The sequence below is a fragment of the Streptomyces sp. NBC_01288 genome (assembly GCF_035982055.1).
Lineage (GTDB): Bacteria > Actinomycetota > Actinomycetes > Streptomycetales > Streptomycetaceae > Streptomyces.
In genome coordinates this window covers 8,858,213-8,973,555 of record NZ_CP108427.1, presented here as the reverse complement: position 1 = coordinate 8,973,555, position 115,343 = coordinate 8,858,213, and the positions used below count along the sequence as shown (strand labels likewise).

Sequence of the window (115,343 nt, the reverse complement as noted above, 5' to 3'; positions counted from 1 at the left end):
ACTGCCGCTGGCGCTACGGCAGTTGCTGGGCCGGTGCACCATCCGTTCGCTGCCCGCCAACGTTGTCGCCGGCAAGGGGCGCGAGCCGGAATCGGTGCCGGTGGAGGGGGCGTTGGAGGACACGGTCATGCGACTGCGGGCGCCGGAAGGCGGAGTGATCACAGTGGAGCGGGCGTATCTGCCGTTCACGCCCACCGAGTTCGCCCGGGCGCGGGCGCTGGTCGAGCTGGACGCCCGACTCGGTCCGCGCATCCCGCGCAGCCAGGACGTGCTGACGCTGCCCGAGGGCAACGCGATCACCGTGCGGCGCGCGGACACCGGCGATCTGGACGCGGCGCGGGAGATGCACGAGCGGTGCTCGGCGCGGACGCTCGGCATGCGGTACCACGGGCCGGTCGGTGACGCCGACCGGTATCTCAACCACCTGCTCTCTCCGCGCTTCGGACGGACGCTCGCGGTACAGACGGCGTCGGGGCGGATCGTCGGGCTCGGGCATCTGTTGTGGGACGGGGACGAGACGGAGGTCGCGCTGCTGGTCGAGGACGACTGGCAACGGCGGGGTATCGGGAGTGAGTTGTTGGGGCGGCTGGTGGGGATGGCTGTCGAGGCGGGGTGCGAGAGCGTGTACGCGGTGACGCAGGCGTCCAACACGGGGATGGTTGCGGCGATGCGGGGGCTTGAGCTGCCGCTCGACTATCAGATCGAGGAGGGGACGCTGGTCGTCACTGCTCGGCTGAGTACGCCCCTGGGTGCCGTGGAAATCACGGAGTTCGGGAAGGCTGAAGCGCCGTAGGGGTTGCGGTTCGGCCTGCCGCTGCGGATTCGTCGTGGCTGGTCGCGCAGTTCCCCGCGCCCCTGGATGGCGCTAGCGCGCCGTCCAGGTCCGCCCAGAGGTCATCCACATCCTCCAGCCCCACCGACAGCCTCAGCAAGCCGTCGCTCACGCCCGACCCCTTCCTGTCCTCCTCTCCCACCGCGCGGTGGGAGAGGGAGGCCGGGATCTGGATGAGGGTGTCGACGCTGCCGAGGCTGACGGCGGGGGTGATGAGGCGGACGGCGGCGGTGACCTCGTGGGGGTCGCCGTGGACCTCGAAGGCGATCATCGCGCCGCCGATGCGCGGGTAATGGACGCGGGCGACGCGTGGGTCGGCGGTGAGGCGGCGGGCCAGTTCGGCGGCGTTGGCGGACGCCGCCCGCACCCGTACGGGCAGGGTCGACAGGCCGCGCAGCAGGAGATAGCCGGCCAGCGGGTGCAGTACGCCGCCGGTCGCGAAGCGGATCCGGCGCAGCGTCCCTGCGAACTCCTCGTCGCAGGCCACCACGCCCGCCATCACGTCGCCGTGCCCGCCGAGGTACTTGGTCGCGCTGTGCAGGACGATGCGCGCGCCGTGTTCGGCGGGGCGTTGCAGGACCGGGGTGGCGAAGGTGTTGTCCACGAGGAGCGGGACCGAGCCGCAGGACTGGGCTACGGCGCTGAGGTCGAGTTCGACCAGGGTCGGGTTGGCCGGGGACTCCACGATGACCACACCGGTGTCGGAGCGCAGCGCGTCGGCGATCCCGTCCGGGTCGGTCCAGGTGACCTCGGAGCCGAGCAGCCCGGCGGTGAGCAGGTGATCGCTGCTGCCGTAGAGGGGTCGTACCGCCACCACATGCCGCAGCCCCGCCGCGGCCCGCGCCAGCAGAACCGCGGTCAGGGCCGCCATGCCGCTGGCGAACGCCACCGCGCTCTCGGTGCCTTCGAGGCGGGCGAGGGCTGTCTCGAAGCGGGCGACGGTCGGGTTGCCGACACGGCCGTAGACGGGCGGGCCGTCCGGTTCGGCGCCCGTGGCGGCGAAGGCGTCGACGCGGGCGGCCTCGCCACGGCTGTCGTACGACGGGTAGGTGGTCGAGAGGTCGATCGGCGGGGCGTGCAGGCCCTGCCGGGCGAGGTCGTCGCGGCCGGCGTGCACGGCTTCGGTGGCCAGGGCTCGGGGGGCCGGGGAGGGGTGCGGGCTGTTTGTGTCCATGGAGGTAAGGGTGAACATCGGACGGGATGGGTAGCCAAAAGTCCGTGCTACGTTCGATGAATGGCCGAATCTGTCGTACTCGATCCGGTGGATCTCCATCTGCTGCGGTTGCTGCAGAACGACGCCCGGGCGACGTATCGCGAGCTCGCGGCGCAGGTGGGGGTCGCGCCGTCGACGTGTCTGGACCGGGTGGCGCGGTTGCGCCGGGCCGGGGTGATCCTCGGGCATCAACTGCGGCTCGATCCGGCCAAGTTGGGGCGCGGGCTGGAGGCGTTGCTGTCGGTGCAGGTACGGCCGCATCGGCGGGAGCTGGTGGGGCCGTTCGTGGAGCGGATCCGGGCGTTGCCGGAGTCGCGGACCGTGTTCCATCTGACCGGTCCCGACGACTATGTCGTCCATGTGGCCGTGGCGGACATGGCTGACCTGCAACGGCTGGTTCTGGACGAGTTCACGTCACAGCGCGAGGTGGCGCGGGTGGAGACCCGGTTGATCTTCCAGCAGTGGGACTGCGGGCCTTTGCTGCCGCTTGCCACGCCCACAGCTGAATCGGGGTGACGGTTCCGAGTTCCGCGTATGAGGATGGTCCTCATGTCGCAGACCAACACTCCGCTGCCCCGGCAGGTCGCCGACGCCTACGTCGACGACCTCATCGCCCTCGACCCGGTCACCGGTACGTATCTCGGCGTGAAGGAGAGTTCGAGCCGCCTGCCCGATCTTTCCCCCGCAGGTCAGGAACGACTCGCGGAGCTTCGGCGGGCGACCCTCGCGAAGCTCGACGAGGCAGAGCGCCGGCCCGGCGCGGACAGTGACAGCGAGCGCCGTTGCGCGCGCCTGCTGCGCGAGCGGCTCAGCGCCGAACTCGCCGTGCACGAGGCCGAGGAGAGCCTGCGCGCTGTCGGCAACATGGCCACGCCCGCGCACTCGGTGCGCGAGGTGTTCACGGTGACGCCGACCGAGACCGACGAGGACTGGGCGGCGATCGCCGAGCGCCTGCGCGCGGTGCCCACCGCGCTGGCCGGCTACCGCGAGTCCCTCCAACTGGGCCTGGACCGCAAGCTGTTCGCCGGTCCGCGCCCGACCGACACCTTCGTCGGCCAGCTCACCGAGTGGTCGGACACGGACGGCCAGGGGCGCGGCTGGTTCGAGGACTTCGCCTCGGCGGGCCCCGACTCCCTGCGCGCCGAGCTGGACGAGGCCGCGCGTGCGGCGACCGCGGCCCTGGTGGAGCTGCGGAACTGGATGCGCGACGTGTACGCGCCGGCCGTCGAAGGTGCGCCGAACACGGTGGGCCGGGAACGGTACGCGCGGTGGTCGCGCTACTTCAACGGTACGGACCTCGATCTCGACGAGGCGTACGCGTACGGCTGGTCCGAGTACCACCGCCTGCTCGCCGAGATGAAGCGGGAGGCCGAGAAGATCCTGCCCGGCGCCGAGACGCCGTGGGTGGCTCTCGGGCACCTCGACGAGCACGGCCGGCACATCGACGGCGTCGACGAGGTGCGCGTCTGGCTCCAGGGCCTGATGGACAAGGCGATCGAGGAACTGGACGGCACGCACTTCGAACTCGCCGAGCGGGTACGGAAGGTGGAGTCCTGCATCGCGCCTCCGGGCAGCGCGGCGGCGCCGTACTACACGCCGCCGTCGGAGGACTTCTCGCGTCCGGGCCAGACCTGGTTGCCGACGATGGGCCAGACCCGCTTCCCGGTCTACGACCTCGTCTCGACCTGGTACCACGAGGGCGTCCCCGGTCATCACCTCCAGCTCGCGCAGTGGGCGCACGTCGCCGGGAACCTCTCCCGCTACCAGGCCACCATCGGCGGGGTCAGCGCCAACGCCGAGGGCTGGGCGCTGTACGCGGAGCGGCTGATGGACGAGCTGGGCTTCCTGGAGGACGCGGAGCAGCGGCTCGGCTACCTCGACGCGCAGATGATGCGGGCCACCCGGGTCATCGTCGACATCGGCATGCACCTGGAGATGGAGATTCCTGCGGACTCGCCGTTCCACCCCGGTGAGCGGTGGACGCCGGAGCTGGCCCAGGAGTTCTTCGGCGCGCACAGCAGCCGCCCGGCGGACTTCGTGGAGAGCGAACTGACCCGCTACCTCACGATCCCGGGCCAGGCCATCGGCTACAAACTCGGCGAGCGGGCCTGGCTGTTGGGCCGCGAGAACGCCCGCCGGCGCCACGGCGACACCTTCGACCTGAAGGCCTGGCACATGGCCGCGCTGTCCCAGGGTTCGCTGGGCCTGGACGACCTGGTGGACGAGCTGTCCCAGCTCTGACGCGGGGTGCGGGGACGCACGGCGTAACATATCGGCGGCCGGGTCCGGGAGTTCGGGACCCGGCCGCCGTGTGCGTCTGACGCCGTGGGCTGAACTCCCGTTCGCCGACCGGCAGTTCCGGCGCCCGACCGCCGTCCGAGAGCGTCGCCGAAGCTGAAATCCCCTCAGCCGTGTGTCAGTTGGGTACGGGCTCACACCGTCCGTGTCTAATGCCGACCGCTGGAGTCCCTTCAGCCAACCCACCGGTTCAGGGATGCGATCGCCGTCCCTATCCGACGCGGGGGGGGGCGAAGTCCCCTCGGCAGCGCGCCAGTTCGGGACGGGATCACACCATCCGCGCCTGACACCGGGCACCGGCATCCCCTCAGCCAACCACCGATTCAGGGATGCGATCGCCGCGCCTATCCGACGCCGGGGTCGAAGTCCCCTCGGCAGCGCGCCGGTTCGGGACGGGATCACACCATCCGTGCCTGACACCGGGCGCCCGCATCCCCTCAGCCAACCGCCGGTTCCGGGACACGATCGGCCTCCGCATCCGACGCCAGAGCCGAAGTCCCCTCAGCCGCCCGCCAGTCCGGAACGAGGTCGCACCCTCCGTGCCTTACGTGCCGAGCACTGGCATCCCTTCAGCCGCCCGCAAGTTTCAAGACACTGTCGCCGCCCACCTCCGACGTCGGGCACCGAAATCCCTTCAGGCACCCGCCAGTTCGGGCCCCGGCCGCCCTCCGCATCCAACACCGGCACCGAACCCCCGCCCCCACCCGTCAGCCGGACAACCGCCGCAGCTGAACCAGCCCCAGCCACGTCTCCGGACCCGGCCGCGCCTGCCCCGCGCGGACGGCATAACGCCCCGGCTCCAGGTCGACCTTCAGATGTTCCGTGCCCTCCGACTCCCGCCCCGGCCAAGCCGAGTCGAACAGGACGACAGGGCCAGGTACGTCCCACTGCACCTCGTTCTCCCAGGTCGCGTCGGCGAGCGCGGCGGGGATGACGGACAGGACCTCGTCCTCGGAGTTCGCGGCGCACCAGCGTACGAACGTGCCGTGTTCCGGGAGGAAGGAGGTCGACGCGGGGTCGTCCCCGAGGACCAGCGCCGCGCTGTCCCCTACCGGCAGCAGGCCCGCGTATCCGTCGACCTCGCAGGCCCGGTCGTAGTCCGAGGCCAGTTCGTCGCCGTCGGCTCCCGTCCAGAACGGCAACACCGTCGTCGGCACCGCTATGAGCGGTCCGCCGCCCGACTCCACCCACTGCACCGCCGTTCCCGGCTCCGCGTATCGCGCCATGGGCAGAACCTACACGCACAGCGATCCCACATGTTGAGGGTTCAAGAGACCCGCGTGTTGACAATCGGGCACACGAACTCGCCCTACGGGGCGCCGAGTTGAAGAAACACCGGCCAGGAATCAGCAGCCGCAGTCACCCGCCCCCACCGGTGCCGTCAACGAATCGACCGCACCCCTTTCACTCCCCTCCCACGTCTCGAACTCGAAGCCCTCACGCACCCAGTACTCGAACCCGCCGAGCATCTCCTTGACCTGGTACCCGAGTTCGGCGAGCGCGAGGGCGGCCCGGGTGGCGCCGTTGCAGCCCGGGCCCCAGCAATACGTCACGACCGGCACGGACTTGTCGAGGAGACCCTCGGCCTGCTCCGGGATGAGCGTCGTGGGGAGGTGGACCGCTCCGGGGACGTGGCCCTGGTCCCACGACTCGGCGGAGCGTGAGTCGACGACGACGAATCCGGGGAAAGCGGGGAGACCGGGATCGCCGTCGGCCGCGAGTGCGGCAGCCACGTCGGAGACGTCGGCGTGGAAGGCGAGGCTCGCGCGGAAGTGGGCGGCCGCGGCCGAAGGTGCGGCGGGGGAGACCCGCAGAACGGGGTTGACGGCGGTGGTGCTGCTCATGATCCGGCCTTTCACCGAGGTGCCTCCATGTCTCAACGTCTCTGCGTCTCAACGTCGCTACATCTCTACGTCGAGAAATCTACGGTCGCCGATCAGCCCGCTGAAGGGACGATCCCCGCCGTACCCCTTGATCGGCCAGGGATTCCCCTGCTATTTCTCGGGTATGACCGCGCAATCCACTTACACCCTCGACGCCACCGACTGGCGCATCCTCGACGTCCTCCAGCGGGAGGGCCGGGCCAGTTTCGCCGAGCTGGCCCGGGCCGTCTCCATGTCCGCGAGCGCGGTGACCGAGCGGGTGCGGCGGCTGGAGGAGGCGGGGGTGATCCAGGGATACGCGGCGGTCGTGGACCCCGAGCGGCTGGGCCTGCCGATCCTGGCGTTCGTACGGCTGCGCTATCCGAACGGCAACTACAAGCCCTTCCACGACCTGGTCGCGGTGACGCCGGAGATCCTGGAGGCGCATCACATCACGGGCGACGACTGCTTCATGATCAAGGTCGCGGCCCGTTCCATGCGCCACCTGGAGGAGGTGTCGGGGAAGATCGGCGCCCTGGGCTCGGTCACCACCAGCGTCGTCTACTCCTCACCGCTCCCCCGCCGACCCCTGGGCCACTGATCCCGCCAACCTCGACGACGTCACTGCCCCCGCTGCCGTACGGCCGACCCGTCCCGCCCCTTCACGACCTCCAGCTGCGCGTGGATCCGCCGCCGCAGATCGGCGACATGGCTGACGATGCCGACGCTGCGGTCCCGCTCGCGCAGGGAGTCGAGGACGTCGAGAACCTCGTCGAGGGTCTGCTCGTCGAGGCTGCCGAAACCCTCGTCGATGAAGAGGGTGTCGAGCCGGACCCCGCCGGCCTCGTCGGTGACCACGTCCGCGAGCCCGAGCGCGAGGGCGAGCGACGCGAAGAACGTCTCGCCGCCGGACAGCGTCGCCGTGTCCCGCTCCCGCCCGGTCCACGCGTCGACGACATGCAACCCGAGTCCGCTACGGCCGCGCCCGGCCCGGTCGTCCGAGTGGACGAGCGTGTAACGCCCGGACGACATGCGCTGCAACCGTACGGTCGCCGCCGCGGCCACCTGTTCCAGGCGGGCGGCGAGGACGTACGACTCCAGGCGCATCCGGCGTTCGTTGTCGGCCGAGGTGCCCGCGGTGAGGGCGGCGAGGCGGGCCACCCGGTCGTACTCCTCGCGCAGCGGGGCGAGTTGGCGTGCCCCGGCGGCCGATCGGGCGGAGAGCCGGTCGAGTTCGGCGCAGCGCCGGGCCGCCGCGTCGCGCGCGGAGGCCGCGGCACGGGTTCGCCGGTCGGCCGCGGTCGCGGTGCGCTCCGCCGCGTCGAGGTCGGCGGGCGTCTGCTGTGCGGCCGCCGCCGTGTCGGCCTCCGCCAGGACGGCCCGTACGGCGGCCTCCTCCGACTGCCAGGCGTCCAGGCGCCGTTGGAGTTCCCGGTGGGCGGTGTCGTCGAGGAGGGCGTCCCCGGCTGCCTGCGGGGTGTCGAACCCGGCGCGGAAGGCGGCGTCGGCGAGCCGGGCGTCGGCGTCCTTGAGGCGCTGCGCGGTGTCCTCGGCGGCACGGACGGCGTCGGCCGCGTCGGTGAGCAGCGCGGCCTGCCGCTCCAGTTGGGCGGCACGGGCGGCCACGCTGTCGGCAGCGCCCCGCGACTGTGCCAACTCCCCTTCCAGGGAGGCACGTTCACGGTCCAGGGTGTCACGGAGAGTCGTACGGGAGGCGGCCCGGACCGCGGCCTGCTGCTGGATCACGGTCCGTCGCTCGTGCTCCTGCTCGGCCCGGCGCAGCTCCTCGGTCGCGGGGTGCAGCCAGGAGGCGTCCCGGCGCGCCTGCGCGTAGAGCCGCTCCAACTCCGCAACCTCGTCGGCGAGTTGATCGGTCGGCGCGTCACCGGCCTCTGCGGTGGCGGCGGCGAGGGCTTCCCGTACGACGCCCAGGCGGCGCTCGGCCTCGGTGCGCTGTTCCTCGGCGCGCTGGTGGGCGGTGAGGGCCTGTTCCTCCGCCGCGCGGTCGACGTGTCCGGCGGATTTGCGGGCGGGGGCGGGGTGTTCGGTGGCTCCGCAGACGGCACAGGGTGCGCCGTCGGTGAGGTGGGCGGCGAGTTCGGCGGCGATGCCGTTGAGGCGCTGTTCCTTGAGGTCGAGCCAGTGGGCGCGGGCCTCGACGGCGCGTTCGGCGGAGCCGAGCACCTGCCGCTTGGCGTCCTCGGTGTCCCCGGCGAACTGGTCCCGCTGCCGGGCCGCCCCGAGCCGCCGCTCGGCGGGCTCGCGCCGGACGCCGAGTTGTTCGGCCCGGGTGGTGGCCTCCTGGGCCGACTCGATCCGCGTCTGAAGTCCCGCGCGGGTGGCGTCCCACTCGGCGAGCCAGGCCTCGGCCTCCTGCCGTACGTCCTCGTCGGCGCGCTCCTGGCGGTCCAACTCGGCGCGTTCCACGCCGAGTTCGGTGAGCCGTTGCTCGGCGCGGCGGGCCGATTCCAGTCCGCCCAGTTCCTCTGCGGCCCGGCGTGCGGCGGCGGCGAGCCCGGCCGCGCCGGCGCCCGCGAAGGTGTCCGGCAGCAGGTCACGTGCGCGTGTCTCGGCCCGGGCGGCGTCCCGGTGCTCGGTGTCGGCGGCCTCGCGCAGCTCCAGCGCGGGCGCCACCGCCTCCGCCTTCCGGGCCCGCTCCATCCGCGCCTGCGCCTGCCGATAGCCGTCGGCCCGCTCCTCCATGAGCGTGGCCCGCTCCCGTGCCTGCGTGAACCGCTGTTGCAGGCGGGCCAGTTCACGGACCTCGGCCAGTTCACGATCGGCGGCGGCCTGCGCGGACTCGGCGGCAGCCAACCCGCCCTGCGCGACGGTCAGTTGCTCGCGTGCGGTGCTGCGGGCGACAGCCGCCGCACCCAACACCGCGTCGGCGAGGCCGGGTTCGCCCGGGGGGAGGTCCGGCAGCTCCATGGCGTCACCGGCGGCCTGCTGCATGCGGTGCGCGTCGGCGAGCAACTGGGCGTCGCCCTCACGGACTTGGGCCTCGGTGGCCCGGCGCCGCTCGGCGAGCCGCTTCTCGACCTCGGCGAAACGATGGGTGTCGAAGAGCCGGCCGAGCAGCTTGCCGCGCGCCTCGGCGTCGGACCGCAGGAAACGCGCGAACTCGCCCTGGGGCAGCAGCACGACCTGGCAGAACTGTTCCCGGCTCATGCCCAGCAGCTGGGTGATCTCCTCGCCGATCTCCTGGTGCGAGCGGCTGAGGTCCTTCCAGGCGCCGGCCGCCGCGTCGTACTCGCGCAGCCAGCTCTGCGCCTTGTCCAGCGTGCTGCCGGTGCCGCGCTTCTTGGGACGAGCCCAGGGCGGCTGCCGGGTCAGCTCCAACCGCCGCCCGGCGACGGTCAGTTCGAGTCGCACCTCGGTACGCGTGCCGACCGCGGCGTGGTCGCTGCGCAGGGTGAGCCCCTGACCGGACTGGCGGACGCCGGGCACCGAGCCGTAGAGCGCATAGCACACGGCGTCGAGGACGGAGGTCTTGCCGGCGCCGGTCGGCCCGTGGAGCAGAAACAGTCCGGCGGAGGACAGCTCGTCGAAGTCGACGGTCTGCGAACCGCCGAAGGGCCCGAAGGCGGTGATGTCGAGCCGATGCAGCCTCATCGGGCGCCCCCTGTTCCCGCGTGCCGAGCGCTCACGGCGCCACCTCCCGTACGACCGAGTCCGCGCGCACCGCGTCGAACGCCTCCTGGAGAACGGTCTGTTCGTGCTCGTCGGGACCGGCGCCGCGTACGTGGGCCACGAAGTCGTCGGCGATCTCACGGTCGTTGCGCCCCGCGAGGCGCCGGGCGTACGACACGTCGGGGTCGTCGGGGCCCCGCTCGGGGTCGAAGACGAGGCTGAGCGTGTATGGGAAGCGCTCGGTGAGCCGGGCCATGGGGTCGTCCGGGCGCACCGCGTCGGTGAGCGTCGCCTCGACCCACGCCTCCTCGTGCCGGGTGAGGTCGGGGTGGTGGAGGAGGTCCTCCAACGCGCCCCGGATCCGGGCCAGTTCGCGCGGTACCGGGCAGTCGAGCCGCTCGGCGGTGACGGTACCGTCGGCGTCCAGGTCGACGAGCCACATGCTCTTGCGGTGGTCGGCCTCGGAGAAGGAGTACGGCAGCGGGGAGCCCGAGTACCGCACGCGTCCGGTGATCGTCTGGGAGCCGTGCAGATGCCCGAGTGCCGCGTAGTCGACGCCGTCGAAGACACCGGCCGGTACGGCGGCGACTCCGCCGACGGTGATGTCCCGTTCGCTGTCGCTGACCTCGCCGCCGGTGACGAAGGCGTGCGCGAGGACCACGGAACGGGTGCCGGGCGGCCGGCCCGCGAGGTCGGCGCGGACGCGGTCCATGGCGGCGGCGAGCACTGCCTCGTGCCCGGCCTTCTCGACCCCGAACTCGGCCTTCACCAGGGCGGGTTCGAGGTACGGCAGCCCGTAGAAGGCCACGTCGCCGAACGCGTCCGGGATCACCACGGGCGTTCCGCAGGCCGACGGCTCGGTGCGCAGGTAGATGCCGGCGCGGTCGATCAGGCCGGCGCCGACGCCGAGACGGCGGGCGGAGTCATGGTTCCCGGAGATCATCACCGTGGGCACGCCCAGGTCGGCGAGCCGGTGCAGGGTGTTGTCGAACAGCTCGACCGCGGCCAGCGGCGGCACCGCCCGGTCGTACACATCCCCCGACACGAGCACCGCGTCCACATCGCGCTCGCGCACGGTGGTGACGAGGTGACTCACGAAGTCGGCCTGGGCCCCGAGCATGTTCACGCGGTGGAACGCCCGGCCCAGGTGCCAGTCGGAAGTGTGCAGCAGTCTCATCGGTCCACCACGCTAGCGCCTGCCGGCCCCTGAACCACCATTGACCTCGGAGTTCCCACGCATTCGGGACCTTATGGCAGGAAATATGCCCCATACGCGGATCAGTGACCGCCGTCACGGCGCTGAAGGCCGAAGTCGAATCCGACCGTTCCCGGGTCCAGTGTCGTGGCCCCGCCGTCCACCGTGAGGAGCGCACCGTTGACGAAGGACGCGGCCGGTGAGAGCAGCCAGGTGATCGCCTCCGCGACCTCGACGGGATCACCCGGGGCGTGCCGCGGGGATCAGCCGGGTCGCCTCGCGCCGCGAGTCTCCAGGAGGTACGGGAGGGCGGCGCGCTGGAGGTCTCCTCCGCGACGCTGTGCGGCGACTCGGGGCGGCGCCTTCACCGGTGACGATGACGACCCGTTCGTCGGCCATGACTTTCGGTCCTCCTCGTCTGCTGGGAGAGCGATGTCACGTGGCTGAGCAGCGGCTGTGGAAAACCCCAACTCCCTTGTACAGCACAGGTGCTGCGCTAATCTCACGTCACACGCACCACGCGAGAGACACAGGGTTCCCATGCCAGTCGAGTTCCGCGGTCGGTCCGAAACGATGGCCTATGCGGCGGCGGGGATGGAGCCGCCTCCCGTGGTGCCGCTGCGGAAGAGCGACCCGCGCCAGGCGGGTCCGTACCGGTTGATGTCGGTGCTCGGGAGCGGCGGGATGGGCCGGGTCTATCTGGGCCGCGACACCACCGGCGCCACGGGCCCCGCCGCCGTGAAGGTGATCCGGCCCGAGTACGCGGAGGACCCGCTGTTCCGCAAGCGCTTCGAGCGCGAGGTCGGCGCGCTGGGCCGGATCCAAGGGGCGCATATCGTACGGCTGTTGGGCAGCGGCTGTGACGAGGATCTGGTGTGGGTCGCCACCGAGTACATACCCGGGCCCACCCTCGCGGAGCTGGTCGACGCGCGGGGGCCGGTCGACGTGGTGGCGGCCTGGCGCCTGCTGGCCGACGTGGGGCGGGCGATCGAGGCGATCTGGCGCGAGGGGATCGTGCACCGCGACCTCAAGCCGTCCAACGTCATCCTGGGTGCCGACGGCGCCCGCGTCATCGACTTCGGTGTCGTCCAGGCCGGCGACGGCACCTCGATCACCGCCACCGGCCAGAACGTCGGCACCCCCGCCTACATGTCCCCGGAGCAGGTGCGCGGCCAGGAGGTGACCGCCGCCTCCGACGTCTTCTCGCTGGCCTCCACGCTCACCTACGCCGTCGCCGGGGAGGCCCCGTTCGGCGAGGGCACGGGCGTCGACGTGCTGCACCGGGTGGCGTTCGACCCGCCCCGGGAGGACGTCCTCGACAAAGTCGCGGGCGTCGACGCGGAGTTGGCCGCGTTCATCCGCACCTGCCTGGACAAGGACCCCGAGCTGCGGCCGTTACCCGAAGCGGTGTTCAGAACAGCCATCGGGCATCAGCTGTCCACGCCGGCCGGCCCCCCGCCACGGGTCCCGCCCCGGCGCGGCCCCTCCCCCGCCGAACGGGTCGAAGGGGCCCAGGGGATCAATGGACTTGACGGGCTCGAACGGTCCGCCGCGACGCACGCGGCCTCACCCGCCCCGCCCACCGCGCCCCGGAAACACGCGAACACCCCGAAAAAGCGCGGGAAGTTGATCGCGGCCGTCGCCGCCGCGGCCGCGCTCCTCGTCGCCGGCAGCATCGCCGCGACGCTGCTCCTGCTGCACCACGACGACAACGGGACGTCGGCCGGCCCCGGACCGGGGACGCCCCCGGCGCTCGCCGTTCCGGAGAACTCGCCCCCGGGCACGGACAGTTCACCGAGTACGGCCGCCTCCGCGTCGGCGACGAAGGGTGGGGCGTCGAAGGGCCCTACGAGTGCGCCGGTCACCCGCGATCCCGCGAACCTCGACATCCGGCTCTCCTCCTGCGTCGACGAACTCACCTCGGGCTCCCACGGCGACTGCGTCAAGGCACTCCAACTCCTCCTCGCCGGCTACGGGTTGCACGTCACGGTCGACGGCGAGTTCGGGAAGGCCACGGTCGACGCGTTGAAGGTCTTCCAGACCGAGGCCGGGACCACCGCCGACGGCACGGTCGACGCGGGGACCGCGAAGCTGCTGTACGGCACGGAGCGCGGGCCGGTCCGGACCGGTTCGGTGACGGTGACCGAGAGCGTCCACACGGTCGATGTCGCCCGGTGCCTCGACGCCCACGTCACCGCGGTACAGGTGTGGGCGTGCAACGGCACGGCACCGCAGAAGTGGGCGCTCTTCCGGGTGCCCGGGCACAACTCCCAGTACCTGGTGGTCAATCAGGGCAACCACGCCTGCCTGGACGCCGACGCGAGCACGGTCGGCCAGAACTTCTCGAAGATCCGGGTCAGGAGCTGCGACGGGCTGAGCGCGCAGCGGTGGCAACTGGGCGGCGCCGGGACCCTGGTCAGCGCACCGGACGGTTTCTGTCTGGACGCGGATGCCTCCGCGTCGGGGAAGGACGGTCAGGCCGTCCAGACCTTCGGCTGCGCGGGCAGCTCCAACCAGGTCTGGAACTGGTCCTCTTGAGGGACCGTCAAGAAATCCCGAGAATCAACCACCAAGACGTCCCGGGACTCACGCGTCCCCGTACGCCTCGCCACCCAGCTCCAGCCCCGCCGTCCCCGCCGTCACATCGGCGAGCCACCCCCGGAACGCGTCCACGTCGGCGTCCGGCAGCCCGATCTCGATGGTGACCTCCTCGCCGTAGCGGACGTCCCGTACCTCGCGGCCGGTGGCGCGCAGGTCGTTCTGGACCTTGCCCGCGCGCTGGTGGTCGACGGTCACCGTGGCGAGGCGGAAGCGGCGGCGGGTGATCGTGCCGAGGGTGTCGAGGGCCTCGCCGACCGAGCCGCCGTAGGCGCGGATGAGGCCGCCCGCGCCGAGTTTGACGCCGCCGTAGTAGCGGGTGACGACGGCGACGACGTACCGCATGTCGCGGCGCAGCAGCATCTGGAGCATGGGGACGCCTGCCGTGCCGCCGGGTTCGCCGTCGTCGCTCGCCTTCTGGATCGCGGCGTCGGCGCCGATGACGTAGGCGAAGCAGTTGTGGGAGGCGTCCGTGTGGTCCTTGCGGAGGCGGGCGACGAAGGCCTGGGCCTCCTGTTCGGTGGCCGCCGGGGCGAGGGCGCACAGGAAGCGGGAGCGGTTGACCTCGGTCTCGTGCACGCCCGGGCGGGCCACTGTGCGGTACTCGTCCTGCATCCGGCCAGCCTATGCGCAGGGTCGGGGGTCGCCCCCGGTCCGGGTGCGGGCGACGATGTGGTGGATACTCGCTCCTCGTCGCCCGGGCCCCGGGCACGGTCGTCCGATCGCAGGGAGTTCACACGCATGACCGGCGCGCAGGCGGACCCTACGGAGACCACGGCGTCCGGCGGTTCCGGATCCGCCGCGGAGCGCTGCCGGGCCTGGCTCCTGGACGGTCTGAGCGAGCAGAGCGCCCGGCATCCGGGCCCGCACGCCACCCCGAACCCGGAGCACGAGGGTCACCGCTGGTGGCGGGTCATGTGTCTGACCGGCGTCGACTACTTCTCCACCCTCGGCTACCAGCCGGGCATCGCCGCCCTCGCGGCCGGACTGCTCTCCCCGCTGGCGACCGTCGTCCTGATCGGGCTGACGCTGCTCGGGGCGCTGCCGGTCTACCGGCGGGTCGCGCACGAGAGCCCGCACGGCGAGGGGTCGATCGCCATGCTGGAACGGCTGCTGCCGTGGTGGTCGGGGAAGATCTTCGTCCTGGTGCTGCTGGGCTTCGCGGCGACGGACTTCATGATCACGGTCACCCTGTCGGCGGCGGACGCGGCGGCGCACGTCGTGGAGAACCCGTTCGCGCCGGGCTGGATGCACGGCGGGAACACCTGGATCACGCTGGTGCTCGTCGGGGCGCTGGGCGCGGTCTTCCTCAAGGGGTTCCGGGAGGCCATCGGGATCGCGGTGGTGCTGGTGGGCGTGTATCTCACGCTCAACGTGGTCGTTCTCGCGGTGTCCGCCTGGGAGGTGCTGGGCCATCCGGTGAAGATCGGCGACTGGACGGACGCGATGACGGCCGCGCACTCCTCACCGCTCGCGATGGTCGGCGTGGCGCTGCTGGTGTTCCCGAAACTGGCGCTCGGCATGTCCGGCTTCGAGACGGGTGTGGCGGTGATGCCGCAGGTCAAGGGCGATCCGACGGACACCTGGGCGAAGCCGACGGGCCGCATCCGGGAGACCCGCAAGCTGCTCACCACGGCCGCCGTGATCATGTCCGGCTTCCTGCTGCTGTCCAGCCTGGCGACGACCATCCTGATCCCGCAGAGCGCGTTCAAGACGGGCGGCCCCGCGAACGGCCGCGCGCTCGCCTATCTCGCGCACGAGCACCTGGGCCAGGTCTTCGGCACGTTCTACGACGTCTCGACGATCGCGATCCTGTGGTTCGCGGGCGCCTCCGCGCTCGCCGGCCTGCTGAACCTCGTACCGCGCTATCTGCCGCGCTACGGCATGGCGCCGGAGTGGACGGGGGCGGTGCGCCCGCTGGTGCTGGTCTTCATGGTGACGGCCATCGTCATCACCCTGTGGTTTCACGCGAGCGTCGACGCGCAGAGCGGCGCGTACGCGACGGGTGTGCTGGTGCTGATGCTCTCCGCGGCCTTCGCGTCCACGGTCACCGTGCACAAGCGGGGCCATCGGAAGGCCACGCTCGGGTTCGGGGTGATCACCGCCGTGTTCGCGTACACACTCGTCACGAACGTCATCGAGCGGCCCGACGGCATCAAGATCGCGGGCATCTTCATCCTGCTGATCCTGATGACGTCGTTCGGTTCGCGGGTGCACCGCGCCTTCGAACTCCGCGCCGCCGAGATCACGTTCGACAGCGCGGCGGCCCGTTTCGTCGACGAGGCGGCGCGCGGCGGCCCGCTCCGGCTGATCGCGAACGAGCCGCAGGAGCACAGCAGGCGGGAGTACCGCGCGAAGGAGTACAGCCAGCGCGAGGAGACCCATATCCCGGACGGCGGGCCGGTGTTGTTCCTGGAGGTGTTCCTCCGCGACTCCTCGGACTTCTCGGCGGACATCTCCGTGCACGGCGACGAGAAGTACGGCGTACGGCGACTCCGCGTCGAGGGCCCGACGGTGCCCAACGCGATCGCCGCCGTCCTCCTCTCCCTCCGCGACCGCACCGGCAAGGTCCCGCACGCCTACTTCACCTGGACCGAGGGCAACCCGGTCAGCCACCTGATCCGCTTCCTGGTCTTCGGCGACGGCGAGGTCGCGCCGGTGACCCGCGAGGTACTGCGCCGCGCGGAACCCGATCCGGAGCGGCGGCCTCGCGTGCACGTCGGCTGAACGGCCGCTCGCGGCAAGGGTGTTGACCGTCGGCAGCAGCGCGCTAGCGGCGGCGCAGCCGCTTGTCGGTGATCGGCGGGGTGGGGTCGATGTAGAAGTCGCCGGGGTTCACGTCGACGCCGGGCGGAACGATCTCGTCGATGCGGTCGAGGACGTCGTCACCGAGTTCCACGTCGGCCGCGGCGAGGAGGTCGGTCAGCTGCTCGGGGCGGCGCGGTCCGATGAGCACCGCGGTGACCGCCGGGTGCGCACGGACGAAAGCGGTGGCCAGATGAGGCAGCGGCAGTCCCGACTCGGCGGCCAGCGCGGTCAGTTCGCGCACGGCGTCGGCCTTCGCGCGCACGCCCGGCAGGCTCAGGTCGAACATCTTCGCCCCCGCGCCGGCGCTGCGGTGCCCTGCGGTGGGATCCGAACGGCCCGAGAGCCAGCCGGAGTTGAGCGGGCCGAAGGTCAGCACGCCCATGCCGTAGCGCTGGGCGGTGGGCAGCACCCGGCTCTCCACACCGCGGGTGAGGATCGAGTACGGCGACTGCTCGGTGCGGAACCGGTGGTGGCCGCGGCGCTCGGCCGTCCACTGGGCCTCCACGGTCTCCTCGGGGGAGAAGAACGAGCCGCCGACGGCACGCACCTTCCCGGCCCTGACCAGGTCCGACAGGGCGCCGAGGGTCTCGTCGATGTCGGTGTGCGGGTCCGGGCGGTGCATCTGGTAGAGGTCGATGTGGTCGGTGTCCAGGCGGCGCAGGCTGTCCTCCAGCGCGCGGCGGATCCAACGGGCCGATCCCCCGCCGCGGTTGGGGTCCTCGCCCATCGCCAGCCCGAACTTGGTGGCCAGGACGACATCGTCGCGGCGGCCCTTGAGTGCCTTGCCCACGATCTCCTCCGACTCGCCGCCGGAGTACACGTCGGCGGTGTCGACGAGGTTGATCCCGGCGTCCAGCGCCGTGTGGATCATGCGGACCGACTCGTCGTGGTCGGTGTTGCCCATCGCGCCGAACATCATCGTGCCGAGTGCGTATGCGCTCACCGACATGCCGGTGCCGCCAAGAATCCTGTGCTTCATCAGAGGTACCTCCAGGTGCGTGCTTGTGCTCTTCCAGACGACCACCACGCACGGCCTGGGTGGGAGACCCACTCCGACCGGGGGTCCGACAGACCCCCTTTGGTGGGGCTGCTCCCCAGGTCACCCGGTCTACGGTGGTGGCATGGCCCAGGAACCGAACAGCGAGCTGCGCGACTTTCTCCGCTCGCGCCGCGCGAAGATCACCCCCGAGGAGGCCGGCCTGGCACCCCTGCCCGGCACCCGCCGCGTCCCGGGCCTGCGGCGCGAGGAGGTCGCCCAGCTGGCCGGTGTCAGCGTCGACTACTACGTCCGCCTGGAGCGCGGACGCCACCTCAACGTCTCCGCGTCCGTCCTCGACGCGATCGCCCGCGCCCTGCGCCTCGACGACGTGGAGCGCGCCCACCTGTTCCGCGTCGCCAGACCGACCCACACGCGTCCTCGACCGCTGCCCCCGCAGCGCGTCCGCCCCGGTCTGCGCCTGCTGCTCGACAGCCTCACCGACGTCCCCGCCCTCGTCTACGGCCGCCGCATGGACGTCCTGGCCGCCAACCAGCTCGCCCGCGCCCTGTACACGGACTTCGAGGCATTGCCCGCCCGGAGCCGCAACATGGCCCGTCTGGTCTTCCTCGACGACCACTTCCGGAGCCTGTACGCCGACTGGGAAGGCGCCGCGCGCGGCATCGTCGCCTCGCTCCGCCTGTACGCGGGTCGCAGCCCGCACGACCCCGCCCTGTCCGAGCTGGTCGGTGAACTCTCCGTCCAGGACGCGGACTTCCGCCACTGGTGGGCGGACCACGACGTGTTCCAGCGCACCCACGGCACCAAGCACTTCCGCCATCCCGTGGTCGGCGACCTCGTCCTGGGCTACGAGGCCTTCACCCCCGCCGACGACCCCGAGCAGACCCTGGGCGTCTCCACCGCCGAGCCGGGGTCCCCCTCCGCGGAACGCCTTCAGCTGCTGGCGAGCTGGTCCCGCACCCCGCGGCCCTGAGGTCTCACTTCTTCCTGCCTCTCGGCACGGTCAGGCTCGTCAACAGGGCTGTGCCCGGGGCGAGTTCCTGCCAGGTGGCGCCGTGCCAGGCCAGGACCGCGATCGCCGAGGTCGGGAACTTCACGCGGACCTCGTCGAGCGCGTCGTCGAGGCTGTCGCCGGCGAGTTCCAGGATCAGTTCCTCCAGGCCGGGGTTGTGGCCGATCAGGAGCAACGTCTCGACCTCGGGCGGCACTTGGTGGACGGCGTCGAGAAGTGCCGGTACGTCGGCCGCGTACAACCCGGGCTCGTACCGCACCGGCGGCGGGGTGCCCCACTCGGCGGACGCCAACTCCCAGGTCTGGCGCGCCCGTACGGCCGTGGAGCACAGGGCGAGGTCCGGCAGGGAGTCGGTCTCGGCGAGGGCGACACCGGCGGCCGGGGCGTCGCGTCGCCCGCGCGGGGCGAGGGAGCGCTGGTGGTCGGGAACGCCCTCCGGCCAGGCGGACTTGGCGTGCCGCAGCACGACCAGGCGGCGCAACGGGCGGGATCCGACACGGGTGCTCACGCCAACGACCCGATGTCACGGGTGAGTTCGAGCCCGAGGAGCCGGTCCGCGTAGGCGTAGGTCTCGAAGCGGGCGCCGTCGAGCAGCTCGGGCCAGGTCTCCACCCGGCGCAGCACCCGCAGCACCTCGGGCACGTTCAGGTCGTCCTCCCAGGCGGTCCGCAGCTCGGCGCGCACCTCGTCGGGCACCGGCCGCGAGGGCCGCCGCGCCCAGTCGGCGACCGAAGCACGCCAGTGCGCGAGCGTCCGCCGCGCCTCCTCCAGAACCTCCGCGTCGAGCCGTACCGGCAGGTCACGGGGGTGCGCGAACAGGGCGAGACGGAGCGCGGCCGGGTCGGAGAGGTCGGGCACGGCGGCCGTAGGGGAATCGACGGGTGCTACGGCCACCAGGACTCCCCCGGTCGTCTCTGCGCCCTCGGTCGCCACGTGGAGGATCTGGGCCTCGCCGAGTCCGGAGCCGAGGTCTCCGCCGTCCTCGAAGGGCCGTATGCCCAAGTCCCTTGCCGCGGAGCGGAGTTCGGCCTGCTCGTGTTCGCCGGTGAGGAGCGACCAGACGGGGGTGCCGCCTAGTTCCAGGGCGCGTACGAGGAGGTCCGACATGAGGAGCACTCGTAGGGTCGTGGGAGCCAGGCCCGACGCGTGCGCCTCGACCCTGGTCAGGCCACGGCGGGCGGGGGCGGCTTCGACGGACTCGCCGGTTCGGGCGTCGGTGATGCGCAGCACGGCCTGAGCGTAGGCGGGCGGAGGGCCGTACGCATGCATGTTCGCTCCGCTCCGGCCGAGGTGGCGGGATTCACCCCGGTCTGTCCGGTACACCGAGGTGCCTGACCTCGTCGGCGTTCACCCGTTCGCCCATCCCGCCTTTCGCCGAGGCCGGTGGGGCGTGTGGGGTGGGAGCACCGACCAGCACCCCGGCCGAGACGATCCCGGAGAGTTCCGATGACCGACCGCCGTACGTTCCCCCACGGACGCCCGTCGCCGACGCCCGTTCGACGGTGGCGGCCGCTGCTCCTGCTGGCCGCCGCGCTCCTCGCCGGCACAGCGGTGCTCCCGCCCGCCACCGCCACCGCCGCACCGCTCCGCACCGACTCCTGGGAGGTCTACGGACGGGGTCTTGGCGGCGGGGTGACCATCGTGCCGGGACGGTCCGGGCTGGTGGAGATCGGCGGGTACGACGGTGCCGACCTGCCCGCCGGGTCCTCGCTGCGGCTGACCGCGCCCGCCGGGGCCCGGGTCACCGGTACGCCCCTCGCCGACACGGCACGGTTCCAGGGCTCGGTGACCGCCGACGGTGCGGCCGGCACGTACACCTACGTCCGTGACTCGGGGCCCGGTTCGTGGAAGGACGGCGGCTATCCGTTCGCGCTCGCCGTGGACGCGCGGGCGGTGCCGGGGACGCGGCTGCCCGGGTGCACGGTCGAGCTGACCGACGCGGGCGGAACCCGGCGCGCGTCCGGCAGGTGCACCGTGACCGTGGGCATGCCCGTGCCGACGCTGACCGAACCGGCCGGCGGCACGTTCGTGTCCGGCGCGGCACGGCTCGCCGGGACCTCCTATCCGGGGGCGCGGGTGAGTGTCGTGGACGCCGCCGAGCGCAGGGTGTGCGCGGGTGTCGCCCGCATCGACAGCACCTGGTCGTGCCCGCCGGACACCCCGCTCCCGGCGGGCGCCAACCGACTGCACGCGAGCGCCGCCTTCAACGGGGTCTCGGCGGTCGGCGAGGACGTCGACTTCACCGTGACCACGAGGACCGCCTGAGGCGCACCGGTTCAGCGCGCGGCGACAAGCTCCCTCAGCGTCTTCGCCACGACGGCCGGGTCCTCCTCCGCCATGAAGTGGCCGCAGGTCACGGTCGCGTGCCGCAGGTCCGGTGCCCAGGCGCTCCACAGCGCCGCCGCGTCGAAGCCGAGAGCGGGGCCCCAGTCCTGTTGGAGGACGGCGACCGGCATCCGCAGCCGGGTGTCGGCGTCGCGGTCGGCCCGGTCGTGGGTGACGTCGATACCGGCGGAGGCACGGTAGTCGGCCACGATCGAGGGGACCGCGGCGCGGCAGGCGTCGAGGTAGGCGGTGCGGATGTCGGCCGGGATCGCGGACGGGTCGTTCGTCCAGAGGTCGAGGAAGTGGCCGAAGAACGCGTCGGGCGCGGCGGCGATCAACTGCTCGGGCAGGCCCGGGGGTTGGGCCATCAGGTAGAGGTGGAAACCGACGGCGGCGGTGACTCCGTGCATCACGTCCCACATGTCCAGTGTGGGGAGTACGTCGAGACAGGCGAGGTGGGTGATCGTGCCGGGGTGGTCGAGTCCGGCGCGGAAGGCGACCAGGGCGCCCCGGTCGTGCCCGGCGAGCGCGAACCGGTCGTGGCCCAGGGCGCGGGCCAGCGCGACGACGTCCGCGGCCATGGTGCGCTTGGCGTAACCGGAGCCGTCGGTCTCGGCGGGCTTGTCGCTCGCGCCGTAGCCGCGCAGGTCGGGACAGATCACGGTGTGGTCGGCCGCGAGGTCGGCGGCGACATGGCGCCACATGAGGTGGGTCTGCGGGAAGCCGTGCAGCAGCACGATCGGGCTGCCCGAGCCGGAGACGGCGGCGTTCAGGGAGACGCCGTCCGCGACGGGGACGCGGTGGTAGGTGAAGCCGGGGATGGTCGTTGACATGCCGCCGAGCCTGCCGCGCGCCGATGAGCAACGAATGAGCGCGCTACGGTGACCTGGGGCGATGCCTCGGAAAGGGTGGTCGGCGATGGAGGTCGCGTTCGGGGTGCTGGGGCCGGTCGCGGCCTGGGACGGCACCGGGGACACGATCGCCCTGAAGGGCCCCCGACACCGGGCCGTGCTGGCCCGACTGCTGGTCGCCCGGCGTCGGGTCGTACCGGTGGGCCGTCTGGTCGAGGACCTGTGGGCGGACCAAGCGGGCCAGGTGGAACCACCCGCCGACGCGGTGGGTGCGATCCGCACCTTCGTCGCCGCACTGCGCCGGGCCCTGGAACCGGAGCGCCCACCGCGAACTCCGGCCCGGCTGCTGGTCACCGAGGGCCCGGGATACGCCCTGCGCGCCGAGCCGGAGGCCGTGGACGCCTGGCGCTTCGAACGGACGGTGACGGCCGCCGCGAACCTGCCTGCCCCGCACGCGCTCAACCGCCTTGAGGAGGCGCTGAGTTGGTGGCGAGGCCCGGCCTACGCCGACTTCGCCGACGAGACCTGGGCCCGCGCGGAACGCTCCCGCCTCACCGAACTCCGCCTGCACGCCGTCGAACGCCGCGCCGAGACCCGACTCGCCCTGGGCCAGGCCGCGGAGGCGATCCCCGACCTGGACGCCCACCTCGCCGAACACCCCTGGCGCGAGGACGCCTGGCGCCTGCTGTCCCTGGCCCTCTACCGCACCGGCCGCCAGGGCGACGCGCTCGCGGTACTACGCCGGGCGCGCACCCTCCTCGTAGACCAACTCGGAGCGGACCCGGGCCCGACCCTGCGCCGCCTGGAGGCGGACATCCTGGACCATGCGGCGCACCTGGACCCCGGCCCGCACCACGACCATCCGCCGTCACCCACCCACGTCTCGCACCTCGACCTCGTGTCAGATCCGGGCGGTCCAGCCGGTCGCGTATGGGCCGAAGCAACCGCCGCCTACGACCGAACCGTCGCATCCGGCGCCCGTGCCCGCCTGGAATCGACAGTCGGCCTGCTCCGCAACCTCGCGGTGACCGGAGGCGGCGGCCTGGAAGCGGCCCGTCGGCACCGCCTCGCCGCCATCACGGCCGCCCAGGAACTGGGCGACCCGGAACTCACGGCCCGCGTGATCGGTGCCTACGACGTCCCCGCGATCTGGACCCGGGTCGACGACCCACAGCAGGCGGCGGACACGATGGCCGCCGCCGAGCGCACCCTGGCCGCGCTCCCGCCGGACGCCCATCTCGCCGCGCGGGCCCGCCTGTTGGCCACGATCGCGCTGGAGTCTCGCGGCACCCGCTCCGCACGCGGGCCACAGGCCGCCTGCCAGGCGGAGGACATCGCCCGCCGGTTGAACGACCCCGCGCTGCTCGCCTTCGCCCTCAACGGCACGTTCATGCAGACCTTCCACCGTGCGGGCCTGGCCCCTCAACGGGACACGATCGGCACCGAGTTGGTCGCCCTGTCGGCCCGGCACGGCATGGTCACCTACGAGGTGCTCGGCCATCTCATCCGAATCCAGTCCCGCAGCGCCCTCGCGGACTTCACCGGAGCCGACGAACACGCGACGGCAGCGGACCGGCTGGCGGAGCGTCATGAACTGCCGCTGGTGGGCGTGTTCACCCAGTGGTACCGAGTTCTACGGCTATCCGCGACCGGCAACCCCCGGCCCGCCCAAGCAACAACCGCCTACCAGGACGCGGCACTTCGGCTGGACGGAGCCGGTATGCCCGGGCTGGAACGCGGGCTGCTGCCGCTGGCCCTGCTGAGCCTGCGCATGCGGAACGGACAGCCCGCCCAGGCCGACGAACACATCGACTGGGGACCGTACGAACCATGGGCGCGCCCACTGGTACTACTGGCCCGTGACCTCCCCAACGAAGCCCGGGCGGCGCTGAGTTCGCTCCCGGACCCGCCCCGCGACCTCCTCTTCGAGGCCCTGTGGTGCCTGGCCGGCCGCGCGGCACTCGCCGTGGGCGACCGGGGCACGATGGAGCGCGCTCACGCCGAACTGATGCCCGCCGTAGCCGAGTTGGCCGGGGCGGGCAGCGGCCTGCTCACCCTGGGGCCGGTCGCGCAGCACCTCGACGACCTCGCCGTCGCGCTGCGGAGCCCTCGGTGAGCCGGTGTTCGCGTCAGCCGGTCACCTGCACCACCGCCGTCGCCCCGGCCCGTACCGTCGGCGTCGCGTACGTGTAGGTCACGCCGTTGACCACCTTGGTGCGCACGTGCTGCTGGACGCCGTTGACCTTGATCTTCTTGTGGACGCCGGGGAAGCGGGCCTCCCAACTGTAGGAGCCCTTGCGGGAGTTGTTCGTCAGGGTGGTCTTGGTCGCGCCGTCGTGGCGGACGGTGACCGTACCCGAGCCGATGGGGACGTCCGCCGCCTGGAGCCACTTCATGCCGGTCGGCAGCTGCGACTGGGTGGTCACCTTGTGGCCCGGCGCGTCCGGCGTGATGCCCATCAGGCCCTGAACGGTCTGACTGACCAGGGTGAACGACACCTCGGGGTAGTCGCCGTTGGGGCCCTGGCTGGAGTTGATGTGCTGGGTCTCCCGCTCGCCGTAGATCTTCTGCATCCACTGCCAGGCGGTGTCCGGGCGGTTGTTCTTGAAGAACATGTCGGGCAGGTAGGTCGTGGACTCGATGTTGGGCGAGCCGTCCGGGCCCAGTTCCTGTGCCTGGATGTAGTCGAGGTAGGCGTCGTTGCGCGGGCCGGGGTCGATGATCTGCTTCATCGGCATGAAGACGCTGTTCTCCTTGCCCCAGCCGGTGACCGGGGTGCCGGAGGTGGTGTACGCGCGGACCATGTCGGCGCCGCTGCCGGTGCCGCTCCAGTCGTCGTTGAAGTACGTCTTCAGGTCGGCGGCGCGCTTGTCGTACGTCTTGGCCAGCGCGGTGTCGCCCTTGCCACGCGCGAGGATCGCCATCGCCAGGTACGCCTGGTACTCGGAGGCGATGCCGTCCCCGGCCTCGGCGAGACCGTCGCCGTCCTGTTCGTTGTAGCTGGCGGCGCCCTGGAAGATGCCCTGGCCCGTACCCTCGGCGACCTTCACCTTGCCGTTGTCCTTGGCGGAGTTGTGCAGGTCGATGAACTGCTCGGTGGCGTGCCGGTAGAAGTCCCACAGCACCGGGTCGTCGACGTATCTGCGGTCGCCGGTCCAGAGGTAGGCCTGGGCCGCCTTCTCGACGAGTTCGAAGGTCGCCGGGACCTCGCGGACGAAATTGTCCGGGCTCTTGTAATCGATGCTGAGGTACGTCTTGGCGTCGAAGTTGAGGGACCACACCGGGAAGTACTTGTGCTCGGCGGTGGCCGACGCCGCGTACGAGCGGAGCATCGTCTCGTTCTCGGCGTCGAGCCCGATGAGGTGGGCGCCGGCGAGCTGGTGGGTCATGTCGCGGGAGTAGTAGGCGCTGCGGTTGGCGTACCCGGCCCAGTAGGTGGGCTCGTACGTCGCGCTGCCGGTGCCGCCGGTCTGGTACTCGTCGACGTTGACCGGGCCCACGGTGCCGGGGAGTTGGACCCAGCTGTTGGCCTTCTTCTGCGCCCAGTCGAACATCGCGACGACCTCGGGGTCGGACGAGGTGACCCTCGGGTCGGCGGGCGCGGCGGGTGAGATCATCAGGTCGTCGGCGTTGACCCAGGAACTGCCGGAGCCGAATTCGATCTGGAGCCGGTCGCCGGTCCTCAACGCGACGTCGCTGATGGTGTACCGGGCGTACCCGGGGTGCTGCGGCAGGGTGATCGTCTGGACAGTCTCGCCGTTGCGCCGGATCGTGTACGTGCCGCCGGTACCGGCGCTGCCGATCCACGCGGAGAAGTCGTAACTCCCGTTCCTGGGCGCGACGATGGTGAGCTGGGCGCTCTTGCCGGCTCCGGCATCGAGGTAGAGGAAGCGTTCGCCGCCGTGCCTGTTGCCGGTGCCGACACCGGCCCCCGAGGTGAAGGTCCAACCCGTGCCGCCGTTCTCGAACCCGGGGTCCGGGATGGTGAGTTGCGGGCGGGGTGCGGCGGACGCGGTGGCCGACAGAGCGGGAGCCATCGGGGCGAGCAGGGCAACAGCGGTGAGCAGCATGAGCCTTGAGGGCTTCATCGGGTCTCCCGGTCTTCGGTCACTGCGGGATGGGGCCGCGTGGTGGCCGGAAAGCTAGCAGGGGCGGAAGTGGCGATTCAATGGTCATGCGCAAGAAACATGGAAGACATGCAGTCTCGCTGCTATGTTGCGTGGGAGGTTGGACTGAAAGTTTTCGTCCATCCGTTGCAAGTCGGGGTGGAGGGAAGCGGATGAAGGTCGGTATCACCGAGGTCGCGGACCGGGCGCAGGTGAGCGAGGCCACGGTCAGCCGGGTCATCAACCGGCGCCAGGGCGTGTCCCGCAAGACCCGCGAGGCGGTCGAGCAGGCGATGGCCGACCTGGGGTACGAGCGGCAGACCCGGGGTCAACTGGTCGCGGTGGTCACCGAGTTGGTCTCCAATCCGTTCTTCGCGGATGTCGCCGAGCGCATCGAGTCGGTGCTCGCCCCGCACGGTCTGAAGACGGTCCTGTGCCCGTGCTTCCCGGGCGGAGTGCAGGAGTTGGACTTCGTGACCTCGCTCGCCGACCGGGGCGTGGCCGCCGTCGTGTTCCTCTCGGCCAGCAACACCCTTGAGGGCGCGGACCCTTCGGCGTACGAACTGCTGCGGTCCCGCAGGATCCCGTTCGTCGGGATCAACGGCCGGTTCGAGGGCGTGAGCGAGGCGCCGGTCTTCTCCACGGACGACCTGCTCGCCGCCGAACTCGCCGTGGACCATCTGTACCGGCTCGGCCACCGCCGTATCGGCATGGCGTCGGGCCCGCTCGGCAACCGCCCCGCCGACCGGCGCGTCAGCGGCTTCGTCACCTCGCTCGCCAGGCGCGGTGTCGAGGACGCGGAGCAGTGGGTGGTCCGGCAGTCGTACACCGTCGAGGGCGGTCAGTCCGCCGCGATCTCGCTGCTCGGGCGGGGTGCCACGGCGATCGTCGCGGCCAGCGACTACATGGCGCTGGGCGCTATCCGCGGGGCGCGCCGGCAGGGGTACGACGTGCCGGGTGATGTGTCGGTGGTCGGCTACGACGGCTCCATGATCATGGACTTCGTCGACCCGCCGCTCACCACGGTCCGCCAGCCGGCCGACCGGCTGGCCTCGGAGGCGGGCCGCAGCGTCCTCGCCCTGGTCGGCAACCGTGACGTCCCCGTCGGTGAACTCCTCTTCGACCCGGAGCTGGTGATCCGCGCGAGCACGGGGGCGCCGAAGGCGTGAGGCTGCGGAGGCGTGAGGCGGCGGGCGTGAACCGAGTCCCCCCGGCTCGTCCGGACCATTGACCTAGAGGTCGGATCTAAGGACACTCCAGTCGGGGATCCGACCGGGAAATCGGCGGCAACTCCGCATATTCATCGGGTGTTTCGCGGCTCATGGCCGTGCATCATGAATGCTCCGGAGGGGCTATGTCTCGGTCTCGGTTCGTGTTTGTCGGGGTGGCGCTCGCGCTGCTCGTGGGCGGCGGCGGTCCTGTCGCCGCGGCGCAGAGAACGACGCCGGTGGCGGTGGTCGACGTGAACGCGTTCGGGGCCGACCCCACCGGCCGGACGGACTCCACGCCCGCCGTCGTCGCGGCGCTGCGGCACGCCAAGAGCGTCGATCACGGGCGGGCGGTCAGGATCGAGTTCTCGAAGGGGACCTACCAGCTCTACCCCGAGCGGGCCGAGACGCGTGAGCTGTACGTCTCCAACACCGTTGGCGCGGACCAGCGTTACCGGGACAAGAAGATCGGGCTCCTCATCGAGGACATGCACGACGTCACCGTCGACGGCGGCGGGGCGAAGCTCGTCTACCACGGGTTGCAGACGGCGTTCGCGTCGATCCGCTCGACCAATGTGACGTTCCAGAACTTCTCGTTCGACTACGCGGCCCCCGAGGTCATCGACGCGACCGTGGCCACCGCCGGTGTCACCGCCGGCACCGACGCCCACGCCTACCGCGTCCTGAAGATCCCGGCCGGCAGCCCGTACCAGGTGAACGGCACGCACATCACCTGGCTCGGCGAGAAGAGCCCGGCCACCGGACAGCCGTACTGGTCGGGCACGGACGGACTCCAGTACACCCAGATCCACGACCCCGAGGCGCAACGGACCTGGCGCGGCGACAACCCGCTCTTCAACGACGTCTCCAAGGTCACCGATCTCGGCGACCGCCGGATCCGGATCGACTACAGCACCGCGACGCAGCCGACGGACGCCGGGCTCGTCTACCAGATGCGCCTGATCGAGCGGACCGAACCGGGCGCCTTCATCTGGCAGTCCAAGAACGTCACGATGCGCTCGATGAACGCCTACTACCTCCAATCCTTCGGTGTGGTCGGCCAGTTCAGCGAGAACATCTCCATCGACAAGGTGAACTTCGCCCCCGATCCGAAGTCCGGCCGGTCGACGGCCTCGTTCGCGGACTTCGTCCAGATGTCCGGCGTCAAGGGCAAGGTCTCCATCACCCGGAGCCTCTTCGACGGCCCGCACGACGACCCGATCAACATCCACGGCACCTACCTGGAGGTCGTCGGACAGCCCGGCCCGAACACCCTCACCCTCGCCTACGAGCACCCGCAGACCGCCGGGTTCCCGCAGTTCGCCCCGGGTGACGAGGTCGAGTTCACGACGCAGCGCACGATGACCCCGGTGGCAGACCCGCACGCGAAGGTCACGGCGGTGGACGGCCCGAGCGGCATGGACCACACCAAGTCCCTCACCACGATGAACGTCACCTTCGACCGGCCGGTCCCCGCCGGGGTCGAGATCGGCGGCACGGTCGTCGAGAACATCACGGCCACCCCGTCGGTCGTCATCACCGGCAACACGTTCCGTAACGTGCCGACGCGCGGCATCCTGGTCACCACCCGCAAGCCGGTCCTGATCGCCGGCAACAGCTTCGACGCGATGTCCATGGCCAGCATCTACGTCTCCGCCGACGCCTATCAGTGGTACGAGTCGGGCCCGGTCGCCGACCTCACGATCCGCGACAACTCCTTCACCCGCCCCACCGGCCCGGTGATCTTCGTCGAGCCGACCAACCAGGTCGTCGACCCGGCGCACCCGGTGCACCACAACATCAAGGTCGAGCACAACTCCTTCGACATCAGCGACGTGACGGTCGTCAACGCCAAGAGCGTCGGCGGCTTCACCTTCACCGACAACACGGTCCGCCGCCTGGTCCCGGCGGACCAACCGCCGTACACCTCCCCGCTGTTCGTGTTCCACGGCAGCTCGGGCATCAAGATCGCCCACAACCACTACGACAAGGGTCTCAACACGTCCGTCGTCGCGGACTGAGGAATGGACTGAGGAATCAGGGTGCTCCGCCCGCTGTTGTCGCAGGCAGCAGCGGGCGCGCACGATTCCGAGGAGGCCGAGCATGTACGGCGACCCATCAACGATCCGCAAGATCCTCACCGAGTCCGGTGACACCTGGGCCGTCGTGGGCCTGTCCTCGAACCGGTCCCGGGCGGCCTACGGCGTCGCACAGGTCCTCCAGCGCTTCGGCAAGCGTGTCGTACCCGTCCATCCCAAGGCGGAGACGGTGCACGGCGAGAAGGGCTACGCCTCCCTCGCCGACATCCCCTTCGAGGTGGACGTCGTGGACGTGTTCGTCAACAGCGACCTCGCGGGCGCGGTCGCCGACGAGGCGGTCACCAAGGGCGCGAAGGCCGTCTGGTTCCAGCTCGGCGTGATCGACGAGGCCGCCTACGAGCGGACCCGGGCAGCGGGCCTGGAAATGGTGATGGACCGGTGCCCGGCGATCGAGATCCCGGGCTTGGGGCGCAGCGCCCACTGAGCTGTCCAAAATCTGTGAGTGGAGAAAAGAAGGACCCGCAGCGAAGTCAAATTTCAGGCAACAGACTTCTGTAAATATTCATTCATTCCTAGCCTGAGGCCTCTTGCCCGTTAAGCATGCGTGCTGACTTCGAGAGGCCCCTTGACATGGTGAGTGTTGACAAACTCGTCCCGGAGGCCACCAGGGATCCGAGCGGCTTGCGGCGGGACGTCGGCCTGATCGGGCTGATGTGGGCGTCGGTGGGCTCGATCATCGGCTCCGGGTGGTTGTACGGCGCCAAGAACGCCGTCATGGTGGCGGGCCCCGCGGCGATCATCTCCTGGGTGATCGGTGCGGTCGCGATCGTGCTGCTGGCACTCGTGCACGCCGAACTCGGCGGCATGTTCCCGGTGGCGGGCGGCACGGCACGCTATCCCCACTACGCCTTCGGCGGCCTGGCAGGCATGTCGTTCGGCTGGTTCGCCTGGCTGCAGGCGGCGACCGTGGCCCCGATCGAGGTCGAGGCAATGATCGGCTACGCCGGGCACTGGGAGTTCGCAAAGGGCTATCTGCACGCGAAGGACAGCACGCTGACGACCAGCGGCCTCATCGTCGCGATCGTCCTGATGGCTGTGTTCGTCGCGGTCAACTTCCTGGGGGTGAAGGTCCTCGCGCATACGAACAGCGCGGCCACCTGGTGGAAGATCGCCGTCCCGCTGGCCACGATCTTCATCGTCGCGGTGGGCAACTTCCATCCGGGCAACTTCACTTCGGAGAGTTTCGCCCCCTTCGGCGCCAAGGGCGTGTTGAGCGCGATCAGCACCAGCGGCATCATCTTCGCCCTCCTCGGCTTCGAGCAGGCGATCCAGCTCGCGGGCGAGAGCCGCAACCCCAGGCGCGACCTGCCCCGCGCGACCCTCGGCTCGGTCGCGATCGGCGCGACGATCTACGTCCTGCTCCAGGTCGTATTCATCGCCGCGCTGCCGCACAGCACGTTCTCGCACGGCTGGGCCAAGCTCCACTTCACCGGCTTCGACGGCCCCTGGGCGGGCCTGGCCACTCTGGTCGGCCTGGGCTGGCTGAGTGTCGTGCTCTATCTCGACGCCGTGATCTCCCCCGCGGGCACCGGCTTGATCTACACCACCGCCACCTCCCGCGTCTCCTACGGCCTCTCCCGCAACGGCTACGCGCCGAAGGCGTTCGAGAAGACGGACGCCCGGGGCGTGCCGTGGTTCGGCCTGATCCTCTCCTTCGCGACCGGTGTCATCTGCTTCCTGCCCTTCCCTAGCTGGCAGCAGCTGGTCGGCTTCATCACCTCGGCCAGCGTCCTGATGTACGCGGGCGCACCGCTGGCGTACGGCGTCTTCACCGAGAAGCTGCCGGACCACGACCGCCCCTACCGTCTCCCCGGCGGCAAGGTGATCTCCCCGCTCTCCTTCGTGGTCGCCAACCTCATCATCTACTGGGCGACTTGGGGCATCCTCTGGCGGCTCGGTGTGGCGATCATCCTCGGCTACGTCCTGCTCGGCGGCTACGCCCTGTACGCCAAGTACATGGAGTTGCCCAACGCGCCCCGGCTGGACTTCAAGGCCGCCCAGTGGCTTCCGGTCTACCTGATCGGCATGGGCGTGATCTCCTGGCAGGGCGGTTTCGGCGGCCAGGGCCACATCCCGCTGTGGTGGGACATCCTGCTCATCGCTGCGTTCTCCCTCGGCATCTACTACTGGGCCCGCGCCGTCGCCTCCCACCCGGAGGAGATCCAACGCAGCATTGACGAGGTCGTGGTCGTGGACGTACCCACGCACTGACCTCCCCTCGATGTAGAGCCTGGCCGTGTGGATTCCACGGCCAGGCCCCACATCAACGTTCCACAGGAAACGGCCCGCCAATTGACCTCATGGGCCGTCACGGAATATCAACACTAAAGATCAGTAAATTCTCCACCAAGACGCACATTATTGGCCTACATTGAACATCGAGCAAGGCCCAGAATGTCGGGTTGAATTACCCAGAAAAAAGAACGGGGAACAAGGCCACAGTGAAGATCAGAACCTCGCGGGCAGCCGCCTTGGCTCTACTGGCACCGCTCCTGTCCACCATCTTCGTGCTCACCGGTACCGGCACCGCGTTCGCGTCAGCCCATGAGTGCTCGACTCACCAGGTGACGACGGAGGAATCGAACATGGTATGCCTCGAAGTGAAGGGCACCGGGCAGACCGTGAAATCAATCTACGGGCGCTTCATGGGAATTTCCGGCAAGCCGAAACTGACGCTGTACATCAATGGCAAGCTGGCCTCCAGCAAGAAATCGCCGAAGTCCGAGGACGACTATGGCGTCTACTTCCCCTCGAAGTTCGACAAGAAGTACGCCAACGGGACCACCATCCGGCTGTGTCTGAGTGAGGTCACCGGCGACATCGCCGCCAAGAGCCTTTGCACCACCCCCATCAAAATCCACTCCTGATCCAACCGTCCTCACGACCGAACCGGCCGCCCTCCAGGCGGCCGGTTCTCGGTTGTCCGCACACCGTCATAATGGGCGGGTGACCTCCACCTCCCCCCACCCCACCTCCAACTCCCCGTCCCCACACCACTTTCCGGTCGTCGTCGTGGGCGCCGGTCCCGCCGGGCTCACCATCGGCAACATCCTGCGCGCGGCCGGGATCGACTGCCTGGTGCTGGAGACCGAGACCAGGGAGTTCATCGAGCAGCGGCCCCGGGCCGGCGTCATCGAGGAGTGGGCCGTACGCGGACTGGAGCAACGGGGGCTCGCCGACAACCTGTTGGCGCGGGCGCAGCGGCACACCCAGTGCGAGTTCCGCTTCGGCGGGCAGCGCCATCGGCTGTCGTACAGCGAGCTGACGGGCCATCACCACTACGTCTATCCGCAGCCGTTGCTAGTGACGGACCTGGTGCGGGAGTACGCGGACGTGCGGGGCGGCGAGATCCGCTTCGGGGTCCAGGACGTCCAGTTGCACGATCTCGACTCCGACCGCCCGGCGGTGTCGTACACCGACCCAGAGACCGGTCAACGGCAGCTCGTGCACGGCGACTTCGTGGCGGGCTGCGACGGTGCGCGCGGGGTGACCCGGGCCGCGCTGCCGCCGGAGCGGGCGCGGATCGCGCGGCACGACTACGGGGTCGGGTGGCTCGCGCTGCTCGCGGAGGCGCCGCCGTCCTCGGACTGTGTGGTGTTCGGTGTCCATCCGCGCGGGTTCGCCGGGCACATGGCGCGCAGCCCCGAAGTCACCCGCTACTACCTGGAGTGCCCGCCCGGCGACGACCCCGGCAACTGGCCCCATGAACGCGTCTGGTCCGAGCTCCAGCACCGCCTCGCCGCGACCGGCGCCCCGCCGCTGACCGAGGGTCGGCTCATCGAGAAGCGCGTGCTCGACATGCACAACTACGTTGTCGAACCGATGGTGTTCGGCCGTCTCTACCTCGCCGGCGACGCGGCCCACCTCACCGCGCCCATCGCCGCGAAGGGCATGAACCTCGCCCTGCACGACGCGTTCCTGCTCGGCGACGCGCTCGTCACGTATGTCACCAAGGGCGACTCCGCGGGCCTGGGCGGCTATTCGGAGGCCTGTCTGAGCCGCGTGTGGGACTACCAGGAATTCTCCCAGTGGCTCTCCGAGGTGTACCACGGCACCTCGTCAGGCGACCCGTACCACGCGGGCACCACCCTCGCCCGACTCCGCCGCGTCTTCGAATCCCCCGCCGCGGCCCTGGCGTTCGCGGAGAGCTACCTGGGCAAGGACCCCAACTCCTGAGCCAAGGACGCCAGTTGTACGACTGTCAGTCGTGCGGCGGGCGGTCGGTGAGGCGGTGGTCCGCCACGTTCAACGCCTCGTCGACGAGTCGCCGTAGATGACCGTCGCTCAACGCGTAGATCACCCGGCGGCCCTCCTTGCGTGTGGTCACCAGTCCCGCGAGGCGCAACCGTGCCAGGTGCTGGCTGACCGCCGGGCGGGCCGCGTCGCAGGCCTCCGTGAGGGTGGTGACGTCGGACTCTCCCGCCGTCAGCGCGTGCAGGAGGGTCAGGCGGGTGCGGTCGCCGAGGAGGGCGAGGAGTTCGGCGGCGAGCGCGAACTGTTCCTCGCCCGGGGTGCGCGGATGCGCATCATGCGCAGTTGATAGGTGCATGCGTGCGCTCATACGCACATAATGGCCCTGTGGGCGCCGAACGTCCACCCGCGCACCGGAAGGGGACCCACGTGAGCGACCAGCACCACCACGAACACGAGCACGCCCACCCGCACGACGACCACGGCCACGACCACCCGCACCCCCATGACCACTCCCCCACGGGCATCCGTCATCGCCTCGGCCACCTCCTCACCCCGCACTCCCACGAGACCGCCGACAAACTCGACTCCGCCCTGGAGTCCTCGGCCCGCGGGATGCGCGCGCTCTGGGTCTCGCTCGCGGTGCTCGGGGTGACGGCGCTGGTGCAGGCGGTCGTGGTGGTCGTGTCCGGGTCGGTCGCGCTGCTCGGCGACACGGTGCACAACGCGGCGGACGCGCTGACCGCCGTACCGCTCGGCATCGCGTTCGTACTCGGCCGCCGGGCCGCCACGCGCCGCTTCACGTACGGCTACGGGCGCGCCGAGGACCTCGCGGGGATCGCCATCGTGCTGACGATCGCCGCGTCCGCCGCCTTCGCGGCCTGGGCGGCGGTGGACCGGCTGTTCGATCCGCGTCCCATGTCACACGTCCCGGTGGTCGCCGTCGCGGCGCTCGTCGGGTTCGTGGGCAACGAGTGGGTGGCCAGGTACCGGATCCGTGTCGGCCGGGAGATCGGGTCGGCCGCGCTGGTCGCCGACGGACTGCACGCCCGTACGGACGGGTTCACCTCGCTGGCCGTGCTGGTCGGGGCCGGCGGTTCGGCGCTGGGGTGGCAACTCGCCGACCCGATCGTGGGGTTGGCGATCACGGCCGCCATCGCGCTGGTGCTGCGGGACGCGGCGCGCGAGGTGTTCCGGCGCGTGATGGACGCCGTCGATCCGGACCTGGTGGACCGGGCCGAGCACGCCGTGCGGGAGGTCGAAGGGGTGCGCGGGGTGGGCGAGTTGAGGCTGCGCTGGATCGGGCACCGGCTGCGCGCGGAGGTGGCGGTGGTGGTGGACGGGGAGGCGACGGTACGGCAGGCCCACGCCGTCGCCGTGGCGGCGGAGCACGCGCTGCTGCACGCGGTGCCGCGGCTCACGGCCGCCCTCGTGCACGCCGACCCGGCGCCGGTGCCGGGCGAGGCTGACCCGCACGGGGAGTTGGCCCACCACCACGCCATGGCGTGAGGCCGGTTTTCCACGGTTCGGGGGCTCAGGCGACGCCCAGGCCCTCCAGCACCACCGCGCCCGGGAGTTCCGCGAACGCCTTGCCGGGGACGAGGAGTTTGCCGCGGCGGCGTCCGCTGCCGACCAGGACGTACGGCAGGTCGACGACGGCCGAGTCCACCAACACCGGCCAGTCGGCGGGGAGTCCGACGGGGGTGATGCCGCCGTACTCCATGCCGCTCTCGCCGGTCGCGGTGTCCATCGACGCGAACGAGGCCTTGCGGGCGCCGAGTTGGCGGCGTACGACGCCGTTCACGTCGACGCGGGTGGTGGACAGGACGACGCACGCGGCCAGCATGGTCTCTCCGCCGCGCTTCCCGGCCACGAGGACACAGTTCGCGGACAGCTCCAGCAGCTCACGGCCGTAGTGCTCGACGAAGGTGGCGGTGTCGGCCCACTCGGGGTCGGTGTCGACGTAGACGAACTGGTCGGCGGGGACGCTGCCTTGCCAGGCGCGCACGGCGTCGGCGACCGGGCGGGTCAGTTCGTCGAGGCAGTCGGGGGCCGGGGTGGCGTGGTCGAAGTGTCCGATGGGTGCGCGCATGACGGCACGCTAACAGGCGTGCGACGGCGGCTCACGGGGTGTCCCGAACGGTCGTCCGGGGGCTGCTCACGAGGTCTCCCGGTGCACGGGCGGGACCGACACCGCCATCACCATCTCCATCGGCACGTCGCCCTGATTGCCGTACGTGTGCGGGGTGTTGGCCTCGAAGGTGGCACTCGCGCCGGCCGGGACGAGGTGGTCCTCGCCGTCCACGGTGAGGGTCAGGTCGCCCGTCGTGACATGGACCAACTCGACCGTGCCGGTGGGGTGCGGCTCGGAGGGACTGGCCTCGCCCGGCATCAGGCGCCAGTCCCACATCTCCAGCGGGCCGGGGGCCTCGGTGCCGGCGAGGAGGCGGTTGTAACTGCCGGCGTCGGTGTGCCAGAGCCGTACGGCGCGGTCGGCGGGGACGATGCGGACCTTCGGGCCCTGTTCGTAGTCGAGCAGGGTGGTGATGCTGACGCCGAGGGCGTCGCCGATCTTGACGACCGTGCCGATGCTGGGGTTGGTGCGGGCCTGCTCGATCTGGATGAGCATGCCCCGGCTGACGGCGGCCCGGGCGGCGAGCACGTCCAGGGTGAAGCCGCGCACCGAGCGCCAGTGCTTGACGTTGCGAGCCAGGGACTGGTTCAGCAGGTCGAGGTCCGACACGTTCCGCCCATACCTTGAGTTCAATATTATGGATGACAGGGTGCAATGGATCGAACTACGGTGTGCTGCACCCGATCGTTCACCGAACTGTACTGCGAGGCACCCCGTGACAGCATTCTTCGCCCTGGCCACCAGCCTCCTGTGGGGGTTGGCCGACTTCGGCGGAGGTCTGCTGACCCGACGGACCCCGGCACTGACGGTGGTCGTGGTCTCGCAGGCGATCGCGGCGGCCGTGCTCGGCGCGGTCGTGGTGGGCACCGGGGGCTGGAGCGAGGCCGGGCCGCGGCTGTGGTTCGCGTTCGCGGCGGGGCTGGTGGGGCCGGTCGCCCTGTTCAGTTTCTACAAGGCGCTCGCGCTGGGCCCGATGGGTGTCGTCTCACCGCTCGCGACGCTGAGCGTGGCGGTGCCGGTCGGGGTGGGGCTCTTTCTGGGTGAGCGCCCCGGTCTGATGCAGGTAGCAGGGATCGCGGTCGCCGTCACCGGGGTCGTCCTCGCGGGCGGCCCCCAGCTGCAGGGCGCGCCCGTCCAACGCCAGGCGATCCTCCTGACCCTGATCGCCGCGCTCGGCTTCGGCACAGTGTTCGCGCTGATCGCGGAGGCGTCGACGACCGTGACCGGGCTCTTCCTCGCGCTGTTCGTGCAGCGCGTGACGAATGTGGCCACGGGTGGGGCCGCGCTCTACGTCTCCGTACGGCGGGGCGGGGTCTCGCTTCCGGAGGGCGGGTTCCCCTGGGGTTCCCTGCCGGCGCTGGCCTTCGTGGGGCTGGCCGATGTGGCGGCCAACGGGACGTATTCGATCGCGGCACAGCATGGGCCGGTGACGGTGGCGGCGGTGCTGGCGTCGCTGTATCCGGTGGTTACCGCGCTGGCCGCGCGCGGATTTTTGAGCGAGCGGTTGCGGGTGGTTCAGGCGGCGGGGGCGGGGTTGGCGTTGGTGGGGACGTTGTTGTTGGCGACGGGGTGAGGGGGAGGGGTGGGGGTTTGGGGTTTGTGCGGGGTGGCGGCGGGGGCCGGGGGTCGGGTGCCGAGAGGGGCGCCGGGTGCGGGGACCGGGGTGCGGGGAGGAGCGTCGAGTGGCGGGGCGGGGTGTCGGGTGCCGGGGGACCTCGACATCCGTGCCCGATGAGGTGACGGGGTGATGGGTCGGGAGGACAGGGGCGGGGTCGTGTGCGGGGCTGTGGATGGCGGCGGGTGCCGGGGGGCGCCTCGACATGCGTGCCCGGTCAGGCAACGTGGCGGGAGGACGGGGGCCGGGTTGTGTGCGGGGCGGCGAGTGCCGGGGGCGTCAAGTTTCGGGGGCGTCAAGTTTCGGGTCGGGTGGCGTTGGGTGCCGGGGAACGTCTCGGCATGCGTAGCGGGTCAGGCGTCGGCGTAAGTACCGGATCGGGCTTCGGCATGTGTGCCGGGTCAGGCCTCCGCGTAAGTACCGGATCGAGTTTCGGCATGTGTGCCGGGTCAGGCCTCCGCGTAAGTACCGGATCGGGCTTCGGCATGTGTGCCGGGTCAGGCCTCGGCGTAAGTACCGGATCGGGCTTCGGCATACGTGCCGGGGCAGTTCCGCACCCGTGCCGGATCAGGCCTCCGCGTCCAGTTCCGCGAGGTGGGCGATCACGTTCTCGTCCAGTTCGGCCAGCCGTGCCGCGCTCGCCTCGTCCAGGCCTGCGAGAGCCCGGAGTTGATCCGGGGTCACATCCGCGGGGATCGGCACCGGTGCGGGGGTGCGGAGCGGTGGTTGCCAGCCCTCCGTGGGCGTCCAGCGGCGTACGACTCGTGCGGGCGCCCCCGCCACCACGGCGTGGTCGGGCACCGTGCCGCGGACCACCGCACCGGCCGCCACCACCACGTTCCGGCCGATCCGCGCACCCGGCAGGATGACCGCGCCGGTGCCGATCCAGCAACCGGTGCCGATCTCGACGGGCTCCATGCGCGGCCACTGCTTGCCGATGGGCTCGTGCGGGTCGTCGTAGGAATGGTTCGTGGACGTGACGTAGACGTACGGCCCGAAGTAGCAGTCGCTGCCGATGGTGACCGTCGTGTCGGCGATGACGTGACTGCCGCGGCCGAGGACGACGCCGTCGCCCAGGCGCAGGATCGGGTCGGGGCCGAGGTCGAGGTCCGGCATCAGTCCCGCCGTGAGCGTGACCTGTTCGCCGACGATGCAGTGGGAACCGAGGTGGATCCAGGGTTCGCCGAAGACCGTGCCCAGGGGGAAGGCGAGCCGGGTGGCTTCGCCGATCCCGCCGAACCGGAAGCGGCCGGGGTTCTCGGCCGTCACCGAGCCCGTGCGCTGCACCCAGGCCCAGCCCGCGTGGACGGCGCGCTGCGCGAGGTGGCTCCGCCATTTTGAGAACGTGTTCTTGCGGTTGGGCACCCGGCCACGGTACTCAGCGGGAGCCGGGGCCATGAGGTCTGGCCGCTGTGATCTTCGCCCTACCGATGTCGTACCGTGCGGGTGTCTTCGACGGTTGGGAGGGTCTTATGACGCACAGGGCGTTGATCGTGGGTATTGGTGGCCGGGAGCCGAAGGTCGATGAGTCGGCCTTTGTGGCTCCTACGGCGTCCGTGATCGGGGATGTGACGCTGTCTGCGGGAGCGAGTGTCTGGTACGGGGCGGTGGTGCGGGGCGATGTTGAGCGGATCTCGGTGGGGGCTCACAGCAACATCCAGGACAACTGCACGCTGCATGCCGATCCGGGGTTTCCGGTGAGTGTGGGTGAGCGGGTTTCCGTGGGGCACAACGCGGTGGTGCACGGGGCGACCGTTGAGGACGACTGCCTGATCGGGATGGGGGCTACGGTGCTCAACGGGGCGGTGATCGGGGCGGGTTCGCTTGTTGCGGCTCAGGCGTTGGTGCCGCAGGGGATGGTTGTGCCGCCGGGGTCACTGGTCGCCGGGGTGCCCGCCAAAGTCCGACGGGAGCTCAGCCCCGAAGAGCGGGAGGGGTTGACCCTCAACGGGACCATGTATGCGGAGTTGGCCAAGGCGCATCGCGGGGCGCATGAGTAGGTTGTCTGGCGGGTGCGGGTTCGTTGTGGCTGGTCGCGCCGTTCCCCGCGCCCCTTTGGGGCGCCTTACTCGCCGGCGTTTACTGGCTCGGGTTCGTTTCTCTTGGCCGTCATCTTTTGCGCCTTGCGGCGGACGATCAGCATTGAAGCCAGGCCCACCAGTACCGCTGCCGCCAGGCCGAAGTACGAGAAGCGCTTGAGCCAGTCCTCGGCGACGATTCCTACGTAGTAGACGACCGCTGTGGTGCCGCCGGCCCAGATGATTCCGCCGAGGACGTTGGCGATCAGGAACTTCCAGTAGGGCATGCGGAGTACGCCTGCGAGGGGGCCGGCGAAGATGCGGAGAAGGGCGATGAAGCGGCCGAAGAAGACGGCCCACATGCCCCACTTCTCGAAGGAGCGCTCGGCGGTGGCCACATGGCCTTCGCTGAAGTGCCGGGGGAACTTGTTCGCGAGCCAGGCGAGCAGAGGGCGTCCGCCCTTGCGGCCGATCGCGTAGCCGATGGAGTCGCCGATCACGGCACCCAGGCTCGCGCAGGCGCCCAGGACGATCGGGTTGATGCCCGAGTGCTGGGAGGAGAGCAGTGCCGCCGAGACCAGGACGATCTCGCCCGGCAGCGGGATGCCCAGGCTCTCCACCCCGATGACGAGTGCCACCACGGCGTAGACGGCCACCGCCGGAACCGAGTCGAGCCATTCCTGGACGTGCAACGCCGGTCCTCCTGTAATGCGCGGACTGCCTGTCTTGCCGGCATGCGCCTCGCGGAAAAATGGGCGCACCCAGGAAGCCTACCGCTCGGCATCCGACGGCAACGCCCCTCGTGCGACCGCTCGGAGGACGACTCGGACAACGGCTCGGAGGTCCCTCTGCCGACCGCATCGGAATCGCTCCGTTACGTGCCAGGAGGGCCGAAAGGGCGTCGACTGCCCGAGATTCACTTAGAGTAGCCTTGCCTAAGTTGGCCGGTTTCCGGAGGGTGGCTGGTGGGAGCAGGGGAACTGTCGGGGCGGGACGTCCTGACGCGCTCGGTCAAGGGACAGACACGGCGCGTCGCGCTCGGCTCGGCGCTCGGAAGCGTGCACCAACTGGGGGAAGCCCTGGTGCCGGTGCTCATCGGTGTCGTCATCGACCAGGCCGTCGCCGGCCAGAACGCCGGACGTCTGGCGCTCTGGCTCGGCGTACTGGCCGTCATGTACGTGACGCTGTCGTGGAGTTTCCGGCTGGGCGCCAAGGCCGGTGAGCGCAGTGCCGAAGAGGCCGCGCACACACTGCGGTTGGCGATCGTGGGACGGGTGCTCGACGCCCGTGGCGGAGCCGAGGAAGGAAGACTCCCCGGGGAACTCGCCAACGTCGCCACGGAGGACGCCAAGCGGGTCGGCGCGGTCAACATGGCGCTGATGGCCGGGATCTGGGCCTTCTCGGGTGTCGCGGTGAGCGCGGTCGCGCTGCTGCTGACGTCCGTGACGCTCGGGCTGATCGTGCTGCTGGGTACGCCCGTTCTGCTGTGGCTGGGGCATCTGCTGAGCAAGCCGTTGGAGCGGCGCAGCGAGGCCGAGCAGGACAAGGCCGCTCATGCGTCGGGTGTGGCCGCCGACCTGGTGGCCGGGCTGCGGGTACTGAAGGGGCTCGGTGCGCAGGACGCCGCCGTGGAGCGGTATCGCCGGACGAGTCGTATCTCCCTTGCCGCCACGCTGCGTTCGGCGCGTGCCGAGTCCTGGCAGACCGGGCTCGTGCTCGCGCTCACCGGTGGGTTCATCGCGCTGATCGCTCTCGTGGGCGGTCGGCTGGCGCTCAACGGATCGATGACTCTGGGGCAGTTGGTGTCGGCGGTGGGGCTCGCGCTGTTCCTGCTGGGGCCGTTGGAGACGTTCGCCTGGGTCAACGCCGAGCTGGCGCAGGGCCGTGCCTCCGCCGCGCGCGTCGCCGAGGTACTGGCCACCGGGCCCGCCGTGGTGGACGGCGACGACCCGGTGGCCGAGCCCGTTCGCGGGGAACTGCGGCTACGTGGCGTACGGCTCGGCGGGCTCGACGGTGTCGATCTCGACCTGCCCGCCGGGCAGTTGACCGGCATCGCGGTGACGGACCCGGCCGGCGCGGAAGCGCTGTTGCGATGCCTCGGGCGTGAGACCGACCCGGAGTCGGGGTCTGTCGAGCTGGACGGCGTGCCCCTGACGCGGCTTGATCCGGCGGGACTTCGGGCGGCCGTGCTGGTCGCCGCCCATGACGCGGCACTGTTCGATGGCTCGTTGGCGGCGAACGTGACACCGGAGGACGACCCTCAGGATGGAGGGGCCGATCTCCTCACCGAGCGTGCCATGGCCGCCGCCCACGCCGACGAGGTCGCCGACTCCCTGCCGCACGGCACCGCGACCGGTGTCGGTGAGGGCGGGCGCTCCCTGTCGGGCGGGCAGCGCCAACGCGTCCTGCTGGCAAGGGCGTTGCGTGCCGGGCCACCCGTCCTGGTCGTGCACGATCCGACCACTGCCGTCGACACGGTGACCGAGGCCCGTATCGCCGACGGCCTGCGCGAGTTCCGGCAGGGCCGCACCACGATCGTGGTGACCAACAGCCCCGCCCTGCTCGCCGTCACCGATCACGTGATCCTCCTCGACGCCGGCCGCGTCGGCGCCGAGGGCACCCACGCGGACCTCGTACGAACCGACGCGACCTACCGGACGGCGGTGCTGGCATGACGACGGACGACATACAGACGGACTCCGACCGCACCCTCCTCCCCACCGCCACCCCCGCCCGCACCCGCGCCGCGGTGCGCGAACTCCTGCGCCCGCAGCGGGGGTTGGCCGCCGCCGGGTTCGGACTGCTGGTGCTCGCCACGGCCGTCGGACTGCTCACCCAGCCGCTGCTGGGTCACATCGTCGACGTCGTCACCGAGCACCGCTCCCCCGACGCGCTCACCTTCCCGGTGGTCGCGCTGGCCGGGGTCGCCCTGGTCCAGGGCGTGACCACCGCGCTCGGCATGTCCCTCGTGTCGCGGCTCGGCGAGACCGCCCTCGCGCGGCTCCGCGAACTGTTCGTCGAGCGGGCCCTGTCACTCCCGCTGGACCGGGTGGAGAAGGCCGGGTCCGGTGACCTCAACTCCCGTGTCACGCGCGACGTTTCGCGGGTCGCCGACGCCGTGCGCGGAGCGCTGCCCGAACTGGCCCGGTCCGCGCTGTCGATCGTGCTGACGCTGGGCGCGCTCGCCCTGCTGGACTGGCGGTTCCTGATCGCGGCGCTGATCGCCGTGCCGGTGCAGGCGCACACCGCCCGTTGGTATGTGCGCAACGCCGTTCCCCTGTACGCCAAGGAGCGCATCGCCACCGGGACACAGCAGCAGCAGTTGCTGGACACCATCGGCGGGGCACGGACCGTACGGGCGTACCGGCTACAGAAGGGCCACACCCGGCAGGTCACCGAACGCTCACGCTCGGCCGTCGAACTGACCATGAGCGGCGTGCAGTTGATGCTCCGCTTCTACAGCCGACTGCACATCGCCGAGTATCTGGGGCTGTCCGCGGTCCTGGTCACCGGGTTCCTGCTGGTGCGCGACGGTTCCGCGTCGGTCGGTACGGCCACCGCGGCAGCGCTGTACTTCGCCAGTCTCTTCGGGCCGGTCAACACCGCGCTGGTGCTGCTGGACGACGCCCAGTCCGCAACGGCCGGACTGGCACGGCTCGTTGGGGTCGTGGACGAGCCAGCGCCCAAGGTCGCCGACCGCGCGGACGACCGTACGACCGTCGCCGGGCCCCCGTCCGTGACGCTGACCGGTGTCTCCCACGCGTACGTGCCCGGCCGCCCGGTGCTGCACGACGTCGACCTGGAGATACGGGCCAAGGAGCGGGTCGCGCTGGTCGGTACGACCGGTGCGGGCAAGACGACCCTGGCCAAGCTCGTCGCGGGGCTGCACCGCCCGCAGTCGGGTCGGATCGACGTCGGGGGCGCCGAGCCGGACGAGGCCGGTCACCTGGTCGGCCTCGTCACGCAGGAGGTGCACGTCTTCGCCGGGCCACTCGCCGAGGATCTGCGGCTGGCCCGCCCGGACGCGCACACCGAGGAACTCCGGGAGGCGCTCGACACGGTGGGCGCGCTCGGCTGGGTCGAGGCGTTGCCGGAGGGCCTGGACACGGTCGTCGGTGACGGTGGTCATCGGCTGACCGCCGACCGTGCGCAACAACTCGCCCTCGCCCGGCTGCTGTTGGCGGACCCACCGGTCGTCGTACTCGACGAGGCCACGGCGGAGGCGGGCAGTTCGGGTGCGCGGCAGCTCGACGAGGCCGCCGAACAGGCGCTGCGCGGCCGTACCGCGCTGGTCGTGGCGCACCGACTGAGTCAGGCCGCCTCCGCGGACCGGGTGATCGTGCTGAGCGACGGCCGGGTCGTGGAGAACGGCACGCACGACGAACTCCTCACCGCCCAGGGCCAGTACTCCGCCCTGTGGCACGCCTGGTCCGACAGTCGCTCCGCCGAGACCGCCTCCGACACCCACTAGCCCCCCGCGCTCAAGACCTGTCACCCCCCGCCGAACCCACCGCGACGACCAGAAGGATCATCCGATGCCCCGCGCCACCAGAGCTTCCCGGCTGTCCGGCCTGCTCGCCTCCGTACTCCTGCTGGCCGTCACGGCGGTCGGCTGCGGTTCCTCCAACTCCGACTCCACGTCGTCCAGTTCGAACACGTCGGGCTCGGAGGCGAAGGCATCCGCGGACGCGTTCCCCGTGACGATCGCCCACAAGTTCGGCAGTACGACCATCAAGTCCGAGCCCAAGCGCATCGTCACCGTCGGTCTCACCGACCAGGACGCCGTCCTCGCCCTCGGCAAGGTGCCGGTCGGCACGACCGAGTGGCTCGGCGGATACAAGGGCGCCATCGGCCCTTGGGCGAAGGGCAAGTTGGGCAGCGCGGCGGCGCCGACCGTCCTCAAGGACACCGGCACCGGCCCGCAGGTGGAGAAGATCGCCGCGCTGAAGCCCGATCTGATCCTCGCCGTGTACTCGGGCCTGACGAAGGCGCAGTACCAGAGCCTGTCGCAATTCGCGCCGGTCGTCGCCCAGCCCAAGCAGTACAACGACTACGGCGTGCCGTGGCAGCAGCAGACCGAGGAGATCGGCAAGGCGCTCGGCAAGGCCGACGAGGCGAAGACCCTGGTGTCGGGCGTCGAGGCCAAGTTCGCCGCCGCCAAGAAGGCCAATCCCGCCTTCGCCGGCGCGACTGCCGTCATGGCCACCCCGTACGAGGGCGTCTTCGTCTACGGCAGCCAGGACCCGCGCTCCCGCCTCCTCTCCGACCTCGGCTTCTCGCTCCCGAAGGGCCTCGACAAGGTCATCGGCGACACGTTCGGCGCCAACATCAGCAAGGAGCGCTACGACCTCCTCGACCAGAAGGTCGCCGTGTGGATCGTGCCGGACACCACCACGGCCGTCACCAAGCTGCACAGCGACAAGATCTACGGCGACCTGAACGTGGTGAAGCAGGGCCGCGAGGTCTTCATCAAGGAGACCAGCGACTACGGCAACGCGGTATCCCTGTCTACTGTGTTGAGCATCCCCTACGTCCTGGACCGCATGGTGCCGCAGCTCGCGGCGGCGGTGGACGGCAAGACGTCGACGAAGGTGGAGCAGCCGGCGTCCTGACCCACGGAACGCGAAAGGGGGGCGGGTCCGAGGCAGTTCGGACCCGCCCCCCTTCCGTGTGCTCAGACCCCGTCGACCTCGACCAGGCTCTTTGGCCTCATGTCCGTCCAGTTGGCCTCGATGTGGTCGAGGCACTCCTGCCGCGCGGCCGGTCCGAACGCGACCGTCCAGCCCGCCGGTACGTCCACGAAGTCGGGCCAAAGGCTGTGCTGGCCCTCGTCGTTGACGAGGACGGAGTAGACGCCTTCGGGGTTCTCGAACGGGTTGCTCATGTCAGGGGTTCCTTGCCTCTCTGATGCGGTCGGGTGAGTGGGTCGGTTGGGTAAGTCCGGTTGGGTCAGGGCTTGTTCAAGGCCTATTCAGGGCTTGTTGAGTACGGTCGCTCGTCGTACGACCGCCTCCAGCGCCCGGAACCAGGTGCGGGCCAGGTCCCGCACCTGTTCCTCGGTGAGGAGTTCGGCGGCGTACGCCCAGTGGGCGCTCAACTCCGGTCCCTCGGGGCGGTCTTCGGTGATGGCGTTGAGGGTCAGGGCGTGGGACATCGGCTGGCCGGGGTCGGCGTCGAGGTCGGCGGCGTCGTCCTCGGGGGCGTAGGACCAGTCGGCTGCCGCCGGGCGGTCGAAGCGGCCCATGTAGTTGAACTCGATCTGCGGTTCGCCGAGTTGGGCGAGATGTGCACCCGTCCCGGGGTTGAGGTGGCGCAGCAGGCCGTGTCCGATGCCGGCGGTGGGCAGCTCGGTGAGGTGCTCGCGGATGCGGGCCAGGGCCGCGTCCAGCGCGGGTCCGCCCGCAATGGCATCCGTCGCGTCGGCCTCGCCCGGGTCGAGTCGTACGGGTACGACGCTGGTGAACCAGCCGACCGTACGGGACAGGTCGGCGTCGCCCGCGAGTTGCTCCTCGCGCCCGTGGCCTTCCACGTCCGCCAGCACCGGCCCGCCCGACTGTTCGGCGCCCAGAGTGCGGGTGCGCCAGTCACCGACCGCCAGTGCGAACGCGGTGAGCAGTACGTCGTTGACCGTCGCTCCGAACGCGGCCGGGGCCCGGCTCAGCAGGGGGCCCGTGACGTCGGCGGGCAGGGACAGGGAGACATAGCGGGTGGTGGCGACCGTGTCGCGGGCCGGGTCGAGCGGGCGGACCAGCGGGAGTTCGGCGCCCTTGGCGAGGGCGGAGGTCCACCACGGCAGCTCGTCCTCGGTGGCCGGGTCGGTCGCGCGGGTTCCGAGGAGTCGGGACCAGCGGCCGAACGACAGCTCCACGGGGGCGAGTTCGGGCGTACGGCCACCCCTGACCGCCGCCCAGGCGGTGGCGAGGTCGGGCAGCAGGACGCGCCAGGAGACGCCGTCGATCACCAAGTGGTGGACGAGGACGAGGAGTCGGCCGGGCTGCCCGGGTCCGGCGTCGAACCAGACCGCACGCACCATCGCCCCGGCGTCCGGGTCGAGCCCGGCCCGGGCCGTCTCGGCATGGCGGGAGATGGCCGCGCGCAGCGCGTCGTCGTCCGCCCCGCGCACGTCGGCGCGGGTGAGCCAGGTGCTGACGTCGGTGTCCCGTGCGGCCGGTATCCGTAGCAACCACGCGGGCTCGCGCACGAGTTGGGCCCGCAGCATGTCGTGCCGGTCGGCGAGTGCCGTGAGCACGGTCAGCAGGCCGGGTTCGGTCAGGTCGGCAGGGGTCTGGACGAGGGCCGCCTGGTGGTAGGCGGCGATGGGGCCGCCGCGCTCCAGCAGGGCGCGCATGATCGGGGTGAGCGGGACGGTGCCGGTGCCGTCGTCGTGGACCGCGTGCCGTTCGTCGGTGCCGAGCGGGACGGCAACGGCCGTGAGGGCGGCGACAGTTCGGTGCTGGAAGACCTGCCGGGGCGTGACCCGCAGCCCAGCGGCGCGGGCCCGGGCGACCAGTTGCATGGCGACGATGCTGTCTCCGCCGAAGGTGAAGAAGTCGTCGTCCGTGCCGACCGCTTCTGCGGGTAGTCCGAGGGCGTCCGCGAACAGGTCGCGGAGGGTGCGCTCGGTGTCGCTCGAAGGAGCCCGGCCGCCGCCCTGCGCGGTGAAGTCCGGTGCGGGCAGGGCGGATCGGTCGAGTTTGCCGTTCGACATCAGCGGCAGCCGGTCGAGGACGACCACGGCGGCCGGGACCATGTAGTCGGGCAGCGCGGAGGCGGCGTGGGCGCGGAGCTCGGCCCCGTCCGCCTCGTCGGCGACCACGTAGGCGATCAACTGCCGGATGCCGGGCCGGTGTTCGCGGGCGACGACGACGGCCTGCGCGACGGCCGGGTGGGTGTCCAACGCGGCCTCGATCTCGGCGAGTTCGATGCGGTAGCCGCGGATCTTGACCTGGTCGTCGATGCGTCCGGCGAACTCCAGCTGGCCGTCCTCGGTCCAGCGGGCCATGTCTCCGGTGCGGTACATGCGCGCGCCGGGCTTGGTGGCATACGGGTCGGCGACGAAGCGCTCGGCGGTGAGTTCGGGCCGGCCGAGATAGCCGCGTGCCAGACCAGGACCCGACAGGTACAACTCGCCTGTGACGCCGGGCGGTACGGGGCGCAGGGCGGTGTCGAGGACGTAGGCGCGGGACTCGTGAACCGGGCGTCCGACGACCGGGGTGGCGCTGTCGCGGACCCGGCCGACGAGCGCGTCGACGGTGGCCTCGGTGGGGCCGTAGAGGTTGAACGCCTCGGTGTCCTGAAGCGCGGCCAACCGCGCCCACAGCGACTCGGGTACGGCCTCGCCGCCGAAGCCGACCACGGAGAGCGGGCAGTCGCCCTCGTCGCCGATCAGGCCGCTGTCCGCCATCTGCGCGAGCAGCGACGGGGTGACCTCGATGAAGTCGATGCCCCGGTCCCGGATGAACGCGGCGAGGAGTTCGGGGTCGCGCCGGGTCTCGTCGTCGGCGATGTGCAGCGCGTGCCCGTCAAGGAGCCACAACTGCGGCTGCCAGGAGGCGTCGAAGGAGAACGACCAGGCGTGCCCGACGCGCAACCGCCGAAGCCCGGTGCGCCGCTTGGCGACCTCGTGCAGGTCGTGGCGGTGGCTGTGGAAGAGGTTGGCGATGCCTCGCTGGGTGACGACGACGCCCTTGGGGCGGCCGGTGGAGCCGGAGGTGTAGATGACGTAGGCGGGGTGGTCGGGGCCGGGCGCGACGGGTTCGGCCTCCGGCAGTCCGTCGGTCGGGGCGTCAAGTCGCAGGATGGGGACGGTGGTTGAGGGCAGCGTGGCGGCCGTCTCCGCCGTGGCCAGGATCAGCGTGGGGCGGGCGTCGTCGAGCATGCCGGTCAGGCGGGACGCGGGGAGGTCGGAGTCGAGGGGCAGATAGGCGGCACCCGCCTTCATCACGGCGAGGATCGCGGCGATGTGGTCGGCGGTGCGGGGCAGCGCGAGGGCCACGATCCGCTCGGGGCCGACGCCGTGTCCGGTGAGGACGCGGGCCAACTGGTCGGTGCGGGCGTCGAGTTCGGCGAACGTCCACGTCGTACGCCCGTCGGTGACGGCGACCGCACCGGGGTCGGCGGCGGCCTGCGCGACGAACAACGCCGGTACGGTACCGAGCCGTTCGGTCTCCGGCGCGGGCAGCGCGGTGTCGTTCCAGGACTCCAGGACCGTGTGCCGCTCGGCGGAGTCGAGGAGGTCGAGCCGGCCGACGGGGCGGTCGGGCTCGGCCGCCATGCCGGTGAGGAGGGCGGTCAGGGCGTCCGTGATCCGTCGTACGACAGCCGGTTGGAAGAGGTCGGGCCTGAACTCGGCGGTGAGCCGCAGCCGTTCGGCGGGCTCGACCGCCCACGCGAACGGGTAGTGGGTGGAGTCCTCGTGGTCGCGGACGGAGACGCGCGGCCCGTCGCCGCCCTCTTCGTCGTCGGCGACCGGGTACGACTCGAACACCACGAGGGTGTCGAAGAGTTCGCCGAGTCCGGCGGCCCGCTGGATGTCGGCGAGGCCGAGGTGCTGGTGGGCGATGAGCCGGGACTGCTCATCCTGGAGCCGCTCCAGCAGCGCGGCCGTGCTCTCCTCCGGGCGGACCCGCACCCGGACGGGGATGGTGTTGATGAACAGGCCGATCATCGACTCGGCGCCGTCGAGTTCGGGCGAACGGCCGGCGACGGTCGCGCCGAACACCACGTCGTCCCGGCCGGTGAGCCGCCCGAGCAGCACGCCCCAGGCGGCCTGGACCAGGGTGTTGACGGTGACGCCCTGTCGGCGCGCGAACGCCTCCAGCTCCGTCGTACGGTCCGGGTCCAACTCCACGGTGTGGGTGGACGGTACGACGGCGGCACGGTCGGGATCGACGGGCGCGAGGCGCGTCGGCTCCGCCAGCCCTCCGAGGGCCTCGGCCCACGCGGCGGTGGAGACGGCCGGGTCCTGGGCCGCCAGCAGCCTCAGGTGCTCACGGTACGGAGCGGGCGCGGCCGGTGTACGGCCCTCGTAGCGCGCCCACAGTTCGGCGGTGAGCAGCGGCAACGACCAGCCGTCCAGCAGGAGATGCTGATGCGAGAGCACGAGCCGGTGCCGATCCGGACCGAGCCGGGCCAGCAACAACCGAAGCAGCGGCGGCCGTTCGGGATCGAAGCGGCGTCGCTCCTGGACGAGCAGGCGCTCCCACTCCTCGGGGTCGTCGGTCAGGTCGAGCTGTCGCCACGGCAGAACGGCCGTGCGCGGTACGACGGCGACCGGCCGCCCGGACGACAGGTGCCGGAAGCCGCTGCGCAGGTTCTCGTGTGCGTCGAGCACGGACTGGGCCGCGGTGTGCAACCGGTCGGCGTCCAGGGGGCCTTCGAGGTCGTAGGAGACCTGGACGGTGTAGACGTCCGGTCCGTCGTCGCCGGAGTCGAGGGCGGCGTGGAAGAGCAGGCCGGCCTGGAGCGGGGAGACGGGCAGGACTTCGGTTCCGGCGGGCAGGGCGGCCAGTTCGGCGCGCTCGTCGGAGGTGAGATCGAGCAGGGCGACCTCGTCGTCGCGCTCGGCGGCGGCCGTGGTGGTGGCGGTCACGGTGGCCAGCCCCGCGGCCGACTTGTGGCGGAACACGTCACGCGGGCTGAAGGTGAGCCCGGCCGCGCGGGCACGGGCGACCAGCTGCATGGCGACGATGCTGTCGCCGCCGAGCGAGAAGAAGTCGTCCTCGACACCCACGCGTTCGAGACCGAGCACGTCCGCGACGAGGGCGCAGAGCGACTCCTCCAGCGGTGTGCGCGGCCGGGTGTCGGTGACCTCGGCGGCGAAGTCGGGGGCGGGCAGGGCACGGCGGTCCAGCTTGCCGTTGGGGGTGAGCGGAAGGACGTCGAGGGTGACGACGGCCGACGGGACCATGTGGTCGGGCAGCAACTGGGCTGTATGGGCGCGGAGTTCGGCGGAGTCCGCAGCGTCTCCGGCGGGCAGCACATACGCGACGAGGCGTTCGTCCCGCAGGACGACCGTGGCGTGCGCGACGCTCGCGTGGGCGGCCAACACGCTCTCGATCTCGCCCAGTTCTATACGGAAGCCGCGCAGCTTGACCTGGTCGTCGGCGCGGCCGAGGTACTCCAGTTCGCCGGACCGGGTCCAGCGGGCCAGGTCGCCGGTGCGGTACATACGGGCGCCGGGCTCGGTGGCGTAGGGGTCGGCGACGAAGCGCTCGGCGGTCAGGGCGGACCGGCCCAGATATCCGCGCGCCAACTGGACGCCCGCCAGATACAGTTCGCCGGCCACACCGGGCGCTACGGGGCGGAGTTCGGCGTCGAGGACGTAGGTGCGGGTGTTCCACACCGGGCGGCCGATCGGCACGGTGGCCGGGTCTGCGGGGACCTCGTGGGCGGTGACGTCGACGGACGCCTCGGTCGGGCCGTAGAGGTTGTGCAGGCGGCTGCCCGGGAGTACCTGGTGGAAGCGGGCGGCCAGCGAGGCGGGCAACGGCTCGCCGCTGCACATGACTTGGAGCAGGTCGGTACAGCGGGCGGCGGCGGGCTCGTCGAGGAAGGCGCGCAGCATCGACGGCACGAAGTGGGCCGTGGTGACGTGCTGACGCCGGATCAGTTCGGCGAGGTAGACCGGGTCCTGGTGGCCTTCGGGGCGGGCCACGACGAGCGTCGCGCCGGTGATCAGCGGCCAGAAGAACTCCCACACCGACACGTCGAACCCGGCCGGGGTCTTCTGCAACACCCGGTCGTCGGCGTCGAGACGGTACGCGTCCTGCATCCACAACAGGCGGTTGGTGATGCCCTGGTGGGGGACGGTGACGCCCTTGGGACGGCCTGTGGAACCGGAGGTGTAGATGACGTAGGCGGGGTGACGGGGGTCGTGAGCGGTGGGCAGCGGCGCGTACGCCGGGTGGTCGGGGGCGCCGTCCGCGTCCACCGTCAGGGTGGGCACGTCGCTGTCCGGGAGTGTGACGCCCTCGGTGGTGACCAGGCAGACCGGACGGGCGTCGGCGAGTGTGTAGGCGAGCCGCTCGGCCGGGTAGCCGGTGTCGAGAGGCAGGTAGGCGGCGCCCGCGCGGTGGACCGCGAGGAGGGACACCACGAGGGCGAGGGAGCGGGGCAGCGCGACGGCGACGACTGCCTCGGCTCGCGCTCTGTGCGCGACGAGGGTGTGCGCCAACCTCTCCACCCGCAGGTCGAGTTCGGCGTAGGTGAGGGCGCTGTCCTCGAAGACGACCGCCGTGGCCTCGGGGGTGCGGGCGACCTGGGCGCGGAAGAGTTCCGGGAGGGTGAGGTCGGAGACGGTGCGTGCGGTGTTGTTCCAGTCGGTGAGGACGAGGGCACGTTCGTCGTCGCGCAGGACGTCGAGCGTGCCGATGCGCCGGTCGGGGCCATCGGCGACCTGGGCCAGCAGCAACTCCAAGCGTTGGGCGAGGAGTTCGGCGGTCGACTCGTCGAAGAGGTCGGCGCTGTACTCGATCCAGCACCGCATCCCGTCCTCGCCCCGCTCGACGAAGTCGAAGCTGAGGTCGAACTTGGCGCCCTGCTGGCCGAGTTCCTCACGGCGGGCGATGAGGCCGGGCAGGGCAGGGGTGGCGCCCTCGTCGTCGAGGTGGACGACCATCACCTGGAACAGCGGGTGCCTGGCCAGTGAGCGGGTCGGGTTGACCGCCTCCACCAGCCGCTCGAAGGACAGGTCCTGGTGTTCGTAGGCGGCGAGGTCGATGTCCCGGACGCGGGCGAGCAGCTCGGCGAACGTGGGGTCGCCGGACAGATCGGTGCGCAGGACAAGGGTGTTGACGAAGAAACCGACGAGATCTTCAAGGTGTTCGTCGCCCCGCCCGGAGATGGGCGCGCCGAGCGGGATGTCGTCCCCGGCGCCGAGCCTGTGCAGCAGCGCGGCGACGGCGGCCTGGGTGACCATGAACATACTGACGCCGTGGCGGCGAGCCAATGCGCGCAGGTCGCCGGTCCGTTCGGCGTCGAGTGTCAGGCCGACCGCGCCACCCCGGTGGCTGCTCTCCAGCGGGCGGGGGCGGTCGGTGGGCAGCGCGAGTTCGTCCGGGAGGCCCGCCAAGGTGTCGTGCCAGTAGGCGAGTTGGCGGGACTGGCGGCTGTCCGGAGCGTCAGGGTCGCCGAGCGCCTCGCGGTGCCAAAGGGCGTAGTCGGCGTACTGCACGGGCAGCGGGGCCCACTCGGGTGCGTGTCCCTCGCGGCGCGCCTCGTAGGCGGTGGCCAGGTCGCGCCACAACGGGCCGTCGGACCACTGGTCGCCTGCGATGTGGTGCAGCACCAGCAGCAGGACGTGCTCGTCCTCGCTCACTTCGAACACGTGGGCTCGCAACGGGAGTTCACGGTCGATCTCGAAGCCGCGCGCGGCGGCCTCGGCGAGCCGGTCGGGCAGTTCGGTGTCCGTGACGCGGCTGTGGTGGAGAGGCACGGAGGCTTCGTCCAGCACGACCTGGTGGGGGCGGCCGTCCCGTTCGGGGAAGACCGTGCGCAGGCTTTCGTGCCGTACGGCGAGGTCGTCCAGCGCGGCGGACAGGGCGTCCCGGTCGAGTGAGCCGGTGAGTCGCCAGGCGGCCGGGATGTTGTACGTGGCTCCCGGGCCCTCGATGCGGTGCAGCAGCCACAGGCGCTGTTGGGCGTAGGAGAGCGGGAGTTCGTCGGGCCGGTCGGCGGGGACGAGGGCGGGGAGTCCGCCGGCCCGGTCGTCGAGGCGGGCCGCGAGGAGCGCGGGCGTGGACGCCTCGAAGACGGTACGGACGGTGAGGTCGGCGCCGAGTACCGTGCGGATGCGACTGATCAGGCGCATGGCGAGGAGCGAGTGACCGCCGAGGGTGAAGAAGTCGTCGTCGGCGCCGACGCGTTCGAGACCGAGGACGTCGCCGAAGAGTCCGGCGAGGATCTCCTCACGCGGGCTGCGGGGCGAAGTTCCCGCGTCCGTGCCGGTGTTGGTCGCGAAGTCGGGGGCGGGCAGCGCGGCGCGGTCGAGCTTGCCGTTGGGGGTGAGAGGCAGCGCGTCGAGCGTGACGAAGGCGGCGGGGACCATGTGGGCGGGGAGAGCGGCGGTCGTGTGGGCGCGCAGGGCCGTCACGTCCACCGATCCACTGCCGTCCCCGGCCGGGACCACGTACGCCACCAGGAGCTGCTCCCGGACCACCACGACCGCGTGCGCGACGGACGGATGGGCGGTCAACGCGCCCTCGATCTCGCCGGGTTCGACGCGGAAGCCGCGTACCTTCACCTGGTCGTCGGTGCGGCCCAGGTACTCGATCGTGCCGTCGGCGTTCCAGCGGGCCAGGTCACCGGTGCGGTACATGCGGGTGCCCGGGGCGCCGTACGGGTCGGCGACGAACCGCTCGGCGGTCAGGCCGGACCGGTCGAGGTAACCGCGCGCGAGCTGGACGCCCGCAAGGTACAACTCACCCGGGACGCCGGGCGGGACGGGGCGCAGGCCTGCGTCGAGGACGTAGGTGCGGGTGTTCCACACCGGGCGGCCGATCGGGACGCTCGTCGCGTCCGGCCCGATCTCCACGGCCGTCACGTCCACCGAGACCTCGGTCGGGCCGTAGAGGTTGTGGAGTTCGGCGCTGGTCAGGATGTCGTGGAAACGGTGGGTGAGGGTGACGGGCAGGGCCTCGCCGCTGCACATCACCCGGCGCAGGCCGGTGCAATCGGCTGCGGCCGGTTCCTCCAGGAAGAGTTGGAGCATGGAGGGCACGAAGTGGACGGTGGTGACGTCCTGTTCGCGGATCAGGTGGGCCAAGTAGGCCGGGTCGCGGTGGCCTTCGGGGCGGGCGACGACCAGCGTGGCGCCGGTGATCAGCGGCCAGAAGAACTCCCACACCGACACGTCGAAGCTGGACGGCGTCTTCTGGAGCACCCGGTCGGCGGCCGTCAGACCGTACGCGTCCTGCATCCAGAGCAGCCGGTTGACGATGCCCTCGTGCGGGACGACGACGCCCTTGGGGCGACCGGTCGAACCCGAGGTGTAGATGACGTACGCGGGGCTCGACGGGTCGTATGACGCGGGGAGTTGGCCCTCGGGTCCGGTCGGCAGAGTGTCGCGGACGACGTACACCGGGCGGGCGTCCTCGACCATGAGGGCGAGGCGTTCCTCCGGGTAGTCGGGGTCGAGCGGGAGGTAGGCGGCTCCGGCTCGGTGTACGGCGAGGAGGGCGACGACGAGTTCGAGTGAGCGCGGGAGGGCTACGGCCACGGTCTGTTCGGGGCCTGCGCCGAGCGCGGCCAACACCCCTGCCGTGCGCTCGACTTGGGCGTCCAGCTCCGCGTAGGTCAGGAGCTGACCCTCGAAGACGAGGGCCGTGGCGTCGGGGGTGCGGGCGGCCTGGGCGCGGAAGAGTTCCGGGAGGGTGGTGGCCGGGACGGGGCGCTCGGTGGCGTTCCACTCCCCCAGGACCAGGGCACGTTCGGCGTCTTTCAGGAGGTCGAAGTCCCTTACCGCGCAATCGGGTTCGGCCGCCGCGTGGTCCAGGAGGCGTGCCATGCGACCGGCGATTCGCTCTGCGGTGCCGTGATCGAAGAGGTCGGTCGCGTACTCAAGGAGCAGGACCAACCGGTCGCTGCCCGTCTCGTCGACGAAGGTGAAGTGCAGGTCGAACTTGGCCATGCCGGTGTCCATGTCGAACCACTCGGTCGCGAGGTTGAGCACGTCCGGGTCGCCGTCGGGGCGGTGGTGGTAGCCGAGCATGACCTGGAAGAGCGGGTTGCGGCCGGTGACGCGGGGCGGATTGAGGGCCTCGACGACCCGGTCGAAGGGCAGGTCCTGGTACTCGAAGGCGGCGAGGGACGACTCCCTTACCCGGCCCAGGAGTTCGCGGAACGTCAGCTCGTCGCCGGACACATCGGTACGCAACACCAGCGTGTTGACGAAGAAGCCCACCAGGTCGGCGAGCGCCTCGTCGGTACGGCCCGCGATGGGGGCGCCGAGCGGGATGTCCTCGCCCGCGCCGAGCCGGTTCAGCAGGGCGGCGGTGGCTGCCTGGAACAGCATGAACATGCTGGTGCCGGTCGCGCCGGAGAGGTCGCGCAGGAGGTGGCCGGTGGCGGTGGGGAGTTCCAGGCGGACCTTGCCGCCGTGGCCGGTCGGTTCGGCGGGGCGCGGTCGGTCGGTGGGGAGGACCAGTTCGTCGGGCAGGTCGCGCAAGGCGTCGGCCCAGTGCGCGAGTTGGGCCTCGCCGGTGCGGGCGAGGAGGTCGTCCTGCCAGAGCGTGTAGTCGGCGTACTGCACCGGCAGCGGGGCCCACTCGGGCGCCCGTCCCTCGCGACGGGACGCGTACGCGATGTCGAGGTCGGCGAGGAAGGGACGATCGGACCACTCGTCGGTGGTGATGTGGTGCAGGACGACGGCGACGACGTGCTCGTCCGGACCGAGCCTGAACACCTCGCAACGCAGCGGTAGTTCGGTGGTCAGGTCGAAGGGGCGGCGCTGGGCGGACTCGATCAGCGCGGGCAGTTCGTCCTCGGCGCAGTCGACGATCACGAAGGCCGGAACCGCCTCCTCGGCCGGGACGATCCGCTGGTACGGCTCGCCCTCGTGCGTCGGGAAGACGGTCCGCAAGGCCTCGTGGCGGCCGGCGACATCCCGCAGGGCGGCAGACAGCGCATCGGTGTCCAGGGTGCCGCGCAGCCGGAAGGCCAACGGGAAGTTGTACGCGACCCCGCTGCCGGTGATCTCCTCGACGAGCAACAGCCGTCGCTGGGCGGCCGACAGCGGGATGCGATCGGGTCGTTCGGCGAGCGGGGTCACTGCCGGGCGGGCCGGGCTCGCCTGGTCGGCGCGGCCCGCGAGCAGCGCCGGGGTGGGGGCCTCGAAGAGGTCGCGGATGGCGAGTTCGGCGCCGAGTTCGGTGCGGGCGCGGCTCACCAGGCGGGTGGCGAGGAGTGAATGGCCGCCCAGATCAAAGAAGTTGTCCTCGGCGCCGACCTCCGGCAGGCCCAACACCTCGGCGAACAGGCGGCAGAGCACCTCTTCCTGCGGGGTGCGCGGGCCGCGTCCGCCGCCGAGGGCGACGGCGGGTTCGGCGTCGGGCAGGGCGCGGACGTCGAGCTTGCCGTTGGCGTTCATGGGCAGGCCGTCGACGGTGACGAAGGCGGACGGGACCATGTAGTCGGGCAGTTCACGGCCCAGGTCGTCCCGCAGCCGCCGTACCAGGGCGCTCGCCTCGCGGGCGGCGGTGGGGTCGTTGGCGTAGGGGTGGGCACCGCCGCCGGGCCTGAACAGACCGCCGGTCAGGCGTAGTTCGGCGGACTTCAGGAAGACGGCGTCGTAGGTCCCTGTCTCCCCCGACCAGGTCGTCAGCACCTGGTATCCGGCCGCCGTGCCGAGTTCGTGCAGGTGCTCGGGGTCGACGCCCGTCTCGGTCGTACGGCCGTCGGGGATGCCGGTGAAGCGGAGCGCCTCGGGCCGTTCACCGCGGGGGCGTTCGGACGTGGCGCCGGTCGCGGACCAACCACCGCGCAGGAGTTCGCCGATCGCCTCGGCCGACGACCAGTCGCCGCGCAGGAGTTCGCCGATGGTGTTGCCGGTGGCCCAGTCGACGGACGGGATGCTGTCCAGGCGCACGTCCGGGTCGTCGGCGTAGAGGACGACGTCGTAGCGGTGCCGGGACAGCTCGTTGTGGTGGTGGGCGCGCTTGGTGCGCAGGTCGACGCCGTAGCCGAGGGTGGTGAAGTAGTCGGGGTCTACGAGGAGTTCCTTCTCCAGGCGCAGGCCGCGTTCCACCGCCCGCTCCAGGTCTTCCTCGGCGGTGCCCCGGGTGCGCTGGATCTCGGTGTGGAAGGTGCCGGCGAGCCGCAGGTTGCGGACGTCGCCGACGAACAGGGCGCCGCCGGGCGCGAGCAGTTCCATGGCGCCGTGCAGGACAGCGGTCAGGTGGTCGATGCTCGGGAAGTACTGGATGACAGAGTTGATGACGATCGTGTCGAAGTAGGCGAACGGCAGACCGCTCAGATCCTCGGCCGGGCGGCAGCGCAGTTCGACCTTGGAAGCGAGCGCGGGGTCGCGCCTCACCTCCTCGCCGATCTTGCGGATGACGGGCGCGGCGAAGTCAGTTGCCCAGTACGCCTCAGCGTCGGGGGCGAGCCGGGACAGCAACAGGCCTGATCCGACGCCGATTTCGAGGATGCGGCGGGGCTTGAGGGCACCGATGCGGGCGAGGGTGGCCTCGCGCCACTCGTGCATCTCCTCGAAGGGGATGGGCTGTCCGTCGTAGGAGCTGTCCCAGCCGTCGTACTGCTCGGTGAAGACGGCGGTGCCGATCTCCTCGTACTCGTCGGAGTAGATCTCCTGCCACTCCCCCACCTGCGCGGCCTCGGCGGCGGTGCGTTCGGCCGAGTCGGCGCCGGAGGAGACGACGTAGCCGACGAGGCGTTCGTCGCGGACGACGACGGCGGCCTGGGCGACCAACGGGTGGCGGCTGAGGGCGGTTTCGATCTCGCCGGGTTCGATGCGGTAGCCGCGGATCTTGACCTGGTCGTCGGTGCGGCCGAGGAAGTCGAGGTTGCCGTCCGGGTTGCGGCGCACCAGGTCGCCGGTGCGGTACATGCGTTCGCCTGGTTCGCCGAAGGGGTCGGCGACGAAGCGTTCGGCGGTCAGCGCGGGGCGGTCCAAGTAGCCGCGGGCCAGGCCGATTCCGGCGATGTACAGCTCGCCGGGGACACCGTCCGGCACCGGGCGCAGCCAGGCGTCGAGGATGTGGGCGCGGGTGCCGCGGATGGGCTTGCCGACCGTCGGGGTGGCGCTGTCGAGGGTGCCGCCGCCGAGGGTGTTGATGGTGTACTCGGTCGGCCCGTAGAGGTTGTAGCCGTACGTCCCCTCGGTGTCGCGCAGCGCCGTCCACACCGTCTCCGGTACGGCTTCACCACCCAGCAGCACCAGCGGCGGGACGTGGCCCTCCAACAGGCCCTGCTCGATGAGGAGTCGGGCGTAGGTGGGGGTGACGTTGACGACGTCGACGCGGTGGCGTTCGCAGTAGGCGACCAGCGCCTCGGCGTCACGCCTCAACTCCTCGTCGCACACGTGCACTTCGTGACCCTCGACCAGCCACAGCAGCTCTTCCCACGACATGTCGAAGGCGAAGGACACGGTGTGCGCGATGCGCAGACGGCGCCCGCCGGCCGAGGCGATGGCGGGTTCGAAGATCTCCTTCTGGTGGTTCAACTGCATGTTCGTCAGGCCCCGGTAGGGGGTGACGACGCCCTTGGGGCGGCCGGTGGAGCCAGAGGTGTAGATGACGTAGGCGGGGTGTTCGAGGCTGAAGCGGAGGCGGACGGGATCGTCCGACTGACCCGCCAACTCCCCCTTGATCCCGGGGTCGTCGAGCAGCACGCGCGTCATCTCGCCGTCCAGCGTGGCCGATACGGCCGTGGTGCTGAGCAGCAGGAGCGGGCGGGCGTCGGCCAGCATCAGGGAGAGGCGGTCGGCCGGGTGGTCCAACTCCAGGGGCAGGTAGGCCGCTCCGGTGCGCAGGACCGCGAAGAGGGCGACCACCGTGTCCAGGGAACGCGGCAGGGCGAGGGCGACGACCCGCTCGGGGCCCGCGCCCTGCTCGATCAGCAGCCGGGCCAACCGGTTTACGGCGGCGTCGAGTTCGGCATACGTCATGCTGCGTTCGCCGAAGACGAGGGCCCGCTCGTCCGGGGTGCGTTCGGCCTGCGCGGTCAACAGATCGGCGATGGTGTCCTCAGGGTCCGGGACACGGCTGGCCGCCGACTCCCGCCGTAGCGCCTCGTGTTCGGCGGGCAGGAGCGGTTCGAGGGAACCGACCGGTGCCGTGAGGTCGGTGGTGAGGCGGTCGACGAGGAGGGCGAAGCGGTCGAGGAGGGCCTGGGCGCGGCCAGTTGGGACGAGGTCGGGGCGGTGGGTGAGGGTGACGGCGATCTCGCGGCCGGGGGTGATGACGAGGTTGGCCGGGTAGTGGGTGGCGTCGACGTTGGCGACGGCGGTGGCGCCGTGCCGGGTCTTCAGGTCCGCCAACCGCTCCTCGGTGTCGTTGTTGCGCAGCACGAACAGCGTGTCGAAGAGCTTGCGGTGGCCGGTCTCGGCCTGGAGCACGCCGAGGCTCAAGTGCTCGTACGGCATGAGGTCGAGGCGTTCACCCTGGATGCGGCGGAGCAGGTCGAGGACCGACTCGGCGGGGTCGAGGGCGATCCGGGTCGGGACGGTGTTGAGGAACAGGCCGATGATGTTGCCGACGTCCGGGACCTCGCTCGGGCGTCCGGCGACGGTCGTACCGAACACGACGTCGGCACGGCCGGTCGCGGAGGCGAGGGTGAGTCCCCAGGCCGCGTTGAGGATCGTGTTGAGGGTCAGGCCGTGGATCGGGGCCAACTCGCGGAGCCGGTCGCCGAGTTCGGCGGACAGGTGTACGTCGAGCTGGTCGGGGATGACCGGTTCGAGACCGTCGGTGGCGGTGGGCGCGAGCAGCGTCGGCTCGTCGAGACCCGCGAGCGCGGTACGCCAGGCGGCAGTGGCGACCGAGTCGTCCTGCTCCTCAAGCCAGGTCAGGTAGTCGCGGTAACTGCCGGGTATGGGCAGGGCGTTGGCATCGCCGCCCGCCTCGTAGAGCGCGAACAACTCGTCGAGGAACAACCACGCCGACCAGCCGTCCCAGAGGATCAGGTGACGGCCGATGACGAGGCGGTCGCCGCGTTCCGCGCCCAGGCGGAGCAGAAGCAGACGGAAGAGCGGGGGTGCGGAGAGGTCGAAGCGACGGTTGCGTTCGGCGTCCGTCAACTCCCGCAGGAGTACGTCCTGTTCGGCGGCGGAGAGGAGGGAGAGGTCGACCTCTTCGAGGGGGATCTCGGGGTCCTCGACGATGAACTGCACCGGCTGGTCGAGGCCGTCGCTGGTGAAGCCCGCACGCAGACCGGGGTTGCGGTCGAGGAGTGTGCGGACAGCGGCGCGCAGCCGAGTGGTGTCGAGGCGGGTCGCGAAGTCGAAGGTCTCGTGGACGGTGTAGACGTCCAACGCGCCCTCGTCGTACGCCGAGTGGAAGAACAGACCCTCCTGGAGGGGGGCCAGCGGCCATACGTCGGCGACCTCCGCCGGGGCTGCGACGGCGCGGACGCGGGCGTGCTCGGCCTCGGTGAGGGTGAACACCTCAACTCGGCTGCTCGGGATGGCCGTTGCGGTGCCGGCCGCTGCCGCGAGGGCGGCGGGCGTGCGGTGCGTGAACACGTCACGCGGGCTCAGGTCCAGGCCGGCCGCGCGGGCGCGGCTGGCGACGCCGATGGAGCTGATGCTGTCGCCGCCGAGCCGGAAGAAGTCGTCGTCCGGTCCCGCGTCCTCGATGCCGAGGACGGCCGCGAAGATCTCGGTGAGCTGCTGCTCCAACGGCCCTGCGGGCAGGCGGCGTTCGGCACGCTCGGCCTCGGGGGCGGGCAGCGCGGCCTGGTCCAACTTGCCGCTGGGGGTGAGCGGAAGGTCGGCGAGGACGACGTACGCCTCGGGGACCAGGGGTGCGGGCAGCGCGTCCGCGAGGGCCGCGCGCAGCTCGGCGGGGTCGAGTATGACTCCGGATGACGGCACCGCGTAGGCGACGAGCCGCTGATCGCGGATGACGACAGCACCCCTCGCCACGCCCTGGACTCGCGTCAACTCGGCCTCGATCTCGCCGAGTTCGACTCGGTTGCCGCGGAGTTTGACCTGACGGTCGGTGCGGCCGAGGTAGTCGATCGTGCCGTCGGGGCGGCGGCGTACGAGGTCGCCGGTGCGGTACATGCGGGCGCCGGGTTCGGTCGCGTACGGGTCGGCGACGAAGCGGTCGGCGGTGAGGGCGGGGCGCCGGTGGTAGCCGCGGGCCAGCTGGACGCCGGTCAGGTACAGCTCCCCGGGCACGCCGTCGGGGACCGGGCGCAGGCACGAATCGAGCACACGCAGACCGGTGTTCCACACGGGTCTGCCGATGGGCACGGTGATGTCGGGCGTGCCGTCGTAGGCGTGGTAAGTCACGTCTACGGCAGCCTCGGTGGGACCGTAGAGGTTGTGCAGCGGGACGCCGGTCAGCTCGCGCCAGCGGTGGGCGGCGGACCCGGACAGGGCCTCGCCGCTGCTGAACACGCGGCGCAGGCTGCCCGCCCACGCGGGGTCGGCGGTGACCTCGTCGGAGGCGAGGAACGCCTCCAGCATCGACGGCACGAAGTGCATCCTCGTGACGCCCTCGGCCCGGATCAGGCGGGACAGATAGGCGGGGTCGCGGTGACCGTCAGGGGCGGCGAGGACTACGGCGGCGCCCTCGCGCAGCGCCCAGAAGAACTCCCACACGCTCACGTCGAAACTGGACGGCGTCTTCTGCAACACCCGGTCATCGGCGGTGAGTTCGTACTCGCCCTGCATCCAGGCCAGCCGGTTGCCGATGGCGCGATGGGTGACGACGACGCCCTTGGGACGGCCGGTGGAGCCGGAGGTGTAGATCAGGTAGGCGGGGTCGTCGGGTCGGGCGGGGTCGGGAGTTCCGCCGAACAGAGCCTCGTCGCCCTCCGCGTCCACGCGCAGCACGTCCAGGCCCTCGACCGACGGCAGCCGGTCCGCGTCCCGTTCCGTCGTGACGACCGTCGTCGCCCCCGAGTCGGCCAGCATGTACGCGAGTCGCTCGGCCGGATAGTCCAGGTCGAGGGGCAGATAGGCGGCCCCCGACTTCAGGACACCCAGGAGCGCCACCATCAGTTCCGCCGAGCGGGGTACGGCGACGGCGACGAACTGCTCCCGGCCGGCACCCTTGGCCCTCAGTCGTGCGGCCAACTCCTCAGCTCGCTCGCCCAGTTCGGCGTAGGTGAGCGCGGTCGTACCGTCGTAGACAACAGCCGTCGCGTCCGGAGTACGTGCGACCTGCGCGGCGAACGCGGCGGCGAGCGTGCTGGCCGGAACCGGCCGCGTCTCACCCGCCGGGTGGGCGCCGGCCAGCTCGTCCGGGGTCAGCAGGTCGAGGTCCGCGACGCGGGCGCCGGGGTCGTCCGCCAGCGCGTGCAGGATGAGGGTGAGCCGGTCGGCGAGGGACTGCACGGCGTCGGCGTCGAGGCGGCGGGCGTGGTGCTTGAGGCGCAGGTCGAGGCGGCGGCCGGGCTTGACGATGAGGGCCAGCGGGTAGTGCACGGCGTCGTGGAAGGCGTGGCCCGCAACGGCGATCGTCCCGGTGGGGTCGGTGATGCCCGGGGCGCCCTCGCCGCCGGGGTAGTTCTCGAACACCACAAGGGTGTCGAAGAGTTCACCGTCCCCCGCGTGCCCGGTGGCGCGCTGGATGTCGGCGAGGCCGAGGTGCTGGTGGTCGAGAAGCGCGCTCTGCTCGTCCTGGAGTCGCTCCAGCAGCCCGCCCAGGGTGTCCCCCGGAGCCCAACGCAGCCGGGTGGGCAGGGTGTTGATGAACAGGCCGATCATCGACTCGATGCCGTCGACCGCGGCGTCCCGTCCGGCGACCGTGGTGCCGAACAGTACGTCCTCGCGGCCCGTCATACGGCCGACGAGCAGACCCCAGGCACCCTGGACGAGCGTGCCGAGGGTGACCCCGCGTTCGCGGGCGCGGGCGGCGAGCCGAGAGGTGACCCGCTCGCTCAACTCGACGCGGATCTGGGCGGGTTCGACGGGTCCGGCGGGCGCCGGGTTCTCCACGAGCCGGGTGGGCTCCTCGACCCCGGCGAGCGCCGTACTCCAGGCAGCGCGGGCGGCCTCGCGGTCGGCGCCGGCGATGCGGCGGAGGTAGCCGCGGTAGGGGGCGACTTCGGGGAGGGGGGTCGGGTTCTCGCCGTAGAGGGCGAGGAGTTCGCGGTGCAGGACCGGCAAGGACCAGCCGTCCGCGACGATGTGATGGAACGTCAGGACCAGTCGGCTGCGGTCCTCGCCGAAGCGGATGAGGGCGCAGCGGATCAGTGGCGGGCGGGCGAGGTCGAAGCGGTGGGCGCGCTCGTCGGCGGCTACGGCCTCTGCGAGGGTGCGGCGGACGGTGGTGTCGTCCTGGGCGGCCAAGTCCACTTCGCGCCAGGGCAGTTCGAGGCCGGACGCGATGAGCTGGACCGGGCGGCCGTCGGGGGTCTGGCGGAAGCAGGCGCGCAGCGGGGCGTGCCGGTCGACGAGTCGTTGGGCGGCCTCGCGCAGCAGGGTGCCGTCGACTGGCCCGGACAGTTCGATGACCTGCTGGACGACATACGCGTCGAGTTCGGCGCCGTCCACCAGCGCGTGGAAGAAGAAGCCCTCCTGGAGCGGCCCGAGGGGCAGCACCTCCTCGACGGTGACGGGGAACTCGCCCTGGACGGACGCGAGTTCTTCATCGCTCAGCGTCTGCCACGGGGTCTCTTCCACGAGGTCGTCCGTACCGGTCCGCGCGACCGTGGCGAGTTCGGCGACCGTGCGGTGTCGGAAGACGTCTCGCGGGGTGAGTTCCAGGCCTGCCCGGCGGGCCAGGATGAGGAGTTGGACGGCGACGATGCTGTCGCCGCCGAGCGCGAAGAAGTCGTCGTCGACGCCGACCGAGGGCACCTTGAGCGCCCGTGCGTACAGGTCGCACAGCAGCTGCTCGCGGGCCGTCTCGGGCGGCCGGCCCGCGCTCAACAGGCGGGTGAGGTCCGGGACGGGCAGCGCGGCGGCGTCGAGCTTGCCGCTCGGGGTGACGGGCAGCCGGTCCAGCGGGACGAACGCGGCCGGGACCATGTAGTCGGGAAGGTACTCGGTGGCGTGTGTCCGCAGGGTCGACATGAGGGCGTTGACGTTGCGGAAGGGCGCGGGGCGGTTGGTGAGCGGGTGACCGCCGCCGGGACGGTAGTCGACCGTGTCGAGGTCGGCCCCGGCAGGGCCGAACACCGCGTCCAGGCTGCCGTCCTCCGCACCCCCGTTCCAGGTCAGCACCACCTCGTAACCGTGCCGCGCGGCAACCTCGTACAGGGCCTCGGGATCCACACCGTACGTTCCGGCGGCCGGCCTGCTGCTGTCGTCCAGGGCGTCGAGCGCGGCGAGGTCGTCGGCCAGGCGGGAGTTGGGGATGCCAGTGATCCGCAACCGGTCCGAACTCCCCCTCCCGGCGAGCAGCTCGTCCAGCGCCTGGACCGAACCCAGCGCGGGCCAGGGCGACTCAGGGGTCTCCTCGGAGGCATCCGACTGCGGTCGAAGGACAACGTCGTAGCGGTAGCGGGTGAGTTCGTTGTGGTGCGTGCCGCGCTTGACGCGGATGTCGGCGCTGAGGCCGTCGAGGCTCGTGAAGTAGTCGGGGTCTACGAGGAGTTCACCCTCCCAGGCTACGGCCCGGTCCACGGCGGCGCGCAGGGCTTCCTTGTCGTCGTGCGCCTCCTCGTCCAGTACCCGTCCGCTCTCGACGGCCGCGCTCAGGGTGCGGAGCAGTCGCAGGTTGCGTACGTCGCCGACGAACACCGCGCCGCCGGGTGCGAGAAGGGCGGCCGCGTCTCGGAGTACGCCCGTCAGGTAGTCCCCACCGGGGAAGTACTGGATGACGGAGTTGACGACGATTGTGTCGAAGTGGCCCTCGGGCAGACCGGTGAGGTCGTGCGCGGGGCGGGCCAACAGGGTGACGCGGTCGGCGAGTTCGGGGATCGCCGACACCTGGGCATCGAGGGCGCGTACAGCTTCCTCGGAGAGGTCGGTGCCCCAGTACTCCGTGCAGTCCGGAGCGAGTCGGGACAGCAACAGGCCGCTGCCGACGCCGATTTCCAGGATGCGCCGGGGTCGTAGCGCGCGGATGCGGTCGAGGGTGGCTTCGCGCCACTCGCGCATGTCCGCGAGGGGGATGGGCAGGCCGTCGTACATGCTGTTCCAGCCGGCGAAGTTCTCCTCGAAGCCGTCCGATCCGGCGGCGGAGTAGAGGAGTTCGTGCAGGTCCTTCCACTCGGCCACCCCCTCGTCGGGGTTCGGTTCGGCGTCCAGCGAGGGCACGACGTAGGCGGCGAGGCGGCGTTCGCCGGGACGGTCCTCGCGGACGACGACGGCGGCCTGGTCGACGGACGGGTGGGAGCGCAGGACGGACTCGATCTCGCCGGGTTCGATGCGGAAGCCGCGGATCTTGACCTGGGTGTCGACGCGGCCGTGGAACTCCAGTCGGCCGTCCGCCTTCCAGCGGACCAAGTCGCCCGTGCGGTAGAGGCGTTCACCGGGGGCGGTGGTCATGTCGGCGGGGGCGGCGACGAAGCGTTCGGCGGTGAGGGCGGGGCGGCCGAGGTAGCCGCGGGCCAGGCCGGCGCCGCCGAGGTAGAGCTCTCCCGTGACACCGGCGGGGACCGGGCGCAGCCGGTCGTCGAGGACGTAGGCGCGGGTGCCGGGGTCGGGGATGCCGATGGGCACGATGGTGCCGGCCGGGGTGTCCGGGTCGCACAGGCCGAGGGTGGAGTTGGTGGTGGCCTCGGTGGGGCCGTAGGCGTTGAACATCATCCGGCCGCGTGCGTAGCGTCCGACCAGCTCGGGTGAGACGCGTTCCGTGCCCGCCAACAGGGTTGCGTTGGCCGGGAGTTGGACGTCCTCGGGCATGGCGGCGAGCAGGGCCGGCGGCAGGATCATGAAGGTGATGCCGTGCTCGTTGGCGTAGTCCGCGAGGGGGGCGCCGGGGACGCGGCGGTCGGCGGGGACGACGACCAGGCGGCCGCCGGAGAGCAGGCCGAGGCACAGGTCCCAGAACGCGACGTCGAAGCTGGGCGACGCGAACTGGAGAACCCTGCTGTGCAGGCCGATGCCGAAGCGCTCCTGCTGGGTGGCGACGAGTTTCGCGACGCCCGCGTGGGAGAGGACCGTGCCCTTGGGGCGGCCGGTGGATCCTGAGGTGTAGATCACGTAGGCCGCGTGGGCGGTCGTCAACTCGTCGGCGGTGGACGGGCCTTGGGCCGGGTACGCGGCCAGCTCGGCGACCGTCTCGGGGGCGTCGAGGACGAGCGGGTCGAGGTCCGGCGGGAGGTCGGGGGCGATCTCGGCGGTGGTGACGAGGCAGACCGGGCGGGCGTCGGCGAGCATGTAGGCGATGCGGTCGGCCGGGTAGTCGGTGTCGACCGGCAGATAGGCGGCGCCCGACTTCAGGACGGCGACCTCGGCGACGATCATGTCGGCCGAGCGCGGTACGGCGAGCGCGACGACCTGCTCGGGACCGGCACCGCGGGCCACCAGGGCGTGCGCCAACTTCGAGGCACGGGCGTCGAGTTCGGCGTAGGTGAGGCGGATGTCCTCGTGGATGAGGGCGATCTCGTGCGGGCGGGTGGCGACCTGGTCGGCGAACATGCGGGGCCAGGTGAGCGCGGGGACGTCGTGCTCGGTGTCGTTCCAGCCGTGCAGGATGCGGTGCCGCTCGTCCGTGCCGAGGAGTTCGAGGTCGGCGACCGGGGTGTCCGGGCGGGCGACGGCGTCGGCGAGGAGGATGCCGTAGTGGCCGAGGATCAGGTCGACCGTGGCGGGCGAGAAGAGGTCGGTGCGGTAGTCGGCCGACACCTCGCCGTCGCCCCCTCCCCCGTCTTCTCCCTCGGTCACGGTCAGGGCCAGGTCCAGTGGGGCGTTCTCGTCCCAGGGGTTGGGCCCGAAGCCCGTGGCGCACAACAGGCCGCCGCCGCGGAAGGGTTCGGGGGCGAGGAGCCGTAGCAGATCGGTGGTCGGCAGGTGGTGGGCGGCGGCCTCCGCGCGTACGGCCTCGATCTGGTCGCGGAGTTGGGAGAACGGGGTGTCGCCGTCGATGGTGACCCGTAGCGGGAGGCCGTCGTGGGCCACTGCCGTCTCGGTGGCCGTCGTACCGCCGTAGCGGTGCAACAGGGCGACGAGAGCGGTGAGTTGGGTGGCCTCGTCGGCTGTCACGGCGAGGACCGCCGCGCGTCGCGCGCGGGAGACCGCGCCCTCCCCGCGTGGCGGACGGGGGTGGTCCAACGGCAGGGACGTCTCCGGTACCGGTGACGCGAACCGCCGTCGCCAGAAGTCGTTCGTCGCCGTTACCTGTGCCGAAGAAAGCGTGTTGCCCGCCACAGCTGCCCGTGCCTCCCAATGCGTGTGGAACGGCTCAGCGGAGCCGCGACCGCTCGCATAGTAAGGTAAGCATTGCCTTACTTGATAGACCTACCCCGGAACCACAGGTCCACGTCACAGCCGCTGAGGTTATGCTCACCTAAGCTGCTGGAGGGGCCGTCCGGTGGTCCGCCAACAGGGCTCCAGAGCACGGAAGATGACCCGGCAACGCCCCGGTGGCACCACGGAAGACGACATGGAGACCGGCAAAGTGGCTTCAGGCAGAAGGCTTCGCACCACGGTGCTGGTGACACTGATCGTCGCCCTCCTCGTCCTGCTGTCCCTGCTGTCGGTCGCCCTCGGCGCGCTCAGCGTCCCGCTCGACCAGGTCGTGCGCTCGGTCCTCGGGCATCCGCCCAGCCGCCTCGTCGACAACGTCATCTGGTCGGTGCGCGTGCCCCGCACGCTGCTCGGCCTGACGACCGGCGCCGCGCTCGGCCTGTCCGGCGCGCTGATGCAGGCCCTGACCCGAAATCCCCTCGCGGACCCGGGAATCCTCGGGGTGAGCGCCGGGGCGTCCTTCGCGATCGTCGTGGCGGTCGGGGTGTTCGGGGTGGCCTCGCTGTACGGCTATGTGTGGTTCGCGTTCGGCGGGGCGCTCGTCGCGAGTGTCGTGGTCTTCCTCCTGGGGCGGATGGGCCGATCCGGGGCCACACCGGTCAAGTTGGCGCTCGCCGGGGTCGCGATCACCTCGCTGCTCCAGTCGTTCACCAGCGCCATCGTCCTGACCGACCAGGACGCGCTGGACCGTTACCGCTTCTGGTCGGCCGGCACGCTCGCCGACCAGGACTCCGGCGAGCTGGTGCGCATCCTGCCCTTCCTCGCCGTGGGCGCGGTACTGGCTCTGGCCTGCGCGCCCGCCCTCAACAGCATGGCCCTCGGCGACGATGTGGCCGCCTCGCTGGGACGGCGGTTGGGTCTCGTACGGCTCCAAGGGGTCACCGCCGTCGTGCTGTTGACCGGTGCGTCGGTCGCCGTCATCGGTCCCGTGGTCTTCCTCGGTCTGGTCGTCCCGCACATCGCGCGGGTTCTCGCGCAGTACGCCGGGATCGGCCCCGACTACCGCTGGCTGCTGCCGCTCTCGGCAGCGCTCGCGCCCCTCCTGCTGCTGTCCGCCGACATCCTGGGCCGGATGGTGGACCGCCCGACCGAGATCCAGGCCGGTGTCCTCGTCGCCTTCCTCGGCGGCCCGTTCTTCATCGTCCTGGTCCGCCGCCGGAAGCTCGCGGAGGTATGAGCGTGCCCACACCCGTAGTCGCTCCCCCGCGTGCCGCCCTCGCCGACCGGCCGTTCCGGCTGACCGTGCCCCCGGTGTCCGGAGTACTGCGTCCGCGCCTGCTCCTCACGGGAGTCGGCGTCGCGCTCGGCGCGTTCCTGCTGTTCTGCTGGGGCCTGACCATCGGCGACTATCCCGTCGCCTTCACCGATGTCATCAGGGCCCTGTGGGGTTCGGGCGACGCGGGCACGGTCATCGTCGTCCAGGATCTACGGCTGCCTCGTGCCCTGGTCGGACTGCTGGTCGGGATCGCGTTCGGCGTCTCCGGGGCGGTGTTCCAGACGATGACCCGCAACCCGCTGGCCAGCCCCGACATGATCGGGCTCACCGAGGGCGCCGGAACCGCCGTGGTGGCGGCGGTGGTTCTCGGCTGGACCGGCGGACTCGGGCTGTCCACGCTGGGGTTGCTCGGCGCGCTCGCCACCGCGCTGCTCGTGTACGTGCTGGCATGGAAGGGCGGGGCCACCGGGTACCGCATCATCCTCGTCGGCATCGGGGTGTCCTGGATCTGTTCCAGCGCCACCAACTTCCTTGTGGCGCGCGGCAGTCGGTTCGAGGCGGAGGCGGCCCTCGGCTGGCTGGTCGGCAACCTCAACGGCCGGACCTGGAACCAGGTGGACTCGCTGGCCATCGCCCTGGCCGTGCTGCTGCCGATCACGTTGGGCATGGGCCGCTGGATGCGCACGCTCATGCTCGGCGACGACGTGGCCGCCGGGCTCGGCACACCCGTCCAACCCGTCCGGCTGGCCCTGCTGTTGGCGGGGGTGGGCCTGGTCGCGTTCGGTACGGCGGCTGCCGGTCCGGTGGCGTTCGTCGCGCTGGCCTGTCCGCAGATCGCCCAACGACTGGCGGGCACTTCGTCGCCGCCCCCGCTCGTCTCCGGCCTCACCGGCGCGCTCGTCATCCTCGGCTCCGACCTCCTCGCCCGCGAGGCGGTCCCGGGGACGGAACTGCCGGTCGGGATCGTCACCGGCGCCCTCGGCGCGCCGGTCCTGCTGTGGCTGCTCATCCGCGCCAACCGCGCGGGCTCTGGAGGCTGATCGCATGTCGACCACTGACCCGCGCGCCCCGCGGACGTCCGAATCACCGGCCCCGGGGCCCGAGTTGCGGGCACGTGATCTTCATCTCGCCTACGACGGACGGCCCGTGGTCGAGAACCTGAACCTCACGGTGCCGACCGGCCGGATCACGGCCATCGTCGGCGCCAACGCCTGCGGGAAATCGACCCTGTTGCGGGCGCTCGCCCGGCTACTGGCCCCGCGCCAGGGCGTGGTGGAGCTCGACGGCGTCGCGCTGCGCTCCGTCCCCACCCGTGAACTCGCCCGCAAACTGGGAATCTTGCCGCAGACGCCGGTCGCGCCGGAGGGGCTGACCGTCCTCGACCTGGTCGGCCGGGGCCGTTCCCCGCACCAGACCTGGTGGCGGCAGTGGTCGGCGGCCGACGAGGAGGCCGTGCACGCGGCCCTCGAAGCGACCAGCCTCACCGACCTCGCCGAGCGCCCGGTCGACGAACTCTCCGGCGGCCAGCGGCAGCGCGCGTGGATCGCCATGGCCGTCGCGCAGGGCACCCCGGTCCTGCTCCTCGACGAACCGACGACCTATCTCGACCTCGCCCACCAGATAGACGTACTCGACCTCATCACGGACCTCAACCGGCGCGAGGGCCGCACGATCGTGATGGTCCTGCACGACCTCAACCAGGCCTGCCGGTACGCCGATCACGTCATCGCCATGAAGGCCGGCCGCATCGTCGCCGAGGGCGCGCCCGCCGACGTCGTCACCGAGGCGACCGTCGAGGACGTCTTCGACCTGCGCTGCCGGATCACGCCCGACCCGGTCAGCGGCACGCCGTTGGTGATCCCGCTGGGGCGGCACCACCACGACGGCAACTCCCCGGCCGGGCAGCCGGGTGTGTCCGAAAAAGTGTGACACTTTCGCGAGAAGTGTCACACTTTTCCGAACCCCCTACCCCCACCCCACCGCCGAAGTCCGCCGGCCGACGTGGGGCCGGCCGATCACGGTCGGGACGTCAAGTACCCGCCCATCGTGCGGAAGTACTCGCCGGCCGCATACTCGGTGCCGTCGTCCGTGCGCACCCGGCGCACCAACAGGCCCTGGCTGCGCCCGGTGTGGGCCTCGGGGCCGGCCACTATGACCACACCGTCGCCCTCGCGGATGAAGATCCGGCCCGGGGTGCCGCCGTAGCGCCCCTCCGAGACGGCCGCGGAGACGATCCTGAGCCGCTCGCCGCGGTGGAAGGCGTACGCGTTCGGGTACGGGTCCGACTGGGCCCGCACGAGGCGCTCCAGGCGTTCCGCGGGCCAACTCCAGTCGATGCGGCTGTCCTCGGCCGACCGCTTGTGGAAGAAACTGGCGCGACCGCGGTCCTGCGGCACCCACTGGCCGGCGTCCCGGCCGGAGGCGATCAGGTCGAGCGACTCGCGCACGATGGGCGCGATCAGGTCGACGGTCCGGTGGAACAGGTCGGTCGCCGTGTCGGTGGGCCCGACCGGCACCGAGCGCTGGATCAGGACGTCTCCCGCGTCGAGTTCACCGTTCATGCGGTGCGCGGTGACACCGACGCGCGGCTCGCCGTTGATGAGCGCCCAGATGATCGGCGAGAAGCCGGCGTACGACGGCAGCAGCGAGTCGTGGACGTTGAGGGTGCCGTGCGGCGGGAGGTCGAACAGCTCCGGCGGCAGCCAGGTGCGCCAGTTGTTGGCGACGATGATGTCCGGCCGCGCTTCCCGTACGGCGTCGAGGAGTTCGGCGTCGTCGGGGCGGTTCCGCAGCAGGACGGGGACGTCGTTCTTCTCGGCGAGTTCGGCGACGCTGTCGTCCCAGATCTTCTCGTAGGCATGCTCACTTTTCGGGTGGGTGACGACGAGAACGACCTCGTGGTCGGAGTCCAGCAACGCCTGTAGCGTGCGGTGACCCCAGGTCTGATAGCCGAGCATGACGACCCGCATGACGGTCCTTCCCTTCAACGACTCATTGCAAGGTAAGCCTTACCTTATCTAGCATTGGGCTGCCTGAGGGAGGCGATGCCACGGTGAAGTCACCGCTACTGGATTCCGAAGTGGTCCACGACATACTCGGAATCGGATTCGGTCCGTCAAATCTCGCTCTGTCCATAGCGGTTGAGGAGCACAACAAGAGCCTTCCGGCAGACAGCCGTCTCAACGCCCTGTTCCTGGAACGCCAGCCGCGCTTCGGCTGGCACCGGGGCATGCTGATCGACGACGCCACGATGCAGGTGTCGTTCCTCAAAGACCTGGTCACGCTGCGGAATCCGACCAGCGACTACAGCTTCCTCTGCTTCCTGCGCGAGCAGGGCAGACTGATCGACTTCCTGAACCAGAAGACCCTGTTCCCGCTGCGCGTGGAGTTCCACGAGTACTTCGAGTGGGCGGCCGAGCGGGTCTCCCACCTGGTCTCCTACGGCAGCGAGGTCGTCGCCGTCGACCCGGTGCGCGGCGACGACGGCGAGATCGCCTATTTCGACGTCACCAGCCGCGACCCTGCGGGTTCCGGTACGACGATCACCCGCCGGGCGCGCAACATCAGCGTCGCGATGGGACTTGAGCCGCACGTCCCGCCCGGCCTCGAACTGGCCGAACGGATCTGGCACAACAGCGAGTTGATCCCCCGCGCGACCGAACTCGCCGACGTGGGAAAGCCGGTGCAGCGGGCCGTGGTGCTCGGCGCCGGGCAGAGCGCGGCCGAGGCTGTGGACTATCTGCACCGCACCTTCCCGGACGCCGAGGTGTGCTCGGTGTTCGCCAAATACGGCTACACCCCGGCCGACGACAGCCCGTTCGCGAACCGCATCTTCGACCCGGAGGCGGTGGACGTCTACTTCTCGGCCCCGTCCGAGGTCAAGCAGTCGCTCATCGACTACCACCGGTCCACCAACTACTCCGTGGTCGACATGGAGTTGATCGAGGCCCTGTACGCCACCGCCTACCGGGAGAAGGTGGCCGGCCGGGAACGGCTGCGCTTCCTCAACGTCTCCCGCATCCGCGCCGTCGATCCCTCGGCGGACGGCGGTCTCGACATCGCCGTGGAGTTCCTGCCCACCGGCGAGAAGCAGGTGCTGTCCGCGGATGTCCTGGTGCTCGCCACGGGTTACCGCCCCCGCGACCTGAGTTCACTCCTCGGCGAGGCGGCGAAGCTCTGCCTACGGGACGACGGCGACGAGGTCCGCGTGGGCCGCGACCACCGCGTCGAGACAGTGCCGGAGGTGACAGCCGGCCTCTACCTCCAGGGCGGCACGGAGCACACACACGGGCTGACCAGCACGCTGCTGTCGACGGTGGCGGTACGGGCGGAGGAGATCCACCGGTCGGTACAAGCAGCGAAGTTGCCCGTCTGACACCACCCCGACTCCCCGAGCCCGGAGGGTACGGTCCCTTCCGGGCCGGGGGTTTTCCGTGCCAGGGGCTTCTGTACCGGGGCGGGGTTTTGCACGTCCGGGGCGGGGTCCTACGCGTGGCGGGGGTGGCAGCCCAGACCGGTCGCCGGTCGCCGGTGCGGAGGGGGAGAGCCAGGCGACGACCGCGTCCGTCAGCCGCTGGACCTGATCGGCGGTCCGCGGCATCCGCGTGCGGATTCTGCAACTGCCCGTGCCTCAGACCGTGGTGGCGGTCCGTTCGAACGGATTCGCCTTCCTTGAACTCCCACCGCTGCCGGTCGCCGGTCGCCGGTCGCCGGTCGCCGGTCGCCGGTCGCCGGTCGCCGGTCGCCGGTCGCCGGTCGCCGGTCGCCGGTCGCCGGTCGCCGGTCGCCGGTCGCCGGTCGCCGGTCGCCGGTCGCCGGTCGCCGGTCGCCGGTCGCCGGTCGCCGGTCGCCGGTCGCCGGTCGCCGGTCGCCGGTCGCCGGTCGCCGGTCGCCGGTCGCCGAGGATGGTGCCCTACTGCTCGCCGCAGGACAAACCTCGGTCAAATCAGCGGAGTTGAGGGCCAACTCTCTCCGAGGTGCCGGGGACCGGGGCCGCCGAACACGTCCGCCACGCCCCGTACGGTCCTGACCGCCCCGCAGGTCGCCGCGATCCAGTCCACGGCCATCCGGTGGTCGCCGTGCGCGCGGTCGGCCACCGCGTCGGCGACGACGAAGGGCTCCATGTCCTGCATCCACGCGTCGGCCGCCGTCAGCAGCACCTGGGTGCGGGCGAACACCCCGACGATGACCGGCTGGTCGCGCCCCAACTCCGCGAGCCTGCGCCGCAGTCGGGTCCCCGCGAAGGCACTGAACCGCTTCGCCACCAGCACGCTGTCACCGACCTGTGGGCGGATCGCGTCCACGACGTCACGGGAGTCCTCGCCGCCGGGCAGGCGTGGATGCCCGAAGCTGGTCTCCCGGCCGTCCGGTTCCCGCTCGGCGGTCTTGAGGGTGTACAGGACGGGGATACCGGCCGCCCGCGCCGACTCCGTCAACAGGCCGACTCCGGCGAGGAGTTCACCTACCGGCGCGGAAGACTCCCGCAGGACGTGCAGGAAATGGTTCTGGACGTTCAGGACCACCAGCGCCGCGCGACCGGGGTCGATGGCCCAGCCCGTCCGGTCCGGGGGCAGCGCGGCGGAACCGGGCATGACGTACGGGACCATGTCGGATGACGGCATACGCGTCGGCCTCTCACCGCTCGTCGGACGCCGTGGAGAGACGTCGCGGGGTTACGTCGTGGGGTTACGTCGTGGGGTTGAGTCGTGGGGTTGGAGAACACGGGACCGGACTTGACCGGACCGGCTCAGTAAGGCCCGTGAGTCCAGCGGCCGTTGGTCATCGTGGCGTGGACGGGCATCGCGCGCAGGGTGTCCGGGTCGGCTTCCAGGGGATCCGCGTCGACGACCACCAGATCGGCCGGGTCACCGACCCTGATGAGCCGGCGTCCGCGGGCCGCGGCGACCAACGCGTCCGGGACGGACAGCCGTTGCTCCGGGTGCCAGGCGGGCCGTTCGTCGTCGGTACGGTTGACGGCGGAGGCGATGGCGAGCCAGGGGTCCAGCGGCGAGACCGGGGCGTCCGAGCCGAACTCCAGCCGGGCGCCGGCGGCGAGCAAGTCGCCGTAGGGGAAGGCGCGTTCGGTGCGTCCGGCCCAGTGCCGGTCCGCCACGTCACGGTCGTCCGTCGCGTGCCGGGGCTGTACGCCCGCCGTGACCCCCAACTGAGCGAAACGCGGGAGGTCTTGGGGACTCAGCAACTGCGCGTGCTCGATCCGGCCGCGGCAGCGCACCGTCTCGAAGGCGTCCAGGGCAACGGTGTTGGCGCGGTCGCCGATGGCGTGCACGGCGGGTTCGATGCCGTGCGCGGCGGCGTGCCGCATGAGCCGTACGAGTTCGCCGGGGGCTGTCTCCTCGATGCCGTGGGCGCCGTCCGTGCCCTCAAGTCCCGGGTAGGGGTCACGGCACAGGGCGGTACGGGTGTTGAGCGAACCGTCCGTGAAGAGCTTCAACGGCCCGACCCGAACCAGCCCACCGTCCGCACCGACGGCGTCCCCCATCCGCAGCCCGCGCTTGATCGCGGCGTCCAGGTAACTCGGATACACCGCGGCCGACACCCGTACGGCGGGCCGGAATTGACCCGAGCGCCGCTCCCAGTCCCCCACTGTGTCGCCGAACTGGAAGTCGATGACACCGCTGACCCCACGCGCGGCGGCGGCCCGGCAGGCCTCCTCGATCCAGCCATCAACCACGTCGACCGGCGCCGCGGGCAGCGCGGACAGAACCTCGTGCGCCTCGTGCTCCCTGATCAGACCGGTGGGGTGATCCCCCCGCCCGACGAGGGCGAGACAGGCGGAGTTGAGCCACGCCGCATGCAGATCGGCACTGACCAGAACGACCGGCCGATCGGGCAACACCGCGTCCAGCAGCTCCTTGTGCGGAGCATCGCCCCACAGCCCGTCCCGGAACCCGTACCCGTACAGCACCGCGCCGTCGGCAACACCGGCCCGCTCCCGGACGAGATCCGCGACGGCCCGCGCGGACCCGGTACCGGCCAGATCGAGCCGATGCCGGGCACTCGCCCACTCCGCCAGATGGACATGGGCGTCCCACAGCCCGGGCAACAAAACCCGCCCGTCCAGATCGAGTTGACGCCCACCACCATCCTCGACGCCCGAGCCCGCGTCCGCCTCGGGTACGACGTGAGTGATCCGCCCGTCCGCCACCCGCACCCGGGCAAGCGGCCCACCGGCACCGAGCCGCACCCGGGTGAGGGTCAGGACGCTTGGATTGTCCGCCATAAGGGCCTCCAGGGGAATGCCGAGGGCACTCCTCCAATGATTCCACCAAGTTAAGTAAGGCTTACCTTACCTTGCGGATCGCACCCTCCACCGCCTACTTCACGTCGACAGTCGTCCGCACCCGCAGATCCCCCGCCGAAGCCCCCACCCACACAGCCCGCCGCCCGCTCCCGAGCACCCACGCATGCCGCTTCACATCCCAAGACGACAAAGTACGCGCATCGACATGCACGGTAACCCGCCGCCGCTCCCCACTCCGCAGCACAAGTCGCCGATAGCCGCCCAACACCCGCACAGCCTGGTCGACTCGGAGGTCCGGTGAGCGGCCGACGTACACCTGAGGCACGGCGACACCTTCCCGGCGCCCGGTGTTGCGGACCGTGAACGTCACATCGAGCCCGTGCCCGCGCCCGTGCCCGTTCCACCGCGTCGACGCGTCCTCGTAGGAGAAGGAGGTGTACGACAGTCCGTGCCCGAAGGGGTAGAGCGGCCGGACGCCCTCCGCGTCGTACCAGCGGTAGCCGACGTGGATGCCCTCCGAGTACTCCTCGATGCCGTTCACGCCGGGGTAGCGGAGGGGGTCGCCGGCGACCGGGTGGTGGCTGTCGTCGACCGGGAAGGACTGGGTGAGGCGGCCACCGGGGTCGCAGTCGCCGAACAGGACGGCGGTCGTGGCGGCGGCGCCCTCCTGGCCCGGGTAGTACATCTGGAGGACCGCGCCGGTACGAGCCAGCCATGGCATCGACGTGGACGACGAGGTGTTGAGGACCACCGTGGTGCGCGGGTTCGCGGCCGTGACCGCGTCGATCAAGTCGGCCTGATTTCCCGGGAGTTCGAGGGTGGTGCGGTCGAGGCCCTCCGTGGCGTCCTCGTAGGCGAACAGGACGACACTGCGGGCGTCGCGCGCCACGCCGACCGCTGCGGCGACATCCTGCGCGCGGGTCGCGCCGGTGATGCGCCGCAGCCGGAACAGCAGTCCGGCGTCGCCGCCCTCGGCGGTGATCTTCAGGGTGTGGGTGCCCTTGGCGAGGGTGAGGGTCTTGCGGCGGACGGAGAGGCCGTCGGGGTCGGCCGAGACCAGGCCGCCGGAGAAGTACTCGCCGTATCCGGCCGCGAGGGGGAACAACTCCTCGCCGTCGAGGAGGACTTGGGGGCGGGCGGTGGGGGCGGAGGAGAAGTGCAGGACGAACGTCCACTCGTCGGTCTCGGTCACGGTGAGCGAGCCGTCGTACTGCCAGCTCTTGCCCGCGTCCACCCCCTGTCCCTCGCTGTCGAAGGCGGGCGTGAACGCGGACGCGGGGATGGCCTTGCCGAACAGGTCCTCGCCGAGCGCGTACGTGACCCGGGTCCGCGAACCGGCCCGCGCCCTGATCGTGTCGAGCGGGCTGTCCGCGTGGTCCGGCACGACATGCGCGCTGCCGCCGCCGCTGACGAAGGGCAGGGTGCCGGTGGGGCCGATCACCGCGATGGTGCCGCCGCCACCGGACAGCGGGAGGGTGCGGTGTTCGTTGCGGAGCAGGGTCGCGCCCGCCTTGGCTACCGCCAGGGCTACGGCGGCGCCCGCCTTCGCGTCGCGGGCGGGGCGCGGCGGCACACTGCCGTCGAGGAGGCCGAACCGGTCCATGACGCCGAGGACGCGGCGCACCGCGCGGTCGACGTACGACTCGGGCAAACTGCCGTTCTGTACAGCCGACTTGAGGGGCGTACCGAAGTAAGTCCCGTCCGGCATCTCCATGTCGAGGCCGGCCGTGATCGCGGCGACGGTGCTGTGCGCGGCGAACCAGTCGGTCATCACCCAGCCCTCGAAGCCCCATTGACCGCGCAGGATGTCGGTGAGGAGGGTCTTGTTCTCGCAGGCGAAGGTGCCGTTGACCTTGTTGTACGCGCCCATCACCGCGCCCGTTCCCGCGCCGACGGCCGCTTCGAAACCGCGCAACTCGATCTCGTGCATGGTCTGTTCGTCGACCCGCACGTCGATGGAGTCGCGGTCCTTCTCCTGGTTGTTCATCGCGAAGTGCTTGACGGTCGCGATGAGTCCCTCGCCCTGGATGCCCTTGATCTCGGCGGCGACCAGATCGCCGGCGAGCAGCGGATCCTCGCTGAGGGTCTCGAAGTTGCGGCCCGCGTACGGGGTGCGGATGAGGTTGACCATCGGCGACAGCAGGACGTCCTGGCCGAGCGCGCGGCCCTCCCGGCCGACGACCTGGCCGTAGCGGCGGGCGAGTTCGGGGTCGAAGGCGGAGGCGAGCAGGACGGGCGCCGGGAGGGCGGTGGCGTGTGCGGTGACGCGGACGCCGGCCGGTCCGTCGGTGAGCCGTAGCGGCGGGATCTTCAGGCGCGGGACGCCGGGGATGTAACCGGCCTGGCCGAGGGAGTTGGGGTCGGTGGCGCCGTGCAGGAGGGAGATCTTCTCGTCGAGGGTGAGCCTGGCCAGGAGTCCTTCCACGCGGGGACCGGCCCCCGCCTCGGGTCTGGCCTGCGCGTACGCGTACGCGTGCGACGGGGAGACGAGTCCGGTGGTGGCCGCGCTGGCCACCGCGATCGCGCCGCCCAGCAGACGCAGGGCGGATCGCCGGGACACGGTGTCGGTCATGAGCCGTCACTCCTTCGGTGTGCGGGCACGACGGTGTGCGCCACGGGTGCGCCTCGACGCCCCGGACCGTGTTCGGTATCCGAACTCACCATGTGAGACCACCGACTTGACGACCCGTTAGACACCACTGGCGCGGCGGGAAAACTATGACCGTCACTGACTCGTGTCAATGACGCGCACAGGAATCGGCCGCGCGCCCACAAGAACCGAAGGGTGAAAGAGCGGTGGGGCCACCCGGATCGGGTGGCCCCACGAGTCAGCCAAGGGACGGGAGGAGGGAGGTGACCGTGTCCGCGACGGCCGCCACGACCGTCGTCAGCGGCTCTACGGCACCTGCGTCGCCGCCGGTTCCGGCACCCGCGGGCGCGGGCTCCGGCGCGGGTTCGTCGCAGCAGGCGACCTGCGCGGCGCGGGGTGCGTACTGCGGCTGGTCCTGTTGCGGCAGGTTCGAGAGTGGAGGCGGCGGTACGTCGCCCTGGGGCGCGCCCTCGGGCGGCTCGGGTGCGTTCGGTGCGCCGTTCCCCGGCACCTCTCCCTTCCCGGTGCCGTTCCCCTCCGCCCCGCCCTTTCCGTTCGGTTCACCCTGCTTCACCCGCGCGTCGGCCGCGGATTCCAACGCCCAGCGCTGCCCGGCGGACCCGTCCCGGTCCGTGATCACGACCCGCGCCCCGGCCTTCGCGCTGGCGGGAGTCACGGCCAGCCCCTGGCTCCAGCGGAGCAGGAACTCGCCGCGCACCGTCAGGTCGTAGTGCACCTCCCCCGCGTGCACCAGGCAGCCGGCCAGGGTGACCGTGCGGGCGTCGGTGTCGGCGTCGAGGCAGAGTCCCGGGTCGGTGAGGCTGCGCAGCAGGCCGTCCTGGTCGTACGACCACTGTTGTGACCCGGCGGTCGAGCACGTCGCCATGGTGACGGCGGCGCCGGACCGCACCCGGCCGCCCGGGATGTCGAGGCACAGGCCGGAGGCGAGGCTGCGCAGGACGCCCTGCTGGACGACTCCCGCGACTCCCCCGGCGGCACCGGCGGCCGACGCGGAGGCGGCGGAACCGTCCGACGAGGGCGCGCCGACAGGGCTCGGGCGGGTCGAACTGCCGCTGGCCGCACCCCAAGTGACGTGCGGATCAGGCGTGTTGCCCCCTTCCGTCCAGCCCTTGGTGGCGAGCACGGTCGCGAGCAGGGCCAGGGAGGTCAGGCCCACGCCCACGAGCGCGACCCGGGGATGCCTGCGCGGGAAGGCGAGGCGGCCGTCCGGCGTGGGGCGGTGGCGGCCCATCGGACGACGGGCGGCGCGGGCCGCGGACTCCGGGGTCTCGCGGCCGGGCCGCGAGTCGAGGTAGCGGCGGGCACCCCAGCCGAGCACGGTCTCGGCGAGCAGCACTTCGAGGCCGCCGTCGAAATGGCTCAACTGCTCTGCCGCGAAACGGCAGTAGCGGCACGTCATGAGATGCCGTTGCACATCGGGCAACAGGCCGCCGCCGCGGCGGATCGGGACGTCGAGGAGCCGGTTGTAGTGACGGCATTCCGCGGTCGGCGCGAGTTCCTTATGGGCACGTGCACAGCCCTGCCGGAATTGCTCTCGCGCCTGGTCCAGTGCGGCGGTCGCGGTGAGCTCGTCCACTCCCAGCAGACCGGCCGGTACGGATATGGGTTCGGCTTCGACCTCGGAGTGCCACAGCAGGCATTGGGAGGCGCCGGACAGCGCGCCGAAAGCGCGCTCCGCGAGCTTCCGCCTTTCGGAGGTGCCGGGCCTCGCCGCGCGTAGACCTCGGGCGCCAGTGGGTTTACGAAGTTCCGGCAGTGCCGCCGCAATTCGCTCCTCCGCCGCCCAGTTCTTCACCATCTCCCTTACCGCGACGAGGAGTTGGGGACGCAGGGCGCCGCCGGTGGCGCGGCCCCCCAGTACCTGGTGGAAGGCGGCGCCGGCCACCATGGACGCCGAACTCTCGGCGGTGGCAAGGCAGATGGCCGCATATTCGCTTGTCGCCTGCCAGTGGCGTGCCAGCAGCAGTGCCACGGCACGGGTGCCCGCCGCCTTATCGCCGAGTTGCGCCACGAGATTGCGGTCGGACTCCCCCGGGCTCGATCCGGGGCGGGGCGGGAAGGGCGGGCGTGGGGGGTTGGGGGATTGCACGGAACCATTTCCTTCCAAGCCGCAGGACGGCACACCGAATGGCCGCCCTCGGAAAGCAGGTGCTTGATTGGTGCATACCTATGAGATGTCAGAAGGTGCCGGAGGGGACGCTGACCATTGCCTTCCGATGTCTACTGACAGCCGGTCTCACGGGGTGGCTCACACTCGCACAAGCCTCTGACAGGAAACAAGGAGTTCGAGTGACCGATGTTCAAAACGCTGAGAATTCAGATTGGTTACCGGCGGTATCCACAGGCGTCTCCACCAAATCTCCAACTCCCCCGCGAACTAAGGGCGGCACACAGGGAACTCCGAAGTTTCTCTCGGGGTGCTCTCATCGCCGTGCGCCACCATGGGCCGCATGATCGCCCCCCACTCTTCAGCCACCCCCGCACCCGCCCGCGTCCCCACGGTCCGCAAGGCGGTCGTGCCGGCCGCCGGGCTCGGCACGCGGTTCCTGCCCGCGACGAAGGCGACGCCGAAGGAGATGCTCCCGGTCGTCGACAAGCCCGCGATCCAGTACGTCGTCGAGGAGGCCGCCGCGGCCGGGCTCGACGACATCCTGATGGTCACCGGCCGGCACAAGCGCGCCATCGAGGACCACTTCGACCACGCCTTCGAACTCGAACAGGCCCTGGCCGCCAAGGGCGACACCGTGCGCCTGGACGCCGTACGCGATCCCGCCCGCCTCGCCGACATCCACCACATCCGCCAGGGCGACCCGCTCGGCCTCGGGCACGCGGTGCTGTGCGCCCGCCACCACGTCGGCGACCAGCCCTTCGCGGTCCTCCTCGGCGACGACCTGATCGACCCGCGGGAGACCCTGCTCAGCCAGATGCTGGAGGTCCGCGAGCGCTACGCCGGCAGCGTGGTCGCCCTCATGGAAGTCCCGGAGGAATCAGTCCACTTGTACGGGTGCGCGGCCGTGGAGCCGACCGGCGAGGAGGGTGTCGTACGGGTCACCGGCCTGGTCGAGAAGCCGTCCCGCGAGGACGCCCCGAGCCGCTACGCCGTCATCGGCCGCTACGTCCTCGACCCCGCGATCTTCCCCACCCTGGAGCGCACCCCGCCCGGCCGCGGCGGCGAGATCCAACTCACCGACGCCCTCCAGGAGTTGACCGCCGGAGGCACAGTCCACGGAGTCGTCTTCAAGGGCCTGCGCTACGACACCGGCGACAAGGCCGACTACCTGCGCACGGTGGTCCGGCTGGCCTGCGACCGCGACGACCTGGGACCCGAATTCGTCGCGTGGCTCAAGGAGTTCGTGGCGGGGCTGGAGAGCACCGGGCAGCCCGGCGAGAGCGACGGCGCGCGCATCGCGGCCTGAACCTCACGCACACGAGGGCCCGGTCATCGGCAGGCGATGACCGGGCCCTCGTAGCGGAGTCGGTAGTCCGTGGGCAATGACCGGACCCCGTACCGGAGTTGAGCTGTTCAGCCGTTCGGACGGAGCGTCCAGATGACCGTCATCTCGCCCGTGACGGCGCCGTCCTCGCGCTGGATGGCGACGGTGACCGGGAACTCGGGGCGCTCGCCCGCGTCGAGTTCGGCGACGACGTCGGCGGCGGGGCGGCCGAGGGTCGCGGTGGCCTTCACCGGGCCGAGGGCGATCTTCTTGAACGCGATCTCGGCGTTGACCGGGAGCGGCACGGCCCGCGAGAGCTGGTCGCCGAAGGCGGCGAGGACGATCGCGCCGCTGGCCGACTCGCCGAGGGTGAACATGGCACCGGCGTGCGGCCCGCCGACGTGATTGCGGTACTCGCTCTGATCCGGCAGGGCCAGCACGGCCCGCTCCGGACTGGTCTCCAGGTACTCCAGGTTCAGCGTGCGAACCATCGGCACCGTGGCGGCCAGCAACTCGCCTATGGACATCTGATCTGCGCTCATGAAGGGCATGTTACTCACGGGTAGCCAGGTCTGGCCAGATGTGTGCGGGCGCACACACCCGTCACTCTTCAACTTGGTACGACCCTGACAAGGGGCGGTGACCCAACCGTGTCCGACGCCGGACTAGGGTTACTGCCCATGTGGCCAGGACAGCAGCCGCCCGGGGGCGAGCAGAACCCGCAGGACAACCCGTACCAGCAGCCGGGGTACCAACAGCCGAATCCGTATCAGCAGCCCGGCTACCAGCAGCCCAATCCCTATGGGCAGCAGCCGCAGTGGGGCGCTCCGGGTCCCGCGGGCGGACCACAGCCGCCACAGCCGCCACAGGGCGGGGGCGGCGGGAACCGGACGAAGCTCGTCGCGATCGTCGCGGCCACGGCCGTCGTCGTGGCCGCCGGTGTGACCGGATTCCTGGTACTCGGCGGCAACAAGGACGACAAGGCGGACGGCGGCAAGGACAAGTCGAGCCAGTCGCCGTCGGCGTCCGCGGACCCGAGTGCCTCCTCCTCCGGTTCGGACGACAACCCGCGCGGCAACGAGACCGAGAAGCCGACGATCGCGGGCTGGAAGGTCGTCGTCAACCAGAAGTACGGCACCGCGTTCGACGTCCCCGCCACCTGGGAGGTCGGCAAGCCGGGCACCTTCACCTTCTTCGAGGACGAGGTGAAGGGCGACGGCTCTCCGTACATCGGCTTCTCCGCGCCCGCCTATCTCAAGGAGAACTGGTGCGAGTCCGACGACAACAAGGACGGCACGAAGGAGACGTCGTCGCTGGCGTCGAGCGGCACCAAGGGCGAGGACGGCGCGAAGGACACGGCGAGCACCGCGCGCGGTGACGCGGCCTCGTTCGCGTTCGGCGGGTACACGGACCAGAAGGACTCGTCCAAGAAGTACCTGAAGATCGGCGCGGCCAAGCCGTACACGACGAAGTCGGGTGTCGTCGGCAGCGTCGCCACCTCGTACACGTCCGGCGTGCCGAAGACGGGCAAGTGCTCCTCCGACGGCAAGGCGACCACGTTCGCCTTCAAGAACTCGGCGGACGACTTCGTCTCCTGGACGCTCTACGGCGCGAAGGGCGTGAGCGAGGAGATCCCCGACGCCACGATCCAGCAGATCCTGAGCACCGTACGACTGCACGGGGACCCGACGGGCGCAACCAGCTGACGGCCGTGGGCCGTTGACCACCCGCCGTTGACCACTGGCCGTGGGCCATTGGCCGTTTGGCTTGATTCTGGCGGCAATCTGTTTGGCAGGGTGCGGCGTGGGCGGCGATAGTCGGCCGGTGACCGTCGCCCACGCCCCCGCTCCTCGCCGACCGCGCAGACCCGACTGGGCGGGCCGCAACTACACCCTGCTGACGGCCGCCGCGGTGGCGACCGGTCTCGGGGGCAACGGCGCGCTGATCGCGTCCGCGTTCGCCGTGCTGGACGCGGGCGGGGACGGCGGTGACGTGGGTCTGGTGGCCGCCTCGCGCACGCTGCCGCTGGTGCTGTTCCTACTGATCGGCGGCGCGATCTCGGACCGGGTGCCCCGGCACCACGTCATGGTCGCGGCGAACGCCCTCAGCTGCGTCTCGCAGGCGGCCTTCGCGGTACTCGTCCTCACCGGCGAGCCGCGCCTCTGGCAGATGATGCTGCTGACCGCGCTCGGCGGCACCGGCCAGGCGTTCTTCGGCCCGGCGGCCGAGGGTATGCTCATGTCCACGGTGAGCGGCGAACAGGCGGGCCGGGCGTTCGCGGTCTTCCGGATGGCGATGCAGGGCGCGTCGTTGGGCGGCGCGGCACTCGGCGGCGCGCTGGTCGCGGCGGTCGGCCCGGGCTGGGTGCTCGCGGTCGACGCGACGGCGTTCGCGGTGGCCGGCGGACTCCGCTCCTTCCTCGACGTGAGCCACATCCCGCCGCGTGCGCCGGGCGGCGGGATGCTGGCCGATCTCCGGGACGGCTGGCGGGAGTTCACCGGCCGCTCGTGGTTGTGGTCCATCGTCGTGGCGTTCTCCATCGCCAACGCGGTCGTCGGCGCGGCGGACGCGGTCTACGGCCCCCTCGTCGCCCGCGACAGCCTCGGCGGCGCGGGCCCCTGGGGCCTGGCCCTGGCGGCCTTCGGCGCGGGCACGGTAGCCGGCGCCCTCCTGATGACCCGCTGGAAACCCCGCCGCCTCCTCCTCGCGGGCATGCTCGGCATCTTCCCCCTGGCCCTCCCGTCCGCCGCCCTCGCGATACCGGTCCCGATCGGCGTCCTGTTCGCGGTGATGTTCGTCGCGGGCACGACGGTCGAGATCTTCGGGGTGAGCTGGATGACCGCCCTGCACCAGGAAATCCCCGAGAACAAGCTCTCCCGCATCTCCGCCTACGACTGGTTCGGCTCCATCGCCCTGATGCCCCTCGCCGCAGCGGCGGCAGGCCCTACGGAGTCCGCCTTCGGGCGCACGGCCGCGCTCTGGGGGTGCGCGGCGCTGGTCACGGTGATGACGGGGGCGGTGCTGTGTGTGCCGGAGGTTCGGAATCTGCGGCGGCGGGGTGGGGTGGGCGAGGTCAAAGGGACGTCGGGGGGTGTGGGTGGGGCGGTCGATGATGCGGGGCGGTCGGTTGAGGGGCTTGGGTGACGGTGGGGGGACTCGTGGGGGGCGGGGTGCGTGTACGGCGGTGAAGTGCCGTGGGGTGGGGCTGAGTTCGGGGCGTGTGGGGAGGGCGGGCGGGGCTGCGGGTGGGCGCGTCGAGGTGGCGCGGTACGGCGCTCTCGTCGCGGGCGCGGGCGGGCTGCGCGGCACCGGTGAAGTTCCGTGACGCAGGCCCGCGTTCGAGCCGCGTCGGGAGAACGTGCCAGGCCGGGAGCCGGCTCAGCCGATGCCGAACGCACCGTCCGGGGGCACAGGCGACGGCACCGCATCCTCGTCCCGGACCGGCCGCGCCCCGCCGATGAAGTCCCGTAGCGCAGGCCCGTGTTCAAGCCGTGCCGGGAACGCGTCCGAGGCGATGAGCCGGGTCAGGGGTGCCGTGTCGATCGGGTGGTGCGCGGCCACCAGGACCGCGTTGCCGAAGCGGCGCCCCCGGAGCACGCCCGGTTCCGCGATCAGCGCCAGTTCCTGGAACACCGTGCCCAACGTGGCGAGTTGGGCCCGCAGGAAGGTGAAGGGGGCGGCGTCCGCGAGGTTGGCCAGGTAGACGCCGTCGGTACGCAGGACGCGCTCGGCTTCGTGGGCGTACGCCACGGACGTGAGGTGTGCCGGGACCCGTGAGCCGCCGAAGACATCGGCGACGATCACGTCCGCCGAACCGTCCGGCGCCGCCTCCAGCCAGGCGCGGGCGTCGGCCCCGTGCACGGTGACACCGGCACCGTCCGGCAACGGCAGGTGCTCGGCGACCAACTCCAGCAACCCCAGGTCGACCTCGACCACGTCCTGCCGCGAACCTGGCCGGGTCGCCGCCACGTACCGGGGCAACGTGAGCGCCCCGCCGCCCAGGTGCAGCACGTCCAGTGGGCGCCCCGGTTCCGCGAGGGTGTCCAGCACGTGCCCGAGCCGCCGCGTGTACTCGAACTCCAGGTGCGTCGGCGCGTCCAGGTCCACGTAGGACTGCGGCGCCCCGTCGACAGTCAGCAGCCAGGCCCGCTCCCGATCCACGTCGGGCATGAGTTTGGCGACCCCGTGATCTACGTCCCGGGTCACGGGTATTGGCTCGTTCACCGGTCCATTGTGCCGGGGTGGTGGGGTGGAAGGTGACGCGGTGGGGTGGTGGCGGGCTCGTGCGGGGGTTGGCTGTGGGGGGCCACTGGAGTGTGGTGGGGCGCTGACCCGCGGGACGGCGCCTCGGTCGAGCGGCATGAATCCTGGTGGCGATCCTGCCGCTGCCTCCGAGATCATCTGTCCATGTCGCACGACGATTCAGATCGGAACGAGGCAGTCCCGGCCAACGCTCACGCCTGCGTGCCCGGGGGTCTTGACATGCCTGGCCAGCCGCCGGGCGGATTGATCATCTTCCTCAACGGAACATCGAGTTCCGGAAAATCGAGCATTGCCCGAGAGCTTCTTCAGATCTTGGACGAATCCTTCTTTCACATGCCGGTGGACGCCTTCCATGCGATGCGGTCTGATCGGGACATTCCCGACGGGCGTCTACAGGCCGAGATCGACCGAACCGCTATGGGCTTCCACCGCGCCGTCGCCGGCATGGCCGCGGCCGGCAATCAGATCGTGGTTGACCACGTGCTGAGCCGGCGTTGGCGCCTCCTCGACTGCCTCGACCTGTTCGCCGCCGAGAACGTCGTCCTCGTCAGCGTTCACTGCCCGTTGCCGGAACTGGAACGACGGGAACGGATCCGCGGCGACCGGACGCCCGGCCTCGCCGCGCGGCAGTTCGAGCAGGTCCACGCGCACGGCACCTATGACATCGAATGCGACACGAGTAAGAGCACCTCCGGGGAGATCGCTCAGCAGATCAAGAACGCCCTGACCCGGCGGCCGACCCCGACGGCATTCACACGGCTGAAGCCGGCCATGCGCGCCTGCGATCCGAACTGAGCTCCACCCAACAGGTGTTGGCAACAGCTCCCGATACCCGCCCCACGCTCACTTCCTTCAACCACCCCCCGCCCCCACCAACCCGGCACCCTCGCCCCGCCAACCCGCCCCCTCAGCAGGCCAACCACCACCAAGCCGATCACCCACCCGCCCTGCCAACCCCCCAGACCTCCCCCACCTCTCCCACAAGCGCCGCCGCCTGCTCCCGCCCCGCCCGCGCCGCACCCGCCCGTACCGCCGGGTCGAGCGGATTGCGGCCGAACGCCTGCCTCGCTTCCGGGGACGGCGAGACGACGACCGCACGCGCGCCCTGCTCCACAAGTCGCCGGGTCTGGGCCACCGGAGAGACCAGGGGACCACCCCCGAGGGTGATCGGCGCGAGGACGACGACCTGGTCGTACCCCTCGGCGAGTTGCGCGTTGGCCGCTGAGTGGATGCCGCCGTCGATCCAGCGGCGGTCCTCAATGGTGACCGGGGGCCACACGCCGGGGACGGCGCAGCTGGCGGCCACGGCGTCGGCAAGGGGCAGCCCGCTGTCCTTGTCGAAGGCCCGGAGTTCACCGGTCACCGTGTCGACCGCGGTGATGCGCAACGCGCGATCGGGCCACTCCGGTGAGACGAGCCGGGTCTCGATCGCCGCGCGCCGGGCCGCCGCCTGGGGCGTTCTGGCCGCGAGTGCCATACGGCCGATCTTCCGCCCGTACGCCTCGGGAGTGCGCGAGGTCACCGTCGCCAAGGCGTAGCGAAGCATCAGGCCGATACCGAGTCGGGCGGCGATCTCGCCCTCGGGGGCGGCGAGTTGACGCTCGTAGACCTCCTTGAGCGTGCCGGCCCGCAGCTGGGCCCCGACGGTCGAACCCGCCGACGTACCGATCACGACATCGGCGTCGGAGAGATCGACGCCGGCCTCGCCCAGCCCGTACAGCATCCCGGCCATCCAGCCGATCCCGCTGCTGCCCCCGCCACCCAGCACAAGTGCCTTGCCCGCCATGGTGTGTCCCCGCCTTCCCCACGCCTCGCCACAACTGCCGCCGCGATCAAGTCTTGCGCACGCCACTGACAATCACGGGTGCGAGCCCCCTGACCAGGGACGCAGCGGACAACCCGCCCCGGAACACACATGGGTGCCCGCCCCCGAAGGGACGGGCACCCACCCCGCTCAACGCACCCCGCTCAACGCACCCCGCTCACCCCACCTCGCTCACCCCACCGCCGTCACCGTCCCCGCCCCCACCGTCCGCCCGCCCTCGCGGATCGCGAAGCCGAGCCCCGGCTCCAGCGGGACCTCACGGCCGAGCTCGACCGACATCGTGACGGTGTCGCCGGGGCGGGCGACCGCCGTCTCGCCGAGGTCGATGTCGCCGACCACGTCCGCGGTGCGGATGTAGAACTGCGGCCGGTAGCCGGTCGACACGGCGGTCGTGCGGCCGCCCTCGCGGGCCGACAGGACGTACACCTGCGCCGAGAAACGGCGGCTGGGCACGACGCTGCCGGGCGCCGCGACGATGTGCCCGCGACGGACCGCGTCGCGCGGGACACCGCGCAGCAGCAGCGCCACGCTGTCGCCGGCCTGCGCCTCCGCCATGGGCTTGCCGAAGGTCTCCAGGCCGGTGACCACCGTGTCGACGGCGGCGCCGAGCACTTCGATCCGGTCGCCCACCCGGACCGTGCCGCGCTCGATCGCACCGGTGACGACGGTCCCGCGCCCGGTGATCGTGAGCACGTTCTCGACCGGCAACAGGAACGGCGCGTCCAGATACCGCTCGGGCATGGGCACGTACGTGTCCACGGCGTCGAGCAGCGCGTCGATCGACGCCGTCCAACGGGGGTCCCCCTCAAGGGCCTTGAGGCCGGACACCCGGACGACGGGTACGGAGTCGCCGCCGTAGCCGTTCGCGGTGAGCAGTTCGCGGACCTCCAGTTCGACCAGGTCGGTCAGCTCGTCGTCGCCCGCGTCGGCCTTGTTGAGCGCGACCACGATGTGGTCGACGCCCACCTGCCGGGCGAGCAGCACGTGTTCGGCGGTCTGCGGCATGATCCCGTCGAGCGCGGAGACGACGAGGATCGCCCCGTCGAGCTGCGCGGCCCCGGTGACCATGTTCTTGACGTAGTCGGCGTGGCCCGGCATGTCCACGTGCGCGTAGTGCCGGGTGTCGGTCTCGTACTCGACGTGCGCGATGTTGATGGTGATGCCGCGCGCGGCCTCCTCCGGCGCCCGGTCGATCCGGTCGAACGGTACGAAGGTGGACGCGCCGCGCTCGGCGAGGACCTTGGTGATGGCGGCGGTCAGGGTGGTCTTGCCGTGGTCGACGTGGCCCATCGTGCCGATGTTCAGATGTGGTTTCGTGCGGACGTATGCCGTTTTGGACATGGCGGAACCTCGAAGCCTCTCCAGAGGTGAAAAGCCCAGTGGTGAAAAGCGGGGACCCCGAGGACTCGCCGACCCTCCCCCTGCGGGGTCCGCCGGACGATCCGGAGAGGGTCAGCTTCGGGCGCCGTCGACTGCGGCCGCTGGAACAGGCACGAGAACGGGATCGAGCACAGGAACGGCAGCCTTCGGGGCATCCGCGACCGCGGATGCTGCGAGGTGGAAGGCGTACCGGAACATGAGGCCGATCATTGCCGACGCTTTGCCCGGCGTCGAACGATTTATCAGTACGTGGGACGTCAGGCGCTCTCCAGTACGTCGACCTTCAGGCGCCGATGTTCTTCAGGGCCTCGCGCACCGACAGTGGCGCGAACCGCCCCTTCTCCCGGGCCAGGAAGCCGCGTACCGCCTCCGGGTCCGTCTTCGCGTACTCGCGCAGACACCAGCCGATCGCCTTGCGGATGAAGAAGTCCGGGTGCCCGGACTGGCGCAGGCAGTACGCGAAGAGGCGCTCGGTGTCGGTGCGCTCCTTGTAGCGCAGTTGGTGGAGGAGGGCGGTACGGGCGACCCACATGTCGTCGTCCACGATCCACGCGTCCATGTCGGTGACCAGTTTCGGGTCTGCGGCCACCAGGCCTCCCACTACGTGGGAGGCGAGTGCGTCGACGGTGTCCCACCAGGGGACCGTCGAGACGAGATGGCGGGCGACCGGCAGGAAACCGGACGTGCAGTGCCTCACATGGCGACGCAGGTAGTCCACCGCGAAGTACTGGTACTCGCGCTCCGGCAGTTCCCAGCAGCGCAGGGCGATCGCGGTGCAGTCGGTCTCGTCTGGGTGGGGTGTGCCCTCCAGGACCGTGCGGGACAACGCCCTGCGTACGGGTGTGGTGAGGCCCAGGTAGGGCGCGATGTCCTTCATGTACGCCCGCATGGGCACGGCCCGCTCCGGGTCGGCCGCGGCGGCGTACGTGGCCGTGAGCCGCTCCAGCACGGTGTCCGCGAGAACACTGCCCGGCACCCGCGGCGTGCCCGCACCTGTGACGCTCATGAGACGAACCATACGGCGATCACATACACAGGTCGGTTAGTGTCGCCGACATGCTCGCCGATGCCACCACCGACTCTGGGGGCACCCGCTCCGGGGGCACCGCCACGGCCACTCCCCAGGCCACAGCCCATGTCACCGGCATGGGGCTCGCCGCAGTCGTGACCGTCCCCGCGGCCATGCCCGTCGCGCCTCTGCTGCCCGTCGTGCCCTTGCTGCCCGTCACCCCGGCCGGCTTCACCGCACGCTGCACGAGAGCCCTGCTGTCGCCGTGGTCGCGGCTGTCGATGCTCCTCGTGCTGCTCGCCGGGGCGGCGTCGACCGTCCTGCTCTTGCACCCGCAGCGCCTGCTCTCCGACGGCTGGCCACCCCAACTCGGCGGCGCCATGGCGGCGTTGGTGTTCGCGGCGGCGTACGGCCTGTGCAGCGTGGCGTTCGTACCGCGCCCCCTGCTGAACCTCGCGGCGGGCGCGCTGTTCGGCTCCCAGCTGGGCACCGGCGCGGCGCTGGCGGGCACGGTGCTCGGCGCCGGGATCTCCTTCGGCCTCGGCCGCGTGCTGGGCCAGGACGCGCTGCGCCCGCTACTGCGGGGCCGCTGGCTGAAGGCAGCCGACGGGCAGCTCAGCCGGCACGGCTTCCGATCGATGCTCGCGGCACGGCTCTTCCCGGGACTGCCGTTCTGGGGCGTGAACTACTGCGCCGCCGTCTCCCGCATGCGCTGGACGCCGTTCCTGCTCGCGACAGCACTCGGCTCGATCCCGAACACCGCCGCCTACGTCGTCGCCGGCGCCCGCGCCTCCAGCCCGACGTCACCGGCCTTCCTGATCGCGATGGCCTGTATCGCCCTGCCCGCCCTGGGCGGCGCGGTGGTGGCCTGGCGCAAGCGCCACCACCTGCGAGCCCGGTAAGGGAGTCAGACAGCCTCGATGATCATCGCGTTGGCGAGACCCCCCGCCTCGCACATCGTCTGTAGCCCGTAACGCGCCCCTCGGTCCCGCATCGCGTGCACCAGCGTGGTCGTCAGCCGCGTACCGCTCGCCCCGAGCGGATGGCCGATCGCGATGGCCCCGCCGTGCACGTTGACCTTGGCGAGATCCGCACCCGTCTCCTGCTGCCAGGCCAGGACGACGCTGGAGAACGCCTCGTTGACCTCGAACAGGTCGATGTCGTCGAGGGTGAGCGACGCCCGGCGCAGCACCTTCTCGGTGGCCGGGATGACGCCGGTGAGCATGAGCAGCGGGTCGGAACCGGTCACGGCGAAGCTGTGCAGCCGGGCGAGCGGGCGCAGGCCGAGCCGGGCCGCGGTCTCGCTCGACGTGATGAGCACGGCGGAGGCGCCGTCGTTGATGGGGCTGGAGTTGCCGGCGGTGATGTTCCACTCGATCTGCGGGAAGCGTTCGGCGTACGTCGCGTCGTAGAAGGCGGGCTTCAGGCCGGCGAGAACCTCGGTGGTGCTGCCGGGCCGTACGCACTCGTCGCGCGAGGCACCCGCCAGGGGCGCGACCTGGGCGTCGAAGAGGCCCGCGTCCCAGGCGGCGGCCGCCTTGAGGTGCGAGGAGACCGCGAAGGCGTCCAACTGGTCGCGTGTCATCGACCACTTGGCGGCGATGATCTCGGCGCTGATGCCCTGCGGGACGAGTCCCTTCGGGTAGCGCCCGGCGACACCGGGGCCGAAGGGGTCCGTGCCGGGCAGCACGCTCGACCCCATCGGAACGCGCCCCATGGACTCCACTCCACAGGCCACGACCATGTCGTACGCCCCGGAGATCACGCCCTGCGCCGCGAAGTGCACGGCCTGCTGGGACGAGCCGCACTGGCGGTCCACCGTGGTCGCGGGCACCGACTCCGGGAAGCCCGCCGACAGCACGGCCTGCCGGGTGATGTTGACGGCCTGCTCACCGACCTGGGTGACCGTGCCGCCGATGACATCGTCAATAAGGGCTGGGTCGATGATCGCCGGGTCGATCCCGGTGCGCTCGACGAGGCTGCGCAGGGTGTGCGAGAGGAGTTCGACGGGGTGGACCTGGGCGAGGGAGCCGTTCGGCTTGCCCTTGCCTACGGGCGTGCGTACGGCTTCGACGATCACTGCGTCACGCATGGTGCGGGCCTCCGTTCTTTATTCCAGCTCTTTGTTCCAGCAAGATTTATTTCCCAAGATTTTTTTCCAGCGAGCACTACTAGTGAGTAGGAAATCCAAACTCACCATAGCCCCGTCAGTTGGAAAATCAAACCCTCCCTTAAAGTGGGTGTTATGGCCGCCCTTAGAGACAAGCCCACCCCTAAAGACAAGCCCGCCCCCAAAGACCCGCGCCCCTGCTCCATCGCCGACGCCCTCGCACTCGTCGGCGAGAAGTACTCCCTGCTCGTCCTAAGGGAGGTGTGCCTCGGCAACCACCGCTTCGACCAGTTGGTCCGCAACATCGGCGCCCCGCGCGACGTCCTGGCCACCCGGCTGCGCCGCCTCGTCGACGCCGGGATCCTGACCCGGCGGACCTACAGCGAACACCCGCAGCGCTTCGAGTACCGGCCCACGGAGGCGGGCCTCGAACTGGAGCCGGTTCTGATGACCCTCATGGCGTGGGGCGACCGCCATCTCCGGAGGGATCAGCTCGACCGCCCCATGGTGATCGAGCACATCTGCGGCAACGAGCTGGTCCCCGCCGTCACCTGCACGGCCTGCGGCGCCCCGGTCCACCACCAGGACCTGACGGCGCACCCGCAGACACCCGGCTGGACGGTGACAGGCCCAACCGCGGCCTGAGATCCAGACCTACGTCCCCTACATCCCCTACATCCCCTTGTAGACGTCCAACCGCCCGCACATCCCGAACTTCCCGTACGCGGACGGCTGTTCGGCCCGTACCGCAGCACCGGCGAGGTGCGAGAAGTCACCCTGTTCCAGCCAGTCGAGCTGCGCCCCCGTAGCCGTAGCGGCGGCCCGCGCCCCCCGCTCCCAGCGCTCGCGCCACTCCGCGAGCCGGGGTCGTACCAGCGCGGCGGCGGCCCGGTGGAACGCGGCCAGCGCTTCCGGACCCTCGGCGTCGCGCAGCGCCCGGTAACCCTCCAGGGCGAGGTCGCGCCGGGCACGGGCGACGCGTTCCTGCTCCGCCTCGGGCGCGTCGGCCGGGATCACGGTGACGGAGGCGTACGTCTCCGGGTCGGTGAGGTACTGCGGGGGCAGCGTGAGCACCGCGTCCCCCGCCTCGGGCAGGCCGCTGTTCTGCATGAGGACGGTGATGCGCAGGTCGCCCTCGTTGACGAGCCGATGGATGGTGCCCGGCGTGAACCAGGCGATCGTTCCGGCCGCGAGCGGCGTCACCTCGTACCCGGATGTCGTGCCGGACATTGTGAGCGTCTGCACCGCACCCCGCCCGCCGGTGACGACGTACCCCTCCGAACAGGTCAGGTGCATATGGGGAGTTCCGCCGCACACCCCGCCATCGGCCTCGGCAGGCCAGTCGTAGACGGACAGATGCGAGACGGCGACCCCGCCCGGCAGCCCGGAGAAGCCCTCAGCGGCGCCCATATCCACCACAGACGCATTCACCGCAGATGTGTTCACCACAGACGTGTTCACCCCAGGTGTGTTCACCACGGCCGCGCCTCCAGGTACTTGGCGATCTCCTCCCGCTCCCACGCCCCGTCGGCCACGACGACCCGGTAGCGCCGGGTGAGCGTGTCGCCGGGGTCGAGCACCAGCTCGTCGTAGAAGGCGTAGGAGGGGGCGATTCCCGCGAACGGCTCGTTGCGTACGAACCAGTGATCGGGATGAGAGCCCTGGGCGCCGGTGTGGTCGTTCTCGGGGGCGTGCGCGAAGACGATGGTCGCGTGCCCGTCGGTGCCGTCGTGCTCTCCGGAGACGGCGAGCCAGGGGCCCTGGGAGCCCATCAGCTCGGGGCCCTCGCCGTCGGGGCCGATGATGCGGCCGTCGCGGAAGGCGCGCGGGCCGCGCCAGAAGAGGCCCGTGTAGCCGGCCGCCTCGCGCCCGTGGGTGGTCGGGCTGCCGAACAGCAGGGGCTCGTCACGGCGGTTGGTCACGGCGCTCGTCCAGGTCAGCGCCCACGACCCCGACTCCGTGTCGACGTCGTGCACCTCGATCCGGCGCTGCTCGTCGGCCCAGAGTTCGCCGCTGTACGGATGCCAGGTCAGCCGTTCGGCGATGACGAGACGCTCAGCGCCCGAGTCGGTGTGGATGTCGATCTCGTCGAAGGCGACGTGGGCCATCGACCCGACCCGCTCCGGGAGTTGGAGATACCCCTCACCGTGAACGTATGTGTTGCCGCCCCACAGGTTCTGGCCCGACAGATGCGAGGCGGTGAACTGGAGGCCCTTGTGCCACCGGTGGTCGTTGGGCCGGTAGTCCGTGACGACGTCACCGGCGAGCGTCCTGATCGGGTGGAGGTACGGCTTCGGCGCCTCCCAGGTGGCCTCGGGCCGGTACACATAGCTGAACAGCTCGACGCCGGTGGCCGGTTCGGTCACCGTGATGCGGTCCCCGTGGGCATGGACGATACGCAGGCCGGTCACGCCGACACCTCCTCGCGCGCCACGGGCGCCCAGCCGGGGGCGCCGCCGTGCAGCGCCGTGTAATAGGGGTCTCCGGGGCCGATCTCGCCGGCCCGTACGGTCGTGTCCGTGAACGCCGACTTGTAGAGCGCGGTGATCAGTTCGAGGCTGGTGCGGCCGTCCGTGCCGCTGCTGCGCGGCCGTTCGCCGGCCCGCATGCTCACGACGAGTTCACGCAGCTGCTCCAGGTGCGAACTCGGCACGTCCGGCCCGAAGTCCTGCCAGCCCGCGGCCTCACCGCCCGACACGTCCGGGGCGGGGGTGATGCGCCAGTTGTCGTTGCTGTGCCCGTACAGGTGGGTGAGTTCGACGGTGGCGCGCTCGCAGTCGATGCGGATACGGCTGACCTCGTCGGGGCTCAGGACGCTGTTCACGACGGTCGCCAGCGCGCCGTTCTCGAAACGCACCAGGGCGGTCGAGACGTCCTCGGTCTCCACGTCGTGGACCAGCCGCCCGGCCATCGCCTTCACCTCGCTCCACGGCCCGAGCAGATCGAGCAGCAGGTCCATCTGGTGGATGCCGTGTCCCATGGCGGGTCCGCCGCCCTCGGTCTCCCAGCGCCCGCGCCAGGGCACGGCGTAGTAAGCGGTATCGCGGTACCAGGTGGTCTGACAGTGCGCCACGAGCGGCCGCCCCATCGCCTGCTCGGCGAGCAATCGGCGCACATGCCGGGAGCCCGACCCGAAGCGGTGCTGAAAGACGATCGAGGCGTACGGCCCGTCGGGGGTGCCCCTCCCCGGTCCCTCTTCGTCCTCTACGGCGTCGAAGTCGGCCAGGGTCGGCACCGGCGGCTTCTCGCACCAGACCCAGGCGCCGGCCCGCAGCGCGGCGATGGTCTGCGCGCGGTGCAGGGTGGGCGGGGTGCAGATGGTGACGAGGTCGGGCCGCTGCTCCCGGAGCATCTGCTCCAGATCGGTGTAGGCGTGCGGGATCCTGGCCTCGGAGCAGAAGGACTCGACCGACTTGGCATCGATGTCAACGGCCGCGACCACCTCGGTCTCGCCCTCCGCGGCGAGCCGGGCGAGCGCGGGAAAATGGGAACCCCGGCCGATGGCACCGGCGCCGACCACGGCGGCCCTGATGCGTCGGCCGGCGAGCGGCGGCAAGGGCTGGAACGCCCCGGGGTTGGTGGCGGGTGTGGACATGGTCGTGATCAGCACTCCTCCGGGGAACAGCGAGCGCATGCAGCAAGCGCTTTCCTCCGCTGCAACGTATGCGCCGCCCCCGCAGCTGGTCAACACCGCGAACCCGGAGTCGTCGGACCACTCGTGAAACCTCTGTGCAGGGAGTCGCGCAACGACCCTGAAACCTCTGTGCCCTGAGTCCCACAACCGCCGTGAAACCCCTGTGTCGGGCCTGTCACGCCGGGACGCTACGCTGCCCCTCATACACACTCGTTCACCGCGCGCGGCGTTTTGGTGTGTCCTTTGCCCCTCCACGATCAGCACTTGGACGCCGTAACTCCATGTCTTGGTTTGAATCCCTCATCCTCGGACTCGTCCAGGGGCTGACCGAGTTCCTCCCCGTCTCCTCCAGCGCGCATCTGCGGCTTACGGCGGCCTTCTCGGGCTGGGAGGACCCGGGCGCGGCCTTCACCGCGATCACCCAGCTCGGCACGGAGGCGGCGGTGCTGATCTATTTCCGCCAGGATGTCGGGCGGATTCTCGCCGCGTGGTTCCGCTCGCTCACCAACAAGGAGATGCGGCGCGACCATGACGCCCAGATGGGCTGGCTGGTGATCGTCGGCTCCATCCCGATCGGCGTGCTCGGCGTGACCCTCAAGGACCAGATCGAGGGGCCGTTCCGCGACCTGCGCGTCACCGCCACGATGCTGATCGTGATGGGCGTCGTCATCGGCATCGCCGACCTCCTCGCGGCCCGCGACGAGAACGGCGGCCGGCACCGGGCCCCCAAGCAGCGCAAGACCCTGGTGGACCTCAACACCAAGGACGGCCTGCTCTACGGCCTCTGCCAGGCCATGGCCCTCGTCCCCGGCGTCTCCCGCTCGGGCGCGACCATCAGCGGCGGCCTCTTCATGGGCTACACCCGCGAAGCGGCGGCCCGTTACTCCTTCCTCCTCGCCATGCCGGCCGTACTGGCCTCCGGCGCCTTCGAGTTGAAGGACGCGGCGGAGGAAGGGCATGTCGCGTGGGGGCCGACGATGTTCGCGACGTTGATCGCGTTCGTAGTCGGGTATGCCGTAATTGCGTGGTTCATGAAGTTCATCTCTCACAAGAGCTTCATGCCGTTCGTCTACTACCGCGTCGCCCTCGGCATCGTCATCATCGCGCTGGTGACGGCGGGTGCGCTGAGCCCGCACGCGGCGGAGTCGGCGGGCTGAGTCAACTCCCGGGCAGGGCAAGGGCCCAGGGCTCGGGCTCGATCCCGACGCCGTTGGCGACGTACGCGATGGTGCGGTACCACCCGGCGAGCACGAGGAACTCGATCGCTTCGAGTTCGTCGAGGTGCTCCCGCAGGCCGGACCAGACCGGGTCGCTCAGCCGGGCGCCGGCGTGGAGTTCGTCGACGGCTCGGAGCAGCGCGGACTGCCGGGGCGACCAGGCAGGGTCGTCGGAGGCGCCGGTCGCGGTCAAAGTGACCTGTCGCTGGGTGAGTTGAGCGGTCTCGGCGTACGTCGCCATGTGGACGCCCCACTCGTAGGCGCAGCCGGAGCGGGCGCAGACGCGGGCGATGACGAGTTCGCGGTCGGCGGTGTCCAGGAGGCCGTGGCCGAGGAGCCCGGCACCCAACGCCCGTATGCGCGAGGCGAGTTCGGGATGGCGTTCGAGGATCTTGAAGAGCATCAGAGGTTCGCGGGTGACGCCGGGTGGCATCCAACGGTGCAGGGCGCGGTCGGTCTCGGGGGCGTAGGGCGGAGTGACACCTTCGATGCGCTGTTTCATGTCCGGGTTCACGTCTACCGACTCTTGCGCTTCTGAAATCGAAGCGCAAGGGTGAACCAGGAGTTCGTCCCAGGCGATCACCATGTGCCGGGCGAGGAGGCCCAGTTGGAACCGACCCCCACCCCCGGTCGCCCCGTGCGCGGATCGACCACCGGCCGTCCCGTCATGGCCGCACTCGACCTCCTCGGCCGACGCTGGACACTCCGTGTGATCTGGGAACTCCACCGGCACGACACCTCGATCGGCTTCCGCGACCTGCAACACCGCTGCGACGACATGTCCTCCAGCGTCCTGTCCACCCGGCTGGCGGAGCTGCGCGAGGCGGACATCGCGGGGCAGACGCCGGACGGGGCCTGGCAGTTGACCGCGCTCGGCGCGGACCTCGTGACGGCGATGGGGCCGTTGCTGGAGTGGTCGCGGGTGTGGGCCGAGCGGCGGGGGTGACCAACTCATGGCGCTGACGCAGCAGTTCGCCCGAGTGACGCCCGACTACCTCGACCGCTGCCGCACTTCGGCCCTCACCTCGCCCGGCGCGTCCCCGGGCTGGGACCCACCGGACGGCGACCTGCTCGACACGGGCTGGGCACTGTGGGGCCTCATCCGCTACTGCCGCTCTACGGGTGCCGACCCCGAGGTGATCGCCCTGCTCGACCGGGCCGTATCGGGCGATCCCGACGAGGACGCGGGATTCCTGGACCACGACGAGGTGTACGACGGCTTCGGCGATCCGCCCCGACTGCTCGCCCCGGCCGCGGTCGCCGACGCCTCCGCCGCACTGGACCGTCTCCAACTCGGCGACCTGCTCGTGGACATGCCGGCGTCCGCCGAAGTCGCGGCTGCCGTCTGCGGGTTCGGCCCCCGGTCCGACATCGAAGTACGGGAACATCTGACCGAACACTTCGTCGCCCTGCGGGAGTTCTACCGGACCGCCGCACGTCACACCCAGTGCGTCGTCACGTGGGTCGACTGAGCGTCCGGGCCGCGCCGGGCGCTCCGCTCAACCCGCCCGTGACCAACCCCATACGGTCTGAGTAGCCGTCCGGTAGCGCAGTGTCAGTCCTTGCCCCTAGGCTGTTCACATGTCCCCCGATTCCGTGGCCCCTGGTTCCGTGCGGTCTGCTTCCGAGGTGAACGAGCAGATCCGGGCACTCTGGCTGCGTGCGGGCGGCTCGCTCTCCACCCAAGAGCGGGAGGAATACGAGCTGTTGGTGGTCGAGTGGGCCAAGGCTATACGTGACGAGGTCATCGCGGCGGCCTGAAGCTCACCGCCCGCCCGACACCCGCACCACCGTCCCCGTCGCGTAGGACGCCTCCGGTGACATCAACCAGGCGATCGCCGCGGCGACTTCCTCGGGCTGGCCGACCCGCCGCAGCGGAATCGACGCCGCCAACCGCTCGGCGCGGTCCGGGTCGCCGGATCTCCCGTGGATCTCCGTGTCGATGACGCCGGGCGCCACCGCGTTGACGCGGATACCGGCGGGGCCGAGTTCCTTGGCCAGGCCCAGGGTGAGGGTGTCGACGGCGGCCTTCGTCGCGGCGTAGTGGACGTAGTCGCCGGGGCTGCCGAGGGTCGCGGCGGCCGACGAGACGTTCACGATCACGCCGTTTCCCCGTGCCGTCATCACCTGTGCGGCGCGGCGTGAACACAGCAGTGTGCCCAGCAGGTTGACCTCGACGACGCGGCGCAGGTCGGCGGGGTCGGTGTCGGCGAGGCGGCCGAACGGACCGGTCACCCCGGCGTTGTTCACCAGGCCGGTGACCGGGCCGAGTTGGTTCGCGGCCACCGTGAAGAGCCGCTCCACATCCGCCTCGACGGACACGTCCCCGCGCACGCACAGCGAACGGGCCCCTGCCCGCCGTACCCCCTCCGCGACGTCCTCGGCGGCCTGCGCGTCCCCGAGATAGCCCACGACCACGTCGTGCCCGTCCTCCGCGAGCCGTCGGCAGGTCGCGGCGCCGATCCCCCGGCTGCCCCCGGTGACGACCGTGACAAGACGTTTCATGAGCACTCCTCGCGACGGAAACCGATGAAGATCGGGACGGAGATCGGGATGAAGATCGGCGAAGGACGGCGAAGAACCGTCGAACACCACCGAATGTTCCCCACCTTGTATCCGCGTCCCCCTTGGCGCGACACGCTCCGTAGCCAACACTGAGCCGATGACGCAGCGTGTGGAACTGGCGATTGTGATGGACCGGCTGGCCGTGGACGAAGTGATCACCGAATACGCGGTGGCGGTGGACGACGGCGACTGGGAGGCGTACCGGAAACTGTTCGCCCCGGACGGGCGTGCCGACTACCGGTCCGCCGGAGGGATCGAGGGGAACGCGGAAGAGATCGCCGGGTGGCTCACGGAGAGCCTGGGACTGTTCTCGATGCGGCAGCATCTGATCGTGAACCGGCGGATCAGCTTCGGCGCCCTGGACCAGCACACCGACGACACCGCACGCGTCCAGGCCGACTACGTCAATCCGATGCGCTTCGCCAAAGACGAGAACGGCGACAGTGAATCCTCCACCGCTCCCGACTTCGTGTGCGGCGGGCGGTACGCGTTCGGGCTGCTGCGAACGGACGACGGCTGGCGGCTGACCGAGGTCGTCGTGGAGGAGAAGTGGCGGCGCCTTCCCGAGCGGCGCCCGCAGGCCGTGATCCACTGAGACGGCCAAACTGAGATGACCGGACTGAGATGACCGGACTGAGATGACCGGACTCGGACGACCCGGTCGACGTCCTCTGTGCGAGATCCTCCCCGGCACGCACACTGGAGCGACCAGCGGGTAGGGAGGTGCCGTATGAAGACCTTCGGCGACTGGCTCGCCTCTCCGTGGCGGCGTTCCCTGCTCGCCGCGCTCGCGGGCGCCCTGCCCGTGTTCGCGTTTCCTGCGCCGTCCCTGTGGTGGTTCGCCTACGTCGCGCTCGTCCCCTGGATCCTGCTGACGCGCTCCGCGCCGACCGGGCGGCGGGCGGTCTACGACGGCTGGTTCGGGGGGCTCGGGTTCATGCTGGCCGTGCACAGCTGGCTGGTGCCGAGCCTGAGTGTGTTCATCGTGGTCATCGCGGGGCTGCTGGGCGTGCTGTGGGCGCCGTGGGGCTGGCTGGTGCGCCGCTTTCTCGGGGGCGTGCCGTCGCCCCGGCGGGGCGGTGCCGCGCTGCTGGTGCTGCCCTCGGGCTGGCTGATGGTCGAACTCGTGCGGTCCTGGCAGGGGTTGGGCGGCCCCTGGGGGCTGCTCGGCTCCACCCAGTGGCAGGTGGAACCGGCCTTGCGGCTCGCGTCCGTAGGCGGGGTCTGGCTGCTGAGCTTCCTGGTCGTGGCCGTCAACGTCGCGGTCGCCGTCCTCGTCGCCGTGCGCGAGTCCCGGGTGCCCGCCGTCGCCGGACTCCTGGCCACCGCCGCCGCGACCTCGGCCGCCTGGGTGTGGTCACCGCGCCCCGACGTCGACGGCCGCGTGCGGATCGCCGTCGTACAGCCCGGGATCATCGACGGCGACGAGAGCGGCACCCGGCGCTTCGACCGCGAGGAGCAGCTGACCCGCCAACTCGCCGGTCAGGACGTCGACCTGATCGCCTGGGGCGAGAGCAGCGTCAGCTTCGATCTGACCAAACGGCCCGATCTCGCGCGCCGTATCGGCGCCCTCTCCAAGGAGACCGGCGCCGACATCCTGGTCAACGTGGACGCCCAGCGCTCCGACAAGCCCGGCATCTACAAGAGCTCGATCCTGGTCGGCCCGAAGGGTCTCACCGGCGACCGCTACGACAAGATGCGGCTCGTCCCCTTCGGCGAGTACATCCCCTTCCGCTCGCTGCTCGGCTGGGCCACCTCCGTCGGCAAGGCGGCCGGCGTGGACCGCAGGCACGGCACCGAGCAAGTCGTGATGAACGTGGGACACGGGCTGCGCATCGGCCCGCTGATCTGCTTCGAGACCGCGTTCCCCGACATGAGCCGCCACCTCGCGCAGGACGGCGCCGACGTCCTGCTCGCGCAGTCGTCGACCTCGTCGTTCCAGAACAGCTGGGCCCCCGAACAGCACGCCACCCTCGCCGCCCTCCGCGCCGCCGAGACCGGCCGCCCGATCGTCCACGCCACCCTGACCGGCGTCTCCGCCGTCTACGGCCCGAGCGGCCGGCGCATCGGTTCCTGGCTGGGCACGAACAAGAGCACGACCCAGGTCTACGACGTCCCGCTCGCCCACGGCATCACGCCGTACGTCCGCTACGGGGCCTGGCCGGTGGGGATGGCGCTGCTGATCCTCGCGGCCATGTGTGCCGGCGAGGGGGTACAGGCGCTCAGGCTGCGGCGGACCGGTCCGCGACCTCTCGTACCACCCGCTCGCACAGTTCATGAGTCGCCAGCGCGTCCCGGGCGCTGAGCACCTTGCCGGCGCGTACGGCGTCGAGGAACGTGAGGACGGCCTGCTCGATGCCGCGCTGCCGGGCCACCGGCACCCAGTCTCCTCGGCGCCGTATCGTCGGCTGGCCCTTGTGGTCGACGACCTCGGCGAGGTTGAGGACCTGACGCTTGGTGTCCTGGCCGGAGACCTCCAGGATCTCCTCGACCGAACCGCTGAGCCGGTTCATCACCCCGAGCGCGGTGAAGCCGTCGCCGGAGAGCTGGAGCACGAGGTGGTGCAGCAGTCCGTCCTGGACGCGGGCGCGCACGGTCACGTCCTCGATCTCCCCCGGCACCAGGAACCGCAAGGTGTCCACGATGTGGATGAAGTCGTCCAGGATCATCGCGCGCGGCTCCTCCGGGAGCCCGATCCGGTTCTTCTGCATGAGGATCAGCTCGCGCGGGTGGTCGACGCACTGCGCGTACCCGGGGGCGTGACGGCGGTTGAAGCCGACCGCGAGCGACACGTTCCGCTCCTCCGCGAGCCGCACCAGCCGCTCGGAGTCGGCGAGTTCGTAGGCGAGCGGCTTGTCGACGTACGTCGCCACGCCCGCCTCAAGGAGCCGGGTGACGATCTCGGGGTGGACGGCAGTGGGCGCGTGCACGAACGCGGCGTCGAGGCCCTGTGCGAGAAGCGCGTCGAGGTCGGTGTGCCGCCGGTCCGCCGGGAGGCGCAGGCCGTCGGCGACCCGGGCGAGGGTGGCGGGGGTGCGGGTCTGGAGATGCAGCTCGACCCCGGGAAGCCCGCCGAGAACCGGCAGGTAGGCCTTCTGCGCGATGTCTCCGAGCCCGATGCAGCCGACCTTCACGGAGTCTCCCAACGCTCGCCCAGCGGTACCTCGTGTACCTCCTCGGAAGCATACGGCGGGGGAATATCCGCTGGTGCGGGTGGTCGGAGCAGGCGAGGATGCCGGGATGACCATCGAGCGCAGTGAACCCGCGACCACCGCCGACGAACGCACCATGCTGGAGGGCTGGCTCACGTACCACCGGGCGACCCTCGCCTGGAAGTGCGAGGGCCTGACCGACGCACAGTTGAGGACCGCTTCGGTGGAGCCGTCCGGCCTGACGCTCATGGGCCTGGTGCGGCACATGGCGGAGGTGGAGCGCAGCTGGTACCGCCGGGTCATGTCGGACGAGCAGCTGACCCCGATCTACTACAGCGACGAGGACCCGGACGGCGATTTCCACCTCACCGAGGCGGACACCTGGGCGGAGGCGTACGCCACCTGGCAGGCCGAGATCGCGGCGGCGAACGAGCACGCGGCCCGGTTCGCCCTGGACGACGTCTCCGTGGGCAAGCACCGGCGCACCGGCGAGCGCTTCAACCTGCGCTGGATCCACACCCACATGATCGAGGAGTACGCCCGGCACAACGGCCACGCCGACCTGCTCCGCGAGCGGATCGACGGGAACACCGGCGACTGACACCGGTGACCAGCGGCTGACGTCACGTCACGTCACCCGTCACCCGGAGCGGGCGCGCGCCGTCCGTAAGGGGGCGGAGATCACCCGTGTGGCGCATCATCCAGCCGTCCGCTGTCCCAATCGGGTCCGGAACCAGCAGAGTTGCGCGGGTGCATCGAACGACGACCACCGCAACGCTCCTGGTCACCGTGGCTGTCTCGGCCCTCTCCGGCTGTGTGACGGTCCAGCGGCCGGCGACCCCCGCTCCCCCGGCCGCACCGACCCAAGCGTCGGTGCCGCGCCCGGACGGCAGCGCGGAGCCGCAGGTCGTACAGGCCCCGGCGCGGGAGGCGCTGGAACTGATCAACCCGTCCCACCGCCCGAAACCCGCGACACATCCGCCGCACCACACACCGGTCCAGCCTCCGCAAGCGGCCCAGGCACCGGTCCCCCGCTCGCACCAGCACTCCCACCCGCAGGCGCACCCTCATCCGCACTCGAAGCCGCACCGCCCCCGGCAGCCGGGCGCGGACATCCCCGACGTGGTGAAGTCGGTGCCCAAGAACACGCAGGACGTCTGTGCCCTGGGCAAGAAGTACGGCGGCTGGCAGTCGGACAGCCCACAGTCGATCATCTGCGGCCAGACGTACGGCCGTTGAGGCGGGGAAGACCGTACGGCCGTTGAGGCGGGGAGGACTCCGGGGCCACTGCCACCGCCCGGCCCCCGGGGCCCCTGTCCCGACCGGATCCTACGGCCGCTGTCTCGGCGGCCCCCAGCTCTCGCCCCCGCCCCTGCCCTCGTCGCCCAGCCGCAGTTCCAGCCGTCCGATCGCGGCCCGCACGCCGTTGCCGTAGCCGTCGTCGGCGAGGACGGTGCAGGCGTCGCGGGCGCGGCGGATGTGGGTGCGGGCGGCGTCCGGGCGGTCGAGCTTCACGTAGTCGGCGGCGAGGTTGAGATGCAGGGAGGGGTAGAAGGCGCGGATCGCGATCGCCCCCTCCTGACGGGTGTCCGCAACGTCCCCGAGGTCTCCAGGGGCTCCCGCGTCCCGACCGTCCCCCAGCTCGTCCGCCGCCGACAACGCCCGTAGATCCCAGGCCAGTTCGTCGGTCGGGTCGTCCTGGGTGTCGGCGAGGTAGTGGGCCAGTGTGCAGCGGTGGAGCGGGTCGCCGTCCTCGCCCAGCTCCGCCCACAGGCCCAGCAGTCGCTCCCGGGCCTCCTCGCGGTCGCCGCCGTGGTGCAGCATGACGACCTGTCCGATCCGCGTCAGCACAGCGTCCGGCGCCGCCTGTTCCTGTCGCTCCGCCACCGCGTCCTCCGCACCTCGTCAGCCACCTTGGCTGTCCCTGTCGACGCTAACCGGCGGCACTGACAATCCCCGTCAGGCGGCCCCGGACCGGCCCGGGTGGGGTCAGCCCAGGTTCGGGATGCGCCAGTCGATCGCGGTGTGGCCCTGCTGGGCGACGGCCTCGTCGATCTGGGTGAACGGGTGGGAGCCGAAGAACTTCTTGGCCGACAGCGGGGAGGGGTGCGCGCCCTTGACCACCGCGTGGCGCTCCTCGTCGATCAACGGGAGCTTCTTCTGCGCGTAGTTGCCCCAAAGGACGAAGACGGCCGGGTCGGGGCGGTCGGCGACCGCGCGGATCACCGCGTCCGTGAACTTCTCCCAGCCCTTGCCCTTGTGCGAGTTGGCCTCGCCGGAGCGGACCGTGAGCACCGCGTTGAGGAGCAGGACGCCCTGCTGGGCCCACGGCAACAGATAGCCGTTGTCCGGGATCGGCAGGTCCAGCTCCTCCTTCATCTCCTTGTAGATGTTCCGCAGGGAGGGCGGGGTCTTCACCCCGGGGCGGACCGAGAAGCACAGGCCGTGGCCCTGGCCCTCGCCGTGGTACGGGTCCTGACCGAGGACCAGCACCTTCACCTGGTCGTACGGCGTCGCCTCCAGGGCGGCGAAGACCTCCTCGCGCGGCGGGAAGACCGGTCCCTTCGCGCGCTCCTCCTCGACGAACTCGGTCAGCTCCTTGAAGTAGGGCTGCTGAAGCTCGTCGCCCAGGACCCCGCGCCAGGACTCGGGGAGCATGGAGATGTCGGTCACGTCAACTTCCTTACGGTGTGCGGCGACTGCGATGCGGAGCGACCGCGCGGTGCGGTCGCTGCCATGCCCAGAACCTACAGGCGGCCACTGACAACGGGGGCCAAAAGCCGTGTCACCAGCTGGTCTTGCGGTACAGCTCCCACATCATCATGATCGTCGACGGGTCGAGGGCCTGTTCCCCGCCGGAGACGTCCTCGCTCGCGGCCACGTACTGCCGGCCCTGCCACAGCGGCAGCAGCCGCGCGTCGTCCACCAGGACCTGCTGGGCGTCCTCGAACTCCTTGACCACATCGGCCCGGTCGCTCTCCCGGCGGGACTCGGGCAGCAGTACGTCGGTGATCCTGGTCGACGGATAGGGCGTACCGAGCGCGTTCTGCTTCCCCACGAACGGCGCGATGAAGTTGTCCGCGTCGGGGAAGTCCGGGGACCAGCCGCGCCCGAAGACCGGGTACTCGCCCTTCTGGTAGCCCGTCACGTACGTCTTCCAGGGGCGGCTCTTCAGCGTGATCGAGAACAGCCCGGAGTCGTCCAACTGCCGCTTCAGTTCGCCGAATTCGAGGGCGGTCTCGGAGCCGTAGCGGTCGGTCGTGTACCAGAGGGTGAGCGGGACGCGCTGCTTGATGCCCGCGTCGGTGAGGAGCTTGCGGGCCTTGGGGACGCTGGGGTCTCCGAAGTCGTCGAAGAAGGCGGTGGTGTGGCCGGTGAGGCCCTTCGGGACCATCGAGTAGAGCGGGTCCACGGTGTCGCGGTAGATCTTGTGGGTGATCGCCCCGCGGTCGACGAGTTGGGCGACGGCCTTGCGGACGGCGAGGTTCCCGGCCCATTTGTCCTTGGGGTTGAACACCAGGTAGTTGATGTCGGTGCCGGCGCCGTCGACCAGTTGCAGGCTCTTCGAGGCGCGGCCCTGGAGGGAGATGATGTCGGCGGCGGCGAGACCGCGGTAGGTGACGTCGATCTGTTTGTCCCGCAGCGCCTTCACCATGGCGCCGGAGTCCTGGAAGTAGCGGATCGTCACCGCGCTGTTCTCCCGCTGGGCGAAGCCCTTGTAGCGGTCGTTGCGGACGAGTCGGGCCTGGTTCCCGTCGTCGTACGACTTCAGGGTGTACGGCCCGGAGCCGAAGACCTTGCCGTCCTTGCGCAGCGAGTGCGCGGGGTAGTCGTCGGGGTCGACGATCGACATGGCCGGGGTGGCGAGCACGAACGGGAAGGTGGCGTCGGGCTTGTTGAGGTGGAACACCACCTCGCGGTCGCCGAGGACCTGCACGCGGTCGAGGCTGCCGAGCAGACCGGCGGGTCCGCCCGAGACGTCGATCTGCCGGATCCGGTCGATCGAGTGTTTGACGGCCCGGGCGTCGAGGGTGTCGCCGTCGGCGAACTTCATGCCCGCGCGGAGCTCGCAGCGGTACGTCGTGTTCGAACTGCCCGTGAACTCACAGCTCTTGGCCGCGTCCGGCTCGGGCGTGGTCGCCCCGGACGGGTAGGCGAGCAGCGTCTGGTAGATGTTGCGGAACAGTTCCCAGGAGCCGTCCCAGGAGGCGGCCGGATCGAGTGTGCTGGGGGCGCTGGTGGTGCCGACGACGATGGCTCCCCGGTCGTCGGGATTCCCGTCCGAGAACACACCGCATCCGGCCACCAGGGATATCGACGCGATCGCCGTGCCTGCCCGCAGGCCTCGGTTCCGGTTGAACACACGCACGCTCCTCGATCCGCCGTACCAAGGGTCGGCAGACCGTACCGCAGTTCCCCGACCGGAAAAGCTGGTTCGGACGAGGCTGTTGAGCAGCGTTTTTATGACGACGTTGTCATTCGGCTGTGCGCGTTTTATGTCCTGACACGGGCGCCGATTCCGTCAAGGGAACAGCAAAGAGATCGGCGCCCGGGCGGATCGGTCAGCCGACTCCGGCGTTCAGGAGGATGCCGCCGTCGACGACGAGGGTCTGGCCGGTGATCCAGTCGGACTGGTCCGAGGTGAGGAACGCGGCGGTGCCGCCGATGTCGGACGGCACGCCGAGCCGGGCCAGCGGGTAGGAGGCGGCGGCCTCCGCCTCGCGGCCCTCGTACAGGGCGGCGGCGAACTTGGTCTTCACGACCGCCGGGGCGATCGAGTTGACCCGTACGCCGGGCGCGAACTCGTGCGCCAGCTGGAGCGTCAGGTTGATCATCGCGGCCTTGCTGACGCCGTACGCGCCGATGAACGGCGAGGCGGAGACGCCGGCGAGGGAGGCGATGTTGACGATGGCGCCGCCGTTGTCCTTCTGCCAGGCGTGCCAGGTCTTCTGGGCGAAGCCGAGCGCCGAGATGACGTTGGTCTCGAAGACCTTGCGGGCGACGTTCAGGTCGAGGTCGGCGATCGGGCCGAACACCGGGTTCGTACCGGCGTTGTTGACCAGGAAGTCGACGCGGCCGAAGGCCTCCATCGTGCGCTCGACGACGACGGTCTGGTGGGCCTCGTCGTGGGCCTTGCCGGCGACGCCGATGACGCGCTCGGCGCCGAGGGTCTCGACGGCCTCCTTGAGGGCGTCCTCGCTGCGGCCGGTGATGCAGACCCGGTCGCCGCGGGCGAGCAGCGCCTCGGCGACGCCGTAGCCGATGCCGCGGCTGGCGCCGGTGATGACGGCGACCTTGCCGGAGAGTTCAGGCAGTTCAGTCATGGTTTCCCGCGTTCCCGTGTTCCTGTGTTCCCTAGTTGAGCGGTCCGCCGGCGACGTACAGCACCTGGCCGGAGACGAAACCGGCCGCCTCGTTCGTGAAGAAGGCGACGGCGTTGGCGATGTCGTCGGGCTCGCCGACGCGCTGCACCGGGATCTGGGTGGCGGCGGCGGCCTTGAAGTCGTCGAAGCCCATGCCGACGCGGGCGGCGGTCGCGGCGGTCATGTCGGTGGCGATGAAGCCGGGGGCGACGGCGTTGGCCGTGATGCCGAACTTGCCCAGCTCGATGGCGAGGGTCTTGGTGAAGCCCTGGAGACCGGCCTTGGCGGCTGAGTAGTTGGCCTGGCCGCGGTTGCCGAGGGCGGAGGACGAGGAGAGGTTGACGATCCGGCCGAAGCCCGCGTCGACCATGTGCTTCTGGACGGCCTTGGTCATCAGGAACGAGCCGCGCAGGTGTACGCCGAGGACGGTGTCCCAGTCGGCGACGCTCATCTTGAAGAGGAGGTTGTCGCGGAGCACGCCCGCGTTGTTGACGAGGATCGTCGGCGCGCCCAGCTCCGCGACGATCCGCGTGATCGCGGCCTCGACCTGCGCCTCGTCGGAGACGTCGGCGCCGACCGCGAGGGCCTTGCCGCCGGCCGCGGTGATCTTCTCCACGGTGTCCTTGCAGGCGGCCTCGTCGAGGTCGATCACGGCGACCGCACGGCCCTCGGTCGCGAGGCGTACGGCGGTGGCGGCGCCGATGCCCCGCGCCCCGCCGGTGACAATCGCGACCCGCTGCTCAGTGGTGGACATTGCTGGTTCTCCTCGCCCTTGAGAAACTCTCGCCCTGTGCGGCCCGCCGGTGAGCGACCGCTTAGTACCTTCGGCAGACGTGACGCTAGAAGCCCTGGCACCCGGTGTCAACGCCACATGAGCCGGGTGTGATCCATTACCTCACCAGCAGGTCCAGCAGGCGCTCCGCCTCGGCCGCCGGATCGACGGTGAGACCGGTGTGCACGGGCCCCGGCTGCACCACGGTGGACCGCGGCGCGATCAGCCACCGGAACCGCCGCCCGGCATCGTCGTCCGCCGCCTGCCCGGCCGCCGCACCCCCCGCACACACACCTTCCACGGCGCCCAGCGCGGCCCGGATTCCGGCCACGTCGGCCGCCGGGTCGAGAGCGAGCAGCCTCGCTTCGTCCAGATGGGTGCGAGCGCCTACGTAGGACTGGGCGCGGCAGTAGACGAGGACCCCGGCGTTGACGCACTCGCCGCGCTCGATGCGCGGTACGACCCGGAGGAGGGCGTACTCGAAGACGTCCCGGGTGTTCGCCTCGCTCGGGCGGATGATGTGGCGCTCGGTCACTGGAGTCCCTTGATGCGGTCGTGGATGAGGGGCACGCGCGCGAGGAGGGGTGCCGCGTACGCCTCACGGAGGAGGTCCGGGGTGTCGAAGCCGGGTTCGCCGGTCAGCCAGGCGTCGGGGATCTCGGCGGTGACCTCGGCGAGGAGTTCCTCGGTGACCTTCGGTGCCAGGTCCACGGCCGCGGTCGCTACGTCCGGTGCGAAGCGGGCCAGCACGTGGTCGGCGGCGTCGTAGGGGCGGGCCGCGGAGGTCTGGGCGCCGGGCCAGTTGTGGTGCCAGATCATGGTGGCGCCGTGGTCGATGAGCCACGGATCGCCGTGCCACATCAGGAGGTTGGGGTTGCGCCAGGAGCGGTCGACGTTGTTGACCAGCGCGTCGAACCAGACGATCCGGCCGGCCTCCTCGGGGCTCACCGTGAAGGCGAGCGGGTCGAAGCCGAGCGCGCCGGACAGGAAGTCCATGCCGAGGTTGGTGCCGCCGCTGGACTTGAGCAGTTCCTGGACCTGCTGGTCGGGTTCGCCGAGGCCGAGCACCGGGTCGAGGTCGAGGGTCACCAGGCGGGGCACCCGGAAGCCCAGCCGACGGGCCAGTTCCCCCACGACGACCTCGGCGACGAGCGTCTTGCGGCCCTGTCCGGCGCCGCTGAATTTCATGACGTAGGTCCCGAGGTCGTCGCCCTCGACGAGCCCCGGCAGCGAGCCGCCCTCGCGCAGGGGCGTGATGTAGCGGGTCGCGATGACTTCCTTGAGCATCGCCCCAGGTTACTGGTGCCTGTTGGTGGTGCCTGGCCAGGGCTTATACGCGGTCGACAGCGGAACGACAGGGACGTTTTACGTGTTCCTGATCTCGGTAAGGCCAAGCTCTCGACACCGTCTGAACGACGGTCGCCCGCACCTCGTACCCCTTTGCACATCCACGAATGCTTTCCATGGAAGGAACGTCAGCATGACCAGCGAATCGTTCGAACCCGTCACGACGCCGTCCCGTCGCACCGCGTTGGCGGCGGTCGGCGCGGCGGGACTCGCCGTCGCGCTGACCGCGTGCTCGTCCAGCGACGACTCGTCGTCGGGCACGTCGAGCTCCTCGGACACCTCGGGCTCCACCAGCACGGCCGGGGCGTCCACCGCCCAGGGTGACGCGGGCGGCACCGAGCTGGCGAAGACCTCCGACATCCCCGAGGGCGGCGGCAAGATTTTCGCCAGCAAGGGCGTGGTGGTCACCCAGCCGACGGCGGGCACCTACAAGGCGTTCTCGTCGAAGTGCACCCACCAGGGCTGTGCGGTGAGCAGCATCAGCAGCGGGGCCATCGTCTGCCCGTGTCACGGCAGCGAGTTCTCCGTCACCGACGGCAGCGTCAAGAAGGGTCCGGCCACCCAGGGCCTGCCCGCCGAGCAGATCACCGTCTCCGGGGACTCGATCACGCTGGCGTGACGGTCAGCCGCGACGTGCCCTGCGCGGTCGTTCGAGACAGCCCAGCACCTCGTCCGTGGTCGCGACCGTAGCGACCAATGCGAGGGTGTTGCGGATCATCGCGGGGGTGTAGTCGGCGGGCACCCCCGCGATGGCGTCCCTGGGGACGACGACGGTGTAGCCCCGGTTGACGGCGTCGAACACCGCGTTGGGAATCGCCACGTTGGCCGAGACGCCGGTGACGATCAGTGTGCGGCAGCCCAAGTTCCGTAACAGCGCGTCGACTTCGGTGCCCTGGATCGGCGACAGGCCGTGCAGCCGTCGTACGACGAAGTCCTCCTCGGCGACCTCGATCGGGGGCGCCACGCGCACCGCCGTGGTGCCCGACAGCTGTTGCACGGGCAGGCGTTCGGCGGCGCGGAACAGCCGGGCGTTGCGGTTCGCGCCGCGCCCGTCCGGCCGGCGCTCGGCGACGGCGTGGATCACCTGCACCCCGCTCTCGTGGGCGGCGGCGACCAGTCGGGCCACGTTCGCGAGCGCGCCCGACTGGCGTGCGGCGAGGGCGAGTTCGGGCAGGGCGCTGTCCGGTCCGACCACCCCCTGTTGACATTCGACGGTCAGCAGGGCAGTACTCACCGTGTCGAGGATCTCACTGAGTTGTTCGTGCGACGGCATGGCTCTCCCTTGTCGTCGACGGCCGGGGCGGGCGACAGTAACGAGCATCGCGTGCGGAGGGAAGACGGCCGACGCTCCTCCGGCCGACTTCTGACGTACCGTCAGAAGCGGCTGCCCGCCGCTCGTGCCGTAGTCGAAGGGGATCGCATGACCGCCACTCAGCGTCGAGGCCGGAAGATCATGATGACACCCGAGGAACTGGACGAGTTCCTCACCACCGAGCGCACCTGCCGCGTCGCGACCACCTCGGCGGACGGCACCCCGCACGTCAGCCCCCTCTGGTTCGCCTGGGACGGCACCTCGCTCTGGCTGTACTCGATCACCCGCAGCAAGCGCTGGTCCGACCTCCGCCGCGACCCGCGCGTCGCCGTGGTCATCGACGGCGGCCACGCCTACGACGAGCTGCGCGGCGTCGAACTCTCCGGCACCGTCGAATTCGTCGGCGAGGCCCCCCGCACGGGCGAGCCGCATCCCGAACTCGTCCCCGTGGAGAAGCTGTTCGCCCAGAAGAACTTCGGGCTCGACGCGATGCCGTACGACAGGCGGCACGCGTGGATACGACTGACGCCGGACACGCTGGCGTCCTGGGACTTCCGCAAGATGGGGGCGCTGTAAGGCAGTTGCACGGCCTCCTTGTCGGCCCCTGGCCTCCCTGTCGGCCACCGCCGACCCGGCAGCCGAGCCCACCCGGACCGCTGTGTCGGTGGCACCCCATAGGGTGCGCGCAACGGCTCCAAGGAGGAGGTCCCGTGGGGTTTTCGGGGCACCTGGTCTTTGCTCGCAGCGAGCGTCCACTGCTGGAAGCACCCGTGTTCGACGGCATCCGCCAGGAGCTGAAGGACAGGGTGCACGCGTGGCGGCCTCGACCGGGCGGTTGGCAGACCTTCCGGTTCGATCACGGGTTGTGGGAGAGCGACCACCTGTCCGCTCTGGTGGGCTGGACCGGCGCACCATCCTGCGTCGCGGAGGTCTCCGACAGCGACATCGCCCTCGTGACCGGGCTGGGAACCGACGGCCGGCGGTGGCAGGCGTGGCTCAATGTGGACAACGCCGCGGCACTCCTCACCGAGGAACCCGAGGACCTGGACGACCTGAGCCTGTGGGTGGGCACACCCGAGTTCGACGCGGCCGTGCGGCGCAAGCGCGCCGAACTCGACGTGGAGATACCGGCCGAGGCAGAACGCGCCCTCGCCTGGGCCGCGGCTGCCGGCACCCCGGCCATAGCGCGGCAGCGGCCCCGACTCGAAGAGCTGCTGCGCTCGCAGGAGACCTTCGCCGAGAACCTCTTCGGCGCGCTGCTGGACGAGTTGGGTTTTCCTCAGGTCGGCCGGCCTTCGCCAGAGCGATGAGAAACGGCGTCTCAGCCGACCGTCTCGGCCGCCGCCCGCAGTGCCTCGACCGCCGCGCGGATGGACGGGCGGCGGTCGGCGTCGGCGCGCCAGACGACGTAGACGTGTCGGCGGACCCGTTGCTTCAGGGGGACGGTGACGACTCCGGTGGGCATGGGGTTGCGGCCGAGGAGGGGGGCGATGCAGACGCCCAAACCGGCGGCCACCAGGCCGAGTTGGGTGTGGGTCTCGGCGGCTCGGTGGCCGATGATCGGTTCGATGCCGCGGGAGCGCAGGGTGAACATCAGCCACTCGTGGCAGAACTCGCCCTCGGCCCAGGTGATCCACTCGTCGTCGGTGAACTCTCCGAGGTCCACCTCGTCGCGTCCGGCCAGCGGATGACCGGCCGGCATCGCCACGTCGGCGGGGTCGTCCAGGATCGGCGCCTTGACCAGGCCGTCCGGGAGCGGCATCGGCTTGTTGTACCAGTCGAGGACGACGGCGAGGTCGAGGTCGCCGCGTACGACGCCGGCGATGCCGCTCTCCGGTTCCTGTTCCGTGGAGCGGACGCGCAGGGCGGGGTGGCGGGCGCGCAGGTCGGCGAGCGCGGTGGGGAACAGGCCGCGGGCGGCGGTGGGGAACGCGGAGATCCTCAACTCGCCTACCACCTGCCCGCGTTGGGCCTCCAGGTCGGCCTGGGCCAGCTCCACCTGGGAGAGGATGCGGCCCGCGTGCTCCGCGAGCAGCCGGCCGGCGTCGGTGAGCCGTACGCCCCGACCGTTCTTGGCGAGGAGCTGCTGACCCACCTCCCGCTCCAGCTTGGACATCTGCTGCGACACGGCCGAGGTGGTGACATGCAGCCCCTCGGCCGCGCCGCTGACCGAGCCGTGCCGGGCGAGGGCGTCCAGGGTGCGCAGGCGCTCCAGGTTCAACATGTAAGCGATACTACGAGATAGCTGGCGCCAATTCTCGCTTGTGCTACGAGGTCCGAGCCAGGATCTTGGTATCCATGAGCACAGTCAGCACCGCCGCGACCACCGTCGACGCCGCCCTGATGCAGGCCGGGGACACCGCCACGCCCCTCCCCGTCCCCCTCCCCCGGCGCGCCCTCGACTGGCGGCTGCGGTTCGGGGCGCTCTCCCTCATCTGGGGCTTCAGCTTTCTGCTCATCAAGGTGGGCACGCACGGTTACGCCCCCTTCCAAGTCACGTTCGGGCGGCTGCTGTTCGGGACGGTGGTGCTCGCGGCGGCGATGGCGGTGAAGCGGGTGCGGCTGCCGCACGGCGCGCGCACGTGGGCCCATCTGGCGGTCGCCGCGTTCCTGCTCAACGCCCTGCCGTTCTCGCTCTTCGCCTACGCCGAGCTGACGATCCCGTCCACGCTCGCGGGCATCTGCAACGCGACCTCGCCGTTGTGGGGCATGGCCCTGTCCCTGGTCGCCCTCTCCGAGGACCGCCCGACCCGCGTCCGCGTGGCCGGCCTGGGCCTGGGCTTCCTGGGTGTCCTCACGGTCCTCGGTGCCTGGCAGGGCTTCAGCGGCCTGGACGCCACGGGCACGGCGCTGGCCCTGCTCGCCTCGCTCAGCTATCCGATCGGCTGGATCTACGTCCGCCGCACACTGGCGGGCACCGGCGCCTCGCATCTCTCGCTGACGGGTGCCCAGTTGCTCCTGGCCACGCTCCAACTGGCGGTCGTCACCCCGCTGTTCACGTCCATGCCGGCCCACTTCCCGGCCCTCCCCCTGCTGGCGATCGCCGCGCTGGGCGCCTTGGGCACAGGCCTCGCCGTCCTCCTCCAGTACGGCCTCGTCGCCGAAGTCGGCCCCACCACCGCCCAGATGGTCACGTACTTCATCCCGGTCATCGCCACGGCGGCGGGCGTCGCGATCCTGGACGAGTCGCTGACCTGGTCGACGCCGGTCGGGGCGGTGATCGTGTTGGCGGGGGCGGCGCTCACGCAGGTGCGGGCGAGGGGGAAGCGGTAGGTGACGCGGTGCGGGCGAGGGCGAGGGGACGTAGGGGCCCGCGAAGGGTCGGACGTAGCCGCGGATCGGCGTCGGCCTCCTGGCTGCGCGCTCAGGTGGAAGCGGGCGGCGGAGGGGCGGCAAGGGCCAGAGCCCGGCCGACGCGTATGCGCCTTGTCCCCGACTGTGCCTTGTCCCCGGCTGTGCCTTGTCCCCGACGCGCCGGTGGACCAGCGTCAGAGGTAACCGCGAACCGAGACCGGACCGCTCACCTCCGCCGGCGGCCCGGTCTCGGTGGCGGTCAGCGTCGAGACGGTCACACGCATACCCAGCGGGGCGCTGCCTCGGGAGCGCGCCCGGGGCAGCGGCCCAGGTAACGCGCTTACACCTCACCCCCGACGCGCCCGCATCGGGACGGTGACACGCATACCCAGCGGCACGCTCCCCCGGGACGGGCACCCGGGGCCGCGACCCGGCCAACGCGCATACACCTCACCCCCACCACACCCGCGAACCAGCCTCAGACATAACCGCGCACCGGCGCCGGACCACTCGCCGAAGCGATCGCCGCCGCCAACGG

88 protein-coding genes and 1 pseudogene (2 of these 89 running past the window's edge) are annotated in these 115,343 nt (G+C 70.9%); 43 read left to right on the top strand and 46 right to left on the bottom strand.

The annotated features are described in order from the left end of the window. On the top strand, positions 1 to 793 hold the 3' portion of the coding sequence (locus OG194_RS40305; protein WP_327405660.1) for a GNAT family N-acetyltransferase. It extends 671 nt beyond the left edge of the window; 793 of the gene's 1,464 nt are visible here — the last part of the coding sequence; the start codon falls outside the window, past its left edge; it ends in the stop codon at positions 791 to 793. Here OG194_RS40305 and OG194_RS40300 read toward each other — a convergent pair. Then, positions 762 to 2,024, bottom strand: a complete 1,263-nt coding sequence (locus OG194_RS40300; RefSeq protein WP_442811700.1) for a trans-sulfuration enzyme family protein — start codon at positions 2,022 to 2,024, stop codon at positions 762 to 764. The genes OG194_RS40305 and OG194_RS40300 overlap by 32 nt on opposite strands. A 42-nt stretch (positions 2,025 to 2,066) precedes the next feature. Here OG194_RS40300 and OG194_RS40295 point away from each other — a divergent pair, with 42 nt between their 5' ends. Then, complete coding sequence (locus OG194_RS40295; RefSeq protein ID WP_327405658.1) at positions 2,067 to 2,561, top strand: Lrp/AsnC family transcriptional regulator; 495 nt, start codon at positions 2,067 to 2,069, stop codon at positions 2,559 to 2,561. A gap of 33 nt (positions 2,562 to 2,594) precedes the next feature. Beyond that, positions 2,595 to 4,286 (top strand): DUF885 domain-containing protein, encoded by a 1,692-nt coding sequence (locus OG194_RS40290; RefSeq protein ID WP_327405657.1) that lies wholly within the window; start codon positions 2,595 to 2,597, stop codon positions 4,284 to 4,286. Between the two features lie 764 nt (positions 4,287 to 5,050). On the opposite strand, the gene OG194_RS40285 is transcribed toward OG194_RS40290, so the two are convergent. Beyond that, positions 5,051 to 5,569 (bottom strand): immunity 21 family protein, encoded by a 519-nt coding sequence (locus OG194_RS40285; protein ID WP_327405656.1) that lies wholly within the window; start codon positions 5,567 to 5,569, stop codon positions 5,051 to 5,053. A 120-nt stretch (positions 5,570 to 5,689) separates the two neighbouring features. Then, positions 5,690 to 6,187, bottom strand: coding sequence for a rhodanese-like domain-containing protein (locus OG194_RS40280; protein WP_327405655.1), 498 nt, complete (start codon positions 6,185 to 6,187; stop codon positions 5,690 to 5,692). A gap of 163 nt (positions 6,188 to 6,350) precedes the next feature. On the opposite strand from OG194_RS40280, the gene OG194_RS40275 reads away from it, so the two are divergent. After that, positions 6,351 to 6,806, top strand: a complete 456-nt coding sequence (locus tag OG194_RS40275; RefSeq protein ID WP_327405654.1) for an Lrp/AsnC family transcriptional regulator — start codon at positions 6,351 to 6,353, stop codon at positions 6,804 to 6,806. A gap of 20 nt (positions 6,807 to 6,826) precedes the next feature. Here the strand turns inward: OG194_RS40275 and OG194_RS40270 are convergent, their stop codons facing one another. The 3 genes and pseudogenes from OG194_RS40270 to OG194_RS40260 all read right to left on the bottom strand — a co-directional run. Next, on the bottom strand, positions 6,827 to 9,817 hold the full coding sequence (locus OG194_RS40270) for an SMC family ATPase (RefSeq protein ID WP_327405653.1): 2,991 nt from the start codon (positions 9,815 to 9,817) through the stop codon (positions 6,827 to 6,829). Positions 9,818 to 9,848: 31 nt separating this feature from the next. Then, positions 9,849 to 11,012, bottom strand: a complete 1,164-nt coding sequence (locus OG194_RS40265; RefSeq protein WP_327405652.1) for an exonuclease SbcCD subunit D — start codon at positions 11,010 to 11,012, stop codon at positions 9,849 to 9,851. A 101-nt stretch (positions 11,013 to 11,113) separates the two neighbouring features. Next, a pseudogene (locus OG194_RS40260) lies at positions 11,114 to 11,309 on the bottom strand (SDR family oxidoreductase); the annotation flags it as partial. Positions 11,310 to 11,639: 330 nt separating this feature from the next. On the opposite strand from OG194_RS40260, the gene OG194_RS40255 reads away from it, so the two are divergent. Continuing rightward, positions 11,640 to 13,568, top strand: coding sequence for a protein kinase domain-containing protein (locus OG194_RS40255; RefSeq protein WP_327405651.1), 1,929 nt, complete (start codon positions 11,640 to 11,642; stop codon positions 13,566 to 13,568). Between the two features lie 48 nt (positions 13,569 to 13,616). Here OG194_RS40255 and OG194_RS40250 read toward each other — a convergent pair whose 3' ends face one another. Beyond that, positions 13,617 to 14,243: a YigZ family protein gene (locus OG194_RS40250; RefSeq protein ID WP_327405650.1), complete on the bottom strand. Its 627-nt coding sequence runs from the start codon at positions 14,241 to 14,243 to the stop codon at positions 13,617 to 13,619. Between the two features lie 126 nt (positions 14,244 to 14,369). Here OG194_RS40250 and OG194_RS40245 point away from each other — a divergent pair, with 126 nt between their 5' ends. Further along, positions 14,370 to 16,355 carry an amino acid transporter gene (locus OG194_RS40245; protein WP_327405649.1) on the top strand — a complete coding sequence of 662 codons (1,986 nt, stop codon included), beginning with the start codon at positions 14,370 to 14,372 and terminating at the stop codon, positions 16,353 to 16,355. Positions 16,356 to 16,398: 43 nt separating this feature from the next. Here the strand turns inward: OG194_RS40245 and OG194_RS40240 are convergent, their stop codons facing one another. Beyond that, on the bottom strand, positions 16,399 to 17,415 hold the full coding sequence (locus OG194_RS40240) for an aldo/keto reductase (RefSeq protein WP_327405648.1): 1,017 nt from the start codon (positions 17,413 to 17,415) through the stop codon (positions 16,399 to 16,401). Positions 17,416 to 17,557: 142 nt separating this feature from the next. Here OG194_RS40240 and OG194_RS40235 point away from each other — a divergent pair, with 142 nt between their 5' ends. Next, positions 17,558 to 18,406 carry a helix-turn-helix transcriptional regulator gene (locus tag OG194_RS40235; protein WP_327405647.1) on the top strand — a complete coding sequence of 283 codons (849 nt, stop codon included), beginning with the start codon at positions 17,558 to 17,560 and terminating at the stop codon, positions 18,404 to 18,406. A gap of 4 nt (positions 18,407 to 18,410) precedes the next feature. On the opposite strand, the gene OG194_RS40230 is transcribed toward OG194_RS40235, so the two are convergent. Both OG194_RS40230 and OG194_RS40225 read right to left on the bottom strand, forming a co-directional pair. Continuing rightward, on the bottom strand, positions 18,411 to 18,953 hold the full coding sequence (locus OG194_RS40230) for a SixA phosphatase family protein (protein ID WP_327405646.1): 543 nt from the start codon (positions 18,951 to 18,953) through the stop codon (positions 18,411 to 18,413). Continuing rightward, a complete protein-coding gene (locus tag OG194_RS40225; RefSeq protein WP_327405645.1) occupies positions 18,950 to 19,714 on the bottom strand; it encodes a hypothetical protein in 765 nt (254 codons plus the stop codon). The genes OG194_RS40230 and OG194_RS40225 overlap by 4 nt, the downstream gene beginning before the upstream one ends. Before the next feature lie 177 nt (positions 19,715 to 19,891). Between OG194_RS40225 and OG194_RS40220 the strand changes: the two genes are divergently transcribed. Then, on the top strand, positions 19,892 to 20,710 hold the full coding sequence (locus OG194_RS40220) for a carboxypeptidase regulatory-like domain-containing protein (protein ID WP_327405644.1): 819 nt from the start codon (positions 19,892 to 19,894) through the stop codon (positions 20,708 to 20,710). A gap of 11 nt (positions 20,711 to 20,721) precedes the next feature. On the opposite strand, the gene OG194_RS40215 is transcribed toward OG194_RS40220, so the two are convergent. Beyond that, positions 20,722 to 21,603, bottom strand: coding sequence for an alpha/beta fold hydrolase (locus tag OG194_RS40215; RefSeq protein WP_327405643.1), 882 nt, complete (start codon positions 21,601 to 21,603; stop codon positions 20,722 to 20,724). A gap of 85 nt (positions 21,604 to 21,688) precedes the next feature. On the opposite strand from OG194_RS40215, the gene OG194_RS40210 reads away from it, so the two are divergent. Beyond that, positions 21,689 to 23,737 carry a BTAD domain-containing putative transcriptional regulator gene (locus tag OG194_RS40210; RefSeq protein ID WP_327407363.1) on the top strand — a complete coding sequence of 683 codons (2,049 nt, stop codon included), beginning with the start codon at positions 21,689 to 21,691 and terminating at the stop codon, positions 23,735 to 23,737. Positions 23,738 to 23,750: 13 nt separating this feature from the next. On the opposite strand, the gene OG194_RS40205 is transcribed toward OG194_RS40210, so the two are convergent. After that, the gene (locus OG194_RS40205; protein WP_327405642.1) at positions 23,751 to 25,709 is read right to left on the bottom strand and encodes a hypothetical protein; all 1,959 of its coding nucleotides are present in this window, start codon (positions 25,707 to 25,709) and stop codon (positions 23,751 to 23,753) included. 191 nt (positions 25,710 to 25,900) lie between these two features. On the opposite strand from OG194_RS40205, the gene OG194_RS40200 reads away from it, so the two are divergent. The 6 genes from OG194_RS40200 to OG194_RS40175 all read left to right on the top strand — a co-directional run bounded on the left by OG194_RS40200 (position 25,901) and on the right by OG194_RS40175 (position 33,210). Beyond that, positions 25,901 to 26,896 (top strand): LacI family DNA-binding transcriptional regulator, encoded by a 996-nt coding sequence (locus OG194_RS40200; protein WP_327405641.1) that lies wholly within the window; start codon positions 25,901 to 25,903, stop codon positions 26,894 to 26,896. Between the two features lie 185 nt (positions 26,897 to 27,081). Then, entirely contained in the window at positions 27,082 to 28,956 is a 1,875-nt protein-coding gene (locus OG194_RS40195) for an alpha-1,3-galactosidase-related protein (RefSeq protein ID WP_327405640.1), read from the top strand. Between the two features lie 82 nt (positions 28,957 to 29,038). Continuing rightward, a complete protein-coding gene (locus tag OG194_RS40190) occupies positions 29,039 to 29,458 on the top strand; it encodes a CoA-binding protein (RefSeq protein WP_327405639.1) in 420 nt (139 codons plus the stop codon). Positions 29,459 to 29,604: 146 nt separating this feature from the next. Next, a complete protein-coding gene (locus tag OG194_RS40185; protein WP_327405638.1) occupies positions 29,605 to 31,245 on the top strand; it encodes an APC family permease in 1,641 nt (546 codons plus the stop codon). A gap of 230 nt (positions 31,246 to 31,475) precedes the next feature. Further along, a complete protein-coding gene (locus tag OG194_RS40180) occupies positions 31,476 to 31,901 on the top strand; it encodes a hypothetical protein (protein WP_327405637.1) in 426 nt (141 codons plus the stop codon). A 79-nt stretch (positions 31,902 to 31,980) separates the two neighbouring features. After that, entirely contained in the window at positions 31,981 to 33,210 is a 1,230-nt protein-coding gene (locus OG194_RS40175) for a 4-hydroxybenzoate 3-monooxygenase (RefSeq protein ID WP_327405636.1), read from the top strand. Between the two features lie 25 nt (positions 33,211 to 33,235). Here OG194_RS40175 and OG194_RS40170 read toward each other — a convergent pair whose 3' ends face one another. Then, positions 33,236 to 33,595 carry an ArsR/SmtB family transcription factor gene (locus OG194_RS40170; RefSeq protein ID WP_327405635.1) on the bottom strand — a complete coding sequence of 120 codons (360 nt, stop codon included), beginning with the start codon at positions 33,593 to 33,595 and terminating at the stop codon, positions 33,236 to 33,238. Between the two features lie 59 nt (positions 33,596 to 33,654). Between OG194_RS40170 and OG194_RS40165 the strand changes: the two genes are divergently transcribed. Further along, positions 33,655 to 34,734 (top strand): cation diffusion facilitator family transporter, encoded by a 1,080-nt coding sequence (locus tag OG194_RS40165; RefSeq protein ID WP_327405634.1) that lies wholly within the window; start codon positions 33,655 to 33,657, stop codon positions 34,732 to 34,734. Positions 34,735 to 34,759: 25 nt separating this feature from the next. Here OG194_RS40165 and OG194_RS40160 read toward each other — a convergent pair whose 3' ends face one another. Beyond that, positions 34,760 to 35,317: a YbaK/EbsC family protein gene (locus tag OG194_RS40160; RefSeq protein ID WP_327405633.1), complete on the bottom strand. Its 558-nt coding sequence runs from the start codon at positions 35,315 to 35,317 to the stop codon at positions 34,760 to 34,762. Between the two features lie 66 nt (positions 35,318 to 35,383). Beyond that, entirely contained in the window at positions 35,384 to 35,968 is a 585-nt protein-coding gene (locus tag OG194_RS40155) for a helix-turn-helix domain-containing protein (RefSeq protein ID WP_327405632.1), read from the bottom strand. A 106-nt stretch (positions 35,969 to 36,074) separates the two neighbouring features. Between OG194_RS40155 and OG194_RS40150 the strand changes: the two genes are divergently transcribed. Further along, positions 36,075 to 36,932, top strand: a complete 858-nt coding sequence (locus OG194_RS40150; RefSeq protein WP_327405631.1) for a DMT family transporter — start codon at positions 36,075 to 36,077, stop codon at positions 36,930 to 36,932. A gap of 609 nt (positions 36,933 to 37,541) precedes the next feature. Here OG194_RS40150 and OG194_RS40145 read toward each other — a convergent pair. Then, positions 37,542 to 38,372: an acyltransferase gene (locus OG194_RS40145; RefSeq protein ID WP_327405630.1), complete on the bottom strand. Its 831-nt coding sequence runs from the start codon at positions 38,370 to 38,372 to the stop codon at positions 37,542 to 37,544. A gap of 74 nt (positions 38,373 to 38,446) precedes the next feature. On the opposite strand from OG194_RS40145, the gene OG194_RS40140 reads away from it, so the two are divergent. Then, positions 38,447 to 38,974, top strand: a complete 528-nt coding sequence (locus OG194_RS40140) for a gamma carbonic anhydrase family protein (protein ID WP_327405629.1) — start codon at positions 38,447 to 38,449, stop codon at positions 38,972 to 38,974. Between the two features lie 65 nt (positions 38,975 to 39,039). On the opposite strand, the gene OG194_RS40135 is transcribed toward OG194_RS40140, so the two are convergent. After that, a complete protein-coding gene (locus tag OG194_RS40135; protein WP_327405628.1) occupies positions 39,040 to 39,684 on the bottom strand; it encodes a DedA family protein in 645 nt (214 codons plus the stop codon). A 273-nt stretch (positions 39,685 to 39,957) separates the two neighbouring features. Between OG194_RS40135 and OG194_RS40130 the strand changes: the two genes are divergently transcribed. The 3 genes from OG194_RS40130 (at position 39,958) to OG194_RS40120 (ending at position 44,604) form a co-directional block, all read left to right on the top strand. Further along, positions 39,958 to 41,667: an ABC transporter ATP-binding protein gene (locus OG194_RS40130; RefSeq protein ID WP_327405627.1), complete on the top strand. Its 1,710-nt coding sequence runs from the start codon at positions 39,958 to 39,960 to the stop codon at positions 41,665 to 41,667. Then, complete coding sequence (locus tag OG194_RS40125) at positions 41,664 to 43,463, top strand: ABC transporter ATP-binding protein (RefSeq protein ID WP_327405626.1); 1,800 nt, start codon at positions 41,664 to 41,666, stop codon at positions 43,461 to 43,463. The genes OG194_RS40130 and OG194_RS40125 overlap by 4 nt, the downstream gene beginning before the upstream one ends. 64 nt (positions 43,464 to 43,527) lie before the next feature. After that, positions 43,528 to 44,604, top strand: a complete 1,077-nt coding sequence (locus OG194_RS40120; protein WP_327405625.1) for an iron-siderophore ABC transporter substrate-binding protein — start codon at positions 43,528 to 43,530, stop codon at positions 44,602 to 44,604. Between the two features lie 62 nt (positions 44,605 to 44,666). On the opposite strand, the gene OG194_RS40115 is transcribed toward OG194_RS40120, so the two are convergent. Both OG194_RS40115 and OG194_RS40110 read right to left on the bottom strand, forming a co-directional pair. Further along, positions 44,667 to 44,876 carry an MbtH family protein gene (locus tag OG194_RS40115; RefSeq protein ID WP_327405624.1) on the bottom strand — a complete coding sequence of 70 codons (210 nt, stop codon included), beginning with the start codon at positions 44,874 to 44,876 and terminating at the stop codon, positions 44,667 to 44,669. A gap of 87 nt (positions 44,877 to 44,963) precedes the next feature. Then, positions 44,964 to 66,941 carry a non-ribosomal peptide synthase/polyketide synthase gene (locus OG194_RS40110; RefSeq protein WP_327405623.1) on the bottom strand — a complete coding sequence of 7,326 codons (21,978 nt, stop codon included), beginning with the start codon at positions 66,939 to 66,941 and terminating at the stop codon, positions 44,964 to 44,966. Positions 66,942 to 67,176: 235 nt separating this feature from the next. Here OG194_RS40110 and OG194_RS40105 point away from each other — a divergent pair, with 235 nt between their 5' ends. Genes OG194_RS40105 through OG194_RS40095 form a run of 3 tightly spaced genes read left to right on the top strand, consistent with a single transcriptional unit; the run spans position 67,177 to position 70,185 of the window. Next, positions 67,177 to 68,217, top strand: coding sequence for a FecCD family ABC transporter permease (locus OG194_RS40105; RefSeq protein WP_327405622.1), 1,041 nt, complete (start codon positions 67,177 to 67,179; stop codon positions 68,215 to 68,217). Beyond that, a complete protein-coding gene (locus tag OG194_RS40100) occupies positions 68,214 to 69,296 on the top strand; it encodes a FecCD family ABC transporter permease (RefSeq protein ID WP_327405621.1) in 1,083 nt (360 codons plus the stop codon). Before OG194_RS40105 ends, OG194_RS40100 begins: the two co-directional genes overlap by 4 nt. Before the next feature lie 4 nt (positions 69,297 to 69,300). Further along, positions 69,301 to 70,185 carry an ABC transporter ATP-binding protein gene (locus OG194_RS40095; RefSeq protein WP_327405620.1) on the top strand — a complete coding sequence of 295 codons (885 nt, stop codon included), beginning with the start codon at positions 69,301 to 69,303 and terminating at the stop codon, positions 70,183 to 70,185. An 86-nt stretch (positions 70,186 to 70,271) separates the two neighbouring features. Here OG194_RS40095 and OG194_RS40090 read toward each other — a convergent pair whose 3' ends face one another. Beyond that, entirely contained in the window at positions 70,272 to 71,225 is a 954-nt protein-coding gene (locus tag OG194_RS40090; RefSeq protein WP_327405619.1) for a methionyl-tRNA formyltransferase, read from the bottom strand. A gap of 83 nt (positions 71,226 to 71,308) precedes the next feature. On the opposite strand from OG194_RS40090, the gene OG194_RS40085 reads away from it, so the two are divergent. After that, the gene (locus tag OG194_RS40085) at positions 71,309 to 72,631 is read left to right on the top strand and encodes a lysine N(6)-hydroxylase/L-ornithine N(5)-oxygenase family protein (RefSeq protein WP_327405618.1); all 1,323 of its coding nucleotides are present in this window, start codon (positions 71,309 to 71,311) and stop codon (positions 72,629 to 72,631) included. A 565-nt stretch (positions 72,632 to 73,196) separates the two neighbouring features. Here the strand turns inward: OG194_RS40085 and OG194_RS40080 are convergent. From OG194_RS40080 to OG194_RS40065, 4 genes are all read right to left on the bottom strand, one after another. Next, entirely contained in the window at positions 73,197 to 73,877 is a 681-nt protein-coding gene (locus OG194_RS40080) for an isochorismatase family protein (protein WP_327405617.1), read from the bottom strand. 125 nt (positions 73,878 to 74,002) lie between these two features. Beyond that, positions 74,003 to 75,496 carry an amidohydrolase gene (locus OG194_RS40075; protein ID WP_327405616.1) on the bottom strand — a complete coding sequence of 498 codons (1,494 nt, stop codon included), beginning with the start codon at positions 75,494 to 75,496 and terminating at the stop codon, positions 74,003 to 74,005. Positions 75,497 to 75,590: 94 nt separating this feature from the next. After that, positions 75,591 to 78,089, bottom strand: a complete 2,499-nt coding sequence (locus tag OG194_RS40070) for a beta-glucosidase family protein (RefSeq protein ID WP_327405615.1) — start codon at positions 78,087 to 78,089, stop codon at positions 75,591 to 75,593. A gap of 256 nt (positions 78,090 to 78,345) precedes the next feature. Further along, entirely contained in the window at positions 78,346 to 80,139 is a 1,794-nt protein-coding gene (locus OG194_RS40065) for an RICIN domain-containing protein (RefSeq protein WP_327407362.1), read from the bottom strand. 439 nt (positions 80,140 to 80,578) lie between these two features. Between OG194_RS40065 and galU the strand changes: the two genes are divergently transcribed. After that, the gene (gene galU, locus OG194_RS40060) at positions 80,579 to 81,544 is read left to right on the top strand and encodes a UTP--glucose-1-phosphate uridylyltransferase GalU (RefSeq protein WP_327405614.1); all 966 of its coding nucleotides are present in this window, start codon (positions 80,579 to 80,581) and stop codon (positions 81,542 to 81,544) included. Between the two features lie 107 nt (positions 81,545 to 81,651). On the opposite strand, the gene OG194_RS40055 is transcribed toward galU, so the two are convergent. After that, positions 81,652 to 82,089, bottom strand: a complete 438-nt coding sequence (locus tag OG194_RS40055) for a DUF4442 domain-containing protein (protein ID WP_327407361.1) — start codon at positions 82,087 to 82,089, stop codon at positions 81,652 to 81,654. 153 nt (positions 82,090 to 82,242) lie between these two features. Between OG194_RS40055 and OG194_RS40050 the strand changes: the two genes are divergently transcribed. Then, positions 82,243 to 83,268, top strand: a complete 1,026-nt coding sequence (locus OG194_RS40050; protein ID WP_327405613.1) for a hypothetical protein — start codon at positions 82,243 to 82,245, stop codon at positions 83,266 to 83,268. Positions 83,269 to 83,386: 118 nt separating this feature from the next. Next, complete coding sequence (locus OG194_RS40045; RefSeq protein ID WP_327405612.1) at positions 83,387 to 84,706, top strand: MFS transporter; 1,320 nt, start codon at positions 83,387 to 83,389, stop codon at positions 84,704 to 84,706. A 234-nt stretch (positions 84,707 to 84,940) separates the two neighbouring features. Here OG194_RS40045 and OG194_RS40040 read toward each other — a convergent pair whose 3' ends face one another. After that, a complete protein-coding gene (locus OG194_RS40040) occupies positions 84,941 to 85,786 on the bottom strand; it encodes a spermidine synthase (protein ID WP_327405611.1) in 846 nt (281 codons plus the stop codon). A 258-nt stretch (positions 85,787 to 86,044) separates the two neighbouring features. Between OG194_RS40040 and OG194_RS40035 the strand changes: the two genes are divergently transcribed. Further along, positions 86,045 to 86,620, top strand: coding sequence for a chloramphenicol phosphotransferase CPT family protein (locus tag OG194_RS40035; RefSeq protein ID WP_327407360.1), 576 nt, complete (start codon positions 86,045 to 86,047; stop codon positions 86,618 to 86,620). Positions 86,621 to 86,759: 139 nt separating this feature from the next. Here OG194_RS40035 and OG194_RS40030 read toward each other — a convergent pair whose 3' ends face one another. From OG194_RS40030 to OG194_RS40020, 3 genes are all read right to left on the bottom strand, one after another. After that, a complete protein-coding gene (locus OG194_RS40030; protein ID WP_327405610.1) occupies positions 86,760 to 87,611 on the bottom strand; it encodes a patatin-like phospholipase family protein in 852 nt (283 codons plus the stop codon). Positions 87,612 to 87,821: 210 nt separating this feature from the next. Continuing rightward, the gene (gene tuf / locus OG194_RS40025) at positions 87,822 to 88,991 is read right to left on the bottom strand and encodes an elongation factor Tu (protein ID WP_327405609.1); all 1,170 of its coding nucleotides are present in this window, start codon (positions 88,989 to 88,991) and stop codon (positions 87,822 to 87,824) included. Positions 88,992 to 89,313: 322 nt separating this feature from the next. After that, positions 89,314 to 90,036, bottom strand: coding sequence for a DNA alkylation repair protein (locus OG194_RS40020; protein ID WP_327405608.1), 723 nt, complete (start codon positions 90,034 to 90,036; stop codon positions 89,314 to 89,316). A 50-nt stretch (positions 90,037 to 90,086) separates the two neighbouring features. On the opposite strand from OG194_RS40020, the gene OG194_RS40015 reads away from it, so the two are divergent. Continuing rightward, entirely contained in the window at positions 90,087 to 90,941 is an 855-nt protein-coding gene (locus OG194_RS40015; protein ID WP_327405607.1) for a TVP38/TMEM64 family protein, read from the top strand. A gap of 5 nt (positions 90,942 to 90,946) precedes the next feature. On the opposite strand, the gene OG194_RS40010 is transcribed toward OG194_RS40015, so the two are convergent. Then, positions 90,947 to 92,131, bottom strand: coding sequence for a thiolase family protein (locus OG194_RS40010; RefSeq protein ID WP_327405606.1), 1,185 nt, complete (start codon positions 92,129 to 92,131; stop codon positions 90,947 to 90,949). A gap of 153 nt (positions 92,132 to 92,284) precedes the next feature. Between OG194_RS40010 and OG194_RS40005 the strand changes: the two genes are divergently transcribed. Continuing rightward, positions 92,285 to 92,794 (top strand): winged helix-turn-helix transcriptional regulator, encoded by a 510-nt coding sequence (locus OG194_RS40005; RefSeq protein WP_327405605.1) that lies wholly within the window; start codon positions 92,285 to 92,287, stop codon positions 92,792 to 92,794. Positions 92,795 to 92,821: 27 nt separating this feature from the next. On the opposite strand, the gene OG194_RS40000 is transcribed toward OG194_RS40005, so the two are convergent. From OG194_RS40000 to OG194_RS39990, 3 genes are all read right to left on the bottom strand, one after another. Next, positions 92,822 to 93,559 carry a cupin domain-containing protein gene (locus OG194_RS40000; protein WP_327405604.1) on the bottom strand — a complete coding sequence of 246 codons (738 nt, stop codon included), beginning with the start codon at positions 93,557 to 93,559 and terminating at the stop codon, positions 92,822 to 92,824. A 62-nt stretch (positions 93,560 to 93,621) separates the two neighbouring features. Continuing rightward, positions 93,622 to 94,560: a PmoA family protein gene (locus tag OG194_RS39995; RefSeq protein ID WP_327405603.1), complete on the bottom strand. Its 939-nt coding sequence runs from the start codon at positions 94,558 to 94,560 to the stop codon at positions 93,622 to 93,624. Beyond that, the gene (locus tag OG194_RS39990; RefSeq protein ID WP_327405602.1) at positions 94,557 to 95,744 is read right to left on the bottom strand and encodes a Gfo/Idh/MocA family protein; all 1,188 of its coding nucleotides are present in this window, start codon (positions 95,742 to 95,744) and stop codon (positions 94,557 to 94,559) included. Before OG194_RS39990 ends, OG194_RS39995 begins: the two co-directional genes overlap by 4 nt. 320 nt (positions 95,745 to 96,064) lie before the next feature. Between OG194_RS39990 and OG194_RS39985 the strand changes: the two genes are divergently transcribed. Further along, positions 96,065 to 96,940, top strand: a complete 876-nt coding sequence (locus OG194_RS39985) for an undecaprenyl-diphosphate phosphatase (protein WP_327405601.1) — start codon at positions 96,065 to 96,067, stop codon at positions 96,938 to 96,940. A 1-nt stretch (position 96,941) separates the two neighbouring features. Here the strand turns inward: OG194_RS39985 and OG194_RS39980 are convergent, their stop codons facing one another. After that, positions 96,942 to 97,502, bottom strand: a complete 561-nt coding sequence (locus OG194_RS39980) for a carboxymuconolactone decarboxylase family protein (protein WP_327407359.1) — start codon at positions 97,500 to 97,502, stop codon at positions 96,942 to 96,944. Between the two features lie 165 nt (positions 97,503 to 97,667). Between OG194_RS39980 and OG194_RS39975 the strand changes: the two genes are divergently transcribed. The 3 genes from OG194_RS39975 to OG194_RS39965 all read left to right on the top strand — a co-directional run bounded on the left by OG194_RS39975 (position 97,668) and on the right by OG194_RS39965 (position 98,761). Continuing rightward, positions 97,668 to 97,946: a winged helix-turn-helix transcriptional regulator gene (locus OG194_RS39975; RefSeq protein WP_327407358.1), complete on the top strand. Its 279-nt coding sequence runs from the start codon at positions 97,668 to 97,670 to the stop codon at positions 97,944 to 97,946. A 7-nt stretch (positions 97,947 to 97,953) separates the two neighbouring features. Beyond that, positions 97,954 to 98,472: a DUF1877 family protein gene (locus OG194_RS39970; RefSeq protein WP_327405600.1), complete on the top strand. Its 519-nt coding sequence runs from the start codon at positions 97,954 to 97,956 to the stop codon at positions 98,470 to 98,472. A 109-nt stretch (positions 98,473 to 98,581) separates the two neighbouring features. Then, a complete protein-coding gene (locus OG194_RS39965) occupies positions 98,582 to 98,761 on the top strand; it encodes a hypothetical protein (protein WP_043258438.1) in 180 nt (59 codons plus the stop codon). A 3-nt stretch (positions 98,762 to 98,764) separates the two neighbouring features. Here the strand turns inward: OG194_RS39965 and OG194_RS39960 are convergent, their stop codons facing one another. Then, entirely contained in the window at positions 98,765 to 99,505 is a 741-nt protein-coding gene (locus OG194_RS39960) for an SDR family NAD(P)-dependent oxidoreductase (protein ID WP_327405598.1), read from the bottom strand. Positions 99,506 to 99,662: 157 nt separating this feature from the next. Between OG194_RS39960 and OG194_RS39955 the strand changes: the two genes are divergently transcribed. Continuing rightward, on the top strand, positions 99,663 to 100,160 hold the full coding sequence (locus OG194_RS39955) for a nuclear transport factor 2 family protein (protein ID WP_327405597.1): 498 nt from the start codon (positions 99,663 to 99,665) through the stop codon (positions 100,158 to 100,160). 135 nt (positions 100,161 to 100,295) lie between these two features. Then, a complete protein-coding gene (gene lnt / locus OG194_RS39950) occupies positions 100,296 to 101,870 on the top strand; it encodes an apolipoprotein N-acyltransferase (protein WP_327405596.1) in 1,575 nt (524 codons plus the stop codon). Here lnt and OG194_RS39945 read toward each other — a convergent pair. Next, the gene (locus OG194_RS39945) at positions 101,788 to 102,699 is read right to left on the bottom strand and encodes a Gfo/Idh/MocA family protein (protein ID WP_327405595.1); all 912 of its coding nucleotides are present in this window, start codon (positions 102,697 to 102,699) and stop codon (positions 101,788 to 101,790) included. The genes lnt and OG194_RS39945 overlap by 83 nt on opposite strands. A 106-nt stretch (positions 102,700 to 102,805) precedes the next feature. On the opposite strand from OG194_RS39945, the gene OG194_RS39940 reads away from it, so the two are divergent. After that, positions 102,806 to 103,318 (top strand): DinB family protein, encoded by a 513-nt coding sequence (locus OG194_RS39940; RefSeq protein ID WP_327405594.1) that lies wholly within the window; start codon positions 102,806 to 102,808, stop codon positions 103,316 to 103,318. A 149-nt stretch (positions 103,319 to 103,467) separates the two neighbouring features. After that, positions 103,468 to 103,956 carry a hypothetical protein gene (locus tag OG194_RS39935; protein WP_327405593.1) on the top strand — a complete coding sequence of 163 codons (489 nt, stop codon included), beginning with the start codon at positions 103,468 to 103,470 and terminating at the stop codon, positions 103,954 to 103,956. A 90-nt stretch (positions 103,957 to 104,046) separates the two neighbouring features. Here the strand turns inward: OG194_RS39935 and OG194_RS39930 are convergent, their stop codons facing one another. The 7 genes from OG194_RS39930 to OG194_RS39900 form a co-directional block, all read right to left on the bottom strand. After that, positions 104,047 to 104,604 carry a hypothetical protein gene (locus tag OG194_RS39930; RefSeq protein ID WP_327405592.1) on the bottom strand — a complete coding sequence of 186 codons (558 nt, stop codon included), beginning with the start codon at positions 104,602 to 104,604 and terminating at the stop codon, positions 104,047 to 104,049. Between the two features lie 102 nt (positions 104,605 to 104,706). Then, a complete protein-coding gene (gene ung / locus OG194_RS39925) occupies positions 104,707 to 105,390 on the bottom strand; it encodes a uracil-DNA glycosylase (protein WP_327405591.1) in 684 nt (227 codons plus the stop codon). A gap of 112 nt (positions 105,391 to 105,502) precedes the next feature. After that, positions 105,503 to 107,080, bottom strand: coding sequence for an ABC transporter substrate-binding protein (locus tag OG194_RS39920; protein WP_327405590.1), 1,578 nt, complete (start codon positions 107,078 to 107,080; stop codon positions 105,503 to 105,505). Positions 107,081 to 107,279: 199 nt separating this feature from the next. Then, on the bottom strand, positions 107,280 to 108,041 hold the full coding sequence (locus OG194_RS39915) for an SDR family oxidoreductase (RefSeq protein WP_033283408.1): 762 nt from the start codon (positions 108,039 to 108,041) through the stop codon (positions 107,280 to 107,282). Positions 108,042 to 108,072: 31 nt separating this feature from the next. Next, positions 108,073 to 108,834: a 3-oxoacyl-ACP reductase FabG gene (fabG, locus tag OG194_RS39910; RefSeq protein WP_327405589.1), complete on the bottom strand. Its 762-nt coding sequence runs from the start codon at positions 108,832 to 108,834 to the stop codon at positions 108,073 to 108,075. A gap of 136 nt (positions 108,835 to 108,970) precedes the next feature. Beyond that, the gene (locus OG194_RS39905) at positions 108,971 to 109,387 is read right to left on the bottom strand and encodes a DUF3037 domain-containing protein (protein WP_327405588.1); all 417 of its coding nucleotides are present in this window, start codon (positions 109,385 to 109,387) and stop codon (positions 108,971 to 108,973) included. Then, the gene (locus tag OG194_RS39900) at positions 109,384 to 110,139 is read right to left on the bottom strand and encodes a HipA family kinase (protein ID WP_327405587.1); all 756 of its coding nucleotides are present in this window, start codon (positions 110,137 to 110,139) and stop codon (positions 109,384 to 109,386) included. Before OG194_RS39900 ends, OG194_RS39905 begins: the two co-directional genes overlap by 4 nt. 193 nt (positions 110,140 to 110,332) lie before the next feature. Between OG194_RS39900 and OG194_RS39895 the strand changes: the two genes are divergently transcribed. Then, entirely contained in the window at positions 110,333 to 110,818 is a 486-nt protein-coding gene (locus tag OG194_RS39895; RefSeq protein ID WP_327405586.1) for a Rieske (2Fe-2S) protein, read from the top strand. A 3-nt stretch (positions 110,819 to 110,821) separates the two neighbouring features. Here OG194_RS39895 and OG194_RS39890 read toward each other — a convergent pair whose 3' ends face one another. Then, a complete protein-coding gene (locus OG194_RS39890) occupies positions 110,822 to 111,472 on the bottom strand; it encodes a cysteine hydrolase (protein ID WP_327405585.1) in 651 nt (216 codons plus the stop codon). Positions 111,473 to 111,619: 147 nt separating this feature from the next. Here OG194_RS39890 and OG194_RS39885 point away from each other — a divergent pair, with 147 nt between their 5' ends. Continuing rightward, the gene (locus OG194_RS39885) at positions 111,620 to 112,087 is read left to right on the top strand and encodes a pyridoxamine 5'-phosphate oxidase family protein (protein WP_327405584.1); all 468 of its coding nucleotides are present in this window, start codon (positions 111,620 to 111,622) and stop codon (positions 112,085 to 112,087) included. A 134-nt stretch (positions 112,088 to 112,221) separates the two neighbouring features. Next, entirely contained in the window at positions 112,222 to 112,821 is a 600-nt protein-coding gene (locus OG194_RS39880) for a hypothetical protein (RefSeq protein WP_327405583.1), read from the top strand. Positions 112,822 to 112,832: 11 nt separating this feature from the next. Here OG194_RS39880 and OG194_RS39875 read toward each other — a convergent pair whose 3' ends face one another. After that, positions 112,833 to 113,735 carry a LysR family transcriptional regulator gene (locus OG194_RS39875; protein ID WP_327405582.1) on the bottom strand — a complete coding sequence of 301 codons (903 nt, stop codon included), beginning with the start codon at positions 113,733 to 113,735 and terminating at the stop codon, positions 112,833 to 112,835. Positions 113,736 to 113,854: 119 nt separating this feature from the next. Between OG194_RS39875 and OG194_RS39870 the strand changes: the two genes are divergently transcribed. Then, positions 113,855 to 114,784, top strand: a complete 930-nt coding sequence (locus OG194_RS39870; protein ID WP_442811823.1) for a DMT family transporter — start codon at positions 113,855 to 113,857, stop codon at positions 114,782 to 114,784. Positions 114,785 to 115,283: 499 nt separating this feature from the next. Here OG194_RS39870 and OG194_RS39865 read toward each other — a convergent pair whose 3' ends face one another. Beyond that, a protein-coding gene (locus OG194_RS39865) for an aminotransferase class I/II-fold pyridoxal phosphate-dependent enzyme (protein ID WP_327405580.1) crosses the window boundary here: on the bottom strand, positions 115,284 to 115,343 show its 3' end. 1,272 nt of this gene lie beyond the right edge of the window; only the last 60 of its 1,332 coding nucleotides appear in the window; its start codon lies off the right edge, out of view; it ends in the stop codon at positions 115,284 to 115,286.

Excerpts from the sequence above, each read along its gene's own strand:
- OG194_RS40300 (WP_442811700.1), bottom strand. The coding sequence starts at position 2,024 with ATGTTCACCCTTACCTCCATGGACACAAACAGCCCGCACCCCTCCCCG.
- OG194_RS40295 (WP_327405658.1), top strand. The coding sequence starts at position 2,067 with ATGGCCGAATCTGTCGTACTCGATCCGGTGGATCTCCATCTGCTGCGG.
- OG194_RS40290 (WP_327405657.1), top strand. The coding sequence starts at position 2,595 with ATGTCGCAGACCAACACTCCGCTGCCCCGGCAGGTCGCCGACGCCTAC.
- OG194_RS40285 (WP_327405656.1), bottom strand. The coding sequence starts at position 5,569 with ATGGCGCGATACGCGGAGCCGGGAACGGCGGTGCAGTGGGTGGAGTCG.
- OG194_RS40280 (WP_327405655.1), bottom strand. The coding sequence starts at position 6,187 with ATGAGCAGCACCACCGCCGTCAACCCCGTTCTGCGGGTCTCCCCCGCC.
- OG194_RS40275 (WP_327405654.1), top strand. The coding sequence starts at position 6,351 with ATGACCGCGCAATCCACTTACACCCTCGACGCCACCGACTGGCGCATC.
- OG194_RS40270 (WP_327405653.1), bottom strand. The coding sequence starts at position 9,817 with ATGAGGCTGCATCGGCTCGACATCACCGCCTTCGGGCCCTTCGGCGGT.
- OG194_RS40265 (WP_327405652.1), bottom strand. The coding sequence starts at position 11,012 with ATGAGACTGCTGCACACTTCCGACTGGCACCTGGGCCGGGCGTTCCAC.
- OG194_RS40250 (WP_327405650.1), bottom strand. The coding sequence starts at position 14,243 with ATGCAGGACGAGTACCGCACAGTGGCCCGCCCGGGCGTGCACGAGACC.
- OG194_RS40245 (WP_327405649.1), top strand. The coding sequence starts at position 14,370 with ATGACCGGCGCGCAGGCGGACCCTACGGAGACCACGGCGTCCGGCGGT.
- OG194_RS40240 (WP_327405648.1), bottom strand. The coding sequence starts at position 17,415 with ATGAAGCACAGGATTCTTGGCGGCACCGGCATGTCGGTGAGCGCATAC.
- OG194_RS40235 (WP_327405647.1), top strand. The coding sequence starts at position 17,558 with ATGGCCCAGGAACCGAACAGCGAGCTGCGCGACTTTCTCCGCTCGCGC.
- OG194_RS40225 (WP_327405645.1), bottom strand. The coding sequence starts at position 19,714 with ATGCATGCGTACGGCCCTCCGCCCGCCTACGCTCAGGCCGTGCTGCGC.
- OG194_RS40220 (WP_327405644.1), top strand. The coding sequence starts at position 19,892 with ATGACCGACCGCCGTACGTTCCCCCACGGACGCCCGTCGCCGACGCCC.
- OG194_RS40215 (WP_327405643.1), bottom strand. The coding sequence starts at position 21,603 with ATGTCAACGACCATCCCCGGCTTCACCTACCACCGCGTCCCCGTCGCG.
- OG194_RS40210 (WP_327407363.1), top strand. The coding sequence starts at position 21,689 with ATGGAGGTCGCGTTCGGGGTGCTGGGGCCGGTCGCGGCCTGGGACGGC.
- OG194_RS40205 (WP_327405642.1), bottom strand. The coding sequence starts at position 25,709 with ATGAAGCCCTCAAGGCTCATGCTGCTCACCGCTGTTGCCCTGCTCGCC.
- OG194_RS40200 (WP_327405641.1), top strand. The coding sequence starts at position 25,901 with ATGAAGGTCGGTATCACCGAGGTCGCGGACCGGGCGCAGGTGAGCGAG.
- OG194_RS40195 (WP_327405640.1), top strand. The coding sequence starts at position 27,082 with ATGTCTCGGTCTCGGTTCGTGTTTGTCGGGGTGGCGCTCGCGCTGCTC.
- OG194_RS40190 (WP_327405639.1), top strand. The coding sequence starts at position 29,039 with ATGTACGGCGACCCATCAACGATCCGCAAGATCCTCACCGAGTCCGGT.
- OG194_RS40185 (WP_327405638.1), top strand. The coding sequence starts at position 29,605 with ATGGTGAGTGTTGACAAACTCGTCCCGGAGGCCACCAGGGATCCGAGC.
- OG194_RS40170 (WP_327405635.1), bottom strand. The coding sequence starts at position 33,595 with ATGAGCGCACGCATGCACCTATCAACTGCGCATGATGCGCATCCGCGC.
- OG194_RS40160 (WP_327405633.1), bottom strand. The coding sequence starts at position 35,317 with ATGCGCGCACCCATCGGACACTTCGACCACGCCACCCCGGCCCCCGAC.
- OG194_RS40145 (WP_327405630.1), bottom strand. The coding sequence starts at position 38,372 with ATGGCCCCGGCTCCCGCTGAGTACCGTGGCCGGGTGCCCAACCGCAAG.
- OG194_RS40140 (WP_327405629.1), top strand. The coding sequence starts at position 38,447 with ATGACGCACAGGGCGTTGATCGTGGGTATTGGTGGCCGGGAGCCGAAG.
- OG194_RS40125 (WP_327405626.1), top strand. The coding sequence starts at position 41,664 with ATGACGACGGACGACATACAGACGGACTCCGACCGCACCCTCCTCCCC.
- OG194_RS40120 (WP_327405625.1), top strand. The coding sequence starts at position 43,528 with ATGCCCCGCGCCACCAGAGCTTCCCGGCTGTCCGGCCTGCTCGCCTCC.
- OG194_RS40115 (WP_327405624.1), bottom strand. The coding sequence starts at position 44,876 with ATGAGCAACCCGTTCGAGAACCCCGAAGGCGTCTACTCCGTCCTCGTC.
- OG194_RS40105 (WP_327405622.1), top strand. The coding sequence starts at position 67,177 with ATGGAGACCGGCAAAGTGGCTTCAGGCAGAAGGCTTCGCACCACGGTG.
- OG194_RS40100 (WP_327405621.1), top strand. The coding sequence starts at position 68,214 with ATGAGCGTGCCCACACCCGTAGTCGCTCCCCCGCGTGCCGCCCTCGCC.
- OG194_RS40095 (WP_327405620.1), top strand. The coding sequence starts at position 69,301 with ATGTCGACCACTGACCCGCGCGCCCCGCGGACGTCCGAATCACCGGCC.
- OG194_RS40090 (WP_327405619.1), bottom strand. The coding sequence starts at position 71,225 with ATGCGGGTCGTCATGCTCGGCTATCAGACCTGGGGTCACCGCACGCTA.
- OG194_RS40080 (WP_327405617.1), bottom strand. The coding sequence starts at position 73,877 with ATGCCGTCATCCGACATGGTCCCGTACGTCATGCCCGGTTCCGCCGCG.
- OG194_RS40075 (WP_327405616.1), bottom strand. The coding sequence starts at position 75,496 with ATGGCGGACAATCCAAGCGTCCTGACCCTCACCCGGGTGCGGCTCGGT.
- OG194_RS40070 (WP_327405615.1), bottom strand. The coding sequence starts at position 78,089 with ATGACCGACACCGTGTCCCGGCGATCCGCCCTGCGTCTGCTGGGCGGC.
- galU (WP_327405614.1), top strand. The coding sequence starts at position 80,579 with ATGATCGCCCCCCACTCTTCAGCCACCCCCGCACCCGCCCGCGTCCCC.
- OG194_RS40055 (WP_327407361.1), bottom strand. The coding sequence starts at position 82,089 with ATGTCCATAGGCGAGTTGCTGGCCGCCACGGTGCCGATGGTTCGCACG.
- OG194_RS40050 (WP_327405613.1), top strand. The coding sequence starts at position 82,243 with ATGTGGCCAGGACAGCAGCCGCCCGGGGGCGAGCAGAACCCGCAGGAC.
- OG194_RS40035 (WP_327407360.1), top strand. The coding sequence starts at position 86,045 with ATGCCTGGCCAGCCGCCGGGCGGATTGATCATCTTCCTCAACGGAACA.
- OG194_RS40030 (WP_327405610.1), bottom strand. The coding sequence starts at position 87,611 with ATGGCGGGCAAGGCACTTGTGCTGGGTGGCGGGGGCAGCAGCGGGATC.
- tuf (WP_327405609.1), bottom strand. The coding sequence starts at position 88,991 with ATGTCCAAAACGGCATACGTCCGCACGAAACCACATCTGAACATCGGC.
- OG194_RS40020 (WP_327405608.1), bottom strand. The coding sequence starts at position 90,036 with ATGAGCGTCACAGGTGCGGGCACGCCGCGGGTGCCGGGCAGTGTTCTC.
- OG194_RS40015 (WP_327405607.1), top strand. The coding sequence starts at position 90,087 with ATGCTCGCCGATGCCACCACCGACTCTGGGGGCACCCGCTCCGGGGGC.
- OG194_RS40010 (WP_327405606.1), bottom strand. The coding sequence starts at position 92,131 with ATGCGTGACGCAGTGATCGTCGAAGCCGTACGCACGCCCGTAGGCAAG.
- OG194_RS40005 (WP_327405605.1), top strand. The coding sequence starts at position 92,285 with ATGGCCGCCCTTAGAGACAAGCCCACCCCTAAAGACAAGCCCGCCCCC.
- OG194_RS40000 (WP_327405604.1), bottom strand. The coding sequence starts at position 93,559 with ATGGGCGCCGCTGAGGGCTTCTCCGGGCTGCCGGGCGGGGTCGCCGTC.
- OG194_RS39990 (WP_327405602.1), bottom strand. The coding sequence starts at position 95,744 with ATGTCCACACCCGCCACCAACCCCGGGGCGTTCCAGCCCTTGCCGCCG.
- OG194_RS39985 (WP_327405601.1), top strand. The coding sequence starts at position 96,065 with ATGTCTTGGTTTGAATCCCTCATCCTCGGACTCGTCCAGGGGCTGACC.
- OG194_RS39980 (WP_327407359.1), bottom strand. The coding sequence starts at position 97,502 with ATGAAACAGCGCATCGAAGGTGTCACTCCGCCCTACGCCCCCGAGACC.
- OG194_RS39975 (WP_327407358.1), top strand. The coding sequence starts at position 97,668 with ATGGCCGCACTCGACCTCCTCGGCCGACGCTGGACACTCCGTGTGATC.
- OG194_RS39970 (WP_327405600.1), top strand. The coding sequence starts at position 97,954 with ATGGCGCTGACGCAGCAGTTCGCCCGAGTGACGCCCGACTACCTCGAC.
- OG194_RS39965 (WP_043258438.1), top strand. The coding sequence starts at position 98,582 with ATGTCCCCCGATTCCGTGGCCCCTGGTTCCGTGCGGTCTGCTTCCGAG.
- OG194_RS39960 (WP_327405598.1), bottom strand. The coding sequence starts at position 99,505 with ATGAAACGTCTTGTCACGGTCGTCACCGGGGGCAGCCGGGGGATCGGC.
- OG194_RS39955 (WP_327405597.1), top strand. The coding sequence starts at position 99,663 with ATGACGCAGCGTGTGGAACTGGCGATTGTGATGGACCGGCTGGCCGTG.
- lnt (WP_327405596.1), top strand. The coding sequence starts at position 100,296 with ATGAAGACCTTCGGCGACTGGCTCGCCTCTCCGTGGCGGCGTTCCCTG.
- OG194_RS39940 (WP_327405594.1), top strand. The coding sequence starts at position 102,806 with ATGACCATCGAGCGCAGTGAACCCGCGACCACCGCCGACGAACGCACC.
- OG194_RS39915 (WP_033283408.1), bottom strand. The coding sequence starts at position 108,041 with ATGACTGAACTGCCTGAACTCTCCGGCAAGGTCGCCGTCATCACCGGC.
- fabG (WP_327405589.1), bottom strand. The coding sequence starts at position 108,834 with ATGTCCACCACTGAGCAGCGGGTCGCGATTGTCACCGGCGGGGCGCGG.
- OG194_RS39900 (WP_327405587.1), bottom strand. The coding sequence starts at position 110,139 with ATGCTCAAGGAAGTCATCGCGACCCGCTACATCACGCCCCTGCGCGAG.
- OG194_RS39895 (WP_327405586.1), top strand. The coding sequence starts at position 110,333 with ATGACCAGCGAATCGTTCGAACCCGTCACGACGCCGTCCCGTCGCACC.
- OG194_RS39890 (WP_327405585.1), bottom strand. The coding sequence starts at position 111,472 with ATGCCGTCGCACGAACAACTCAGTGAGATCCTCGACACGGTGAGTACT.
- OG194_RS39885 (WP_327405584.1), top strand. The coding sequence starts at position 111,620 with ATGACCGCCACTCAGCGTCGAGGCCGGAAGATCATGATGACACCCGAG.
- OG194_RS39875 (WP_327405582.1), bottom strand. The coding sequence starts at position 113,735 with ATGTTGAACCTGGAGCGCCTGCGCACCCTGGACGCCCTCGCCCGGCAC.
- OG194_RS39870 (WP_442811823.1), top strand. The coding sequence starts at position 113,855 with ATGCAGGCCGGGGACACCGCCACGCCCCTCCCCGTCCCCCTCCCCCGG.